Annotated in this window: 104 protein-coding genes, 1 tRNA gene, 7 pseudogenes and 1 riboswitch (2 of these 113 running past the window's edge); of the genes and pseudogenes, 59 read left to right on the top strand and 53 right to left on the bottom strand. The window is 70.4% G+C overall.

Annotated elements, in window-relative coordinates; genetic code table 11:
* The 5 genes from ACIRA5_RS11130 to ACIRA5_RS11110 all read left to right on the top strand — a co-directional run.
* Window positions 1-163 carry the 3' end of a TnsA-like heteromeric transposase endonuclease subunit gene (locus ACIRA5_RS11130; RefSeq protein ID WP_403689572.1) on the top strand. The gene continues 686 nt to the left of window position 1, outside the view, so only the last 163 of its 849 coding nucleotides appear in the window; the start codon falls outside the window, past its left edge; its stop codon occupies window positions 161-163.
* A gap of 224 nt (window positions 164-387) precedes the next feature.
* A complete protein-coding gene (locus tag ACIRA5_RS11125) occupies window positions 388-1,659 on the top strand; it encodes a hypothetical protein (RefSeq protein ID WP_403689571.1) in 1,272 nt (423 codons plus the stop codon).
* An 87-nt stretch (window positions 1,660-1,746) separates the two neighbouring features.
* Window positions 1,747-2,388 carry a hypothetical protein gene (locus ACIRA5_RS11120; RefSeq protein WP_403689569.1) on the top strand — a complete coding sequence of 214 codons (642 nt, stop codon included), beginning with the start codon at window positions 1,747-1,749 and terminating at the stop codon, window positions 2,386-2,388.
* Window positions 2,389-2,391: 3 nt separating this feature from the next.
* A complete protein-coding gene (locus ACIRA5_RS11115) occupies window positions 2,392-3,636 on the top strand; it encodes an AAA family ATPase (protein ID WP_403689567.1) in 1,245 nt (414 codons plus the stop codon).
* Between the two features lie 8 nt (window positions 3,637-3,644).
* A complete protein-coding gene (locus tag ACIRA5_RS11110; protein ID WP_403689566.1) occupies window positions 3,645-4,880 on the top strand; it encodes a TniQ family protein in 1,236 nt (411 codons plus the stop codon).
* Between the two features lie 29 nt (window positions 4,881-4,909).
* On the opposite strand, the gene ACIRA5_RS11105 is transcribed toward ACIRA5_RS11110, so the two are convergent.
* Window positions 4,910-5,491 (bottom strand): DUF6368 family protein, encoded by a 582-nt coding sequence (locus ACIRA5_RS11105; protein WP_403689564.1) that lies wholly within the window; start codon window positions 5,489-5,491, stop codon window positions 4,910-4,912.
* 556 nt (window positions 5,492-6,047) lie between these two features.
* Window positions 6,048-6,539 (bottom strand): hypothetical protein, encoded by a 492-nt coding sequence (locus tag ACIRA5_RS11100; protein WP_403689563.1) that lies wholly within the window; start codon window positions 6,537-6,539, stop codon window positions 6,048-6,050.
* Window positions 6,540-6,857: 318 nt separating this feature from the next.
* Between ACIRA5_RS11100 and ACIRA5_RS11095 the strand changes: the two genes are divergently transcribed.
* Window positions 6,858-7,691 (top strand): SDR family oxidoreductase, encoded by an 834-nt coding sequence (locus tag ACIRA5_RS11095; RefSeq protein ID WP_403689562.1) that lies wholly within the window; start codon window positions 6,858-6,860, stop codon window positions 7,689-7,691.
* A 23-nt stretch (window positions 7,692-7,714) separates the two neighbouring features.
* On the opposite strand, the gene ACIRA5_RS11090 is transcribed toward ACIRA5_RS11095, so the two are convergent.
* Genes ACIRA5_RS11090 through ACIRA5_RS11075 form a run of 4 tightly spaced genes read right to left on the bottom strand, consistent with a single transcriptional unit; the run spans window position 7,715 to window position 12,462 of the window.
* On the bottom strand, window positions 7,715-8,602 hold the full coding sequence (locus ACIRA5_RS11090) for a hypothetical protein (RefSeq protein ID WP_403689559.1): 888 nt from the start codon (window positions 8,600-8,602) through the stop codon (window positions 7,715-7,717).
* Window positions 8,599-9,645: a TniB family NTP-binding protein gene (locus tag ACIRA5_RS11085; RefSeq protein ID WP_403689557.1), complete on the bottom strand. Its 1,047-nt coding sequence runs from the start codon at window positions 9,643-9,645 to the stop codon at window positions 8,599-8,601. The genes ACIRA5_RS11090 and ACIRA5_RS11085 overlap by 4 nt, the downstream gene beginning before the upstream one ends.
* Window positions 9,636-11,720 (bottom strand): Mu transposase C-terminal domain-containing protein, encoded by a 2,085-nt coding sequence (locus tag ACIRA5_RS11080; RefSeq protein ID WP_403689555.1) that lies wholly within the window; start codon window positions 11,718-11,720, stop codon window positions 9,636-9,638. Before ACIRA5_RS11080 ends, ACIRA5_RS11085 begins: the two co-directional genes overlap by 10 nt.
* Window positions 11,686-12,462: a TnsA-like heteromeric transposase endonuclease subunit gene (locus ACIRA5_RS11075; protein ID WP_403689552.1), complete on the bottom strand. Its 777-nt coding sequence runs from the start codon at window positions 12,460-12,462 to the stop codon at window positions 11,686-11,688. The genes ACIRA5_RS11080 and ACIRA5_RS11075 overlap by 35 nt, the downstream gene beginning before the upstream one ends.
* 263 nt (window positions 12,463-12,725) lie before the next feature.
* On the opposite strand from ACIRA5_RS11075, the gene ACIRA5_RS11070 reads away from it, so the two are divergent.
* The 3 genes from ACIRA5_RS11070 to ACIRA5_RS11060 all read left to right on the top strand — a co-directional run bounded on the left by ACIRA5_RS11070 (window position 12,726) and on the right by ACIRA5_RS11060 (window position 14,434).
* Window positions 12,726-13,241, top strand: coding sequence for a helix-turn-helix domain-containing protein (locus tag ACIRA5_RS11070; RefSeq protein ID WP_403689550.1), 516 nt, complete (start codon window positions 12,726-12,728; stop codon window positions 13,239-13,241).
* A 99-nt stretch (window positions 13,242-13,340) separates the two neighbouring features.
* Window positions 13,341-13,934, top strand: coding sequence for a hypothetical protein (locus ACIRA5_RS11065; protein ID WP_403689548.1), 594 nt, complete (start codon window positions 13,341-13,343; stop codon window positions 13,932-13,934).
* 164 nt (window positions 13,935-14,098) lie between these two features.
* Entirely contained in the window at window positions 14,099-14,434 is a 336-nt protein-coding gene (locus ACIRA5_RS11060; protein WP_075026970.1) for a DUF2516 family protein, read from the top strand.
* A gap of 174 nt (window positions 14,435-14,608) precedes the next feature.
* On the opposite strand, the gene ACIRA5_RS11055 is transcribed toward ACIRA5_RS11060, so the two are convergent.
* The 3 genes from ACIRA5_RS11055 to ACIRA5_RS11045 form a co-directional block, all read right to left on the bottom strand.
* Window positions 14,609-15,943, bottom strand: a complete 1,335-nt coding sequence (locus ACIRA5_RS11055) for a PP2C family protein-serine/threonine phosphatase (RefSeq protein WP_403689546.1) — start codon at window positions 15,941-15,943, stop codon at window positions 14,609-14,611.
* Window positions 15,944-16,310: 367 nt separating this feature from the next.
* The gene (locus ACIRA5_RS11050; protein WP_403689545.1) at window positions 16,311-17,399 is read right to left on the bottom strand and encodes an NlpC/P60 family protein; all 1,089 of its coding nucleotides are present in this window, start codon (window positions 17,397-17,399) and stop codon (window positions 16,311-16,313) included.
* A 401-nt stretch (window positions 17,400-17,800) separates the two neighbouring features.
* Window positions 17,801-18,622: a class I SAM-dependent methyltransferase gene (locus ACIRA5_RS11045; protein ID WP_352044032.1), complete on the bottom strand. Its 822-nt coding sequence runs from the start codon at window positions 18,620-18,622 to the stop codon at window positions 17,801-17,803.
* 267 nt (window positions 18,623-18,889) lie between these two features.
* Between ACIRA5_RS11045 and mshA the strand changes: the two genes are divergently transcribed.
* The 3 genes from mshA (at window position 18,890) to ACIRA5_RS11030 (ending at window position 22,628) form a co-directional block, all read left to right on the top strand.
* Entirely contained in the window at window positions 18,890-20,227 is a 1,338-nt protein-coding gene (gene mshA, locus ACIRA5_RS11040; RefSeq protein ID WP_403689542.1) for a D-inositol-3-phosphate glycosyltransferase, read from the top strand.
* Between the two features lie 88 nt (window positions 20,228-20,315).
* The gene (locus ACIRA5_RS11035) at window positions 20,316-20,807 is read left to right on the top strand and encodes a YbjN domain-containing protein (RefSeq protein WP_352044034.1); all 492 of its coding nucleotides are present in this window, start codon (window positions 20,316-20,318) and stop codon (window positions 20,805-20,807) included.
* 138 nt (window positions 20,808-20,945) lie between these two features.
* Window positions 20,946-22,628, top strand: coding sequence for a glycosyl hydrolase family 28-related protein (locus ACIRA5_RS11030; RefSeq protein ID WP_403689540.1), 1,683 nt, complete (start codon window positions 20,946-20,948; stop codon window positions 22,626-22,628).
* 64 nt (window positions 22,629-22,692) lie between these two features.
* Here ACIRA5_RS11030 and ACIRA5_RS11025 read toward each other — a convergent pair whose 3' ends face one another.
* Window positions 22,693-23,493, bottom strand: coding sequence for an AraC family transcriptional regulator (locus tag ACIRA5_RS11025; RefSeq protein WP_403689539.1), 801 nt, complete (start codon window positions 23,491-23,493; stop codon window positions 22,693-22,695).
* On the opposite strand from ACIRA5_RS11025, the gene ACIRA5_RS11020 reads away from it, so the two are divergent.
* Window positions 23,492-23,968 (top strand): DUF2000 family protein, encoded by a 477-nt coding sequence (locus tag ACIRA5_RS11020; protein WP_403689537.1) that lies wholly within the window; start codon window positions 23,492-23,494, stop codon window positions 23,966-23,968. The two genes, ACIRA5_RS11025 and ACIRA5_RS11020, sit on opposite strands and share 2 nt — an antisense overlap.
* Before the next feature lie 299 nt (window positions 23,969-24,267).
* On the opposite strand, the gene ACIRA5_RS11015 is transcribed toward ACIRA5_RS11020, so the two are convergent.
* Window positions 24,268-25,521 (bottom strand): MDR family MFS transporter, encoded by a 1,254-nt coding sequence (locus tag ACIRA5_RS11015; RefSeq protein ID WP_403689535.1) that lies wholly within the window; start codon window positions 25,519-25,521, stop codon window positions 24,268-24,270.
* A gap of 152 nt (window positions 25,522-25,673) precedes the next feature.
* Between ACIRA5_RS11015 and ACIRA5_RS11010 the strand changes: the two genes are divergently transcribed.
* The gene (locus ACIRA5_RS11010; RefSeq protein WP_352044039.1) at window positions 25,674-26,435 is read left to right on the top strand and encodes a phosphoglyceromutase; all 762 of its coding nucleotides are present in this window, start codon (window positions 25,674-25,676) and stop codon (window positions 26,433-26,435) included.
* Between the two features lie 113 nt (window positions 26,436-26,548).
* On the opposite strand, the pseudogene ACIRA5_RS11005 reads toward ACIRA5_RS11010, so the two are convergent.
* The 3 genes and pseudogenes from ACIRA5_RS11005 to ACIRA5_RS10995 all read right to left on the bottom strand — a co-directional run.
* A pseudogene (locus ACIRA5_RS11005) lies at window positions 26,549-26,776 on the bottom strand (hypothetical protein); the annotation flags it as partial.
* Window positions 26,734-26,886: pseudogene (locus ACIRA5_RS11000) on the bottom strand (phosphotyrosine protein phosphatase); the annotation flags it as partial. The pseudogenes ACIRA5_RS11000 and ACIRA5_RS11005, both read right to left, overlap by 43 nt.
* Before the next feature lie 94 nt (window positions 26,887-26,980).
* The gene (locus ACIRA5_RS10995; protein WP_403689534.1) at window positions 26,981-27,361 is read right to left on the bottom strand and encodes an ArsR/SmtB family transcription factor; all 381 of its coding nucleotides are present in this window, start codon (window positions 27,359-27,361) and stop codon (window positions 26,981-26,983) included.
* Between the two features lie 79 nt (window positions 27,362-27,440).
* Between ACIRA5_RS10995 and ACIRA5_RS10990 the strand changes: the two genes are divergently transcribed.
* On the top strand, window positions 27,441-27,911 hold the full coding sequence (locus ACIRA5_RS10990; protein WP_403689532.1) for an ArsI/CadI family heavy metal resistance metalloenzyme: 471 nt from the start codon (window positions 27,441-27,443) through the stop codon (window positions 27,909-27,911).
* 120 nt (window positions 27,912-28,031) lie between these two features.
* On the opposite strand, the gene ACIRA5_RS10985 is transcribed toward ACIRA5_RS10990, so the two are convergent.
* The 3 genes from ACIRA5_RS10985 to ACIRA5_RS10975 form a co-directional block, all read right to left on the bottom strand.
* On the bottom strand, window positions 28,032-29,552 hold the full coding sequence (locus tag ACIRA5_RS10985; protein WP_403689529.1) for an FAD-binding oxidoreductase: 1,521 nt from the start codon (window positions 29,550-29,552) through the stop codon (window positions 28,032-28,034).
* A 400-nt stretch (window positions 29,553-29,952) separates the two neighbouring features.
* Window positions 29,953-30,222 (bottom strand): hypothetical protein, encoded by a 270-nt coding sequence (locus tag ACIRA5_RS10980; RefSeq protein ID WP_403689527.1) that lies wholly within the window; start codon window positions 30,220-30,222, stop codon window positions 29,953-29,955.
* A 224-nt stretch (window positions 30,223-30,446) separates the two neighbouring features.
* Entirely contained in the window at window positions 30,447-30,644 is a 198-nt protein-coding gene (locus ACIRA5_RS10975; protein WP_403689525.1) for a cupin domain-containing protein, read from the bottom strand.
* 303 nt (window positions 30,645-30,947) lie between these two features.
* Here ACIRA5_RS10975 and ACIRA5_RS10970 point away from each other — a divergent pair, with 303 nt between their 5' ends.
* Window positions 30,948-31,220 (top strand): hypothetical protein, encoded by a 273-nt coding sequence (locus ACIRA5_RS10970; RefSeq protein WP_403689524.1) that lies wholly within the window; start codon window positions 30,948-30,950, stop codon window positions 31,218-31,220.
* Between the two features lie 238 nt (window positions 31,221-31,458).
* Here the strand turns inward: ACIRA5_RS10970 and ACIRA5_RS10965 are convergent, their stop codons facing one another.
* The gene (locus ACIRA5_RS10965) at window positions 31,459-31,611 is read right to left on the bottom strand and encodes a hypothetical protein (RefSeq protein ID WP_167552125.1); all 153 of its coding nucleotides are present in this window, start codon (window positions 31,609-31,611) and stop codon (window positions 31,459-31,461) included.
* 186 nt (window positions 31,612-31,797) lie between these two features.
* Window positions 31,798-32,487, bottom strand: coding sequence for a phosphate signaling complex protein PhoU (phoU, locus tag ACIRA5_RS10960; protein ID WP_054232434.1), 690 nt, complete (start codon window positions 32,485-32,487; stop codon window positions 31,798-31,800).
* Window positions 32,488-32,725: 238 nt separating this feature from the next.
* Between phoU and ACIRA5_RS10955 the strand changes: the two genes are divergently transcribed.
* Both ACIRA5_RS10955 and ACIRA5_RS10950 read left to right on the top strand, forming a co-directional pair.
* A complete protein-coding gene (locus tag ACIRA5_RS10955; RefSeq protein ID WP_054232435.1) occupies window positions 32,726-34,003 on the top strand; it encodes a cell wall metabolism sensor histidine kinase WalK in 1,278 nt (425 codons plus the stop codon).
* Window positions 34,000-34,680, top strand: a complete 681-nt coding sequence (locus ACIRA5_RS10950) for a response regulator transcription factor (protein WP_009340348.1) — start codon at window positions 34,000-34,002, stop codon at window positions 34,678-34,680. Before ACIRA5_RS10955 ends, ACIRA5_RS10950 begins: the two co-directional genes overlap by 4 nt.
* A 112-nt stretch (window positions 34,681-34,792) precedes the next feature.
* On the opposite strand, the gene ACIRA5_RS10945 is transcribed toward ACIRA5_RS10950, so the two are convergent.
* Window positions 34,793-35,476, bottom strand: a complete 684-nt coding sequence (locus tag ACIRA5_RS10945) for a DUF461 domain-containing protein (RefSeq protein WP_403689523.1) — start codon at window positions 35,474-35,476, stop codon at window positions 34,793-34,795.
* Window positions 35,477-36,122: 646 nt separating this feature from the next.
* Here ACIRA5_RS10945 and ACIRA5_RS10940 point away from each other — a divergent pair.
* The 6 genes from ACIRA5_RS10940 (at window position 36,123) to ACIRA5_RS10915 (ending at window position 42,770) form a co-directional block, all read left to right on the top strand.
* Window positions 36,123-36,605 carry a CarD family transcriptional regulator gene (locus ACIRA5_RS10940; protein WP_003953493.1) on the top strand — a complete coding sequence of 161 codons (483 nt, stop codon included), beginning with the start codon at window positions 36,123-36,125 and terminating at the stop codon, window positions 36,603-36,605.
* Window positions 36,606-37,031: 426 nt separating this feature from the next.
* A complete protein-coding gene (gene ispD, locus ACIRA5_RS10935) occupies window positions 37,032-37,784 on the top strand; it encodes a 2-C-methyl-D-erythritol 4-phosphate cytidylyltransferase (protein WP_095853940.1) in 753 nt (250 codons plus the stop codon).
* The gene (gene ispF, locus ACIRA5_RS10930) at window positions 37,774-38,292 is read left to right on the top strand and encodes a 2-C-methyl-D-erythritol 2,4-cyclodiphosphate synthase (RefSeq protein ID WP_352044046.1); all 519 of its coding nucleotides are present in this window, start codon (window positions 37,774-37,776) and stop codon (window positions 38,290-38,292) included. The genes ispD and ispF overlap by 11 nt, the downstream gene beginning before the upstream one ends.
* A gap of 134 nt (window positions 38,293-38,426) precedes the next feature.
* Window positions 38,427-39,827: a cysteine--tRNA ligase gene (gene cysS / locus ACIRA5_RS10925; RefSeq protein ID WP_403689521.1), complete on the top strand. Its 1,401-nt coding sequence runs from the start codon at window positions 38,427-38,429 to the stop codon at window positions 39,825-39,827.
* 143 nt (window positions 39,828-39,970) lie between these two features.
* Window positions 39,971-40,915: a 23S rRNA (guanosine(2251)-2'-O)-methyltransferase RlmB gene (gene rlmB / locus ACIRA5_RS10920; RefSeq protein WP_181650868.1), complete on the top strand. Its 945-nt coding sequence runs from the start codon at window positions 39,971-39,973 to the stop codon at window positions 40,913-40,915.
* A 154-nt stretch (window positions 40,916-41,069) separates the two neighbouring features.
* On the top strand, window positions 41,070-42,770 hold the full coding sequence (locus ACIRA5_RS10915; protein ID WP_403689519.1) for a DoxX family protein: 1,701 nt from the start codon (window positions 41,070-41,072) through the stop codon (window positions 42,768-42,770).
* A gap of 104 nt (window positions 42,771-42,874) precedes the next feature.
* On the opposite strand, the gene ACIRA5_RS10910 is transcribed toward ACIRA5_RS10915, so the two are convergent.
* The 3 genes from ACIRA5_RS10910 to ACIRA5_RS10900 form a co-directional block, all read right to left on the bottom strand.
* The gene (locus ACIRA5_RS10910; RefSeq protein WP_392928385.1) at window positions 42,875-43,606 is read right to left on the bottom strand and encodes an NDP-sugar synthase; all 732 of its coding nucleotides are present in this window, start codon (window positions 43,604-43,606) and stop codon (window positions 42,875-42,877) included.
* A gap of 95 nt (window positions 43,607-43,701) precedes the next feature.
* Window positions 43,702-44,151, bottom strand: a complete 450-nt coding sequence (locus tag ACIRA5_RS10905) for a hypothetical protein (protein ID WP_352044050.1) — start codon at window positions 44,149-44,151, stop codon at window positions 43,702-43,704.
* A 246-nt stretch (window positions 44,152-44,397) separates the two neighbouring features.
* Entirely contained in the window at window positions 44,398-45,534 is a 1,137-nt protein-coding gene (locus ACIRA5_RS10900; RefSeq protein ID WP_352044051.1) for a sn-glycerol-3-phosphate ABC transporter ATP-binding protein UgpC, read from the bottom strand.
* Window positions 45,535-45,759: 225 nt separating this feature from the next.
* On the opposite strand from ACIRA5_RS10900, the gene ACIRA5_RS10895 reads away from it, so the two are divergent.
* Window positions 45,760-45,833 (top strand) — tRNA-Thr (locus ACIRA5_RS10895).
* A 368-nt stretch (window positions 45,834-46,201) separates the two neighbouring features.
* Here the strand turns inward: ACIRA5_RS10895 and ACIRA5_RS10890 are convergent.
* Window positions 46,202-47,102: pseudogene (locus ACIRA5_RS10890) on the bottom strand (tyrosine-type recombinase/integrase).
* 316 nt (window positions 47,103-47,418) lie between these two features.
* Here ACIRA5_RS10890 and ACIRA5_RS10885 point away from each other — a divergent pair.
* The 4 genes from ACIRA5_RS10885 to fxsT all read left to right on the top strand — a co-directional run bounded on the left by ACIRA5_RS10885 (window position 47,419) and on the right by fxsT (window position 54,518).
* Entirely contained in the window at window positions 47,419-47,925 is a 507-nt protein-coding gene (locus ACIRA5_RS10885) for a hypothetical protein (protein WP_403689514.1), read from the top strand.
* A 221-nt stretch (window positions 47,926-48,146) separates the two neighbouring features.
* Window positions 48,147-48,362 (top strand): hypothetical protein, encoded by a 216-nt coding sequence (locus ACIRA5_RS10880; RefSeq protein ID WP_403689511.1) that lies wholly within the window; start codon window positions 48,147-48,149, stop codon window positions 48,360-48,362.
* 431 nt (window positions 48,363-48,793) lie between these two features.
* Window positions 48,794-50,215, top strand: a complete 1,422-nt coding sequence (locus ACIRA5_RS10875) for a hypothetical protein (protein ID WP_403689510.1) — start codon at window positions 48,794-48,796, stop codon at window positions 50,213-50,215.
* A 376-nt stretch (window positions 50,216-50,591) separates the two neighbouring features.
* Complete coding sequence (gene fxsT / locus ACIRA5_RS10870) at window positions 50,592-54,518, top strand: FxSxx-COOH system tetratricopeptide repeat protein (RefSeq protein WP_403689508.1); 3,927 nt, start codon at window positions 50,592-50,594, stop codon at window positions 54,516-54,518.
* A 10-nt stretch (window positions 54,519-54,528) separates the two neighbouring features.
* Here the strand turns inward: fxsT and ACIRA5_RS10865 are convergent, their stop codons facing one another.
* The 4 genes from ACIRA5_RS10865 to ACIRA5_RS10850 all read right to left on the bottom strand — a co-directional run bounded on the left by ACIRA5_RS10865 (window position 54,529) and on the right by ACIRA5_RS10850 (window position 58,084).
* The gene (locus ACIRA5_RS10865) at window positions 54,529-56,343 is read right to left on the bottom strand and encodes an HEXXH motif domain-containing protein (protein ID WP_403689505.1); all 1,815 of its coding nucleotides are present in this window, start codon (window positions 56,341-56,343) and stop codon (window positions 54,529-54,531) included.
* 17 nt (window positions 56,344-56,360) lie between these two features.
* Window positions 56,361-56,531, bottom strand: a complete 171-nt coding sequence (locus ACIRA5_RS10860) for a hypothetical protein (RefSeq protein ID WP_403689503.1) — start codon at window positions 56,529-56,531, stop codon at window positions 56,361-56,363.
* Between the two features lie 131 nt (window positions 56,532-56,662).
* The gene (locus tag ACIRA5_RS10855) at window positions 56,663-57,778 is read right to left on the bottom strand and encodes a trypsin-like peptidase domain-containing protein (RefSeq protein ID WP_403689500.1); all 1,116 of its coding nucleotides are present in this window, start codon (window positions 57,776-57,778) and stop codon (window positions 56,663-56,665) included.
* Between the two features lie 3 nt (window positions 57,779-57,781).
* Window positions 57,782-58,084 (bottom strand): trypco2 family protein, encoded by a 303-nt coding sequence (locus ACIRA5_RS10850; RefSeq protein ID WP_095853951.1) that lies wholly within the window; start codon window positions 58,082-58,084, stop codon window positions 57,782-57,784.
* A gap of 195 nt (window positions 58,085-58,279) precedes the next feature.
* On the opposite strand from ACIRA5_RS10850, the gene ACIRA5_RS10845 reads away from it, so the two are divergent.
* Window positions 58,280-58,450 carry a hypothetical protein gene (locus ACIRA5_RS10845; RefSeq protein ID WP_159055261.1) on the top strand — a complete coding sequence of 57 codons (171 nt, stop codon included), beginning with the start codon at window positions 58,280-58,282 and terminating at the stop codon, window positions 58,448-58,450.
* Window positions 58,451-58,461: 11 nt separating this feature from the next.
* The gene (locus ACIRA5_RS10840; protein ID WP_403689497.1) at window positions 58,462-60,201 is read left to right on the top strand and encodes an HEXXH motif domain-containing protein; all 1,740 of its coding nucleotides are present in this window, start codon (window positions 58,462-58,464) and stop codon (window positions 60,199-60,201) included.
* 11 nt (window positions 60,202-60,212) lie between these two features.
* On the opposite strand, the gene ACIRA5_RS10835 is transcribed toward ACIRA5_RS10840, so the two are convergent.
* Window positions 60,213-61,214 (bottom strand): aminoglycoside phosphotransferase family protein, encoded by a 1,002-nt coding sequence (locus tag ACIRA5_RS10835; RefSeq protein ID WP_403689496.1) that lies wholly within the window; start codon window positions 61,212-61,214, stop codon window positions 60,213-60,215.
* Here ACIRA5_RS10835 and ACIRA5_RS10830 point away from each other — a divergent pair.
* The 3 genes from ACIRA5_RS10830 to ACIRA5_RS10820 all read left to right on the top strand — a co-directional run bounded on the left by ACIRA5_RS10830 (window position 61,213) and on the right by ACIRA5_RS10820 (window position 63,830).
* A complete protein-coding gene (locus ACIRA5_RS10830) occupies window positions 61,213-61,866 on the top strand; it encodes a rhomboid-like protein (RefSeq protein WP_403689494.1) in 654 nt (217 codons plus the stop codon). The genes ACIRA5_RS10835 and ACIRA5_RS10830 overlap by 2 nt on opposite strands.
* A gap of 10 nt (window positions 61,867-61,876) precedes the next feature.
* Window positions 61,877-63,286, top strand: coding sequence for an NAD(P)/FAD-dependent oxidoreductase (locus ACIRA5_RS10825; protein ID WP_403689492.1), 1,410 nt, complete (start codon window positions 61,877-61,879; stop codon window positions 63,284-63,286).
* A 61-nt stretch (window positions 63,287-63,347) separates the two neighbouring features.
* Entirely contained in the window at window positions 63,348-63,830 is a 483-nt protein-coding gene (locus tag ACIRA5_RS10820) for a GNAT family N-acetyltransferase (protein ID WP_403689491.1), read from the top strand.
* Here ACIRA5_RS10820 and ACIRA5_RS10815 read toward each other — a convergent pair.
* Both ACIRA5_RS10815 and ACIRA5_RS10810 read right to left on the bottom strand, forming a co-directional pair.
* Window positions 63,819-65,327 carry an MFS transporter gene (locus ACIRA5_RS10815; RefSeq protein WP_403689488.1) on the bottom strand — a complete coding sequence of 503 codons (1,509 nt, stop codon included), beginning with the start codon at window positions 65,325-65,327 and terminating at the stop codon, window positions 63,819-63,821. The genes ACIRA5_RS10820 and ACIRA5_RS10815 overlap by 12 nt on opposite strands.
* 57 nt (window positions 65,328-65,384) lie before the next feature.
* A complete protein-coding gene (locus tag ACIRA5_RS10810) occupies window positions 65,385-66,365 on the bottom strand; it encodes a zinc-binding dehydrogenase (protein ID WP_403689487.1) in 981 nt (326 codons plus the stop codon).
* A gap of 198 nt (window positions 66,366-66,563) precedes the next feature.
* Here ACIRA5_RS10810 and ACIRA5_RS10805 point away from each other — a divergent pair, with 198 nt between their 5' ends.
* Entirely contained in the window at window positions 66,564-67,265 is a 702-nt protein-coding gene (locus ACIRA5_RS10805; protein ID WP_217567456.1) for a pentapeptide repeat-containing protein, read from the top strand.
* 31 nt (window positions 67,266-67,296) lie between these two features.
* Here the strand turns inward: ACIRA5_RS10805 and ACIRA5_RS10800 are convergent, their stop codons facing one another.
* The gene (locus ACIRA5_RS10800) at window positions 67,297-67,797 is read right to left on the bottom strand and encodes a hypothetical protein (RefSeq protein WP_054232473.1); all 501 of its coding nucleotides are present in this window, start codon (window positions 67,795-67,797) and stop codon (window positions 67,297-67,299) included.
* Between the two features lie 58 nt (window positions 67,798-67,855).
* Between ACIRA5_RS10800 and ACIRA5_RS10795 the strand changes: the two genes are divergently transcribed.
* Complete coding sequence (locus tag ACIRA5_RS10795) at window positions 67,856-69,277, top strand: M1 family metallopeptidase (RefSeq protein ID WP_403689485.1); 1,422 nt, start codon at window positions 67,856-67,858, stop codon at window positions 69,275-69,277.
* A 225-nt stretch (window positions 69,278-69,502) separates the two neighbouring features.
* Here ACIRA5_RS10795 and ACIRA5_RS10790 read toward each other — a convergent pair whose 3' ends face one another.
* Entirely contained in the window at window positions 69,503-70,078 is a 576-nt protein-coding gene (locus tag ACIRA5_RS10790) for a TerD family protein (protein ID WP_403689483.1), read from the bottom strand.
* 204 nt (window positions 70,079-70,282) lie between these two features.
* On the opposite strand from ACIRA5_RS10790, the gene arfB reads away from it, so the two are divergent.
* From arfB to ACIRA5_RS10775, 3 genes are all read left to right on the top strand, one after another.
* On the top strand, window positions 70,283-70,711 hold the full coding sequence (arfB, locus tag ACIRA5_RS10785) for an alternative ribosome rescue aminoacyl-tRNA hydrolase ArfB (RefSeq protein WP_054235131.1): 429 nt from the start codon (window positions 70,283-70,285) through the stop codon (window positions 70,709-70,711).
* 123 nt (window positions 70,712-70,834) lie between these two features.
* A complete protein-coding gene (locus ACIRA5_RS10780; RefSeq protein ID WP_067371743.1) occupies window positions 70,835-71,122 on the top strand; it encodes a hypothetical protein in 288 nt (95 codons plus the stop codon).
* An 84-nt stretch (window positions 71,123-71,206) separates the two neighbouring features.
* Entirely contained in the window at window positions 71,207-72,181 is a 975-nt protein-coding gene (locus tag ACIRA5_RS10775) for a sigma-70 family RNA polymerase sigma factor (RefSeq protein WP_403689482.1), read from the top strand.
* 24 nt (window positions 72,182-72,205) lie between these two features.
* On the opposite strand, the gene ACIRA5_RS10770 is transcribed toward ACIRA5_RS10775, so the two are convergent.
* Entirely contained in the window at window positions 72,206-72,715 is a 510-nt protein-coding gene (locus ACIRA5_RS10770) for a flavin reductase family protein (RefSeq protein WP_403689480.1), read from the bottom strand.
* Between the two features lie 429 nt (window positions 72,716-73,144).
* On the opposite strand from ACIRA5_RS10770, the gene cdgB reads away from it, so the two are divergent.
* A complete protein-coding gene (gene cdgB / locus ACIRA5_RS10765; protein ID WP_403689479.1) occupies window positions 73,145-74,869 on the top strand; it encodes a diguanylate cyclase CdgB in 1,725 nt (574 codons plus the stop codon).
* 117 nt (window positions 74,870-74,986) lie between these two features.
* Entirely contained in the window at window positions 74,987-75,955 is a 969-nt protein-coding gene (locus tag ACIRA5_RS10760; RefSeq protein ID WP_403689478.1) for a carbohydrate-binding protein, read from the top strand.
* Between the two features lie 79 nt (window positions 75,956-76,034).
* On the opposite strand, the gene ACIRA5_RS10755 is transcribed toward ACIRA5_RS10760, so the two are convergent.
* The 7 genes and pseudogenes from ACIRA5_RS10755 to ACIRA5_RS10725 all read right to left on the bottom strand — a co-directional run bounded on the left by ACIRA5_RS10755 (window position 76,035) and on the right by ACIRA5_RS10725 (window position 81,133).
* Entirely contained in the window at window positions 76,035-76,178 is a 144-nt protein-coding gene (locus ACIRA5_RS10755; protein ID WP_403689477.1) for a hypothetical protein, read from the bottom strand.
* 365 nt (window positions 76,179-76,543) lie between these two features.
* Window positions 76,544-76,770: pseudogene (locus ACIRA5_RS10750) on the bottom strand (transposase); the annotation flags it as partial.
* A gap of 294 nt (window positions 76,771-77,064) precedes the next feature.
* Complete coding sequence (locus ACIRA5_RS10745) at window positions 77,065-77,415, bottom strand: peptidase inhibitor family I36 protein (protein ID WP_392875887.1); 351 nt, start codon at window positions 77,413-77,415, stop codon at window positions 77,065-77,067.
* A gap of 171 nt (window positions 77,416-77,586) precedes the next feature.
* Window positions 77,587-77,769, bottom strand: a pseudogene (locus tag ACIRA5_RS10740) (DUF4158 domain-containing protein); the annotation flags it as partial.
* Between the two features lie 172 nt (window positions 77,770-77,941).
* Window positions 77,942-78,880, bottom strand: coding sequence for a 1-phosphofructokinase family hexose kinase (locus ACIRA5_RS10735; protein WP_403689476.1), 939 nt, complete (start codon window positions 78,878-78,880; stop codon window positions 77,942-77,944).
* A 148-nt stretch (window positions 78,881-79,028) separates the two neighbouring features.
* Entirely contained in the window at window positions 79,029-80,174 is a 1,146-nt protein-coding gene (nagA, locus tag ACIRA5_RS10730) for an N-acetylglucosamine-6-phosphate deacetylase (protein ID WP_403689473.1), read from the bottom strand.
* On the bottom strand, window positions 80,174-81,133 hold the full coding sequence (locus ACIRA5_RS10725) for an ROK family protein (protein WP_403689472.1): 960 nt from the start codon (window positions 81,131-81,133) through the stop codon (window positions 80,174-80,176). The genes nagA and ACIRA5_RS10725 overlap by 1 nt, the downstream gene beginning before the upstream one ends.
* A 209-nt stretch (window positions 81,134-81,342) precedes the next feature.
* Here ACIRA5_RS10725 and ACIRA5_RS10720 point away from each other — a divergent pair, with 209 nt between their 5' ends.
* The 3 genes from ACIRA5_RS10720 (at window position 81,343) to otsB (ending at window position 83,752) form a co-directional block, all read left to right on the top strand.
* The gene (locus ACIRA5_RS10720) at window positions 81,343-82,560 is read left to right on the top strand and encodes an extracellular solute-binding protein (RefSeq protein WP_403689765.1); all 1,218 of its coding nucleotides are present in this window, start codon (window positions 81,343-81,345) and stop codon (window positions 82,558-82,560) included.
* A gap of 34 nt (window positions 82,561-82,594) precedes the next feature.
* The gene (locus ACIRA5_RS10715) at window positions 82,595-82,822 is read left to right on the top strand and encodes a DUF3263 domain-containing protein (RefSeq protein ID WP_067371767.1); all 228 of its coding nucleotides are present in this window, start codon (window positions 82,595-82,597) and stop codon (window positions 82,820-82,822) included.
* Window positions 82,823-82,885: 63 nt separating this feature from the next.
* Complete coding sequence (gene otsB, locus ACIRA5_RS10710; RefSeq protein WP_403689469.1) at window positions 82,886-83,752, top strand: trehalose-phosphatase; 867 nt, start codon at window positions 82,886-82,888, stop codon at window positions 83,750-83,752.
* A gap of 65 nt (window positions 83,753-83,817) precedes the next feature.
* Here the strand turns inward: otsB and ACIRA5_RS10705 are convergent, their stop codons facing one another.
* Together ACIRA5_RS10705 and ACIRA5_RS10700 are read right to left on the bottom strand one after the other, a co-directional pair.
* Complete coding sequence (locus ACIRA5_RS10705) at window positions 83,818-85,206, bottom strand: trehalose-6-phosphate synthase (protein ID WP_403689467.1); 1,389 nt, start codon at window positions 85,204-85,206, stop codon at window positions 83,818-83,820.
* Between the two features lie 111 nt (window positions 85,207-85,317).
* The gene (locus tag ACIRA5_RS10700; protein WP_403689465.1) at window positions 85,318-86,262 is read right to left on the bottom strand and encodes a glucosyl-3-phosphoglycerate synthase; all 945 of its coding nucleotides are present in this window, start codon (window positions 86,260-86,262) and stop codon (window positions 85,318-85,320) included.
* A gap of 187 nt (window positions 86,263-86,449) precedes the next feature.
* Window positions 86,450-86,596: riboswitch (SAM riboswitch) on the top strand.
* Between the two features lie 17 nt (window positions 86,597-86,613).
* On the opposite strand from ACIRA5_RS10700, the gene thrC reads away from it, so the two are divergent.
* The 7 genes from thrC (at window position 86,614) to ACIRA5_RS10665 (ending at window position 94,818) form a co-directional block, all read left to right on the top strand.
* Window positions 86,614-87,927 carry a threonine synthase gene (gene thrC, locus ACIRA5_RS10695; protein WP_403689462.1) on the top strand — a complete coding sequence of 438 codons (1,314 nt, stop codon included), beginning with the start codon at window positions 86,614-86,616 and terminating at the stop codon, window positions 87,925-87,927.
* 102 nt (window positions 87,928-88,029) lie between these two features.
* Window positions 88,030-88,305 (top strand): MoaD/ThiS family protein, encoded by a 276-nt coding sequence (locus ACIRA5_RS10690; RefSeq protein WP_030941262.1) that lies wholly within the window; start codon window positions 88,030-88,032, stop codon window positions 88,303-88,305.
* A gap of 460 nt (window positions 88,306-88,765) precedes the next feature.
* On the top strand, window positions 88,766-88,972 hold the full coding sequence (locus ACIRA5_RS10685; protein WP_019057200.1) for a cold-shock protein: 207 nt from the start codon (window positions 88,766-88,768) through the stop codon (window positions 88,970-88,972).
* A gap of 366 nt (window positions 88,973-89,338) precedes the next feature.
* Window positions 89,339-90,961, top strand: a complete 1,623-nt coding sequence (groL, locus tag ACIRA5_RS10680) for a chaperonin GroEL (RefSeq protein WP_403689460.1) — start codon at window positions 89,339-89,341, stop codon at window positions 90,959-90,961.
* 190 nt (window positions 90,962-91,151) lie between these two features.
* The gene (locus tag ACIRA5_RS10675; RefSeq protein ID WP_403689457.1) at window positions 91,152-92,276 is read left to right on the top strand and encodes an NADH:flavin oxidoreductase; all 1,125 of its coding nucleotides are present in this window, start codon (window positions 91,152-91,154) and stop codon (window positions 92,274-92,276) included.
* 68 nt (window positions 92,277-92,344) lie between these two features.
* Complete coding sequence (locus ACIRA5_RS10670) at window positions 92,345-93,226, top strand: metallophosphoesterase family protein (RefSeq protein ID WP_403689455.1); 882 nt, start codon at window positions 92,345-92,347, stop codon at window positions 93,224-93,226.
* A 41-nt stretch (window positions 93,227-93,267) separates the two neighbouring features.
* Window positions 93,268-94,818, top strand: coding sequence for a carboxylesterase/lipase family protein (locus ACIRA5_RS10665; protein WP_403689453.1), 1,551 nt, complete (start codon window positions 93,268-93,270; stop codon window positions 94,816-94,818).
* Between the two features lie 93 nt (window positions 94,819-94,911).
* Here ACIRA5_RS10665 and ACIRA5_RS10660 read toward each other — a convergent pair whose 3' ends face one another.
* Complete coding sequence (locus ACIRA5_RS10660; protein WP_403689450.1) at window positions 94,912-95,835, bottom strand: NAD(P)-dependent oxidoreductase; 924 nt, start codon at window positions 95,833-95,835, stop codon at window positions 94,912-94,914.
* Window positions 95,836-95,894: 59 nt separating this feature from the next.
* Between ACIRA5_RS10660 and ACIRA5_RS10655 the strand changes: the two genes are divergently transcribed.
* From ACIRA5_RS10655 to ACIRA5_RS10645, 3 genes and pseudogenes are all read left to right on the top strand, one after another.
* Window positions 95,895-96,245 (top strand): MerR family transcriptional regulator, encoded by a 351-nt coding sequence (locus tag ACIRA5_RS10655; RefSeq protein ID WP_403689448.1) that lies wholly within the window; start codon window positions 95,895-95,897, stop codon window positions 96,243-96,245.
* Window positions 96,246-96,313: 68 nt separating this feature from the next.
* Window positions 96,314-97,454 (top strand): annotated as a pseudogene (locus tag ACIRA5_RS10650) (CapA family protein).
* A 110-nt stretch (window positions 97,455-97,564) separates the two neighbouring features.
* Window positions 97,565-98,923 (top strand): phosphoribosyltransferase family protein, encoded by a 1,359-nt coding sequence (locus ACIRA5_RS10645; RefSeq protein ID WP_403689447.1) that lies wholly within the window; start codon window positions 97,565-97,567, stop codon window positions 98,921-98,923.
* Between the two features lie 10 nt (window positions 98,924-98,933).
* Here the strand turns inward: ACIRA5_RS10645 and ACIRA5_RS10640 are convergent, their stop codons facing one another.
* The 4 genes from ACIRA5_RS10640 to ACIRA5_RS10625 all read right to left on the bottom strand — a co-directional run bounded on the left by ACIRA5_RS10640 (window position 98,934) and on the right by ACIRA5_RS10625 (window position 103,031).
* Window positions 98,934-99,521, bottom strand: a complete 588-nt coding sequence (locus tag ACIRA5_RS10640; protein ID WP_352044081.1) for a hypothetical protein — start codon at window positions 99,519-99,521, stop codon at window positions 98,934-98,936.
* Window positions 99,518-100,990, bottom strand: coding sequence for a PTS transporter subunit EIIC (locus ACIRA5_RS10635; RefSeq protein ID WP_403689445.1), 1,473 nt, complete (start codon window positions 100,988-100,990; stop codon window positions 99,518-99,520). Before ACIRA5_RS10635 ends, ACIRA5_RS10640 begins: the two co-directional genes overlap by 4 nt.
* A gap of 16 nt (window positions 100,991-101,006) precedes the next feature.
* Window positions 101,007-101,954, bottom strand: coding sequence for an N-acetylmuramic acid 6-phosphate etherase (gene murQ, locus ACIRA5_RS10630; RefSeq protein ID WP_403689443.1), 948 nt, complete (start codon window positions 101,952-101,954; stop codon window positions 101,007-101,009).
* A gap of 153 nt (window positions 101,955-102,107) precedes the next feature.
* Window positions 102,108-103,031 (bottom strand): MurR/RpiR family transcriptional regulator, encoded by a 924-nt coding sequence (locus ACIRA5_RS10625; protein WP_403689441.1) that lies wholly within the window; start codon window positions 103,029-103,031, stop codon window positions 102,108-102,110.
* A gap of 55 nt (window positions 103,032-103,086) precedes the next feature.
* Here ACIRA5_RS10625 and ACIRA5_RS10620 point away from each other — a divergent pair, with 55 nt between their 5' ends.
* Together ACIRA5_RS10620 and ACIRA5_RS10615 are read left to right on the top strand one after the other, a co-directional pair.
* Complete coding sequence (locus ACIRA5_RS10620) at window positions 103,087-103,482, top strand: hypothetical protein (protein ID WP_403689438.1); 396 nt, start codon at window positions 103,087-103,089, stop codon at window positions 103,480-103,482.
* Entirely contained in the window at window positions 103,479-103,745 is a 267-nt protein-coding gene (locus ACIRA5_RS10615; RefSeq protein ID WP_403689436.1) for a DUF4031 domain-containing protein, read from the top strand. Before ACIRA5_RS10620 ends, ACIRA5_RS10615 begins: the two co-directional genes overlap by 4 nt.
* A 33-nt stretch (window positions 103,746-103,778) precedes the next feature.
* Here the strand turns inward: ACIRA5_RS10615 and ACIRA5_RS10610 are convergent, their stop codons facing one another.
* From ACIRA5_RS10610 to ACIRA5_RS10600, 3 genes and pseudogenes are all read right to left on the bottom strand, one after another.
* Window positions 103,779-104,882, bottom strand: coding sequence for a GNAT family N-acetyltransferase (locus ACIRA5_RS10610; protein WP_403689433.1), 1,104 nt, complete (start codon window positions 104,880-104,882; stop codon window positions 103,779-103,781).
* A gap of 91 nt (window positions 104,883-104,973) precedes the next feature.
* Window positions 104,974-105,096: pseudogene (locus tag ACIRA5_RS10605) on the bottom strand (Cmx/CmrA family chloramphenicol efflux MFS transporter); the annotation flags it as partial.
* 29 nt (window positions 105,097-105,125) lie between these two features.
* Window positions 105,126-105,809, bottom strand: a complete 684-nt coding sequence (locus tag ACIRA5_RS10600; RefSeq protein WP_403689431.1) for a hypothetical protein — start codon at window positions 105,807-105,809, stop codon at window positions 105,126-105,128.
* Between the two features lie 266 nt (window positions 105,810-106,075).
* Between ACIRA5_RS10600 and ACIRA5_RS10595 the strand changes: the two genes are divergently transcribed.
* Complete coding sequence (locus tag ACIRA5_RS10595; protein ID WP_403689428.1) at window positions 106,076-106,780, top strand: copper homeostasis protein CutC; 705 nt, start codon at window positions 106,076-106,078, stop codon at window positions 106,778-106,780.
* A gap of 109 nt (window positions 106,781-106,889) precedes the next feature.
* Here ACIRA5_RS10595 and ACIRA5_RS10590 read toward each other — a convergent pair whose 3' ends face one another.
* Complete coding sequence (locus ACIRA5_RS10590; protein WP_403689762.1) at window positions 106,890-108,854, bottom strand: HelD family protein; 1,965 nt, start codon at window positions 108,852-108,854, stop codon at window positions 106,890-106,892.
* Between the two features lie 430 nt (window positions 108,855-109,284).
* On the opposite strand from ACIRA5_RS10590, the gene ACIRA5_RS10585 reads away from it, so the two are divergent.
* Window positions 109,285-109,479, top strand: coding sequence for a hypothetical protein (locus tag ACIRA5_RS10585; protein ID WP_403689426.1), 195 nt, complete (start codon window positions 109,285-109,287; stop codon window positions 109,477-109,479).
* 177 nt (window positions 109,480-109,656) lie between these two features.
* The gene (locus ACIRA5_RS10580; RefSeq protein ID WP_403689759.1) at window positions 109,657-110,745 is read left to right on the top strand and encodes a glycosyltransferase 87 family protein; all 1,089 of its coding nucleotides are present in this window, start codon (window positions 109,657-109,659) and stop codon (window positions 110,743-110,745) included.
* Here ACIRA5_RS10580 and ACIRA5_RS10575 read toward each other — a convergent pair.
* Window positions 110,703-111,396: the end of a DNA repair helicase XPB gene (locus ACIRA5_RS10575; protein ID WP_351308044.1), read on the bottom strand. Its footprint extends 950 nt past the window's final position; only the last 694 of its 1,644 coding nucleotides appear in the window; its start codon lies beyond the right edge, outside the window; it ends in the stop codon at window positions 110,703-110,705. The genes ACIRA5_RS10580 and ACIRA5_RS10575 overlap by 43 nt on opposite strands.

Raw genomic sequence — 111,396 nt, 5'->3', positions numbered from 1 at the left:
TCGGGCCCGGGTGACGTTCGGGGAACTCGTGGCCGATTCCACGGTTCCGGTGCTGGCTCGGGCGGAGCTGCTGCACCAGCTCTGGCACCGTTCGCTCGGTATCGATCTTTCTGTCCCGCTGAGTGACCGCTCGTTGGTCGAGCCCGCAGGTGAGACCCTGTGAATCCTCCGCTGGCGCTTGATCTCGCTCCGGGGGCCGGGCTTGTCCTGGACGGGGTGGAGTGGACTGTCGAACGGCATGAGCCCCATCTGGGGCGGGTCGTGGTACGCGATCCGGCGGGAGCCCGGCAGCACCTGACCTTCCGGTTCCTCGTCAACCATCCGGCTTGCCGACCGTCCTCGCGCACAGCGGCCGACGGCCCGGACCGCGGGCGGCAGCCCGCGTCCGTGGCTGATCTTCCGCCGGGGAAGCTGGAGTTGGTCCGGCTCCGGATGGCCCACCTGCTGGAGGTGGGCACCGGGTTCCGTAGCGGGAATCCGGAGGATCCCAGGCCGGGGGAACCGAGGCCGTGTTACGACCCGGCCATCACCACGCTGACCGAGCGACGGTGGGCCAAGGTCGCCGAGCTGGCGGCGATGGACCGGCAGGAGGCCCGGCTGTTGGGACTGGATCGGGTCGGTTACCGCACGCTGATCCGCTGGGAGCGTGGCCGTGAGCGGTCCGGGCTGATCGGATGCGCTGATGACCGGTGGCTGCGGCCGGGTGGGCGCCGCCCGAGCATCGGCCCGGAGATCCGGGAAGCGATCTTCGCGGTCCACGCCGAACTGCAGGGCCGGTCCCGGGTCGGGATGGCCACCCGCACCCGCCTGATCCATCAGTACGTACGCGAGACCTACGGGCCCGACCTGCACGTCCCGTCCTACAACACGCTGCGGCAGGTCTGGCACGAGTGGTTTGGCCCCAGCGGGTCACGGCCTCGCAATCTGGGGGCGGCTGATCTGCCGGTACGGTCCGGGCATGTGCTGGTCGACCGTCCCGGGCAGGTGGTCGCACTGGACACCACGGTGCTGCCGGTGATGGTCCGCGAAGGTGTCTTCGGCGAGCCGGTCAGGGCCCACCTGACCCTCGCGCTGGATGTGTTCACCCACTCGCTCTGCGCTTTCCGGCTCACGCTGGTGTCGGACACCGCGGTGGACGCGGCGATGCTGCTGAGGGACGTGATGCTGCCACTTCCGATGCGGCCGGAGTGGGGGCCGGAGATGGAGTGGCCGTATCCGGGGCTGCCGTCCGCGCTGGTGGCCGAGTTCGCCGGCCATCCGGTGGCCGGGCTGCCGTTCTTCAGCCCGGAGACAGTCACCACCGACCACGGGTCTGTCTATCGCAACCACCACCTGGTGGAGGTCGAGCGGAGGCTGGGCTGCAACATCCTTCCGGCCCGGGCCCTGCGGCCTCCGGACAAGCACGCCGTCGAGCGGGCCTTCGGCGCGATCAGGACGCTGCTGTTCGAGCACCTGCCCGGCTACACGGGCGTCGATGCCGCCGACCGCGGGGCCGCCCCCGAGGACGAGGACGTGCTGACGCTGGAGGAGATGGAACACCTCGTCGCCACCTGGATCGTGGGCATCTGGCAGCGGAGGCAGCTGGGTGAGTACGCCCCGGCCTGGGACGTCGGCGGCAGCCACAGCCCCAACACCCTGTTCGCGGCATCCTTTGAGTAGACCGGCCTGGGGCTGCGGCTGCCGCAGCCGGACCTCTACTACGAGCTGCTGCCGTCCCATCCCATCTCCGTGCTGCGGGAGCGCGGAGTGAAGATCAAGGGCCTTTGGTATTACGGCGACGCGCTTGAGCCCTACCTGAACGAGCGCTCGACCCGGGGCGGGAGGTTCAAGGGCCGCTGGTGCGTCCACCGCGAACCGCGCGACCGCCGCACCGTGTTCTTCCAGGACCCCCTCACCCACGACTGGCACGAACTGCGCTGGACCGGACTGCCCCCGGTCGGCATGGTCCCCGCGTTCGGCGACCGACGGGTCTCTGAGCTACTGGCCGCCGCACGCGAGGCAGATATGCGGCCCCGCACGGATGCCGAACTGCTGCCCCTGCTGCTGGAGATCCTCGCCGCCCGGGTCCCGGTCAGCAGATGGAAGACGGCCACCACCCGCTCCGAACGCATCAACCACGCCCGGGACGAGACCCAGGCCCGGGCCGCCGCCGAGGACCGGGCCGCCGCCCCGGCCCCCGTCTCACCGGTGACCCCCATGCCGGAGCGCGTCGAGCAAGCCGTCTCCGGCCTGGATGCCGAGCGTCGGCACCGCCGCGAGGAGGCGGTGACAAGACGTCCCACCAAACCCGCGCGGCTGGGAGCGAGTTATCGGACCGGCAACCTGTTCCTGCTGCCCGAGGACGACACCGACCACCCCCAGCCAGACCCGCCGGACGAGGGAGCGTGAGCCATGGACGACCGCGCCACGAGCGGTGATGGCGAGGCGGGCATCGTCTCGTTCCTGCGGGCCGGACCGCCACCGGACCGGCTCAGCTTCGAGGGATGGCAGCGTTGGCGCACGACCCGCAGCGCCTTCATCCCAGCTCCCCGGCTGAGCCCGGACCAATACCGGGCCCTGCCCACTCGCCGCCGGGCCCTGCACGATCTGCACCGCAGCGCCTCGCACGTCAACCTCGGGCTGCAGGAGACCCCGATGAGCCGCCGGGTCACCACGCTGATGAGATCCCGCATCCAGAACAACGCTCTGAACTTCACCCCCGGCACCCGCGATGGCCTGATGATCAGCGGGGGCGGCTACCAGGGCAAGACCGAGACAGCATGCGAGGCCGCAGCGGCCTTCGAAGACTTCTGGCGCGACCTCCACCAGCAGCTCAACCCCAACGCGATCGAGGGGACCCGGGACCTGTTCGTCCCCGTCGCCTACTGCCAGACCCCGGTCAAGGCCACCCCGAAAGGGCTCTGCGAGGCGATCCTCGACTTCTACGGCGCTCCCTACGCCAAGACCCTCCGCGGCCTGATCCGCAGCGTCCGAGCCTCCCTGCACGACCACAACACCACCGTGCTGATCTTGGACGACATCACCCGGTTGAAGATGCACCGCGAGGACGACCAGGACACGCTCGACCTCATCCGCGACCTGATGTCCTTCAACGCCACCGTCATCCTCATCGGCGTCGACATCCCCGGCTCGGGCCTCCTGCGCGAAGGACGGCCCGACCCGCGCACTGGCCAGTGGACCCTGCCCAGTGCGCGGCGAGGCCGCAGCGACCAGGCCGCGACCCAGACCGAACGCCGCTTCGACCTGGTCGATCTCGACCCGTTCACCTACGACACTCCTCAGCAGATCAACGCCTGGATCGAGCACCTGGCCGGCACCGAGGAACAACTCCGACTCCTCGGTGCCCGGGACGGCATGCTCACTGATGGCGACATGCCCGAATACCTCTTCCGCCGCACCGGAGGCATCGTCGGTCTGCTGCGGCGACTCGTCCAGGACGGCTGCACCCGCGCCATGGAAACCGGCCAGGAGGCACTACATATCCCGCTTCTCGACGAGATCACCATCAACCTCGGCAACCTCCTCGACCGCGACCCGCAGGCCGGCGAAATCCCCGCCGTCCCTGCCAAACCCACTCCGAAGCGCCGCCAGAAACCCCGCAACACCGTCTTCGACAACAAGGCCGCGGGAAAGTGACGGTACGCATGCCTCAGCTCCGCCCGCTGCCCCGCAGCTTGGCCCCGCTCCCGGACGAAAGCCTCGTCGGCTTTCTTCTACGCCTGGCCCACCACAACAACGTCAGCCCCGGCACGATCGTCAGTCGCACCGGGATGAGCGCCCACCGGACGGCGCTGACCGAGCACATCCCCCTCAGTCAGCAGTACCTGCAAACACCAGAACAAGCAGCCGAGTTCGCCCGCACCACCCGACTGCACCCTGACGAAGTCCCCCACTTCTTTCTTGCCCCGTTCGGCTCCCGCTATGGCCCGCTCGACACAACTCTGATGCGCCGGTCGCCGAAACGGATTCTCCACAGCAACCGCGGCGTGTTCCGGCGCTGGTCACGGTTCTGCCCCCGTTGTCTGACCGGTGACTCCGATGTCGAACGCGCCCACGGAGGCAGCTGGAAACGCTTCTGGCGGCTCCCTCCGGTCTTCGCCTGCACCACCCACCGCTGCCTGCTCCGCCATAACTGCTTCGAATGTGGACACCCCGGCCTGGAGGCCCAGGGCGTCTCCCTCATCCCCCGAATCAAGGACGAAGACCTCCACCCCAACCAGTGCCGCACCGTCGTCGAAGGCCGGCCGGGTCGCCTCGATGCCCCGGTCTGCGGCGCCCGCCATCACCAAAGCCGCCCACCCACCTGCAGCGAAGCCTTCCTCGAAACAGCCCTCGCGCTCCAGAGGGAACTGCTTAACGCCCTGGGGCCCGACGGTCCACGAGAAGTGGGAAGCGTTGGTTGGATGATCGACACCAGTCAGTACTTCATCGACTTGCACACCGTCGTCGGCCTCATCACCCTGACCTGGCCAGCAGCCCGAGACCTCGCCCTCAGCGACGAGCACGTCCGAATCCTTGAGCGCGACGCTCAGCTGAGGGAAGACCTTAGGGGCCGCCTGCACGCGGTCAGAGGCAAGTTCCACTACCTTCACGTGCTGACCGGCCCCGCCCCCGACTCCCGGGCCTACGTGGCAGCGACCAGCATTGCCCACCAGATCTTGAAGGGAACTGATCTACGAGCTTTGGAAATGCTCGCTCCGATCCATGCACATCTGCAGAAGGTCCAAGGCCCTGTGAAAGCTGAGGGCGACAGGATGCGCAACTCTCCGAAGAACTCCCCGCCGCTGAGATTTCTCCTCACCCACAGGACTCCCATCACGATCGAGGGAATCCGCCACTACGCGACAGCACGCGACCGCGAGTGGCGACCTGCACCGTGAGCCGGGACACGACGATCGACGCTGAAGCGCTATTTGATCAAGTGGAAGTCGGGATGTTGCAGCCAGGCTTCCAGAGACTCCACGTCTCCGACATGTCGAAGCCACTGGTCCCCACCGCCGGTGTCATAGGAGACCTCCACAAGCCTTCCCGGCAGGTCCGAGGCCAGTGCTCTCGCCCGGGCCAGGACTGCCTTGTTGCTCGTGTCCTCTCCCGCGGTGCGGTGACCACCCAGGAGACCGTCGAAATCGACCAGCGCATCGAGACGGCGGGCGAGAGCGAGCGTCAGGTGGCCGAGCAGCACGTGGTTCACCGACCCCGAGCAGCCGGCGCCGACTATCAGCCCCTGCACCGGTGGCCGCGAGAAAGCCGAATAGTCCTCATCCTCGGCAGGCATCTCCTCGTCCTCCGACAGGAAGAACACGCCGACGTCGGCCGGGTCGAAGGCCTGCAGGCCCAGGGCCGAACCGTCTCGCACCCAGAAATCCACGTCACCGCTGGCCTTGGCCTCCACCGGCTCGCAGAAAGTCTCCAACCACGGGACCACATCGGCCAGGATGTCCGCGAACCCGCGTGGTTCGAAGAGCCACAGTCCAATTGCCGGTCCCGACATACCGCCCCCCAGAGCCTCGTGACCCAAGCGCCACCGGGACTCGGTTCTACCAGGTCCCGACGGCAGACGCCTGATCATTGTGAGCCACAGCCCAAGCTCAAGACCGATGCCAGCGCTGGAGCACTCCGGTTCAGTGCCCCCAGGGACAGCTACCGATCGACGTCGACGGGAACTCCACGCATCTGCAGCCGGGCCTTCAGGAACTCCATCTCCGACAACGTCCCCACCAGACCATCGTGGCTCAGTTCCCCGACCAGTTCACGAGCCCGCGACAACGAGGCTGCTGCGACCTCCCGAAAGACCTTCAAAGCTGGGACGAGACTGGGAACCGAACCGACCAGCCGCAGTCTGACGGACCCATGCGCCGCGAGGAGAGCCACCCGAACATCATCAGGTGCTGGTCCCGGACCAGCGTGTTCGCACAGGTACGTGCCACAGGACCCGCAAGAGAACTCCGAATCCCACCACAACTCATCGCGAAGGATGAACTGGTTCACCTGCCGCACCGCCATGCTGCCGCACTCGCAAGGCGATGCGATCTTCGCTGTCTGACCAGTCACCCGGGCTCACCGACGTTCCACTCCTGAGGCAGATCCTCGCCGCAGAAGACGCATACGAAGTCCTCCTCCCGCACGATGTTGAGCTCCCGACAGGAGTGGCATCGGCGAAAGACGACCTCGTGCGTGAATCCGGGCGGTCGATGGATCCCGATCCGATCCAGAGCCTCGGCCACGGCGGGCCATGAGCTGATGTCCGGGCAGTAGCCGGTCGACTGGTTGCTGACGTCCTCGACCACCCACCGCCCGGACTCCTCGCGGAAGCTCATCTCACCGGCGCTCAGGACCTCTCCGCCGCCAGCACACACCACGTGCTCACTGCGGCGCGGAGCCAGTCGCAGCACCCCGCCGCCATCGACGACGAACGTGAACGGCTCGGCCAACTCGTCCAGGGTCAGCGCCGAGACCCACTCGCCGAAATCCGCCGCCGAGCGGATGCTCCACCCCTCACCACCCGCCCGGACGAGCTCCTTCAGCTCAGCCGGACCCACATACCGATACCTCTGCCCCCGCGTCTCCACGCACCCCAACCTAGTGGCTCACACAGCCAGGGCCTGGGGGATTACCGCTCGGCGACTACGGGCGACTGGTGACAGAAATCCCTGCGAAGTGACAGTTATTGTCCTGTCTCAGTTGGCCTGAGCCACCGAGAGGCGGTGGCCTGCGGTGGCTCAGGTTGACTGAGACGCCGGTGCCGAGCTCGTCTCGATCAACCTGAGGCAGTGGGGTTGACGCCTTGACCCCAAGCGAGGTTGAGGTTTTAGCGTTCCGTGGACGTGATCACCGGCTGACGACAGGAAGAGATGGCGATGATCCTTGTGACCGGCGCGACCGGGAACATTGGAAGTGCTCTGCTGAGGGAGTTGCGCCTGGCGGGTGCCGCACCAGTGCGAGGTCTGACTCGTGATGCGGGACGGGCCTCGTTCGCTGAAGGGATCGAAGCCGTTGAGGGCGATCTCGCGCGGGCGGATTCCCTGAAGGCCGCGCTGGAGGGAGCGCGCTGCCTGTTCCTGTTGTCGGGTATGGGTGGGGAAGCGGAGGTCCTGGCAGCTGCCCGGCAGGCAGGCGTGGAGCATGTGGTGCTCGTGTCGTCGATCACGGTGCAGACTCATCCGCATCTGCCTGCGGCCGGCGAGAACCTGGCTGTTGAGCGGTTACTCAAGGACAGCGGCATGGCGTGGACCGTTCTGCGGCCGACGCAGTTCGCCTCGAACACCCTGTGGTGGGCGCAGTCGATTCGGGATCAGGGCGTGGTCCGAGCACCGTATGCGGACATCGGTCTCCCGACCATCCACCCTGCGGACATCGCGGCGGTGGCCCGTGCGGCGCTGACCGAGCCGGGCCATCGGGGGCAGACGTATGCACTGACCGGGCCGGAGTGCATCACGGTCCGACGGCAGGTCGCGGCCATCGCTGCAGCGTTGGGGCGGGAAGTGGACCTCATTGAGATCAGCCGGGAGGAAGCCCACCAGCAGATGGCTTCCTTCATGGGAGACGAGACCGCGGATGCCGTCCTCGACTTGATGGGCGGGGACGTCAATGACGAATTGCTGAAGGTGCGCGACACCGTTAGGCGAGTCACCGGGTCCGCAGCAAGATCGTTCCAGCACTGGGCGTCGGAAAATGGTGCAGCCTTCCGCTGAGACCGCATCCTCACTGCTGTTGTTCAGACCGGCGAGGGCGTTCTGTCAGCGGCGTCCTGAATGGTGTGCGCGATCATGCGGAGTTGGTGGATGAACCACGGCTTGGCGGTGGTGCGGAGGGAGCTTTCGTTGGGGAGTCGCCGGATGAATTCTGCGTGGAAGGCCCAGAAGTCCTCGTCAGCGCCGGAGAGTGCCAGGCCGCGCCAGTGCGGGGCTGCGTAGAACACCATGGCTTTGACGATCTCGGGATAGATCGCCGCGTAGCGCTTGGGGTCCCATGGCCGGACGGTGCGGGCAGGACGGGGCTGGAGCCGGACGAGCCGCCGCGTGAGGTCGCTGATCCGGTAGCCGTGTTGCATGAGGGTGGTCCAGAAGCGGGAGGTCTGTTCGTAGCAGACGTTGACCACGTCGGGGCCGTAGCGGCGAAGGAGCCGGTAGTGACGCTTCTGGGCGGCGACGATCTCCGGCAGGTCAGTGAGGTCGAGCTGGTTGGCGGGGGCTTCGACGGCCCGGCCGATCCAGAGACGATGCGGGATGCAGACCTGGTCGTGGAGTTTCGACATCCAGACCATGACGCCTTGGCCGGCGGCGCCGGTCCTGCGGGCGACACAGCGCCGGCACGCCCAGCGGGGAGTCACGGCGAAGGGACCTTGCGGGATGTTCCACGCCTGTCGCTCCCAGCGGGGGATCGCGTACTGGATCGAGGTCCGGGGCTGTCCGCTGAGGACACTGAGCCGGCCGACTGGATCCAGGCGGGATTCCAGCCAGTGGGAAGGCCGCTGAAGGCGTTGGACGGGCATCGCGTTGGCGGTGGCGAGGCGGTCCAGGAACGAGGCTTCGGTCTCCTGGGGGAAGGGCTTGAGCGGACGCGGCAGCGGACGGAAGACGACGGCCTCGAAGGGCCTGTTCACCCCGCTTCCCTGCCTGCGTCGGGCGGGGAGTCCGACTCGCTGTTGTGGTCGATACGGATATTTCGCAGGGAGGCTTTGGTGATGCGCTCGCTGCCGTCGAGGATGGCGGAGATCGCCGCGGCTCGGATCAGGTGGGAGAGGCTCCCGATCATGCCGCCGGTTCGCTGGTGCAGGTATTTCGACAGACCGGCCAGGGTGTCGGGCGTGTGACGGTGCAGGCGAAGGGTGCTCTCCAGCGAGGCGATCAGGGCCTTCCACTCGGTGTTGCGGGGGAAAGCACCGGTGCGGACGAGGATGCAACGGCCCCCGAGCTGCTTGCCGCGGATCCCGGTGAACAGCCCGGACTTCTCGACATTGATCCCGGCATAGACGAAGGTCGCCGGCAGGTGCTCGGTGAAGTACTTCAGGTGATCGGAGAGGTCCTCGCCTGCGGTGGTCGCGTGATTGAGCAGGTGTATTTCGTCGACCAGGACCAGGTCCGTGCGTGCCTCGATCATCACCTGACAGACGGCGCTGGTGACATCGATGGTGTTGTGCCGCGGGTTGATCACGGGCAGGCCCAGGAACCGGGCGAACTCCAGGGCGAGTTTGCGCGGGGAGCCTTTGGGCGGGGCGGTGATGTAGACGACTGGGATGCGGTCGCTGCCCGGATACCGCTGCTGGATGCGCAGTTCGTGGGTGCGGCCGAGCTGTTTCAGCGCCGTGGTCTTCCCGGTCGTCCACTGGCCGGAGACGATCATCCCGCGACGGGCGCCGTGTTCACGCTGGTTGAGCAGGGTCAGCAGCCGCCCCTGATGCGCGATCTCCTTGACCGTGGACGTGCGCACGACCTGCAGCTCGGAGTGATAGGCGATCCGGGCCTCGTCGTAGGTCTTCCGCGGTTGCGGGGTCAGTGCCTGCCACTGCGGATCGGGCAGCAGGTCGAAGACAGCCGGATCGGCTTCCACGAACCGCCGCCAGCCCTCCAGCCGGGTGGAGGGATCGGTCCGGTCATCCGGCAGACCGGTCTCATCCCCGCCCGGCTCCACGGCGTTCACCACCACTTCGCGGCCTCCTTGCGCGCATCGAAGATCTCCAGCGGGACGACGTCGGCGAGTTCGTCGGCCTCCTCGTCCTCCGCCGGTTCCGGCTCCGGCGCGGGCGCCGGCCGGGGCCAGGTGGGTTCGCTGGTGGCCCGGGTGCGGGCAGCGACCTTTCGGTCGCGTCGCCGGGCCGGCCGGTCCCTGCCCGCCGCCCGGCGGCCAGGCTCGTGACCGGGTCCGTCCGCGGCCCGGTCCAGCAGCTCTGCCGCCACCTGTGCGACGGCCTCCTCGTCCGGCTTGCGCTGACCGCGTTCGGTCAGGATCTGGTGGGCCCGGTCGAAGACCAGCTCGCCCATCGGGACAGGAGACGTGCGCAGGTGGCGCCAGGTGGCGGTGATCCAGCCCGTGCCGTGGTGGTTGCGTACCCAGACGCAGGAGATGTCGTAGGGGTCGTAGTGGACTTCCCAGAGCTTGCCGTCCGGGCCTGCCCCCGAGTGCTGACGCCGGAAAGGCGTGAGTCCTGGGGCGTCGTAAGTACGGTTGTTGATCCGCACCCCGCTGTGGCCGATGACCCGCCATTCACGGGGCATCAGCTGGATGTATTCGTCCGGGCTGAGCGCGACGGGGACGTATCCGGCCGCCGACACCAGCGCGGCGTACTTCTCGTTCGGGCTCAGCGGCTGGCCCGGCATCAGCGGATCGCGCAGCCCGTCGTGCGGCCTGGCCTGCCAGACGACGATCCACTCCTGAAGAAGTTCCTGGAGCTCGTGGATGGACCAGGCCGCCTGCGCGGACGGGTCCTTGCCCCGCATCTCGGCACTGCGTCCCGTGTAGCCGGCCACGTACTGGGCGAACATCGTCGACACCGAGCCCAAAGTCCGCTCGATATGCGGCCTGTCGGTCGGGGTGTCCGGGTGCGCGGGCTGGAACGAGACCCCCAGATGACGGCAGGCATTGCGGAAGTTGTCCGAGACGAACGCCTTGCCGTGGTCGCTGACCACCGTCTCCGGAACGATCACCGGGACCGCGGCGGCCTTGTCCAGCCGCTCGTCCAGCGAAAGCAAGGAGGCATAGGGCAGCACCGACCGGGACATGCGCAGAGCGTCGGACCAGCCGGGCCGCACCGGTTCCGGTGTCATGGCGCGGGCCAGCAGCAGCGCGGCATCGACCGCCTTCGTCGACGGCCGCAGCACCACCGCGGCCAGCGTCCGGGTGGCCAGATCGATCAGCCCGGTCAGTTCGCAGCGGTCCACCGTCCCGTCATCATGGATGACCATGACGTCCAGCGGCGTGGAGTCGATCTCCATCACCTCGCCGGGCCGGGCCGCCGTCAGCTGCCCGAACATCCGCTTCGGCTGCTTGCCCAGCGAACGGCGGGTGCGAGCCGAACCGAACAGATGCTGTCCGGTCGAGACCGCCTCCAGCAGACGGTAGAACGCCGCCCTGGACGGCATCCGGACCACTCCGGGACCGTGCTCGGTGACCAGGAGACGTTCGACGCGGCGTCGCAGCACCTGCGCGGAGACGGTCGGCTCGTCCGTCCGGCTGCCCGCGACCTTCGCGATCGCTTCCACCACCCGGGGATCGGCCCGGCCCGTGCCGGTGGCGGGCTTGCGCAGCCTGCCGTCCACCAGGCCCGCCACCCCTTCGTTCTCGAAACGGGACCGCATCCGGCGCAGCGTGCTCAGCCCCACCGCCTCACCGCAGCCCCGCAGTTCGGCCACCTTGGTCAGCTCCCGCTGCCGCAGAGAGTGCACCGTCGGGTCGTACTCGGCCCGCACCGGGACATCGGTATTGCCGTCCGGGCGGCCGGTAAGAAGCTCGGTCAGATGCCGCCGCCACCACTCAGCCCGCTGTGCCGCTTCCTCCGGCAGCCCCTCCAGCACCCCGGCCTCCGGCAGCGGCGGGCGGCTCAGCGAAGTGCTGAGTACGGCGAAACCCTCCGACGCCAGCAGATGCCCCAGCAGCACGACGCTGGCGGCCTGGGCATCATCGACCAGCCGCACCGACGTGCCGTGCAGGGCGGCAACCGTATGCTCCCGCCCGTCGTAGCGGACCCTGTCACCCAGCGACAGCAGCCGCGGACGCGCCGGCATCCCCACCCACCTCCTCCACGACCACAGACATCGGGCGAACCTGCGTAGCCGCCGACAGCAGACCGGCCCCCAGATCCACCGCCAGCTCCCGGCGCCAGATCAGATGGAAGAGCACCGGCAGCACGGCGATCGGGTCACCCACCGCACAGACCCCCGCCCACAGACCCCGGGGCCGGACGAAGGCCGCCCGCAGTTCCGCCGCCACCGGCTCCCGCCGCACCCGCGGATGCCGGTAGCCCGACAACCAGCGCAGATTCGCCGCCAGCACCGGATCGAGCACACCCACCCGCTCGAAACCCCAGCCCACCCGTGCGCAGGCCGCCGCCGTGACCTCGAACTTCACCGCGTCCCCGGGCTCGATCCGGTCGTCGGGACGCACGTCCAGCACCACACCGGTGCCGTCCCGGCGGCGCACGAAGTAGTCCGGGGTATGGCTGGTCCGCCGAGCCCGGCCACCGGACCGCCACGAGAGCCGGAACGGCTGCGACGCCATCGCCACCACACCCGGATCACAGTCCAGCCGCATCAGCTGACCGAGTTCCACCCACGACTCGTAACCCACCAACTCGGCACACGTGGCAGCCCAGTACCAGCCGGGAAAATTGCGCTGACCCCGGTACGACGGGAACGTCCGCACCTGCCCGGCCACCTCGAAACGCGTCGGCCACATCACCTCAAGCGGCCCCGCATGCAGATCACCGCGAGCGTCGACGTACTCCAGCCGGAAGTCCTCAGCCTCCACCAGACACCCCCACCCGGCGCTGACATGTACGACGACCGTAGACAGCCAGGCGTGGCAGCGGCTCAGAAAGAGCGAGACACAACAGCAGATGGCCAAGGTTGACCGAGACACACAGCCCGATGGCTCGGATAGACCGAGATTGGCCCGCCTTCAGCGAGACAGGTCAGTTATCGCTGCGAGTCACAGGCACCCTCTTCGTGGCGCAGCGCACTTTTGCAAGCGGGTGCTTGCAATTGTTAGCGGAGGTGCGGCAAGGTGGAGTCATGGCATCACTCAACGTCGGCAATCTCGGTGAGTACCTGCGCGAGCAGCGGCGCAACGCGCAGCTGTCGCTGCGACAGCTCGCCGACGCCGCCGGGGTGTCCAACCCGTATCTGAGCCAGATCGAGCGCGGGCTGCGCAAGCCGAGCGCGGAGGTGCTGCAGCAGGTCGCGAAGGCGCTGCGGATCTCCGCCGAGACGCTGTACGTGCGAGCAGGCATCCTCGACGCGGAGCGGGACCGGGACGAGGTGGAGACACGTGCCGTCATCCTCGCCGATCCCACGCTGAACGAGCGGCAGAAGCAGGTGCTGCTCCAGATCTATGAGTCCTTCCGCAAGGAGAACGGATTCGAGATCACGCCGGACCTGGCCCAGGGCATGGCCCAGAGCGTGACCCAGGACATGGCGCAGGGCATGGCAGAGCACATATCGGGCACCCAGCAAGCGCCGGACACCGCCGTCCGGGGCCCCCGCACGGCCGACGGCAGCGATGCCGATCCGCAGCAGACCGCCAGTTGACGACAACGACGTGCAGCGCCGCCGGCCCCCACGCGGGCCTGCCGGTCTTGCCGCGGAACACCAAAACCCTCAGCTGAAAGCGACCGGAGGACCATCACCATGGCCATCACCGACGACATCCGCAAGGCCGCCACGGACCCCACCCCGCTGTACTTCCTGGCCGGCACCGCCGACCTGGCCGTCCAGCAGGCGAAGAAGGTCCCCGGCCTCGTGGAGCAGATCCGCACCGAGGCCCCGGCGCGGATCGAGACCGTGAAGAACATCGACGCGAACACCGTCCAGGAGAAGGCCGCCACCCGCGCGAAGGAAGCGCAGGAGACCATCCAGGCCAAGGTGACGGAGTTCATCAGCACTCTCGACACCGACCTGAAGAAGCTCGGTGAGTCCGCCCAGGACCTCGCCCTGCGCGGTGTCGGCGTCGCCGCCGAGTACGCCGTGAAGGCCAAGGAGACGTACGAGAAGGTCGCCGAGCACGGCGAGCAGACCGTGAAGACCTGGCGTGGCGAGGCCGCCGAGGAGATCGAGGAACTGGCCATCGCCGTCGAGCCGAAGGCCGAGCCGGTCGAGGTCAGGTCCGAGGAGAAGCCGGCCGCGGCCGCCGCCGTGCCCTCTCCGGCCAAGAAGCCCGTGGCGAAGAAGGCCCCGGCTCGCAAGGTCACGACGACCAAGAAGACGACGCCGCCCGTGAAGTAGCAGACGACGGGACTCCTCGTCTCAGGCCGAAAGGTCCGGAGGGAAGATCCGGCCGAAAGGTCCGGACGAAGGGTTAGCACGACGGGCCGGGCACTCTCAGAGTTCCCGGCCCGTTCTGCGGGTACGGTGGCCGTAGAGATGAATCGACTCGGGCGGTGGGCATAGTGCTGTTGACGGCATTCGGCGGCTTCTTGTCGCTGATCTTCCTCGCCATGCTGGTGCTCGCCGTGGTGGCACTGGTGATGGCAGCGGTGGCCCGCGAAGACGCGTACCGCGCGGCCGACAAGCAGAACAAGATGTTCTGGCTGATCATCCTGGGCATCACGGTGGCCGTGAACCTGCTGGTCCCGATCATCTTCCTGCAGATCGCTGGGCTGGTCGCCACGATCGTCTTCTTCGTGGACGTACGCCCCGCGCTCCGTCAGGTCTCCGGCGGTGGCCGGGGCCGCGGCGGAAGCAGCAGCGACGGCCCGTACGGCCCCTACAACGGAGGCCGCTGACCCCCGGCGGTCACATTCAAGTCGACCACCGGCGGTCAGTCCTGCGGGCCTGAGGGTTACGCGGGCCGGGCCGTCGGGCAGGCCCGACCGTCACGCGGTTGTACGGCGGTTACGGCGTGACCGTCACGCGGCCGCACGGCGGTTACGGCATGACCGTAAATGACCGTACGGCGGTCACGGCGTCCGGTCCAGCAGGAGTACCGCCACGTCGTCCGTCAGCTCTCCGCCGTTGAGGTCCCTGACCTCGTTCACCGTCGCGCGCAGCAGTTCCTCGCCCGCCAGGCCCTCGGCGAGCCGGCGGCGTACCAGGTCCACCATGCCGTCCTGGCCCAGCCGCTCCTTGCCCTCGCCGATGTGACCCTCGATCAGGCCGTCGGTGTAGAGCATCAGACTCCACTCGCCGCCCAGCTCCACCTGCCGGCGCGGCCAGCGGGCACCGGGCAGCAGGCCGAGCGCCGGGCCGCCGTTCTCGTACGGCAGTAGCTCGGCGGGCCGGCCGGGGCGGGAGATCAGCGGGGACGGGTGGCCCGCCAGGCAGAGCCCGGCGCGGCGCCCGTCCGGCGCGATGTCCACCGTGCACAGCGTCGCGAAGATCTCGTCGTTCTCGCGCTCGTGCTCCAGGACCTGCTGGAGGGTGGACAGGAGTTCGTCGCCGCACAGGCCCGCGAACGTCAGTGCCCGCCAGGCGATGCGCAGCTCCACGCCGAGCGCGGCCTCGTCGGGCCCGTGCCCGCAGACATCGCCGATCATGGCGTGCACCGTGCCGTCGGGCGTACGGACCGTGTCGTAGAAGTCGCCGCCGAGCAGGGCGCGGGAGCGTCCTGGGCGGTAGCGCGCGGCGAAGCGGAGCGAGGAGCCCTCCAGGAGAGGGGTCGGCAGCAGGCCGCGCTCCAGGCGGGCGTTCTCCTGGGCGCGCAGCCTGGACTCGGTGAGTCGGCGCTCGGCCTTGTCGGAACGTTTCCGCTCCACCGCGTACCGGATCGCGCGGCTCAGCAGCCGTCCGTCCAGTTCGTCGCGGAACAGATAGTCCTGGGCGCCGACGCGCACCGCCTCCGCGCCGCGCTCGGCGTCACCGGAGGCGGTGAGCGCGAGGACGGCGTGCCGGGGCGCGAGCCGCAGCACGTGCTTGAGCGTGGTCAGCTCGTCGTCGCTCGCGGTGGCCGCCCGGCCGGGGGCGGGCAGCGCGAGGTCGAGCAGGATGCAGTGGACGTCGTCGGTGAGCAGCCGCTCGGCCTCGGTGAGGTTGCGGGCGGTGCGGATGCGGATCGGCTTGCCGGCCGCGTCGAGCATCTCGGGCACGCTGAGCGAACCCGCCGGGTCGTCCTCGATGACCAGCAGGGTCAGGTTGGTGGTGCTGTCGACCGGGGTCGTGGCGGCATGGGGCGCCGGTACTGCCCCGGCCTGGCCGCCGGTCGCTTCTCCGGATGGGCTGCCGGGTGAGAACGCGCCTTGAGCCTGACCGCTCTCCGCGGCCGGGATCGCTCTCTGCCGCGGTATGGGTACGGGCATCGTGTGGGTTCCTTCCCTCCCCCGAGGGCGTGGTGGGGCGAAGGTCCTCGACCCACCGACGGGGACCATAGCGGTAGCGGACGCCGCAACGGAATGGTGTGCGTCGCGGCGTCCGGCAGGCGGCCACCGTCATATGCCGCATCCTGTACCGCACTTGGACAGGATGCGGTGGTGCCTGGAATGACGAACGTCACGTCCGCGGGGTTGAGGGGTATGTACAACCGTGGGGTGGGTCACGTGCGGTGCATCACGAGAGGCGGCACGCTTTTTCGGGGTTGATGGCGGTTTGGTCACCCGGGCCGAAGCCGTACGACGATCGTCGGCCCGATCCGCCCCGGCTCCCTACGTCCCGCCCCGCCCCGTCCCGTCACGCGTCCGGCCGTACGATCCCCAGTATCGGCATGGACCCGGCCCCCGTGATCGTCACCGTCCGGCCCGGCCGCGGTGCGTGCACGATCGCGCCGTCGCCGATGTACATCGCGACATGGCTGGCGTCGTCGAAGTAGATGATCAAGTCACCGGGGCGCATGTCCTTGACGTCGACATGGGGAAGCTGCTTCCACTGCTCCTGCGAGGTGCGCGGAATGCCGTGACCGGCGGCGGCCCAGGCCTGTGAGGTCAGCCCCGAGCAGTCGTACGAGCCCGGGCCCTCGGCGCCCCACTCGTACGGCTTGCCGATCTGGCCGGTGGCGAACTTCACCGCCTTCTTGCCCTGCTCGGACGCCTTGCCGCTGATCTCGGCGAGGACGCCGGAACTCAGCCAGGCCGTCTGCGCCTTGTACGCGGCCTCCTCCTCGAGCTTCGCCAGCCGTTCCTTCTCCTTCTTCTCGAGCTGGGACTCCAGCTTCTCGGCGGCGGCGATCTGCTTCTTGATCTCCTTCTGCGCCGTGGCCTTGGCCTGGCGGTTGGTCTCCAGCTTCTGCCACTGCGCGGAGGCGTCCTTCGCGTACTGCTCCAAGTCCTGCTGTGTGCGGGTCATCTCGGCGAGCAGCCCCTTGGTCGCGTGCTCGCCCTGGAGCACCCGCCCCGCGCCGTCCAGGTACTGCTGGGGGTTGTCGCTCAGCCACAGCCGCATCTCCGGCGGCAGTCCGCCGCCCCGGTACTGCGCCCGGGCCGCGGCGCCGGCGCGGTCCTTCAACTCGTCCAGCTTGTCCTGGCCCTTGACGATCTCGCGGGCCAGGTCGATGATCTCGGCCGACTGCTGCTTGGCCCTCTCCTCGGCGGCGTTGTACGCGTCCGTGGCGACCGCCGCGTCGTGGTAGAGAGCGTCCAGCTTCTCGCGGATCGCCTCGAGGTCCTTGCCGGCCGGCGGGGTTGTCGGAGTCGGTGTCGGTGTCGGTGTGCGCGTGGGCGCTGGTGTCGGGCTCGCGTGCGCCACACCCGGTGCTGACAGCACCGCGCAGGCGCAGGCCAGAACCATGGCCGCCGTGGTCAGGCTCCGCTTGCCGGATCCCATTGCTCCGCCCCCAAACTGATTTACCGTCAGTAACTTACGGACGCCTGGGGATCGTGCCATGTCGGCGCGCAATGCGACAGAGGTGGGCAAGAACTCCCTTCCCCCCGGCCCGCCTCCGTGAAACGATCTCCCCGCCTGTGTGACGAGTCAGTCACGCAGTTCGTTCCGTGCAGCTCACGGGCGTGCGGTGGCCACCCCTCCACCGACGAAGCACGCCCGCGCGACCCCCGGCGTCAGCCGCCCGCGCGGCACTCCGGTCTCGCACACCCGTGCGTCCCGGTTCGTCGCACCCCAGCCTTCAACGCCCGTGCCTCGCCCGGGTGTCCGATGTCTGTGCGGCGCTTGACGCCCGTGCGTCATCCAGACGTCGCACGCCTGTCCGGCACCCCCGCGCCCCGCGCTTACGCGAAGGTCCCGCGGGGGGCCAACGCCTCCCAGCGCACCGTGACTTCGCCCTGGCGCCGACGGGATATCCCGTCCGTGACCGGCCAGTCCGCCGTCAGGTCGCCGACCGTGCGTATCCAGCGCTGCCGCGCGCCGTACGAGGCGTACGGCGCGGCTGCGGCCCAGGCGCGGTCGAAGTCGCGGAGGAACGCGTGCACGGGCTCGCCCGGGATGTTGCGGTGGATCAGCGCCTTGGGCAGGCGCTCGGCGAGGTCGGACGGGCGGTCCAGGGAGCCCAGGCGGGTGGCGAAGGTGACCGTGCGCGGGCCCTCGGGGCCCAGGGCGACCCAGACGTGCCGGCGGCCGATCTCGTCGCAGGTGCCCTCGACGAGCAGCCCGCCCCGGGAGCCGGGGCCCGCCGGTGCTAGGCGTGCGCACAGACGCTGCCAGACCTCGGCGACCTGCTCCTCGTCGTACTGGCGCAGTACGTTCGCCGCGCGGATGAGCGAGGGGCTGCCCTGCACCGGGACCTCGAAGCCGCCGTGCCGGAAGACGAGTCCCTCGCGCTCGTACGGCCGGGCCGCCGCGACCCTCGCCGGCTCGATCTCCACGCCCACCACGCGGGTGCGGGGGGCGGCCGTGCGCAGGCGGGTCAGCAGCTCGACCGCGGTCCAGGGAGCCGCCCCGTATCCGAGGTCGACCGCCACCGGGTCGGCGCTTCTGCGCAGCTCGGCGCCGTGCGTGGCCGCGATCCAGCGGTCCATGCGGCGCAGTCGGTTGGGGTTGGTGGTCCCGCGCGTCACCGTACCCACGGGGCGGGACGCGGCGCGGGTTGTCATGCGTACGAGAGTAGGCGGCCGGGAGGAAGCCCGTGTGGGCCTGTGGATAACCTCCGGCGACCCTCCGCCAACCTGTGGAAAAGAAGGGAAGAGAGCCGCGCACGCAACTCGCCCTCGAACGGTTGAGCGACTCTCGGTAATGATTCGGCAAAGGGGAGCGAGGGGGAACGCGGAAGGGAAATGGAGCGGACCGCTCCGGCGTTGCCGCTCTTCGGAGGGTGCAGTGCGCCCTCCGACCGGCATGCCCGCAGCGAGGAGGAACGCCACGTGAGCCAGTACGTCAGCAGGCTCGGGCGACGCTCCCCGGCGACGCCCTCACGGCTCAGGCTGCACCGCAGGCCCCGTCGCGTCGCGATGCTCTCCGTCCACACCTCGCCGCTGCACCAGCCCGGCACCGGCGACGCCGGCGGCATGAACGTGTACATCGTGGAGCTCGCCCAGCGCCTCGCCGCGATCAACATCGAGGTCGAGATCTTCACCCGGGCCACCACGGCCGCCCTCCCGCCGACCGTCGAACTGGCCCCCGGCGTCCTCGTCCGGCACGTCGACGCGGGCCCGTACGAGGGCCTCGCCAAGGAGGACCTGCCCGCCCAGCTGTGCGCCTTCACGCACGGCGTCATGCAGGCCTGGGCCGGGCACCGACCCGGCTACTACGACCTCGTGCACTCGCACTACTGGCTCTCCGGCCACGTCGGCTGGCTCGCCGCCGAACGCTGGGGCGCGCCCCTGGTGCACGCGATGCACACCATGGCCAAGGTCAAGAACGCCTCGCTCGCCGAGGGCGACACCCCCGAGCCCGCCGCCCGTGTCATCGGCGAGACCCAGATCGTGCGCGCCGCCGACCGTCTCATCGCCAACACCTCCGAAGAGGCCGACGAGCTCGCCCGCCACTACGAGGCCGAGCCCGGCAAGGTGGCCGTCGTCCACCCGGGCGTCAACCTCGACCGCTTCCGCCCGGCCGACGGCCGCGCCGCCGCCCGCGCCCGCCTCGGACTCCCGCAGGACGCGCTGATCCCGCTCTTCGCGGGCCGCATACAGCCCCTGAAGGCCCCCGACGTGCTGCTGCGCGCGGTCGCCGTCCTCCTGGACGAGCGCCCCGAGCTGCGCGGCACCATCGTCGTCCCCGTGGTGGGCGGCCCCAGCGGTACCGGTCTCGCCAAGCCCGAGGGGCTGCAGAAGCTCGCCGCCCGGCTCGGGATCGCCGATGTCGTGCGCTTCAGGCCGCCCGTCGACCAGGAGCAGCTCGCGGACTGGTTCCGGGCCGCTTCGGTGCTGGTCATGCCCTCCTACAGCGAGTCCTTCGGGCTGGTCGCCATCGAGGCACAGGCGGCCGGCACGCCGGTCCTGGCGGCCGAGGTCGGCGGGCTGCCCGTCGCCGTGCGCCATCAGGAGACCGGATTCCTGATCCCGGGGCACGATCCCGTCGCCTACGCGCGCGTGCTGCGCGATTTCGCCGACGACCAGGCGCTGTCGGCCCGGATGGGCGAGGCCGCCGCCCGGCACGCGCAGCGCTTCGGCTGGGACACCGCGGCCGCCGCGACGGCGGACGTGTACACGGAGGCCGTACACGCCCACCGCCGCAAGGTGCGCGCCCACCAGGGCTGACGCGTCCACCGTGCCCGACGTGCTCACCAAGGCTGACGCGCGACCGCCCGAGGGTCGGTCCGCCGGACGTCTGACGTACGCTCCCTCCATGGCTGACGCAGCGTCGATCATCGAGCAGGTCCTCACCGAGGCCGAGCTGGAGTGGGAGAGCCCCAAGGCGGGCTCGTACGTCGTGAAACTGCCCGGCACCCGCAAGCTCTCGACGACCGTCTCGCTGATCGTCGGCAAGCACTCCCTGTCGCTGAACGCCTTCGTGATCCGCCACCCCGACGAGAACCACGAAGGCGTCCACCGCTGGCTCCTGGAGCGCAATCTCAAGCTCTATGGCGTGAGTTACGCGGTCGACTCCCTGGGGGACGTGTATCTGGTCGGCAAACTGCCGCTCGTCGCGGTCACGCCGGACGGGGTCGACCGGCTGCTCGGCTCGGTCCTGGAGGCCGCCGACGGTGCTTTCAACACTCTCCTTGAGCTCGGTTTCGCCTCCGCGATCCGCAAGGAGTACGCCTGGCGGGTGTCCCGCGGCGAATCGACCCGCAATCTGGATGCGTTCACCCACCTGACTCAGCGTCCTGCTGGCTGAATTCCAGGTCCAGTCCAACTAAGGAGTGCATAACCCCTTCCGAGCCGGGGGTCTCAGTGGCATGCTCACCGCCGACGCAGATCTGAACGTCATTCACATCCATGAAAGTCAATGGAATGCGACGGAAGGCGGGCGGGTATGAGCAAGGAGTACGTGAGCATCACCAGACGGGGCCTGCTCGGCAGCGCCGTGGCGGTGGCGGCCGCCACGGTGACCGGCGGACCGGCGACGGCCGCGACCGCTGTCGCACGCCCCCATGACCCAGGTCGAGTCCCCACCATCTGGCGGGAGTTCACCCGCACCCCCTTCACCCACCCGCAGATCCCGTACGTCGGCAGGGCCGGCCACCGGGGCGGGGCGGCGCGCTTCCCCCGCCGCCCCGTAGTGGCCGATGTCCGTGCCTACGGCGCCGTCGCGGACGGCACCACGGACTGCGCACCCGCGATCAACCGTGCCATCGCCGCTGCCGGGAGGGCCGGCGGTGGCACGGTGCTCATCCCGCCCGGCACCTTCCGCATCGACGGCCTGATCCGCATCGGCCACTCGAACGTCGTGCTGCGCGGCGCCGGCAGCGACCGTACGAAGCTGTACGCGACCAGGAACCTCACCGAGCTGATCGGCGTCTACGGCTCCCGCTACGGCGGCGACAAGTCGTCCTGGTCCTGGGCGGGCGGCCTCATCTGGCTCGCGCCCACGGCCCGTTGGGACTCCCTCGTCGCCGCCATCAAGGACAAGGCCTGGCCCTTCGAGGGCTGGACCGGCAACAAGCGCGACGAGTGGGAGACCCTGACGGCCGTGGCCCCCGCCACCCGCGGCTCCTGGTCGGTGACGGTCGCCGACCCCCGCCCGCTGAAGCCGGGCCGGCTCGTCCTCCTGCGGCTCGCCGACGACGCCGACCACACCCTTCTGGAGCACATGGCGGGCGGCGGTCCGGGGCCTGAGGCGTACTACTGGGACGACAAGACCAAGCTCACGAGTTACGTCCCCTACGAGTGGCCCGTACGCGTCGCGCGGGTGCGGGGCACAAAGGTCACCCTGGAGCGCCCGCTGCCCCTCGACATACGCTCCGAATGGGACCCGCGTCTGACCACCCACGTCGAGCCGCTGACCGGCTCCGGTGTCGAAGGCCTCACCCTGGAGGCCGTCGAGACGCCCCAGTCCCCGCATCTCCTCGACAAGGGCTACAACGGGGTCGTCCTCCAGTGCGCGTACGACTGCTGGGTCGACGACGTGACGGTCCGCCACGTCGACAACGGCTTCGGATTCGTCGCCGCCTCCGCCTGCACCCTGCGTCGCACCCGTGTGGCGGGTCGCGGCTCGCACCACCCGTACTTCTGCCGCGAGGGCTCGCACGACAACCTCGTCGAGGACTTCACCATCGAACAGCGCACGGTCCCGGCCCCGCCGAACACCCAGCTCCACGGCATCAACGTGGAAGGCCTCTCCTCCTACAACGTCTGGTCGCGCGGCGACCTCCAGATGGGCACCTTCGATTCCCACCGGGGTCTGCCCTTCGCCAACGTCCGCACCGACATCACCGTCGACAACAACGGGCGGCACGGCGGCGACGCGAGCGCCGGTCCGCTCTTCGGCGCACGTTTCACCCACTGGAACATACGTGTCACGAACGGCCGCGCGGGGTTGATGAAGATCGACGGTCTGGCGCCCTACTCCGCCACCGTCGGCCTCAACGAGGTGACCGAGTTCGACCAGATCGACGTCCCCGACTTCACCGGCGACCTGCACTCCCGCCTGGAGCTGTACGGGACCACGGACGTCGTACGCCCGCGCAATCTGTACGAGGCCCAGCGGGACCTCTGACTCGGCCGAGTGTGCCGTACCCGGTGAAGGTGACCGTGAGGGGTGCGGAGCGTACCCACGGGGGTCACGCCGGCCTCGAGCGTGCGTAGCGCCCCGGGGTCACCCCGACCAACTTCTTGAAGTGCCGGGTGAGATGGGACTGGTCGTAGAAGCCGGTCGCCGACGCCACCTCGCCCGGCGGCCGGCCCTCGAGGAGGAGACGGCGGGCCCGTTCGACGCGACGGGACATCAGGTACTGGTGGGGTGCGATGCCGTAGGCGCCGCTGAACGCCCGTACCAGATGGGCGGGATGAGCGTGCATGAGCCGCCCGGCCTCATCGAGGCCGATGCCCTGGGTGAGGTGTCCGTCGAGGAGTTCGCGCAGGGTGCGGGCGAGGGTGGGGGAGTCGCGCGGGGTGGCGGCGGGAGTGCTGGGCCGCAGATGCGTGCGCAGCCGCTCGGCGATGAGCGTCAGTCTGCTCTCGGCCTCCAGTTCGTCACCGGGGTGACCGAGCGCGGTGTGCAACTGGCCGACGCGCAGTCGCAGCACGGGGTCTCGCAGGTCGGGCCCGTCCACCGCGGACCCGATGAGGTCCTCGCCCAGATGTGTGTCGTCGAGATAGACGACGCGCTTGCGGAAGCCGTGCGCGGTGACCGGGGAGCCGTTGTGCGGGACGTGCGGCGGCAGCAGGGACACCGTGTCGTGCGGGGTGCCGTGCTCGTGCCGGTCGAGGTCGTACCGTACGGCCCCGTCGTCGACGATGAGCAGCGTCCAGGCCTCGTGCACGTGCATCGGATAGGCGTACTCGGTGAAGTGGGCGTGGAAGACCTCCACGACACCCGGAACGCGCGAGCGCCAGGCGGAGACCTCCGGCTGAGCGACCATGCAAAGAACGTACAAGACGGCGTCGTACGGCGGTCGGCAGTCTCGATCCATGAACAGCGAACCGATCCGCTTCGATACGAAGATCGTCGTCCTGCTGCGGGACGACCTTGAGCCCTGGCAACGTCTGAACGTCACGTCCTTCCTGGTCAGCGGCCTGGGAACGCAGGTCCCCGAGGTGATCGGGGAGCCGTACGAGGACGCGGACGGGGTGCCGTATCTGCCGATGTTCCGGCAGCCCGTGCTGGTCTTCGAGGGGACGAAGGAGGTCCTTGTGGCGGCACACGGCAGGGCGCTCAGCCGTGCGCTGCCCCGAGCCGTCTTCACGTCGGATCTCTTCAGCACCGGCAACGACCGGGACAACCGGGCGGCGGTGCGGGCTGTCGCCACGGTCGGACTGGATGTGGTGGGGCTGGCTGTGTACGGGCCTCGGAACGCGGTGGACAAGGTGGTGAAGGGGGCGCGGATGCATCCGTGAGGTCAGCGGGGGCGTTTTTTCGGGGAGCTCCTGCGCTTGAGGGAGGCTCGCAGCTGCTGGGCGTCGTGGGTCTTTCCCCGGGCCGCCAGGGCGTCGGCGGGCAAACGGGTGATGTTGATGGACAGACGGCCGTCGACTGCGTAGACCTCCCGCGCCCGGCCTCCCGCGCCCGGCCTCCCGTGCCCGGCCCCTCGTGCCCGGCCTCCCGTGCCCGGCCTCTCGTGGTCCGCAGGAGCTTCTGCGCCTCGGAGTTCCCGCCGAGAGCGACAAGCGGGTGCCGGTGGAGCAGCGAGTCGGCGTCAGGCCGCGCTGACCTCGGGCTTCGCCACCGCCGGATCGGTCTCCACCGCCGGTTCCTCCGTGGGCAGCTGCCGCATCAGCAAGCCGTACCCGAGCCCGGCCACCGTGCCCACCAGCGCGCACAGCCCCCACAGCCACTCGGCCCCGAACCGGTCGATGACCACGCCGGACATCAGGGGAGCGATCAGCGCGGCGAGTGACCAGGAGAGGGTGTACATGCCCTGGTAGCGGCCGCGGCCGTGGGTCGGGGAGAGCTGCACGACCAGGCCCGTCTGGGTGGGCGCGTTGACGATCTCGGCCAGGGTCCACACGCACACGGTGAGCGCGAAGACGCCGACCGACCCGGCGAAGGCGGTGAGCCCGAAGCCGTACCCGGCGAGGACCGAGGAGATCACGAGCAGCCGGCGCGGATCCCGGTGCTGGATGAAACGGGTGACCGGGATCTGCAGCGCGACGATGAAGACGCCGTTGACGGCGATCGCCATGCCGTAGTCGGCCGGGGTGAAGCCCGCCTCGCCCATCGCGACGGGCAGTCCCACGGAGCCCTGCTGGAAGACCAGGGCGACGAGGAAGGACAGCCCGACGACGCTCATGAAGCGCCGATCGCGCAGCACGGTCCCGAGGCCGACGTCGTCCTTCGCCTCCTTGGCGTTCTGCGCCGGCCGGGACTCCGGCAGCTTCGCGAAGACGAGGAGCGCGCAGGCCAGGGTCATGCCGGCCTCGATGAGAAAGCCCGCGAGGTAGCTGAACTCGGCGATGAAACCGGCGGCCATGGAGGAGACGGCGAAGCCGAGGTTGATCGCCCAGTAGTTGAGGGAGAACGCCCGGACGCGGTCCTCGGGCCGCACGATGTCGGCCATCATCGCCTGGACGGCGGGCCGGGAGGCGTTGCTGGCCATTCCGACCAGGAAGGCGACCGCGGCGATGCTCACCGGGTCGTGCATGAAGCCGAGCAGCGCGACCGAGGCGGCCGTGGAGGTCTGGGCGACGAGGAGCGTGGGCCGGCGCCCGAGCCGGTCGGTCATCACGCCCGCGCCGAGCGAGGAGACGACACCGCCGAGGCCGTGCAGGGACGCCACGAGACCCGCGTACGAGGCGGAGTAGCCGCGGTCGAGTGTCAGGTACAGAGCCATGAAAGTGGCGACAAAAGCACCGAGTCGGTTGACCAGGGTGCTGGTCCACAGCCACCAGAACTCGCGGGGGAGCCCCGAGACGGTCTCTCGGGCGGCGCGTCGCATGACGGCGAGTGGCATCGGTCGTCCCCCAAGGATGTAAGCGGCTCATGTACTGATGGCAACTTACGAGCGGGAGGTCTCCGGGGGCCACTCAATTAACAGATGCCGTCAACTGTCCGCCTTCCGGGCAGGGGCGCGAGGGGACGAAGGCTTCCATTACGCTCGGACGTATGGCCGACGCACCGTACAAGCTGATCCTCCTCCGCCACGGCGAGAGCGAATGGAACGCGAAGAACCTGTTCACCGGATGGGTGGACGTCAATCTCAACGAGAAGGGCGAGAAGGAGGCAGTCCGCGGCGGTGAGCTGCTGAAGGACGCCGGCCTGCTGCCCGACGTCGTGCACACCTCGCTCCAGAAGCGCGCGATCCGCACCGCCCAGCTCGCGCTGGAGGCCGCCGACCGCCACTGGATCCCCGTCCACCGCTCCTGGCGTCTGAACGAGCGGCACTACGGCGCCCTCCAGGGCAAGGACAAGGCCCAGACCCTCGCCGAGTTCGGCGAGGAGCAGTTCATGCTGTGGCGCCGCTCGTACGACACCCCGCCGCCGCCCCTCTCCGACGACAGCGAGTTCTCGCAGGCGAACGACGCGCGCTACGCGTCGATCCCGCCGGAGCTGCGCCCCCGCACGGAGTGCCTGAAGGACGTCGTCTTCCGCATGCTGCCGTACTGGTACGACGGCATCGTCCCCGACCTCCTCACCGGCCGCACGGTCCTGGTCGCCGCCCACGGCAACTCGCTGCGCGCCCTCGTCAAGCACCTCGACGGCATCTCCGACGCCGACATCGCGGGCCTGAACATCCCGACCGGCATCCCGCTCGCCTACGAGCTCGACGCCGACTTCAAGCCGCTCAACCCCGGCGGCACGTACCTCGACCCGGAGGCGGCGGCGGCCGCGATCGAGGCGGTCAAGAACCAGGGCAAGAAGAAGTAAGTCCGACTGCTCAAGCCCCCCTACCCGCGGGTTCCCCGCGGGTAGGGGGGCTTGTTGTTGTGCTGGGGCCGTCCCTGGGCCGTCAGCCAGTTGATCGGGCCGTCCTCAGAACTTCAGGAAGTCCGGCTCCGGTTGTCCCCTCGCCTCCGCCTGTGCTCCCACAGCGCGTAAGGGAAGGCGGCGGCCACGGCCTTGCGGGTGCGCTCCTGGCTGGACGGCATGAGGTGCGTGTACACGCGGAGCGTCAGGCCGGGGTCAGAGTGGCCGAGGTACTCGGCGAGGGCCTTGGTGTTCTCTCCGGTGTCCAGGAGCACCGAGGCGTAGAAGTGGCGGAGCGCACCTGGACGCGGTCGCCCGCGAGGCGTGTGAGGAACGCGGCCGTCCTCTGGAAGCGCCCGGCGTTGTGGACGCAGACGAAGAGCACGGGCGGCTGTTCGGCAGGGGTGTTCATGGCGGGTGCGCCTGGATGCCGGAGCCGACGACCACCGCGACCAGGGCCGCCGTACCGACGGACTCGGCTGCGACCCGGCGGCCCAGCGGGACACTCACACGGTCGTCTCGGCGGCCTGCGACGTCGTAAGGAAGGCGGCGAGCCGGTCGAGGGTGGCGGGCAGCGCCCAGTAGTAGACCCAAGTCCCCCGCCGCTCGCAGTCGATCAGACCGGCCTGTCGCAACAGCTTGAGGTGGTGCGAGATCGTCGGCTGGGACAGGTCGAAGGCCGGGGTCAGGTCACAGACGCAGGCCTCGCCGCCCGCCTGCGAAGCGATCATCGACAGCAGCCGCAGGCGCACGGGATCACCCAACGCCTTGAACAGCCTGGCCAGCTCTGCCGCCTGGCCTTCGTCCAGCGGCGCGGTCGCCAGGCCGGGGCAGCAGGCGCCGTCCTCGTCGCTCTGACCGAGCACCACAAGTTCTTGCTTCGACATGTGTCTATATTGACACCCTTCGATCCAAGGCCCAAAGCTTGTATCGACAAACATCAATGCAAGCCGATGGGAGCCTGCCATGTCCCGTGCCCAGCTCGCCCTGCGTGTCAGCGACCTCGAAGCGTCGATCACCTTCTACTCGAAGCTGTTCGGCACCGAACCGGCCAAGCGGCGCGAGGGCTACGCCAACTTCGCCCTCACCGAACCCCCGCTCAAGCTCGTACTCATCGAAGGCGCCCCCGGCGAGGAGACCCGCATCGATCACCTCGGCGTCGAAGTCGAGTCCACCGACCAGGTCAGCGCCGCCACCACCCGGCTCAAGGGCGCCGGCCTGGCCACCTTCGAGGAGAACGACACCTCCTGCTGCTACGCCCTCCAGGACAAGGTGTGGGTCCATGGCCCCGGCAAGGAGCAATGGGAGGTGTACGTCGTCAAGGCCGACGCCAACACCCTCGGCAAGGGCGCCGACCCGACCGCCACCGGCGACGGCGGCTGCACCAGCCGGGCCATCGAACCGGCCTCCGCGCCCGCAGGTTGCAGCCGCGGATGAAGCGGCAGTTCACGGGCGCACCGGCACCCTGGGCTGCCCTGCCCGTCCGCCCAAAGGCGCAGGACGGGTAGGCACGACTGAGCCCCCTCACCGTCGGGAGGGGGCTCAGGCTCTGATCGGTCAGCGGGTCGCGGGCGGGATGCTCTGGTCGTACTGGAAGACGTTGCGCGGGTCGTACTTCGCCTTGATCTTGCGCAGCCGGTCGAAGTTGGGTCCCCAGTAGGCGGTCTCCCAGTCCTGGAGGCTGACGTTCGGCACGTTGACGTACGCGCCGTTGACGTAGGGGCGCAGCGCCTGGCTGAACTCGGCGATCCATGCCTGGGCCCGCGGGGTGAGGGGGTCGCAGATGCCCGGCTGGTCGCTGCGCTGGCCCCAGCCGACGCCAGGCTCGGCGTAGAAGAGCGCGTCGCGGTGGGGGAACGCCGTGCCGCCGCGGGGGCTCTTCCTGACGTTCCCGCCGAAAGCCTGGACGAAATAGTTGGTGTCGTCCGTGGGAGCCTTCTCGATGAACGTGGAGACGATGTCGATCGCCGCGGTCGGGAACGGCTTCCGGGCGAACTGCGAGTAGAACTTCCAGTTCGCGGGTTCCTTCTCGATCGGGACCTGGAATCCCGTGTACACGTCGCCCCAATTACCCACCTGCGTCATGACCTGGGGGCTGCCGATCGACAGGATGCGGCCCAGCAGCCTCTTTGCCTCCGCGGGAGTCCCCTCCGGGAGAACCGCGAACAACAGGGTCTGGTTCCGGTGGACTTCGAGCTGGGTGCCGAGGCGGTCGTCGGTGTACGGCGCGGTGCGCTGGTAAGCCTCGAAGATCTCGCGCAGGTCGCGGATCCCGTCCCACATGGCTTGCAGGTACGTGACGCTCTTCAGTGGGGCCACTTTGTAGGTGAGCGAGGTGACGATGCCGAAGTTGCCGTTGCCCGCTCCGCGCAGCGCCCAGAGCAGGTCCGCGTTGTGATTCAGGTCGACCTTGATGGCCTTGGCGCACTCGCCGCCCTCCGCGACGACGATCTCGGCGCCGATGAGGCTGTCACAGGCCATGCCGAGCCAGCGGGTGAGGAAGCCGAGACCGCCGCCGAGCGTCGCCCCGGACAGACCGACGCTGCCCTCGGTCCCGGTCGTCACCGCGAAGTTCTTCTTCGCGAGCGTTGTCACCGCTTCCAGCTGGTTGAGACCGGCGCCGACCGTCGCGATGCGGTTGGCACTGTCGAGGTGGACCGACTTCAGCTCGCTGATGTCGATCACGAGGCCGCTGTCGACGTTCGACCAGCCCTCAAGGGCGTGGCGGCCGCTACGAATCCGGACCGCGACGTCGTTCTGCCGCGCCCACGTCAGGGCGTTGACCACATCCTGGGTGTTCTGGGCGAAGACAATGACCAGCGGGTAGTGCGAGAAGAGCTGGTCCCAACCGAGGCGCGCGTCCGTATACCCGGAGTCCTCCGGACGGACAATGCGGCCGGTCAGCCTGGCCGGCGGGCATTTCGCCCCGTGAGCCTCGGAACCCTCGGTCACGGCACTCGCGGCGGAGGCCCCGGTCATGGCACTCGCGTCGGCGGCCGCGACGCCGGGCACGACGACCGCGCCGGCGCCGGCGACCGCCGTCGTCTTGAGCATTTTCCGACGTGAAAAGTCGTTCATGGTCCGAGTCCTCTCGACCGCCGGGGGTATGAATGTGCCCTTTTAGGGGATTTGTGCGAAGTGGACAGTAGCAAGGGCAGCCACGGTGGAGCGTCTCGACACGCGCGCCACCACGGCCAGGGCGCGCCCCCTGCCAAAGCTCTCCGCCCCGCATGTCGGCGAGGCCACTGACGAACGGTCACCGAAGGGACCGTTCGTCAGTGCGTGTCCAATTGCGTGTCAACGCCGACGCACTTCGGCGGACCAGCACGGACCTGTAGGGACCATCAACGCGGGTGAACACCACACCACCCCGAGGTCGCGCTCCCGCCCAAGTTGCTTCAGGACGAAGAGTTCCGCGCCCCGCCCCCCGCACCCCTTCCTCCGCGACGGTTGCCAGGCTTGTGTCCAGCCTGACCGTTCAGGGGCACGTGCAGGACGCGACGTAGGCGATGAGGAGAGCGGCCACGGCGAACGTGGCGGCCGCCACGCCGGCCAGTCGTCCGCGCCGCCCTGGCCTGGCGGGACGAAGCAGTTCCCAGCCGCCATAGCCGAGGAAGACCAGCACGGCACCACCTGCACCCCCGGTGACAGGCGGGCTGTGCTCCCATCCCCGGACGAACGCCAGAGCCAGACCCGCCACGGCAAAGCAGGCGACCAACGTCAGCACTACCTCTCCGACGAGTTCCACCAGGAATTCCTTCAAGAACGAGCCAATGCCGCGGATCACGCGTAGGACACGACTCCGAGCCACAGGAACAGCCACACGCCCCCCAGAGCCAGTCTCGAATGGATCGGACCCTACGAAATCGTGAGGTGCCAGGGAAGAGTGCTCAAGGCTACTCAAGGCCATCCGCAACGAGGCCGGACGGGGAGCGAACTCCCAAGGCGGTGCTCACCCGATGCTGATGGTCATCAGGGCTGCGTCACTCGCAGGGGCGGCTGTCCCTCCAGCTCGAAGAGGATCTCGCCCTGGGTCACGTAGCCGAAGAGCGGCCCGGGGTGCCGGTGCGGCGGCGCGTCCGGGTCACCGGGCAGCAGGGTGACCCGGACGGTTCTGGCCTCGGCGCCGGCCGGGATCAGGGCCGCCGCCTCCGGCAAGGTCGTGATCACCTCAACGCCTGGGTGCGGGTGCGTGTGCTCAGCGCTCATGTGGTCGTACCCGCGATCGCCGAGCGCAGCGCCCCGCACCGGTGGGACCGCCCGGACGAGCGGAATGAGCCGGTCAGGAGTGTCCCGCCGTCGGGCCGTAGTGCGCGCGGCGGCGGGTTGTTCTAGCGTCGAAGACAGGAGGGGCAGTCCTGCCGAGCGGACGGGTGCGGGGGCATGGGGGCACGGTCGTATACCGGGCGCGTCCGCTGCTCGGCTCCTTGAAGCCGTGAATCCCCGACCAGCCCCGGAGAGCAGGTGCCTCCCATGCACACGGCGGCCCGTATCACCGGTGTCCTCACCGGTTTGACCCTCACGCTCGGCGGCGTGGCCTTCGCCGCCCCCGCTGCCCACGCGGACATCCCGGCCTGCACGAACATGGTCCAACAAACGGGAGTCCAAGTCTCAGACGCCGTCAGAACGGCGTGCACCCAAGGGGTGCACCGTGACCTGCAGGGCTGTGTGAGCGCCCTGACCCAGGTCGGTACGCCGGGCGGCGCCGCGAACGGGGCCTGCCGAATGGCGGCCAACCCTCCGTGACGGCCCTCCGTGACGGCCCTCCGTGACGGCCCTCCGTGACGGCCGCCTCCGGCATACGCCACCGCGGGCGTCGCGGGCGAGGTGGATCGGGGCATCAGCATGTTCGCCTGCGACCAGTGCCATGGGTCCTGGCGGGGCCCCCGGTCTGGTCCCGGTCTGGTGACACGCATGCCGAGTGACACGCATGCAGAAGGGGCCCCGTCGTGGTGACGGGGCCCCTCTGGGTGGAGCTATGTGATCAGCCGCACTGGCACGGGTTGCCCGACTGGCAGCCGCACCCGCAGCCGGAGCCGCAGCCGCAGGCGCCGAACAGCGGGAGGCTTTTGATGTCGGCGGGCTGGTCGGTGTCGCGGTCCAGGGTCGGGTCGGGCGTGGCGGGAGAATCGGCCATGGTGTCCTCCTCAATGAGGCCTCAATGAGGCATCGAGGCCGGTGCCTACGCCGTACGCCTGGGCGCCCGGGCGTAGGCGCGGGTGCCTACCCCCATTGCATGCCCGCTCCCCTGGGCGCATCAACGGCGCACTGAGGCTCGCCCGCGCCCCCGGAGTGAGACTGCAGCCCCGGGTGCTCCCGGACCTCAGACGCCCTCGGCCCCCGTGACCGGCTGAATGTCGGGCTGGAGCTCGTCCGCGTGCTCACCCGTCACCAGGTACACCACGCGCTTGGCCACCGACACCGCGTGGTCGGCGAAGCGCTCGTAGTAACGGCCAAGGAGGGTGACGTCGACGGCGGTCTCGATGCCGTGCTTCCAGCGGTCGTCCAGCAGGTGCTGGAAGAGCGTGCGGTGCAGCAGGTCCATCTCGTCGTCGTCCTGCTCCAGCTGGAGCGCCAGGTCGACGTCCTTCGTGATGATCACCTCGGCCGCCTTCGCCATCAGGCGCTGCGCGAGCTGGCCCATCTCCAGGATCGTGGCGTGCAGGTCGTGCGGGATCGCACGCTCGGGGAAGCGCAGCCGGGCCAGCTTCGCCACGTGCTGGGCCAGGTCGCCGGAGCGCTCCAGGTCGGCGGACATGCGGAGCGAGGTGACGACGATGCGCAGGTCCGTCGCCACCGGCTGCTGGCGGGCCAGCAGGGCTATCGCGCGGGCTTCGAGCTCGTGCTGGAGATCGTCGACCTTCTGGTCGGCCGCGATCACGCTCTCGGCGAGCTTCAGATCGGCGTCGAGGATGGCCGTCGTGGCGCGCCCGATCGCCGATCCGACGAGCCGGGCCATGTCGACCAGGCCGTCGCCGATCGAGTCAAGTTCCTCGTGGTACGCGTCACGCATCTGGTTTGTCCCTCTCTTACGTCAGCTTGGGGCCCGGGGGCCGGGCTGCCCTGACCGCCGGACGGACCGTCGGACGGGCCCCGTGAACCCCACGCTCCCACGTTCCGGCCCGTACGCGTCCGTTTCCGTCACCCCAAATGAACCATCCCTGGCTCCTGGGTGAACTCTGGGCGACGAGTGTTCGAGGTCGCACTCCGATGGCTGTGGGTCGGCGTGACGACATGCCTAACCTGGGAGCATGGACGTGAACGCGGCGGTCGCCGCAGCGGCAGCGATCGCCGGAGTGCTCACCGGTGTCATCGCCATGCTGGCGTTCCGCTGGAGCGAGCGCGACCAGAAACGCCCCACCCGCACATCCCTGCACACGGACCCGGTGCTTCCGCCGGGCGTCGACACGGTGCTCTCCGTGCTCCGGTCCTCGGCCGTCGTCCTCGACGAGGCCGATGCCGTGGTCAAGGCCAGCTCAGCCGCGTACGCCCTCGGGCTGGTACGCGGCGGCAAGCTCGCCGTCGAGCCGATGATGCAGATGGCCCGCGACACCCGTCGCGACGGGGAAATACGCCAGGTCGAGCTGGATCTGCCGAGGCGGGGGACCGGACGGGGGGAGGCCCTGGCCGTCTCCGCGAGAGTCGCCCCGCTGGGCTCCCGGCTCGTGCTGCTCCTCGTCGAGGACCTCACCGAGGCCCGGCGGATCGAAGCGGTACGGCGCGACTTCGTCGCGAACGTCAGCCACGAGCTCAAGACGCCCGTCGGCGCGCTCTCCCTCCTCTCCGAGGCCGTCATGGACGCCTCGGACGATCCGGAGGCCGTCGAGCGCTTCGCCGGACGTATGCAGATAGAGGCCACCCGGCTCACCAATCTCGTCCAGGAGCTCATCGACCTGTCGAGGGTGCAGAACGACGATCCCCTCGAGGACGCCGAGCCGGTCCGCGTGGACGAGCTGGTCGCCGAGGCCATCGACCGGTGCCGCCACCAGGCAGGCACCAAGCAGATCACCATGGCCGCCGGCGGTACCGCCGACCTGAGCATCTGGGGGAACCGGGGCCAGCTGGCCGCCGCCCTCGGCAACCTCGTCGAGAACGCCGTCAACTACTCGCCCGCCCGCACCCGGGTGGGCATAGCCGCGCGCCGGGTGACCGCGCCCGGCGGAGACCTCATCGAGATCGCCGTGACCGACCAGGGCATTGGCATCTCGGAGAAGGACCGGGAGCGCGTCTTCGAGCGCTTCTACCGCGTCGACCCGGCCCGTTCCCGCCAGACCGGCGGTACGGGTCTCGGTCTCGCGATCGTCAAGCACGTGGCCGCCTCGCACGGCGGGGAGGTCACCGTGTGGAGCTCCGAGGGTCAGGGCTCCACGTTCACCCTGCGGCTGCCCGAGGCAGCCGCGGCCCGCGACCGCGGGATCGACCACGACATGCCCGGACTCGACGATGAGGACGAGAACGGGCAGCCCGACGGGACGACCACCGTCACATCCCCGTATGAACCGCTTCCCGCTCCGGAGGTCCTTCCGTGACCCGTGTGCTCGTCGTCGAGGACGAGGAGTCCTTCTCCGACGCCCTGTCGTACATGCTCCGCAAGGAGGGCTTCGAGGTCGCCATCGCGACCACCGGGCCCGACGGACTCGACGAGTTCGAGCGCAACGGCGCCGACCTCGTCCTCCTCGACCTGATGCTGCCGGGGCTGCCCGGCACGGAGGTCTGCCGCCAGCTGCGCGGCCGCTCCAACGTCCCGGTGATCATGGTCACCGCCAAGGACAGCGAGATCGACAAGGTCGTCGGGCTGGAAATAGGAGCCGACGACTACGTCACCAAGCCCTTCTCCTCCCGCGAACTGGTCGCCCGTATCCGGGCCGTCCTGCGTCGCCGCGGGGAGCCGGAGGAGGTCACCCCGGCCGCTCTCGAGGCGGGACCCGTCCGGATGGACGTCGACCGCCACGTGGTGACCGTCTCCGGCTCCAAGGTCGACCTGCCCCTGAAGGAGTTCGACCTCCTGGAGATGCTGCTCAGGAACGCGGGCCGCGTGCTGACCCGTATGCAGCTCATCGACCGGGTGTGGGGGGCCGACTACGTGGGCGACACCAAGACGCTGGACGTCCACGTGAAGCGTCTGCGCGCCAAGATCGAGCCGGACCCGGGCGCGCCGCGGTACCTGGTCACGGTGCGTGGCCTCGGCTACAAGTTCGAGCCGTAAACCGAACCCGTCTCACGGCGGTACGTACGACGCGACCCACCCGTAGGACGAAGGGCGGGACGTGCGACAAAGGGCGGCACCCTTCGGGGTACCGCCCTTCGTGCGTGCTGGATCAGTGGCCGGCCGACGAGGAGGCCGTCGCGGTGGCCGTGCCCGTGGCTGTCGCGCTCGCCGAGGCCGCGTCGCCGGGCGTGCCCGAGACGGACTCGGACGGCGAGGTCGAGGCCTTCGGCGACTTCGAGGAGGTCGCGGAGCCGGTGGCCGTGGCGCCGGGCGCCGCGGGGATGGTGGTGGGGCCCCACTTGGTGAAGTAGCTCTCGGCCGGGACGACGAACGCGCGCAGCTTCACGTCACCGGTCTTGCTGAAGGTGAAGGTGATCGGCTGGGCGTTGCCGTCCTTGACGGCCGCGCCGGGGTTGCTGAGGGCCGCGGAGGCGTTGCCCTCGCCGCCCAGGGTGACGTGGCCGCCGGCGGGGATGGTCAGCTTGCCGCCGCCCTTGGCGGGCGTGATCTGGGCGACGCCGTCGCCGCCGATCTTGACCGAGTCGAGGGTCTGCGGGGTGCGGCCGTTGTTGAAGACGGTCGCGGAGACCACCGCCGGGCCTTTGGAGGTCGTGTCGGGCTGGGTGATGACGAGGGCGTTCTGGATCTTGATGTCGCCGACGCTGGTCGCCGCGTTGTCCGGCTTGACCTCCAGCGTCTGTGCGTTGTTGCCGGCGCCGCATGCGGCGAGCGAGGCGATCGAGAACGCAATGGCGGCGGCGGCAAGAGCGCCGCGTCGAAGGCTGCTGCTCACGGCGGCGGCAACTCCTTGAACGTGGGCGAAGCAGAGCGGCTCCGGTGTAAAGCCGCCCTAAGGGTCTGTCAGCGGCCTTAGGTTACCGAGCCGTTCCCACGCCGCCGCACCCGACCCGCCCCTTGGCGCCCGCGAGCCCCGTTGCGCCGCTCGTGCGCCCCGGTCCTCGAGTGGTTCCGGTCCGCCTCATCAGCTACTTTGAGCTTCTGTTCGTCCGCCATTCACATAAGTGCCCGTACGAGTTGCCGCGAGAGTAGCGCCGAGATCCGCTTGGGGTTTTCCGGTAAGGAATCCACTGCGGTCCGGAAAATTGATCATCGGTAGATCGGCGCGGTCCGTGATCAATTCCGGATTCGTCTCGTACCCGACTCCGCTCACCGAACGGAGTAGCGGAAGTCATGCTCCTGGAGCGGGACAAACCGGGATGTTCAGACCCTGGTCAGGAACGTCCGGTGTGTGTAACGTACGCGTTTCTCTTGCCCTGAACAGCCGCTCCCACCTGCGAATACCCTCTTCCGCTCCCCCTTCGCAGCACGTTCCTGTCGCGGTTGTCAAGCCCCGAGATATGCCCTGACCTGCGAAAACGCCATTCAGAAGACGCCGTTTCCGTGTTACCCTGGATAGCCACGGAAGGGGTACCTGTCACATGACGTTCAAGGTTGGCGACACCGTGGTCTATCCCCATCACGGGGCCGCGCTGATCGAGGCCATCGAAACTCGCCAGATCAAAGGCGTGGACAAGACCTACTTGGTGCTGAAGGTCGCCCAGGGCGACCTGACGGTGCGTGTGCCAGCGGACAATGCGGAGTTCGTCGGCGTGCGTGATGTGGTCGGTCAGGATGGGCTGGACCGGGTCTTCGAGGTGCTGCGCGCGCCGTACGCCGAGGAGCCCACGAACTGGTCTCGTCGTTACAAGGCAAATCTGGAGAAGCTCGCCTCCGGCGATGTCATCAAGGTCGCGGAAGTCGTGCGTGACCTGTGGCGTCGTGAGCGCGAACGCGGACTCTCCGCCGGAGAGAAGCGCATGCTCGCCAAGGCCCGCCAGATCCTGGTGAGCGAGCTCGCCCTCGCGGAGAACACCAACGAGGACAAGGCCGAGGCCCTGCTCGACGAGGTTCTCGCGTCCTGACGCAGACAGCCGAGACGGTGGCCGCTCACCCGGCGGTCGTCCCGGCGTCCACACAAGGCCGCACAGCTGCGCAATGAAATGCCGCGGTGCCCGATGACGTAATTGCTGTCGCTCCACACGATGGCTGTCGCCGGGCGCTGCGGCATGTTCGTACCCGCGCGATTTCGGAAACGTGTGGCTCCGAATTCACCTGTGTCCCATGGAGTACATCTGTGTTCCATGGGTCTGCGTCCCCGGTGCCGCGTCGATACCCGCGTCCCCGATACTTGGCGTGCCGGGCCCGGACAGCTTGCTCGACCGGATGTCACGGAAGGGTCCGGTCAGGGCTCGCGCCCGGCACTGCCCCGAACTCTCGGCTTCGCTCGAGCAAGGGGCACGCCCAGGCCATACCCAAGCACGCCGAGTACACAAACCTGACAGGAACCGATGTCTGACGATTCGCGCTCCTCGCTGTCCGGAGGCCGCACGGCGGCCGTGATTCCGGCCGCCGGACGGGGCGTGCGCCTCGGTCCAGGCGCCCCCAAGGCGCTTCGCGCGCTCAACGGGACCCCCATGCTCATCCACGCGGTGCGCGCCATGGCCGCCTCCCGCGCGGTGTCGCTGGTCGTCGTCGTGGCCCCGCCCGACGGTGCCGCCGAGGTGAAGGCGCTGCTCGACACGCACGCGCTGCCCGAGCGGACCGACTTCCTCGTCGTCCCCGGCGGAGACAGCCGTCAGGAGTCCGTGAAGTACGGGCTCGACGCGCTGCCCCCCGGCGTCGACATCGTCCTCGTGCACGACGCGGCCCGCCCGCTCGTACCGGTGGACACGGTCGACGCCGTCATCGAGGCCGTACGCGACGGCGCGCCCGCCGTCGTACCCGCGCTGCCGCTCGCGGACACCGTCAAGCAGGTCGAGCCGGCGAGCGAGCCGGGGATGCCGGAGCCCGTCGTCGCCACGCCCGAGCGGGCGCGGCTGCGGGCCGTGCAGACGCCGCAGGGGTTCGACCGCGCCACCCTCGTCCGCGCCCACGAGACCGTCACCGACAACGTGACGGACGACGCGAGCATGGTCGAGCAGCTCGGGGAGCGGGTGGTGGTCGTGCCGGGTCACGAGGAGGCGTTCAAGGTGACGCGTCCCCTGGACCTCGTCCTCGCGGAGGCGGTCCTCGCGCGCAGGAGGGCCAACGATGGCTTCTGAGGCTTCCGAGTCACCCGCGCCGGTGCCCATGGTGCTGCCGCAGGTCGGCATCGGTACCGACATCCACGCCTTCGAAGAGGGGCGGGAGCTGTGGTGCGCCGGGCTGCTCTGGGAGGGCGAGGGGCCGGGGCTCGCGGGGCACTCCGACGCGGACGTCGTCGCGCACGCCGCCTGCAACGCGCTGTTCTCGGCGGCGGGGATCGGTGACCTCGGCGCCCACTTCGGGACCGGGCGCCCCGAGTGGTCCGGCGCGTCCGGGGTCACACTGCTGACGGAGGCCGCGCGGATCGTCCGAGCGGCGGGCTTCACCATCGGCAACGTCGCCGTCCAGGTCGTCGGGCCCCGCCCGAAGATCGGAAAACGACGGGACGAGGCGCAGAAGATCCTCTCCGAGGCGGTCGGGGCACCGGTGTCGGTCTCCGGCGCCACGACGGACGGCCTCGGCTTCCCGGGCCGCGACGAGGGCCTGATGGCGATCGCCACGGCCCTGGTGGCCCGCACGCCCTGACGCGCGTCGGCCCCGGCCCCGCCCTCGATGCTGGAGGTGTCGAGAGACCGGTGGCCGCCCGCAGATGTCACGAATAAGTCCTCCTTGCGAGGGAAGGTCGCGGGGCACTCCCCGTGGCCCACTACCCTGGAGTGGTGACCATTCGCCTGTACGACACCAGCGCCCGGCAGATCCGTGACTTCTCCCCGCTCAAGCCGGGTTGTGTCTCGATCTACCTGTGTGGCGCCACCGTGCAGGCCGCACCGCACATCGGGCACATCCGCTCGGGCCTCAACTTCGACATCATGCGCCGCTGGTTCGAGTACCGCGGGTACGACGTCACGTTCATCCGCAACGTGACCGACATCGACGACAAGATCATCGCCAAGTCGGCGGACCAGGGCCGCCCTTGGTGGTCGATCGGGTACGAGAACGAGCGCGCGTTCAACGACGGGTACGCCGTGCTCGGCTGCCTGCCGCCCACCTACGAGCCGCGGGCCACCGGGCACATCACCGAGATGGTGGAGATGATGCGCGGGCTCATCGAGCGCGGGCACGCGTACGAGTCGGACGGGAACGTCTACTTCGACGTGCGGTCCTTCCCCGGGTACCTCCAGCTGTCCAACCAGGAGCTGGACAACCTCCAGCAGCCGTCCGGTGTCGGCGAGACCGGCAAGCGGGACCCGCGCGACTTCGCCATGTGGAAGACCGCGAAGCCGGGCGAGCCGAGCTGGGAGACGCCGTGGGGACGGGGCCGGCCCGGCTGGCACCTGGAGTGCTCCGCCATGGCCCACAAGTACCTGGGCGTCGCGTTCGACATCCACGGCGGCGGGATCGACCTGATCTTCCCGCACCACGAGAACGAGATCGCGCAGGCCAAGGCCTTCGGCGACGAGTTCGCGAAGTACTGGGTCCACAACGCCTGGGTCACCATCGCCGGCGAGAAGATGGCGAAGTCCCTGGGCAACTCCGTACTTGTCTCCGAGATGGTCAAGACGTGGCGTCCGATCGTGCTGCGCTACTACCTCGGCACCCCGCACTACCGCTCGATGATCGAGTACAGCGAAGAGGCCCTGCGCGAGGCCGAATCGGCGTTCGCGCGCATCGAGGGCTTCGTGCAGCGGGTCGTCGAGAAGGCGGGGGGCGTCGTCGAGCCCGCCGCCGAGGTGCCGCCCGCCTTCGCCGAGGCCATGGACGACGACCTGGGCGTCCCGCAGGCGCTCGCCATCGTGCACACGACCGTGCGCCAGGGGAATTCGGCCCTGGCCGCCGACGACAAGGAAGCCGCCGTCGCCCGCCTCGCCGAGGTGCGGGCCATGCTCGGCGTCCTCGGGCTCGACCCGCTCGACGAGAAGTGGGCCGGCGAGGGCGACCGCGGTGAGGACCTGCACGGCGTCGTCGACACCCTGGTCCGGATGGTCCTCGACCAGCGCGAGGCCGCCCGCACCCGCAAGGACTGGGCCACCGCGGACGCCATCCGCGACCAGCTCAACCAGTCCGGTCTGGTCATCGAGGACGGCCCGCAGGGACCGCGCTGGACGCTCGGCCCTCGCTGAGCGGGCCCCCTCGGGGCTTTCTCAGGGCCTCCTCGGGGCCCCTGGGCCTTGATCGATTGTGCCGCCCGGGCCTCCGGGCGGCACACTGCATATACGACACCTCAAGAACGTACGCACGCTCGCCTCACACAGACAGGTAGGTCATGGCCGCTAACAACCGCCGCATGTCCGGCAAGAAGGGCGCGCAGGTCGGCAGTGGCGGCCAGCGACGCCGGGGCCTGGAAGGCAAGGGCCCCACCCCGCCCGCCGAGATGCGCAAGGGGCACAAGAAGAACCGCATCGCGGGCGCCAAGGCGAAGCAGATCGCGCGTCGTCCCGCCACCCCGCGCGGGCGCGGCGGCAAGGGCACCTCCGAGATGGTCGTCGGGCGCAACTCGGTCGTGGAGGCGCTGCGCGAGGGCGTGCCTGCTTCGATGCTGTACGTGCAGCAGTTCATCGACAACGACGAGCGGGTGCGCGAGGCGCTCCAGCTCGCCGGTGAGCGCGGCGGCATCCACCTCATGGAGGCCCCGCGCCCCGAGCTCGACCGCATGACCAACGGGCTCAACCACCAGGGTCTCGTCCTCCAGGTCCCGCCGTACGAGTACGCGCACCCCGAGGACCTCGCCGCCGCCGCGTACGACGAGGGCCAGGACCCGCTGATCGTCGCCCTCGACGGTGTGACCGACCCCCGGAACCTGGGTGCCGTCGTCCGTTCCGTCTCGGCCTTCGGCGGCCACGGCGTCGTCGTGCCCGAGCGGCGCGCGGCCGGCATGACCGCCGGTGCCTGGAAGACGTCGGCCGGTGCCGCCGCCCGTACGCCTGTCGCCCGAGCCGCCAACCTGACGCGGGCCCTTGAGTCGTACAAGAAGGCCGGTCTCGTCGTCGTCGGACTCGCCGCGGACGGCGAGGTCGAGGTCGGTGATCTGGAGGCCCTCGGCGGTCCCGTCGTCATCGTCGTCGGCAGCGAGGGCAAGGGTCTGTCCCGACTGGTCGGCGAGACCTGCGACTTCCGGGTGCGGATTCCGATGCCGGGCGGCACCGAGTCGCTGAACGCCGGTGTCGCGGCGGGAGTCGTGCTGTACGAGGCCTCGCGCCGACGCGTCTGAACAGACGTCCGAACGGATATCTGAACAGGCGTTTGGGCAGACGTCTGAGTGAGTCACCCCCGTGGGGCGATCGGGATGTTCGGGATGACCTTGACGCGGTCCGGACAGATCGGCGCAGTCAAAGCAGTGTCCTAAACACACATCACTCGGTTAGATGAGTGTGGACACCAGAACACCCCGCACACCCACGGGGGACCGCTCGTCGGGATTCGACGACGCTCCCGCGCTGAGCATGGTGAAGGTGCCGAGCGATCCGGCGCAGGTCATCGTCAATCATGCGAGCTTCCGCGTGCAGCTAGGCGGCGCGACGCGGACCCCATCCTGGCGCGTCGCACGGCACTTGAGCGCCGACGACACCGCGCGGATCCCCGTCGTCGGTACGGCGGGCAGAGCGGGCGGCCCGGCCGCCGGGGCCCGCCGTCGCGCTCCCGTCGTCTGGAGCGGGCGGTCCGACCCCGACGACACCGGCGCCCACCGCCTGCTGCAGGCCGTGCGCAGCACCAGCGTGCGCCACGGCGCCGCGGACCCGAGGGGCGACGGCGGCGCCACCCAGGTCATCCCCCGCCTCGACGAACACCAGGGCTACGCGGGCGACTTGACCGTCGACACGGTCGAGACGCCCCTCGTCGGCAGCCAGCGCGGCCACGACCACGACTCCGCGGGGACCCGGCTGCTGCCGAACATGCGCAGCGTGGACAGCGCGTACGACGAACCGCGCTACACGGGCGGGCAGTTCGCGGCGGAGGACCTCGACGACGACGGCGATGGCGGCGGCACACCGGCCAGGCGGCACGCCTCGGACCCGGTCCGGCACGCCTACTACCCCGGGCGCCGGATGAACCTCGGCGTGGTGCTGCTCCCGCTCCGCGTCTTTCTCGGCTTCATCTCCATCTACGCCGGCATGGGCAAGCTCTGCGACCCCGTCTACTTCGACGGCGGCAAGCGCGGCTCCATGGTCAAGTGGCTGAACACGCTGCACCCTTGGGACGTCGCCGAGCCGCTGCGTCAGTTCGCGCTCCAGCACCCCGTCGGCTCCGGGCTCGTCATCGCCTTCCTCCAGGTCATCGTGGGCGTCCTCACGGTGCTCGGGCTGTGGCAGCGGGTCGCCGCCGTGGTCGGCGCGATGCTGTCGGCCGCGCTCATCGTCACCGTCAGCTGGAAGACGGTTCCCGCGTACGACGCGCCGGACATCATCTACCTCGCCGCCTGGTCGCCGCTGATCATCGCGGGCGCGCCCGTCTACTCCGTCGACGGACGCCTCGCGAGCGAGGCCTGGCGCACGCTCGGGCCCCGCGCCGACATCTGGGACCTGCGGCACCGGGTGCTGCGCCGCGGCGCGCTCGTCTCGGCCATCGTCGTCGGCCTCACGCTCCTCATCGGCTCGCTCCTCGGCGGCGCCGTCCGTGACGCCGACCGGGTGGTCGTGCCGGGACCGGGCGAGGCCCCGCGCAACGAACTGCCCGGTTCCCCGCTTCCCGACGAGCCCGGCACGCCCCAGCACAAGGCCACCACTCCCTCGGCCTCGGCCAAGGCGCCCACCCACGGAAGCTCCTCCTCGCCGTCGGGCGCGGCCACCACGCCGGGCGCCACGGTCCGTGAGACGGGCGGCACGGTCACCAGCGGCCCCAGCCAGACCCAGGGCACCGGCCAGGCCCCGCCCCAGCAGTCCTCGCCGGTCCACCAGGCCCCGAGCACCAGCGCGGGCCCGACGTCCAGCGGCGGCAGCTCCAGCACCGGCGGCAGCGGCTCGGCCGGCGGCACCTCTTCCGGCGGTTCGAGCGGTGGCGGTGGCGGCGGTGGTGGCGGCGGCACCTCCGGCGGCTCGGACAAGCTGGTCGGCGGTCTCCTCGGGTAACGCGTAACGCCCCCTGGCAGTACGAGGACGGGCCCCGCACATCTGATGTGCGGGGCCCGTCCTCGTACTGCCGCAAAGGGGCTCTGAGCGTCCCAGGGCCGCTCTCAGCGTCCCAGGGCCGCGAGTTCCTTCGCCGCCTCCGTGAGGTCCTTCGCGGTGTCGATGGCGCGCCAGTAGGCGCCCTGCGGGAGCGGGAAGCCGGCCAGGCGGCGCTCGCGGGCCAGGTGCGGGAACGTGGTGCGCTCGTGGTCGCCGCGCTCGGGGAGCAGTTCGGCGAACTCGGCGGAGAAGACGTAGACGCCCGCATTGATCTCGTACGTGGTCGGCGGGGACTCGATGAAGTCCGTGACGCGTCCGAAGCCGTCGGTCTTGACGGCGCCCCACGGGATGCGCGGGCGGGCGAGGGCGAGCGTCGCGACGGCGTCGCGCTCGGTGTGGAAGTCCGCCATGTCGCGCAGCGAGAAACGGGTCCAGATGTCGCCGTTCGTCGCGTACCAGGGCTTGTCCGGGTGGGGGAGGTGCGCGGCGGCGTACTTCAGGCCGCCGCCCCGGCCGAGCGGTTCCGTCTCGACGACCGTCGTGATGTTGACCGGGAGGTCGGCCGAGTCCAGCCACTTCTGGAGGACCTCGGCGAGGTGGCCGCACGAGACGACGACGTCGGTGACGCCCTCCTCGGCGAGCCAGGTCAGCTGGTGACCGATGATCGGGGTCCCGGTGCCGGGGATCTCGACCATCGGCTTGGGCCGGTCGTCGGTGTAGGGACGCAGTCGGGAGCCCTGACCACCGGCCAGGACAACGGCTTGAACGGGGCGTGACGCGGCGTTCGGATGGGTCATGCCCGAACTGTACGTGGCGCCCCGCTCACGGCTTCTGTCGGCAACCGTTCCCTTAGGTAGCTGTTACCTGACAGAACAGGTGGGGCCGATGGGGCTCAGAGATGCGTGGCCGCGACCCCCGATGCGAAGGACGTGTCGCAGACAGGGCGCGCGAACGCCTGGGCGCGCGTCGGGCCGTACGCGCGGACCGCGGCGCGGCCGAGGGCGCGGGCGATGGAGACGCAGTGCTTGGCGAGCGACGGGCGGCCGTTCACGGCCTCCTGGAGGTGAGTGAGGGCGACGCCCGGGTTCTCCTCCTGGAGCTCCAGCAGGAGCCGGTCGCGCAGCACGTCCTGCGGGGCACGGGAGACGGCACGCGAGGAGACGTCCGAGGAGGAGGCGGTGAGCACCGAGTCCGAGGAGTTCCCCGACCAGTTGACTCGGGTGACCGCGAGGGTCCCGGAAAGCACCAGGACGACAGGCAGAACGAGGGCGAGGGTGCGACCGATCCGGCGCGCGGGGCCACGGCCACGCCGGGTCCGTTGGTTAGTGGTGGAGTGCTTCACGCGAGTGAGGGTAGCGCGGGGTGATGATTTGGCGACATTTAGTAATCAGTTCGGGGGATAGGGGAACGGCTTTCGCAGGGTGGCGAGTTGACGTACAGGGATCGAAATGACCGGCTTGCCGGGGTATTTGTCGACAACGAAGAGGGCCCCACAGCAGGCTGTGGGGCCCTCTTCGTCAACTTGGGTGAATTCGACCGCGGCGCGGGTTTCGTCCCCCCGGTTTGCTTTTCGCGGTGATCAGGGCGATCAGTCGGAGAGGCGCTCGCCCGTGGAGGTCGAGAACACGTGGGTCTCGCCCGGCCGCGGCACGACGTGCAGCGTGGCGCCCTTGTCCGGGACCGCGCGGCCGCTGACGCGGACGACCAGGTCCGTGAGCTTGTCGTCGACCTTGGCGCTGCCGTAGACGTAACCGTCGGCGCCGAGCTCCTCGACGACGTTCACCGAGACGGCGAGGCCGGCCGGGGCGTCCGCGGTGTCCTTGGTCAGCGACTTGGCGGCTTCGCCGTTGTGCTCGACGATGTCGAAGTGCTCCGGGCGGACGCCGACCGTGACGGTGCGGTCGCCCTTGTCCGCGGCGGCCTTCAGGGCCTCGCGGTTCACCGGCACGACGGAGTTGCCGAACTTCACGCCACCGTCCGTGATCGGGACCTCGACGAGGTTCATGGCGGGGGAGCCGATGAATCCGGCGACGAACAGGTTCGCGGGGCGGTCGTACATGTTGCGCGGCGAGTCGACCTGCTGGAGCAGACCGTCCTTGAGCACGGCCACACGGTCGCCCATGGTCATGGCCTCGACCTGGTCGTGGGTGACGTACACGGTGGTGATGCCGAGGCGGCGCTGCAGCGAGGCGATCTGCGTACGGGTCGAGACGCGGAGCTTGGCGTCGAGGTTCGACAGCGGCTCGTCCATGAGGAAGACCTGGGGCTCACGCACGATGGCGCGGCCCATCGCGACACGCTGGCGCTGACCGCCGGAGAGGGCCTTCGGCTTGCGGGCGAGGTAGTCCGTGAGGTCGAGGATCTTCGCCGCGTCCTCGACCTTCTGGCGGATCTCGGCCTTCGGGACACCGGCGATCTTGAGCGCGAAGCCCATGTTGTCGGCGACCGTCATGTGCGGGTAGAGCGCGTAGTTCTGGAACACCATGGCGATGTCCCGGTCCTTGGGCGGCAGGTGCGTGACGTCGCGGTCACCGATGCGGATGGCGCCGGCGTTCACGTCCTCGAGCCCCGCGAGCATGCGGAGCGAGGTGGACTTGCCGCAGCCGGAGGGACCGACGAGGACGAGGAACTCGCCGTCCTCGATGTCGATCTCCAGAGCATCGACGGCGGGCTTCTCGGAACCCGGGTAGATCCGGGTTGCCTTGTCGAACGAGACAGTGGCCATGGTGAGGGGCCCCCTTCACCGGCAGGAACGTGCCGGACGATCCGTTGTAAAGGTGGTGTCCACCGCGAAGCCTTCGCGGTGGTGTAGTCCACGAGAGTGAACTGTTTCAGGACGGTACCTGGCGTTCACCTGGTCTGTCAGTAGCCGGGGGCCTGTGAACTTCGCGGAAATTTTCGAGAGGGCGCGGCTGGGACCTGGGTACACTGCACGGGCACACGCGTGCAGGCCTCCTTAGCTCAGCTGGTCAGAGCGCCGCTCTTGTAAAGCGAAGGTCGTCGGTTCGAATCCGACAGGGGGCTCCGCGAACTACCTGGGACAACGCCCCCGCGATCGTGGATCACGGGGGCGTTGACGGCAGTCGCCTCCCCGCGCCGACTGGTCGAGTCACCGCATCGGTTTCGCGACGTGCCCCAGCGCGACGAGCCCGATGCCGACCACGAGTAGCGACGGGGAGTCGAGATTCCAGCTCACCAGCATGAGCAGGGCCCCCGCCCCCCAGAGCCTCGGTTGCCGCGCCAGCCGAGGGAGCCGCTGCCCCGGCATACGCCCAAGAAGCAAGGCATGCACTCCCAGGACCGCCCAGGCAATGACCACAGAGACCAGTGCCAGCCCACAGACTATGAACATCCCCGCCCCTTGAGTCGGCCCCACCTCGGCCGGCAGTCTGTCAGGCGGCAGGCAGGCGGCGTTTCAGCAGGCGGTCCATGTGGCCCATGGCCTCCCGACGGTTGTCGTCGCTCACGTGGGTGTAGACGTTCATCGTCACCGCGATCTGCGAGTGCCCCAGGATCTCCATGACGGTGCGAGGCGCCACGCCGGCCGCGAAGAGTAGCGACGCGCATCCGTGGCGGGTGTCGTACAAGCGGACCTGCGGATGACGCGGCCGGTTCTCGGTCGTGTCGAGGTACAGCTCTTTGCCGCCGCGTTTCAGCGTGGTCCGGACCGTGAGAGTGCGCCGATCGAGGTCGACGTCCCGCCATTGGAGCCCCAGGATCTCGCCGCACGGCAGGCCGAGCGCGATCGCCAGGACGAACGCCGGATAGAGCGGGTCGGTCCGCGCGGCTTCCAGGAACGTCAAGGTCTCTGTCCAGCGACCAAGGGTTCAGTTCGCGCGGCTCAACTCGCGAGGCGGGGACCCACTGCACCAGGTTGCGGCTGATCGACTCGTCACGGCACGCGGCCGTCAGGGCAGTGCGCAGTACGCGGTGAGCCTCCTTCGCCGTTGCCGCCGATGCTTGCACGGTGACCTTCGAAATCATCAGCCGCACGTTCGCTGTGGTGAGCGACTCCAGTCGGCGGCAGCCCAACAGCGGTGCCTGATGTACTCCTCCAGCCAGTACGGCAGCCACTCGGAGAGCTTCGCGGACCGGGAAGGCGTCGATCCCCTGGCGGTCGCGTCGAACGAGCTCCTGACGCTTCTCGTCGCACTCTTCCCAGGTGGAGCCGTATACCGTCTTGCGCTTGCGGGTGCCGTCAGGCTGCGGGACGTACACGCGCGCCTCGAAGCGCCCGTCCTTGCGCTGCCAGATGCTGCCGGCGCCGTTCGGGTTTCTCTTACGGGACGTCATCAGGCTGCGTTCTCCTCGATCTGTTCCTGGATGAAGGCGCGCAAGCTGTCGGGGGAGACGCGCCGTGCGCGCCCGACGGTGAAGCTCGCCAACTGACGGGATCGGATGAGGTCGCAGACCTTGCTGCGGCTTAGTGCTCCAGCTGTGGATCGCGGTCTTCGTAGTGCGCGGTCGGCCGGGCCGTCTCTCGTCCCGGATTGGTCCGACTGGTCGGATCTGACGGTGGGTCGCGCCGGGACGTTCCGGGCGGCGGCAGAGCCGAGGTTATGAATGCGGCACCTGACCATCCATGAACATCAACCTCAGGAGCCACACGATGCGCCCCATCAAGGGAGCCTGTCTCGGCACGGCCACTGCGCTGGTCACCCTTCTCGCCTGCGCCCCTGTCGCGGCCGCCGCGACGGACACCGATTTCGCCCAGGCCAAGGGCGGAGACCGAGTCATCACACTCATCGGCCATCTCGCGGAGCAGACGCGTTTCCCCGTCAACCCCGGCGGCAGCCCCGCCCAGGGCGATCGGACCGTCTTCCGCTCGGACCTCTTCGACGAGCACGGCAACCAGGTCGGCGACACCGGCGGCACCTGCACCACCACCCGGGTCGACAACGGCGGAGCGGAGGAGTGCGTCGTGAACTACAACCTCCCGGGCGGCCAACTCACCGTGCAGGGGATGGTCTTCGGCATTCTCAACCCGGGCCCTCCCCCTTCGTTCGACAACGCGATCACCGGCGGCACCGGGGCATTCGACCAGGCTCGTGGCTCGGTCCACGCCGACACGATCGGTACGGGCATGAGGCGCTTCACGATCGACCTCGACCGCTGACTGGCCCTGCCCCCGCCCGGTGAGAAGGCTGGGCCGTCCACGGCACGGCCCACCGGCTCGATTGGTCCCATCGGCGCCGCCACCAGGCTCGATCCCAGGTCATCCACCATCAGCGACAAGCCGCCCAGGCACGAAGATCGCGATCTACAGCTCGCGTACTGGGCACTTTTCAGGCTGCTCGTTATCGTGGAGCGTCACACACTCACTCGGGGGGACCGTCTGTGGTCGAGCTCGGCGTGCTCTTTGGCCTGTTGGTGGCAGCGGTACTGGTCCTGCTCTTCGTGCTCCTGCGCCGAAGAAGCGGCAACACGGAGAACGTCGACGGTCGCCTGATCGAGCAAGCACGGCGGGTGCAGGCGTACAACGACAGGGTCTCCTACAACGCCGGCGCAGTGCACGGCTCTTCGCCCACCATGACCGACCACTACCGTCCCTGACCCCATGGGGGACTACGGGAGGTTGAGCGGGAACCCGGAGAGCGCGCCGGTCGGCGTTCCGCCAGGCCAAACCGCAGCTCCGAGACCTCATGACGTGACGGCAGTCCTTGACGGCAACACCCGTGCACGTCGCCGTATCGAGAGAACCAGCCGCGCACCTCGCAGGCCAGGCCGAACGGCATCACCCCTGGTCGTCGGGGTGTTGGGCGGAACTTGTCGAGCGAAGGTCGTCGGTTCGCATCCGACAGGGGGCTCCAACAGCGCAAACGACACGGGCATCCCGCGGTGATGCCCGTGGTTTTCCCTGCCGTGCCCCGCTTTACGGCCTTACCCTGTTGGGCACCATCAGGGTGCCGCGCCAGCTGTGTGGAGGTAACGGGGTGAGAGGGCGCAGTCCGGATCGGGTCCGCAACGAGCTCATTGTCTCCATCGTGGACGCGTTGCAGGGGTCGGCCACGGTGAGCCAGGGGAGCAGCCGCGAGGTCTGGCGGGATCTGCTGGCCGGTGAACTGGCCGCGCCCGTGGAACCCTTCGGCGGGGACCGGCTGCGGCCGTGGCTGTTACAGGTGGTGAAGGAGTGCACCGCCGTCGGTGACGGCCTGGCCTGCCTGGTCCGGTCGCTGGAGTACGTGGAACAGCAGTCGGCGACGGTGGCCGAGCTGTGGCCGCTCGTGGACGAGTGGGAGGCCGTCGACTTCTTCAACAACGCCGATCTCGGGCACCTGCGGCCCGTCCTGCTGGCGATGGGCTCCACGGATCTGGCCGTCATGGCGCGCCGAGCGAGCCGCTCCCGGGTCCAGGAGCTGCCCGGGTGGTGCCAGACGGGGTGGCAGGTCTTCCTGAGGCTGGCGGGCGAGAACTCCCCGGCCGGTGAACTCCCGCCCAGCATGGCCTTCCTGGCGCTGTCGGCCGATCGGCTGATGGAGGACGGCCAGGGGGAGGCCGCCGAGGTACTGCGCCGCTTCAACCGCACCCAGACCCTCGCCCTGGGCATGGAGGGCCTGCTGGCGGACTGGCAGCACTCGGACTTTCCGCAGCCCGCACCCTCCCTCGTTCCCGCGTATCTGATGATCCAGTTCGAGCCGGACCGCATCGAGCCCGACCGGTACTACCTCTCGCACTGGCGCCAGTCCGACTCCGAGGGCTGGCACCCCGTGCGCGGCGAGACCGTCCACCTGGGCCGGGAGGAGCTCCCGGGCGCGGTGGAGCGGCTGATAGAGGAGGCCGAGGAGAAGTGGGCCGACCTGCGGCAGCCGGTGATCCTGGAGTTCATCCTGCCCTGGGAGCTGCTCAACGAGCCCGTGGAGTGGTGGTCGAAGGAGTCCGGCTCCGAGGCCCCGACCCCGCTGGTCATGGACTATCCGGTGGTGGTGCGCAGCATCGAGCGCCTGCAGCGGGCCGCCTGGCACCGGCCCTGGCACCACAAGTGGCGGCAGCTGCGGGAGCGCCCGGCGGACAGCCACCCGCACTGGAGCAGCCCGGCGCAGGACGAGGCGTACTTCTTCCATCTGGAGCGTGAGCTGAAGGAGGACCGGCACGCGGTGTGCCTGGTGCTCAGCCAGCCCCCGGGCGACGAGTCGGGCACCGGCCGCCGCGAGGTCCTCGCCGGGCTGCGGGCCGGGGTGCCCGCGATGATCTGGCACCGCAACGACTGCGGGGACCCGAAATTCAAGGACGCCATCGGCGAGATACTCCAGGACCGGGGGCTGGGCAGCCTGGCGGAACGGGTCGGGGAGTGGCGCAAGGACGCGCTGGCCCTCGGCCCCGGGGCGTGGGACCTGCACGTGGGTCGCCATCTGGCCATTCTGCTCGACGACCCCGAGCGCAAGCCGAGTCCGCCCGGACCGGTGTAGGTCATCATGCGCCCATGGCCCGGAAGGGGCCTCCGACCGGCGCGCGGAGGCGGATGCCGCACGGTCTTGCACACGTCAGCGCCGACTGTCAGGCTGTTGACGAGACAGCGCCATCGGCTGTCCCCAGGGGGCAAGTACCACCCGGCGATTGAGTTTCGGACCCTTCTACCGTCTCCTGTGGCCTGCCATGTTGCACCGCAAGCAGACCACTGCCAGGCTTGGCACGTGGATGTCACGCATGCCCGCGGACTGCGGGACTCCTCCTCGGTGCTCCCTTCGTCGTCGGGCATGACCGGACGCTCTGAGGGCGCTTATGCAGTGTGACGACGGTCCACGACCACCCTCCGCATCGGCATCGGTATCCGCATCGGCAACGGTGTCCGACGACGCGTCACTCGACGTGGTGTCGCACGCCCTGCGTGGCCTCGGGCGGGCTTCTTCCGCGGACCGCCCCGACGTACTGCCGGACGTACTGCTCGTGGTCGACGACTACGTGACCATGCGGGTCTGGGACGAGACGGTCGCCCGACTGGCCGACGAGCTCGCCCGCCAGGAGGCACTGGGCCCGATCACCCGCTTACGGCTGCTGAGTTCGGACGACACCGAGCCGGGCCGGATCCGGCTGGAACACCTGCCCCCGCCCGTGGGTGAACACCGGGTGGTGCTGGTGCTGACCGACGGGCTGGCCGCGGGCTGGCGTTCGGACGCGGTGCTGCCGCTGCTGCGCGAACTCGGCCGCTCCGAGCCCCTCGCGGTCATGCACCTGCTGCCCCAACGGCTCTGGTTCCGTACCGGCCTGGACGTCTACCGCATGCGCCTGCGCTCCGGGCACCCCTGGGCGCCCAACGACTCCCTGGGCTGGGAGCTGCGCACCTCACCCCTGGAACCGGTGGACGACGACACGGCGGCACGGGCCGGCGTGGTGCCCGTCCCGGTTCTGGAGCGGACCGGTCACTCCCTCACCGGCTGGGTCGACCTGGTGACGGGCCGGGCCCCGGACGGCGTGGAGATGTCAGGCGTGCGGGCCCGCGACTGGAAGCGGCGGCCGGACGCCGCGCGTGCCGTGCCCTGGGTCGACGACGTGCCCGACCCCGCCAGCGCCGTACCCCCGTGGGAGCGCGTCTCGGAGTTCCGGGCCGCCGCCTCGCCCACCGCGTTCGCCCTGGCCACCCGGCTTGCGGCGGCTCCTCTGGCGCTGCCCGTCATGAGCGCCCTGACGGCCTCGGTGCCGGGTGCCGGACCCGCCCACCTCACCGAGCTGCTGATGAGCGGTCTGGTGCGGCCCGCGGGCGCGGAGGCCGAACGCGCGGCCGACGTGATCTTCGCCTTCGGCCCGAACATCCGCCAGGAGTTATTGGCCCTGGCCCGCCGCCGGGACACCGTCCGGGTGCTGCACGACGTGCGGGTGCTGATGGCGGTCCCGGAGGGCTCCGACCCGGTCCTGCCCGCCGCGCACGAACTCCTCGAGACGACCGACGTGCCACCCGTGACCCCGCGGAACGTGGCGTTCCTGCGCATCGAACTGGCCGCGCTGCGCGCCCTGTCCGGGCGCTTCCTGCCCCAGGCCGAGCGTCTCGCGCGGGCACTGCGCGCGTACGACCTGCAGAACACGGTCAACCTGGGCAAGGACACACGTACCCATACGCGGCACCAGGACCCCACCACCCGGGCCCACCGGGATGCCGCACACGCCCCGAGGGGGCCCGAGACAACTTCAGAAGGAGCCACGAACATGGCGACCACGCAGCAGCCCGCGGTGGAGAGCGCGCGCTCGACGCAGCCGCGCATCTGGGGGAACATCCCCCCGCGCAATCCGAACTTCACCGGCCGCGTGGACCTTCTGGAACGACTGCGGGAGCGCCTTCGGGAAGGCACGACCACCGTGCTGCCCGAGGCCATCCACGGCATGGGTGGTGTCGGCAAGACCCAGATGGCGATCGAGTACGCCTACCGGCACCAGTCCGAGTACGACGTCGTCTGGTGGATCCCCGCCGAGCGCCCCGGGCAGATCGGCCAGGCGCTGGTGGAGCTCGCGCAGCGGCTCGGCCTGGGCACCAGCGCCGAGGCCAACATCGCCGGACCCGCGGTGCGCGAGGCGCTGCGCGAGGGGCGGCCGTACTCGCGCTGGCTGCTGATCTTCGACAACGCCGACAGTCCCGAACGCGTCCGCGACTACTTCCCCACCGGCGGCAGCGGCACCATCCTCGTCACCTCCCGCAACCGGCGCTGGAGCGTCGTGGGTCCCTCCCTGGAGGTCGATGTCTTCACCCGGGAGGAGAGCAAGGAGCTGCTGCGGCGTTCGGGCTCCCCCGGGGACCTCGACGACGCCGAGGCGGACCGCCTCGCCGATGCCCTCGGGGACCTGCCGCTCGCGCTGGAACAGGCCGCCGCCTGGCGTGCGGAGACGGGGATGCCGGTATCGGAGTACCTGCGCCTGTTCGAGGACAAGCGCAGTGAACTCCTTGAGGTGTCACCGCCGCCGGACTACCAGCTTCCGGTCGCGGCCGCGTGGAACGTCTCTCTGGACCACTTGGAGACGCGCAGCCTCGCCGCGCTGCGGCTGCTCCAGCTCTGCTCGTACTTCGCGCCGGACCCCATCTCCCGTTCGATTTTCTCCGGCCTCGGCGGTTCCAGCATCGACCCCGAACTCGACCGGGCCCTCAACGACCCGATGCGGCTCGCCCGCGCCATCCGGGAGATCAACCGCTACTCCCTCGCCCGCATCGACCACCGGACCAACTCGATCGAGATGCACCGCCTGGTGCAGGCCGTGCTGATCAACCGCATGACCCCCGAGGAACAGAACCGCATGCGCAATGGGGCCCACACCCTGCTGGCCGCCTCCGACCCCAAGGGGCCCAACCAGTCGGCCAACTGGCCGCGCTACGCCGAGCTCTACGGCCATGTCATCGCGTCGGGCGCCGTCGAGTCCGACCAGCCGTGGGTCCGCGAGCTCGTGATGAACGTCGCCAAGTACCTCTGGTACTGGGGGGATCACAAGGTCGCCCGTGAGTTCTCGGAGCAGGCCTGGGAGGTGTGGCAGCGGCTGTTCGGGGAGGAGGACCAGCAGACGCTTCTGATGGGTTGGTGGCTGGGCTTCCTGTATTTGATGGTGGGGCGCTACGACGACGCCTCCCGGCTCGTGGCCCAGCTCAGGAACGTCTACGACCGCACCGCGCCCGCGAACCAGGAGGACACGCGCGAGGACGCGCTGGTGGCGCTGAACCTCGAAGCCGCGGTACGCCGCCACCAGGGGGACTTCGGTGCGGGTGCCGAACTGGACGAGATGGCCTATGAGCGTGCTCGGCGCGCCTTCGGCGAGGACGACCCCACCACGCTGGTCACCGCTCACAACCTCGGGGTGAGCCTCCGGCTGGTCGGCGAGTTCCAGCGCGCGCTGGAACTGGACCGGCACACGCACGCGATGAAGACACGGCTGTTCGGCCGCGATCACCAACAGGCACTGGTGACCGAGGCGAGCGTCGCCGTCGACGTGCGTGAGACGGGTGACTACGTGGGCGCGCGGTCATTGCAGCAGGCGGTCGTCGACGGCTACCGGGCGGCCTTCGGAGCCGGTAACCCCACGACTCTGCGGACCGTGCGGCAGCTGAGCGAGGCCTGCCGCAAGGAGGGCGACCACGTCACCGCGCTGGAACTGGCACGCGACACGTTCGACCAGTTCACTCGCCGTTATGGCGACACGCACCCGGAGTCCCTGACCGCCGCGCTCGCCCTGTCGGTGGCCTTGCGGCAGAACGGTCAGCTGGAGGCCGCCAGGGACCGCGGCGAGAAGGCCGGCGAACGCTTCCGCACCATCTACCAGGGCGACCACCCCCATGTCCTGGCGGCCGATGTCGACCTGGCGGTGACGCTGCGGTTGCTGGGACGGGCGCAGGAGGCCAGGCAACTCGACGAGGCGGCGCTGGAGTCACTGACCGGGCGCCTCGGGGAGAACCATCCGATCGTGCTGGCCTGTGCCATCAACCTGGCGAGCGATCTGAGTGCGCTGGGGCGGGTGGAGGAAGCCCGCGAACTCGGCGAGAAGACCGTGGCGTTGTGCCGGGCGCGGCTGGGCGAGGACCACCCGACCACGTTGGTGGGCGCGGCGAACCTCTCCCTTGACCTCGTCACCCTCGGGGAGGAGGCGGCGGGCGAGGCGCTGCGCGCGGACACCCTGGCCCGTATGGAGAGGGTCCTGGACGGGCCCCGCCTCAGGTCTGCCGAGTCCGCTCCCCACCCGGCGACCGTGCAGGCACGGGCCAGGAAGCGAACCGACTGCGACATCGACCCGATGCCGATGTGATCCGTCCCGGTCAGACCGGGGACGAGCCGAGCCAGGTGGCGAGGCGGATCGGGTCCGGTGGGGTGTCTGTGACCTGCCGCAGGGAGCGGTGCACCGCTCGCGCCCGTTCGGGGTGGTGGCACAGCAGGTGGGCCGCCGTCGGTTCGGTGTCCGCCACGGCGAGGGCACGGCCGAGGCCGGCCCAGGCTCCGGCCCGGTCGGGCTCCACGGCCAGGTCCGCCAGGTAGGCGTGCCGGGCCCCCGTGACGTCGCCCGCGGCCAGGAGAGCGTCGCCGGTCACCGCGCCGGTGACGCGGGCCGCGGCCTTCTCGGGCCAGTCGGGCGAGGGCCGGTCGTCGTCCGTGTCGCCGAGGCGGTAGCGGACGAGCATCGCCAGGCTGTCCAGCCAGCGCGCCGAGGGATCGGGCACGACCTCGGGTTCGGCCGCCAGGGCATCGGGCGGGCCGCTCGCCCCGTCCAGCCAGGCGCGTACGGCCGCGTCGACCGCGGGCGCGGCGGGCCGCAGGTGGTGTGCCCGCCAGCGCGCGACGTGGTCGTCGGTGCACAAGCGGGCCAGGGCCCGTTGCTCCTCGGGAACCGGCTCCGCCAGCCACTGCGCGCAGTGGGTGCGCAGTGTGTCCAGCAGGGCAGTGCCGAGCGGGGTGAAGCGCGGATGCCGGTGGATCTGCTCCATCGCCGTCGCCACATGGGTCCGCCACAGCGCGAACTCGAACTGCGCCATGGCGGTCTGCGCGGCTGCGGCCGTGCGGTGCGCGCGCCAGAAGCGGGTGATCCCCACGAACGCGTACACACCTTGCAGCAGCCCCTCAAGAGGCCGGGGATCGTCCCGCCAAGGCGCGTACCACAGCTCCGTACCGTCGTCGGAGCTGTCCGTCAGCAGTGGCGTCAGATGGAGCAGTCCGCCCAGTTTGGTGTGCTGGAACTCGTGCACGAGGGTGACGGCCAGTTCGACGGCGTCGTCCGGCTCCGAGGCCTCGATGCCCCCGAAGGCCTCCCCAGCTGTCACACTGCGTGGCCGAAACCTTTCCCTGGCCGCTGTCGGTGTCAGTGAGAACACGCTCCGCCGCATGGCCTCCGCCGTGCGTGTCTGGTCTCCCAGCAACACCGCCCAGGCCCGCTCCAGCAGTTGCCGCCAGTGCGCGGCGGCCTCCTCGGACAGGGGACGCGGCTCGGTCGGCTGCGGATACGTCCGGTACGGATCCACGTCGTCCAGCGCGATCTCGAGCCGTCGGCCTGCCGGGCCGACCGTCAGCCGGCGCACCGGATGCCACCCCGCTCCCGCCGAACCGAACGGGAGCGGTATCACGACCCCGGCCCCGGACGCTTCCACCACGGCGCGCCCGGCCTCGGCCCGCACGGTGGCCGTCGTCCATGGTTCGGTCGTGGGCAGCACCGCACAGCCCAGGGACGGTAATGGCACCCGGCCGTGCCGCGCCGGCACCTGGATGCCGAAGTCCAGCTCCGCGCGTAGCGCTGCCGCCGCGGCGAGCGCCGAGAAGTGGCCGAGCACCACCCATAGCGGCGGCTCCGTCCCTGACGCCGTCCCCCGCAGCCGGTGCAGCGCGGTGGCCAGCCACATGCCCGTCTGCGGATACATGAGCAGGTCGTCGACAAGGGCGGGCGCGCGTTGCTGCGCCTGGCTGAGGAGGTCCCACGCGGGGCCGAGATCCGTGGCGTCGTCGAGCATCCTCAGCAACAGCAGACGACGGCTGCGTTCGGCCCCGAGCAAAGAGGTGAGGGTGGCCGGGCCGCCCTCACCACGGACGAGTTCGGCCAGGCTGTCCGGCGGCAGGCGATGATGCGGCAGGGACGGCTCAGCACTCACGAGCGACCCCGGAGGTGTCAGTCGAAACGTTCGGCACCGCCGTCGATTCCGCTGACGCTGGCCATCTGGTGGTCGATTCTTCGCTGCAGTTCCTCCATCGACGAGGCGAGGACCCGGCTGTCAATGGAGCGCAGCGTTTCAAGAGATACCCCCGCGAGATCGACCAGGCTGGACTCGACGGCGGCCACAGACGGCTCCATGACGGCCAAACCCCTTCCCCCCGGCTGCATTTGTGGATGCGGGCTGCTCACATCCCCCTGATAATGGCCCGCCGTGCCCAGGATGAAACCCCGCACCCGCGGGGCGGCGCGATATCAGGTCAGCGGCTCTCACCGGCTCGACGGTGGCGCCGGGACAACTCCACCGCCTCTTTGTCCATGCGGGCCACCCCGGCGGAGTCGCCCTCCATCAACCGTATCGCTTCGAGGAGTTGGTCCAAGGTCCCCGGGTAGCGCAGGCAGGTCCGCAGGATTCCGAACACGTCCGGTCTCAGCGCCGGTGTCCTCGGACTCATGGCCGCGATGGCCGGGTTGATGCTGTTCAGGACCAGGGCCAGGGTGGTGCGGTCGCTCACCGTGGGCAGTGCCGTCAACGCGCCCACCAGGCCGTCGAGTTCGCGCAGCGGCAGGTCGTCGCGCAGGTCGGTCAGGGTGACCGGGCCCGCGGCGGCGGTCGGTGCGGACGGGATGCGGGGCAGCTCGGGCGCCGACGCGGGCAGGCCGGCGCACTCGTGCAGCAGGGCCAGTTCGGACCTGGTCAACAGTTCGTACCAGCGGTCCACGCGGACGGCGGCGAGGCGGCCGAGACCGTCCGTGCGGTGGTGCGCGCTGACCAGGCCGACGATCGCATCGTCGTGCCAGACAGCCGCGCCCGACATGCCCTCCCAGGGCGACCGGTCCGGCTCGGCGTCCGACTCCGGCGGGGTGACGGCGAGTTCGAGCGTGCCCTCGCGGCGGTTGGACAGCACCGAGGTCATGCCCGTCGCGTGGCAGGAGTCGCGGTACTGGGACGCCGAGCCGTCGTCGAGCCGTCGCATCCGGTCCTCGCGCAGCTTGAACCGGGGGAAGCCCATCGCGCTGCACGGCAGGACGAGGTCCGCGTCGGGCACGGCCCCGTACGAGGGAGGTTCGGTCACGGCCGCGTGGACGCCGTGCGGAGCGGATCCGTCCAGTTCCAGGAGCGCCACGTCGGCCTTCTCCGAGGCCAGTACCACCCGGGCGGCCACGGTCCACTCGTCGGCGCGGTCCGCCTCGAACCGTACGCCGGTGGCTCCCGTTCTCGCGTCACGGACGACGTGTGCGGCGGTGAGCACCCACCAGGGACCCACCCGGTAGCCGGAACCGCGCCGTCCGGGGCCCCGTCCCGCGAGGGGTCGCACCATCACCTCCGCCACCCGGACCGGATCCAGTCCGCGGCGCGGATCCTGTGCCGCCACGGCTCAGCGCTCTCGTTCGGTCTCGGCGCCGCCCACCCACGGGGCCCGTCCGCCGCCGCTGTGGGTGCGCGGGTCGAGCGTCAGCTTCACCCGGTGCGTGACGCTGTCCGCCACCCGGCCGTCCGCGCCGGCCTCCACCACCCAGAAGCGGATCTTGCCGCCCGCCGTCGCCGACCGCTCCACGACCACGGCCGCCTCCAGCTCCACCGGACCCACCTCGAAGTACAGATCCTCCCCCTCCGCGGCCGTCCGGGCCGCGGTCAGTTCCCTGCGCAACTCCTCGATCAGTTCAGCGAGTTCAATCACACCCGCTCCCTACCCGCACCGCCCGTGCTCCCACCGCCCTTCCGTCACCCGATCCGGGCCGATTCCGCGCTGTGGCCCCGCGTGACGACGTTGATGCAATAGGGTCACCCAAGTAGCCTGAAATCCCTGGAAACGCCATATTCAGTGATATGTAAGGCATTGATCGCATCACTTCACTGTCACAGGGGCGCCGCCATGGAGAAGTCCGGAGTCGAGTCCGAGCTGATCGACCTCAGCGACGTTCCGCTCGACGCGTGGCCCCAGTTGGACCTGCCGTCCGCGCAGGGCTCCATGCGTCGGCTGCTCAGCCGTATCGACGACCCCGCGAGCAGCCTCGGCGGCTACAACCCGCAGCGCGACGCGTAGCGGCGCGAGAAGTGCACCAGACGGCGCGGTCCCATGCCCTGCCCCACGTCCTGTCGTCGCAGTCGTTCGACGAACTGCTGCGCGGTGGGGGCGGCCCCGCGACGGTGAACCGTCTGCGGGTGAGCGAGCGGAGCTGGCGGCTGCTCGTCGTCCGGGCCCTGCTGGACTCGGCCGCGACGGCACCGGCCGGCCCCCTGCCCCCCTTGGCGGACGGCTGGAAGGTGCTGTCGCGCGCCTGGGCCGTGTCCAAGGAGGCGGTGGAAGACCTGCTGGCGTATCCGGCCGTGGGTGTGTGGGCGGCGCACACGCTGCGCCGGCTGCGCGGGACGGCCCAGAACGCCGCACCCCTCTGGGCGGACACCGGGCACCTCCACGCGATCGCCGCCACCGCGGCCGTCCGCGTCGGCCTGGAGTTCCGTACCGACGTCCCGGTCCGCCACGGCTGGGTGGTCCTGCCCGCGCTCGGGGCGATGCGGGTGCCCGGCCGGGCGGACTGGGACGTGGCCGAGGTCAGCGCCTCCGCGGGATCCGTGCGGATCGCCGGACGCCCCCTCGGAGGGCCGGACTGGCATGCCCTGACCGAGCTGCGCGCCGACGGCTGCACCCTGCTCCTGGACGACACCGATCCCTACCGCGACCTGCGCGGACCGGCCGGGGTGGAACCGATCGGCTCCACCGCCGAGTGGCAGGAACTGTTCGGCCCCGCCTGGGACATCCTGCGGCGCACCGACACCGAGGCGGCCGAGGCGCTGGCCGGCGGACTGGTGTCGGTGGTGCCCCGTCCGCGCGCCGAGAGGTTCCGGCCGCACAGCGCGTCCTCGGGCGACGCCTTCGGCACCGCCCTGGCATCGGCCCCGGACGACGCCGAGCAGTTCGCCTCGACGCTGGTGCACGAGTTCCAGCACAACAAGCTCAGCGCGTTCATGCACCTGTTCACCCTGTACGACGACCAGGGCACCCGGCTGCACTACGCCCCCTGGCGCGACGACCCCCGTCCCCTGGGCGGGCTGCTCCAGGGCGTGTACGCCTTCTTCGGCGTCACCGCGTTCTGGCGGCGGCGCGGCCACGCCCTCGGACAGTTCGAGTTCGCGCTGTGGCGCAGCCAGACCGCGTACGCGCTGCGCGCCGTCGGTTCGGCGGACGGGCTCAACGATCTGGGGCGGCGGCTGGTGGCCGAGCTGACGCGGCGCATCGAGCCCTGGCTCGACGAACCGGTCGACGCCCGGGTCCGGGCCGCGGCTGCCCTGGCGGTCGCCGACCACCGTGCCACCTGGCGCGCCTGCCATCTACGGCCCGCGCCGGGGACCCTCCGCGCCCACGCGGCGGCCTGGGCCGACGGAAACCCGCTGCCCAGGGCGACGGACGAGCCCGAGCCCGTGCCCGTCCCGGGCAGTCCGGCGCGGGGCATCGACACCCGGGCGGTGCTGCTGCGATGGCTGCTGGCGGACCCCGCGGGCTTCGCGGCGCTCCGTGACGACCCCGGCGCGGTGGTCGCCGGCGCGCGCCTCGAGGACATCGCCCTGGTGGAAGGCCGTACCGCCGAGGCTCTGAGCGCGTTCCGTGCGCGCATCGGCCGCGGCGAGGGCGACCCCGAGACCTGGGTGGGGCTCGGCCTCGCCGCGCGGGCCGCCGGGGACCCGGCGGGAGACGGACTACTGGGCCGCCCGGAGCTGGCGATGGCCCTGCACGGCGAACTGGACGGACAGGCCGATCCGCTGGCACTGGGGCGCGCCCTCGCGAACGGGGCCTGAGGGACGACCTCCTAGGCTCCGCGCGGGGTGCCCCGCAGCCGACGCGCGATCTCCAGCTGGACCGCCTCCAGCGGGCGGCCGCCCTCGATCTCCCACAGAGTGTTCTGTAGGACACGACCGAGGGTCCAGGCACGGGCCCGCTCGCGATCCAGGCCCATGACGTCGGTCATCGCGTCGAAGCGCCAGCGGATCTCGGCGGGCTCGAAGCGGTTGCCGAGCGCCGGGCAGAGGTCGAAGCCGGGGTCGCCCGCGAGCGGCTTGGGGTCAATGGCGACCCAGGGCCCGCGGCCGACGGAGCGGGCGCCCCCGTCCTGGAGAGCGTCGGGGTCCTGGAGACCGTCGGGGTCCTGGAGGCCCCGGAGGTCCTGGAGGACGTTGTCGTAATGGAGGTCCCAGTGGAGGAGACGGTCACCCGGCTCGGTCGCCACCTCGCGCACCGCCGCCGCGCAGTCCTCGACGAGACGACGCTCGGCCGGGTCCGCGATCCGTTTCAGGGCCCCCGGCACCCGCTCCAGCATGGCCTCCGCGATGTCACCGAGCCGCCGCATCCCCTCCGGCGCCGGCACGGCCGTCAGCCGGGCCAGCAGCCGCGCGACGACCAGGGCGGCCTCGCGTGTGCCGGGGAGGTGCGTCAACATGCGGGTGTGGTCGAGCCGTTCGAGCAGCAGGGTGCAGGTGGCCTCGTCGTGCGCGAGGAGGCGTACGGCCGCGCCACCGTCCCAGACACGCAGGGCGGCCGGCTCACCCGCGCTCTCCTTGTCCAGGAGCTGGAGCTTGAGCACGGCGGGGGTGCCGTCGGCCCGCAGCACCGGCAGGACCAGTGCCGTGACACCGTGCATGGAGGGGCCGTCGAGGCGCAGCTCCCAGCGCTCCAGGAAGTGCGCGGCCCGCTCGGGCAGCCCGGCGACGAAGGCGCGCCCCGCTGCTCCGTTGTAGGTGGCCTGAGAGGCGGCCAGACCCGCCGGAACGTCGATCACGGAGCCGAGCCTACGTGCGCCGGTGAGGAGGCTCATGAGCATTGACGGGGCCCTGCACCGCGCCGGGAGCTACCTACGCAGTGCCCCCGGCACCTATGTGTGGCTGGCGATCCTCTTCGTCACCACAGTGGCTCTGCACCACATGACTCCGGATTTCGAAGAGGACTTCCTGCGCCAGCGGTCCACGAACATCCACGAGCTGTCGGACAACCCCGTACGGGTGCTGATCACCAGTGCGATGTGGATCGACGGCGGTCTCTGGCTGCCGTACGCCGCCCTGTTCACCGTTTTCCACGCCCAGGCGGAGCGCTGGCTGGGCACCCTGCGCTGGCTGGCGGTCGCGGTGGCCGCGCACGTCCTGGCGACGCTGATCAGCGAGGGAGCGCTGCTGGGCGCGATCCGGCGCGGGGCGGCGCCGCACTCGGCGGTCGACACCCTGGACATCGGGGTGAGCTACGCGCTGGCGGGCGTCATAGGGGTCCTCACGTACCGCGTCGCGGTGCCGTGGCGGTACCTCTATCTGGCGGTCATCCTCGCGGTCTACGGCCTGCCGCTGATCACCGGCCGCACCTTCACCGATTTCGGTCATTTCATATCGATCCTGATAGGTCTCTGCTGCTATCCGCTGGTCAGAGGCCGCGGAAAAGCATGGAATCCGAAGGAGACACTGGCCACCCTCAGGGGTTAACGTCCCGCCCATGAGCAGCAGCACAGGAAGCGGCACGACCAACGGCGGCATCTCCTTCTGGTACGCGGACGACGGTCTGCCCGAGCCCCGCGAGCCCCTGCCGGGCGACGCGACCGCCGACGTCGTGATCGTCGGCGGCGGCTACACGGGCCTGTGGACCGCGTACTACCTCAAGAAGGCGGCCCCCTTCCTGCGCGTCACCGTCCTGGAGCAGAAGTTCTGCGGCTACGGCGCCTCCGGGCGCAACGGCGGCTGGCTCTACAACGGCATCGCGGGCCGTGACCGGTACGCCAAGCTGCACGGCCACGAGGCGGCGGTCCGTCTCCAGAAGGCGATGAACGAGACGGTCGACGAGGTCGTCCGGGTCACCGCCGAAGAGGGCATCGAGGCGGACGTCCACCAGGGCGGCGTCCTGGAAGTGGCCTACACGCCCGCCCAGCTGGCCCGCCTGAAGGCCTTCCACGAGCACGAGCTCTCCTACGGTGAGAAGGACCGCGAGCTCTACGGCGCCCGGGAGACCGTCGAGCGCGTCCGGGTCGCGGACGCGGTCGGCTCGGCCTGGACCCCGCACGGGGCGCGTCTGCACCCGGTGAAGCTCATCAAGGGGCTGGCGGCGGCCGCCGAGGCACTCGGCGTCACGATCCACGAGAAGACGCCGGTCACGGAGATCCGCCCGAAGCACGCGGTCACGCCGTACGGCACGGTGCGCGCCCCCTACGTCCTGCGCTGCACGGAGGGCTTCACGGCCTCCCTGAAGGGCCAGAAGCGCACCTGGCTGCCCATGAACTCCTCCATGATCGCGACCGAGCGGCTGACCCCGGAGCAGTGGGCGACGATCGGCTGGGAGGGTCGCGAGACGCTCGGCGACATGGCGCACGCCTACATGTACGCCCAGCGCACCGCCGACGACCGCATCGCGCTCGGCGGCCGGGGCGTCCCCTACCGCTTCGGCTCGCGCACCGACAACGACGGCCGCACCCAGCAGGCGACCATCGACGCCCTCCACGAGATCCTGGTCCGCTTCTTCCCCTCCCTGGCCGGCGTACGGGTGGCGCACGCCTGGTCGGGCGTCCTGGGCGTCCCCCGCGACTGGTGCGCCACCGTCACCCTGGACCGCGCCACCGGCCTCGGCTGGGCGGGCGGCTACGTCGGATCCGGCGTCGCGACGACGAACCTCGCCGCGCGCACCCTGCGGGACCTGATCCAGCAGGACTCGGGACAGGCGGGCCCGACCGACCTGACCACCCTCCCGTGGGTCGACCACAAGGTCCGCAAATGGGAGCCGGAGCCGTTTCGCTGGCTGGGCGTGCAGGGCATGTACGCCACCTACCGCACGGCCGACCGCCGCGAACTCACCACACACAGTGCGCAGTCGTCGCGGCTCGCACGCATGGCGGACCGCGTCGCGGGCCGGCACTGACCGCCGAGCGGACCTCTGTCCCGCTACGGGGGGTGCTTCACGTGTGTGTGAAACTGCGCCCATGATTCGCACCGCGACCCCCGACGACATCCCCGTCATCCACGCGATGGTCCGTGAACTCGCCGCGTACGAGAAGGCGCCGGAAGAGGCGAAGGCCTCCCGGGAGCAGTTGCACGAGGCGCTGTTCGGGGAGCGGCCGGCCGCGTTCGCGCACATCGCGGAGGCGGCGGGGGAGCCGGTCGGCTTCGCGCTGTGGTTCCTGAACTTCTCGACCTGGCGCGGGGTGCACGGGATCTACCTGGAGGACCTGTACGTCCGGCCGGGGGCGCGGGGCGGCGGGCACGGGAAGGCGCTGCTCACCGAGCTGGCACGGATCTGCGTCGAGCGCGGGTACGAGCGTCTGGAGTGGTCGGTCCTGAACTGGAACCGGCCTTCCATCGCGTTCTACGAGGCGTTGGGCGCGCGTCCGCAGGACGAGTGGACGGTGTACCGGCTGACGGACGGGGCGCTGCTGGAGCTGGGGAAGACGGGTTCAGGGGACTGACTCGGGCACGGGGGCCGGTGCGGTCGTGTGTCTGGGGGTCCTCGCGGTGACCATGAGGCCCGCGACCAGGCCGGCCAGGAGCATGATTCCGGCGGCCCACCAGATGGCGACGGTGTAGCCGTGCACGACGCCCTCGCGGACGATCAGGGCCTTCCGGGCGGGGCTGGTGAGGTGCGCGGCGATGTACACCGCGCCGCTGGTGGTGGCGATGGTGTTCAGCAGGGCCGTACCGATCGAACCACCCACCTGCTGTGAGGTGTTGACGGTCGCGGAGGTCACGCCGGAGTCCTGTGGGGCGACCCCGGCGGTGGCGGTGGCGAAGACCGGCATGAAGATCAGGCCCATGCCGAGGCCCATCAGGATCAGACCGGGCAGCAGCCGGCCCGCGTAGTCGGCGTCGACCGTGAGGTGGGTGAAGAACAGCATCCCGGAGGCCGCGAGGAGCGCTCCGGGGACCATCAGCACGCGCGGTGCCACGCGGCGCAGCAGCCGCGCCGAGATCTGCGTCGTACAGATGACGATCGCGGCCGTCATGGGCAGGAAGGCCAGGCCCGCCCACACGGGCGAGTATCCGAGGACGACCTGCAGGTAGTAGGTCATGAACAGGAAAATGCCGAACATGCCGATGACGGCGAGGGCCATGGTCAGGAAGCAGCCCGCGCGCGTGCGGTCCTTGATGATGTGGAGCGGGAGCAGCGGGCTCGGGGCCTTCGTCTGCCAGTACACGAACACGGTCAGCAGCACGATTCCGCCCGCGAGGAAGGCCAGCACCAGCGGGTCCGTCCAGCCGCGCGCCTCCGCTTCGCTGACTCCGTAGACGATCGTGACCAGTCCGCCGCAGCCGAGCAGCACACCGGGGATGTCGAGCCGGGCGCGGGCGTTGCCCGGGGGGTCGGGCAGCAGCGCGAACGCGCCGAAGACGCCGACGACGGCTATGGGGATGTTGACGTACAGGCACCAGCGCCAGTTCAGGTACTCCGTCAGCAGCCCGCCCATGATGAGCCCGATCGCCGAGCCGCTGCCCGCGAGCGCGCTGTAGACACCGAAGGCCTTTCCGCGTTCCTTCGGCTGGGTGAAGGTGGTGGTCAGCAGGCTGAGCGCGGAGGGGGCCAGGACGGCGGCGAAGGCGCCCTGGAGAGCGCGGGCGCCGTAGAGCATGGCGGAGTTGCCCGCCGCGCCGCCGATCGCGGAGGCGGCCGCGAAGCCGATGAGGCCGACGACGAAGGTGCGTCTGCGGCCGACGAGGTCCGCGATCCGGCCGCCGAGCAGCAGAAGACCACCGAAGGCCAACGTGTACGCGGTGATGACCCACTGGCGGTTGCCGTCGGACATGCCCAGGGCGCGCTGTGCGGAGGGAAGCGCGATGTTCACTATGGTCGCGTCGAGGACGACCATCAGCTGCGCGAGGGCGATGATCACCAGGCCCCACCAGCGGCGGGAGTCGGCGCCTTCGGAGATTCCAGGGGTGCCGCGTTCACCTGATCGGGTGGCGCTCACTTGCCCAGAAGACCATGAATTGGTATGTATCGCATCTTTCCGGGCGGTTGATCCTGGTCACGGCTCCAGGACCACCTTGCCAAGGGTGGCGCGGGTCTCCAGGGCCCGGTGGGCCCCGGCCGCCGCGGCCAGCGGGAAACGGGTCACGGCCGGGGTGAGGCGGCCCGCGGCGGCTTCGGCGAGAGCCCTCAGCTCCAGCGTGCGGACGGGGTCGGGACCGCCCGCCGCGCGCAGCATCACGGGGCCGAGGACCTGCTCGGACACCCCCTCCACGAGCAGTGGCCCGCCGCTCTGGATGCCCTCGCCGGACCAGCCGAAGACGAGGTGTTTCCCGCCGGGGCCGAGGAGGTCGACGGCGGCGCGGGCGACATCACCTCCGACGCCGTCGAAGACGACGGTGACCGGCTTCCCGTCCAGATGGGCGCGGACCCGGTCCGGCCAGCCGCCGTCTTTGTAGTCGACGGCCAGGTCGGTGCCGTTCTCGTGGACGCGGGCCACCTTCTCCGGGCCGCCCGCGAGACCGATCACGGTGGCACCCGTGTGCCGGGCGTACTGCACGAGCAGGGTGCCGATGCCGCCCGCGGCGGCGGGGATCAGGGCCACGGAGCCGGGACCCAGCTCGGCGAACTGGAGGATCCCCATCGTCGTGCGGCCCGTGCCGATCATGGCGACGGCCTGAGCGAAGTCCAGGTTCTCCGGGATCGCGTGCAGGCGGTCGGCGTCGGTGACGGCCAGTTCGGCGTAGCCCCCGGGGGCGAACCCGAGGTGGGCGACGACGCGCCTGCCGAGCCAGTGGCCTTCGACGCCCGCGCCGAGGGACTCGACGGTGCCGGCGACCTCACGGCCGGGGATCGTGGGCAGCGGGGTGGGGGCGGGCGCCGGGCCCCGGGCACCCGCGCGCAGGGCGGCGTCCAGGAGGTGGACACCGGCCGCGGCCACGGTGATACGGACCTGTCCCGGGCCCGGTTCGGGATCCTCGGTCTTCTCGTAGGTGAGGTTCTCGGCCGGGCCGAAGGTGTGCAGGCGGATGGCGTGCATGACGGTCTCCCTCACTGACGTGCTGAGGCGTGCTGGAGCGCTCGGTACGTGCTGGAACGCTCGGTGCGGTGCGGTGCGGTGCGGTGCGGCTCAGCGTTCAGCCTCAAGCGCGCTTGAGGTCAAGGCGCGGGTGCGGGGTGTGCGTGGCCGCAGGCGCGGGTCGGGGGCGTTGTCAGTGGCGGAGTGCACGATGGGGGCATGGTGCGAAAAGCGGCGGGCAGGGCGAGTGGGCGGGGCCAGGGGGCGCGGCGGCCGGAGGTGCGGCTGCCGCCACTGGAACCCCACGACGGCTCCGAGCTGGAGCCGGACGGGGACTATGACGGGCTGGAGTTCCGGGAGGCGGACTTCGTCGGGCAGGACGGCGGAGGAGCGACCTTCATGGACTGCGCCCTGACGGGGTGCGCGCTGGACGAGACGCGACTGCACCACGCGCGGCTGCTGGACTCGGTCCTGACGGGCATACGGGGCGTGGGCACCGATCTCGCCGAGTCGACCTGGCGCGACGTCGAGTTGGTGGACGCCCGCCTGGGCGGGGTGCAGCTGCACGGGGCGGTGCTGGAGCGGGTCCTGATCCGCGGCGGCAAGATCGACTATCTGAACCTGCGCAAGGCCCGGCTCAAGGACGTCGTCTTCGAGGGATGCGTGCTGGTCGAGCCGGATTTCGGGGCCGCCAGGCTGGAGCGCGTGGAGTTCGTGGACTGCGTCCTGAAGGGGGCGGACCTCACCGCGGCCACCCTGACGGACGTGGACCTGCGCCACGCGGCGGAGCTGGACATCGCGCGGGGCGTGGACCGGCTGGCGGGGGCGGTGATCAGCCCGAGCCAGTTGCTCGACCTGGCGCCCGTGTTCGCCGCGGCGCTGGGGGTGCGGGTGGACGGGGGGCCGGGACCGGGAGCGTGATGAGCCGGGCCGAGTGGGGGGTACGGGGGTCTCAGCCCACTCGGGGGAAGCGGGCCTGGAGGGTCCAGATCGCCGGGTTCTCGGCGAGGTCGTCGTGCAGGTCCGTGAGGTCGGCGATCAGGTCGTGCAGGAAGTCGCGGGCCTCGCGGCGCAGTGCGGAGTGGGAGAAGGTCAGCGGCTCCTCGTCGCGTGGCATCCAGTCGGCCTCGATGTCCACCCAGCCGAAGCGCCGCTCGAAGAGCATGCGGTCCGTCGACTCGGTGAAGTCGAGTTCCGCGTGCTGGGGGCGCGAGGCCCGGCTGCCGCGCGGGTCCCGGTCGAGCTGCTCCACGATGTCGCACAGGGCCCACGCGAAGTCGAGCACCGGCACCCATCCCCAGGCCGTGGACAGCTCCCGGTCCGCCTTGGTGTCGGCGAGATAGACGTCACCGCAGAACAGGTCGTGCCGCAGCGCGTGGACGTCCGCGCGGCGGTAGTCGGTCTGCGGGGGGTCGGGGAAGCGGTTGGAGAGGGCGTAGCCGATGTCGAGCACGTAGGTGATGGTGTCATGGGCCCGGGTGGGGTTGCCGGGGCCTCGTAGGATCGCTGGTGTGCCCCGATCTTCCGTCGCCGTCCGCTTTGCTCCGGCCCTCGCCCTCGCTCTCGCGCTCACCCTCACGGCGTGCGGCGGCGGTGGTGTGCACGGCAAGCCCGGTGCCACCGGAGTCCGGGATCCGTACTTCCCGAAGCTGGGCAACGGTGGCTACGACGTCACGCACTACGCCCTGACCCTCTCCTACGACCCCAAGGCGCACCATCTCGACGGCATCGCTGAGATCACCGCCCGGGCCACCCAGAACCTCAGCGCCTTCGACCTGGACCTGAAGGGCCTGGACGTCGCCGCCGTCGCCGTCGAGGGTAAGGAGGCGCGCTGGAACCGGGCGGGCCAGGAGCTGACCGTGCGCCCGCACGACGACCTCGACAAGGGCGAGACGTTTCGCGCGACGGTCCGCTACTCGGGCACCCCCGAGACGCTCACCGACCAGGACGGCTCGCAGGAGGGCTGGCTGCCCACCGCCCACGGTGCTCTCGCCCTCGGTGAACCCACCGGCTCGATGGCCTGGTTCCCCGGCAACCACCACCCGTCCGACAAGGCGACGTACGACATCGCCGTCACCGTCCCGAAGGACCTGCAGGCGGTCTCCAACGGCGAGTTGACGAGCGAGACGACGGCGGCCGACGGCCGCAGAACCTTCACCTGGCACACCGCCGAACCGATGGCGAGCTATGTCGCCACGGTCGCGATCGGCCGGTACGTCATCACGCGCTCGACGACGAAGAACGGCCTGCCCGTGTACGTGGCGGTGGACCCGAAGCAGACCGCGGCCGCGAAGAAGGTGCTGTCCGAGATCCCCGAGATCATGGACTGGGAGGCGTACAACTTCGGCCCGTACCCCTTCTCCTCGACGGGCGCGATCGTGGACGGCGGCGACGACGCGGGCTACGCCCTGGAGACCCAGACCCGCCCCGTGTTCCCCGGTGCCCCGGACACCGGCACCCTCGTCCACGAACTGGCCCACCAGTGGTACGGCGACTCCGTCACGCCCAAGTCCTGGCAGGACATGTGGCTCAACGAGGGCTTTGCCACGTACGCGGAGTGGCTGTACCAGGAGGACCACGACGGCGAGAGCGCCGACGAGATCTTCCACTCCCTCTACCGGGGCGACTACTACGACACCCCCGAGAAGAACAAGGCGATCTGGGCCTTCCCGCCCGCCAAGCCCTCCAGCGCGGCCCACATCTCCGACTCGCCCGTCTACGACCGTGGCGCGATGGTCCTGCACAAGATCCGCCGGACCGTCGGCGACGACACGTTCTACGACATCATCCAGGGCTGGGCCGCCACCCACCGCCACGCCAACGCGTCCACGGCCGACTTCACGGCCTACGTCGAGAAGAAGGCCCCGGACAAGGACTTCAGCGGCATCTGGAAGGACTGGCTGTACGGGGAGGGCAAGCCGCCCCGGGCGTGACTCAGGTCCTCCCGTTCAGCGCTTTGCGCAGTACCGCGCAGGGGCGGCCCAGTCGGCGGTCCTCGCGGTGACCGATGGTGTGCTCGTCCGATAAGTCGGTCAGGGAGTGGGACATGAGATGGGGGGCTCCGTTTCCCGTGGGGAGCGGGGCGCGGGCGGTGGGAACGCGAGGAGCCCCTGGCCCGGTGTCCCGGGTCAGGGGCTCCTTCAACCGCCTTGTACGGATCAGACGTTGACGCCGAAGTCCTGGGCGATGCCCACGAGGCCCGAGGCGTAGCCCTGGCCGACCGCGCGGAACTTCCACTCCGCGCCGTTGCGGTAGAGCTCGCCGAAGACCATGGCGGTCTCCGTGGCCGCGTCCTCGGAGAGGTCGTAGCGGGCGATCTCCGTGCCGCCGGCCTGGTTCACGATGCGGATGAACGCGTTGCGGACCTGGCCGAAGTTCTGCGAGCGGTTCTCGGCGTCGTAGATCGAGACCGGGAAGACGATCTTGTCGATGTCGGCCGGGAGGCCGGCGAGGTTGACCTGGATCTGCTCGTCGTCGCCCTCGCCCTGGCCCGTGACGTTGTCACCGGTGTGGACGATGGTCTGGTCCGGCGTCGCCTTGTTGTTGAAGAAGACGAAGTGGGCGTCCGAGTAGACCTTGCCCTGGGTGTTGACCGCGATGGCCGAGGCGTCGAGGTCGAAGTCGGTGCCCGTGGTGGTGCGGACGTCCCAGCCGAGGCCCACGGTGACGGCGGTCAGGCCCGGAGCCTCCTTGGTGAGCGAGACGTTGCCACCCTTGGACAGGCTTACAGCCATTGTTGGGAGTCCCTTCCCTCGTTGCGTACGTGCGCTGTGCCCGTACGTATGGGCTTCGTACGGGCACGAAGCTACAGCTACCCCTAAGAACGCCAAGAGGGGTGTCGAAGGTTCCTGCCCTCTTTACTTTCTTTACCCTCTTGGCGGACACGCGGCGGCGAAAACGGGGTGACGTGGACCGGACATCCACGCGACCATGGACCCATGCCTGGTCCTTACGTCATCCGCGGCTCCGTCTCCCTCCCCGAGGCCGAGCTCCTGTGGCGTTTCTCGCGCTCCAGCGGGCCCGGCGGACAGCACGTCAACACCAGTGACTCGCAGGTCGAGCTGAGGTTCGACCTCGCGAAGACCGAGGCGCTGCCCCCGGTCTGGAAGGAGCGCGCCCTCGCCAAGCTCGCCGGGCGGCTCGTCGACGGCGTCATCGGCGTCCGCGCGTCCGAGCACCGGTCGCAGTGGCGCAACCGGGAGACCGCGGCCGTGCGGCTCGCCTCTCTGCTCGCCGAGGCCACCGCGCCACCGCCCAAGCCCCGCCGGGCCACCCGCATCCCCCGGGGGATCAACGAGCGGCGGCTGCGCGAGAAGAAACAGCGCTCCGACACCAAGCGGGGCCGCTCCGGACGCGACTGGGGTTAGCGGCACCCGCGGCACCCGCGGCACCCGCGAGTCTTCCGTGGGCGTGTCTTCCGTGGGCGTGTCGGCCACTGCGCGGGTCCGAGGTGACAGGCCTTTGTGCCGAGTTGTCGCTAATCTCATGGAATGGACGGATACGAGGACAGGGCGCACCTCGAGTGGTGGGCCAATCGATCGACCTGCCTGGCGCGGATCCCCGTCCGGTTGCGGCAGGCCGCCGTGCCCGACGCCCGTGCGTGGGACGCCGTCGTCTCCGCGCCGCTGGACAGTGGCGCGCGTGAGGACATGCAGTTCCTGATCGAGGCCAGTCCGTACTTCACCCTCCGCTTCGCGGACGATTCCGTGAACGAGGTCGAGGTGGAGCGCTCCGGGGACGGCAGCCGACTGCGACTGAGCGCCGTCCCGGAGACGTGACGTCACATCAGCAGGCCGCGGTACGTCAATGCGATGACGGGCACGTCCGTGCCGGACCGCGGCGGCGACCAGGAGATGTGACGTATGAGCGACAGCGAATTTCCCGGAGAGAACGGGAATGACGACAAGAATGCGAAGAACGCGAACGCGAAGAAGGCCGAGAACGCGAAGGACGGCGCGAACGCGAACGAATTTCTCGCCGCGCGATTCGAATCCCACCGCGGTCACCTCCGCGCTGTCGCCTATCGCATGCTCGGCTCCCTCTCGGAGGCCGACGACGCCGTCCAGGAGGCGTGGCTCAAGCTCAGCCGCGTCGACGCCGACCGGGTCGACAACCTCGGCGGCTGGCTGACGACCGTCGTCGGCCGGGTCTGTCTCGACATGCTGCGCTCCCGCCGAAGCCGCGGTGAGGAGCCGCTCGGCCCCCTGATGGAGGGGCCCGGTGTCCGGATGCCGGAGCCGGTGCTCAGCCCCGTCTCGGGCATCGACCCCGAACAGGAGGCGCTGCTCGCCGACTCGGTGGGCCTCGCCCTGTTGGTCGTACTGGAGACGCTGACGCCCGCCGAACGGCTCGCCTTCGTGCTGCACGACCTGTTCGCGGTGCCCTTCGAGGAGATAGCGCCCCTCGTGGGCCGTACGTCGGCGGCGTCCCGTCAGCTCGCCAGCCGGGCCCGGCGCAGGGTCCAGGGCGGGGCGCCCGTGCCCGATCCCGACCTGGCGCGGCAGCGGGCGGTCGTGGACGCGTTCCTCGCGGCGGCGCGGGAGGGCGACTTCGACGCGCTCGTCGCCGTGCTCGACCCGGACGTGGTGGCGCGGAGCGAGGGCGGAGTGACGGCCGGTGCCATCGCCGTGGCCTCGGGAGCGAGCGGGTACGCGCACCTGGCCAGGATCGCGCGGCCCGCGCTCGTCAACGGCGCCGCGGGTGTGGTCGTGGTCGTGGAGGGACGCCCCGTCGGTGTCCTCGCCTTCACGGTCGTGCACGGCAGGATCGCCGTCATCGACATCCTCAACGACCCGGAGCGGCTGGCCGGGCTGGACGTCACCGTCCTCGACCGGTAGCCCCCGGCCCTCGAAGAAAGGGCGTCAGCCCAACTGCCGGTAGCGCCCCTTGAAGTACAGCAGCGGTCCGCCGTCCCCGCTCGGTACCGACGCGGTCAGCACCCGCCCGATGACGAGGGTGTGGTCACCGGCGGCGACCCGCTGCTCGGTGCGGCACTCCAAGGTCGCCAGGGCGCCGCCGACCAGGAGTGCCCCGGACGCCTCGCCACGGACGTACGGGATGTCCTCGAAGAGCAGGCGGTCGCTGATGCGGCCCTTCATGGCGAAGCGGCCCGCGATGTGGCGCTGGCTCTCGGAGAGCACGGAGACGGCCCACAGGGGCTGTTCGTCGAGCAGGTCGTCCATACGGGAGCCCTCGCGCAGGCTGACCATGACCAGTGGCGGGTCCAGGGAGACGGACAGGAAGGCCGTAGCCGTCATGCCGACGTCCTCGCCGCCGGGGCCTTCCGGGTCCAGTGCGGGCTCGTGTGCGGCCACCAGGACCACACCCGCGGCGAGCCGGGACATGGCGGCACGGAACTCGTCGTTGCTCACCCCCTCAGCATGCACGGAGGGGGTGAGTGGAGCGGCAGAGGGAGTGTTCAGCACGCCGAAACGCTAGTCTCCGACCCCGGGGAGCCGCATCGGACCTCGGCCCGAGCCGGGTCCTAAGCCTGGTCCTAAGCCTGGTCTAGGTCTCGGGACGGACACAACTGCGCACAGTGTCTACACAGCGTCCAAATAAGCGTTCAGTAAACACACGGGGAAATGCAGAAACCCCACTCAATTGCTCATCTTCCGCTGTGACTTGAGTCACAGGAGCCATATTTTGTTGACCCTGTGTACCGAGTGGGCAGCGCGCTGTGATTCAGTGGCGTGGAAGCTATGCACGAAGCTACCAAGTAGTACGCGAGAGAACCGTAAGAGAACCAGGTACGCCGAAGACAACCCTGGAGTTGCTGCGAGGTCTCGAGGGGAGGGCGAATGGAGACCGAGTCGGAGCCCTATGTCCGTCTTGCGACCCTGCGGCAGCTCCATCAGGTGATGGCGGACATGAACACCGCGCGGAGCCTGGCGGACACGCTGCAGACCGTCGCCGACGGCGTGGTCACGGGCCTCGGCTACGAGCTGGCATGTGTCAATCTCGTACGCCCCGACAGCGACCTCGTGGTCGCCGCGCTCGCCGGCAACTCCGCCGCCGAAGCGCTGATCACCGGCCGGGTCGGCTCCCGCGCCTCCTGGGACCGCCGGCTGAACATGGGCGAGGCCTGGGGTGATCTGCGCTTCATTCCGCACACCGAGGGCTGGGTCCTCGACGACGACGACGTACCGCAGTGGTACACCGACGGGCCCGCGCCGCGCTTCGAGGACGAGTGGCACCCCTCCGACCGCCTCTTCGCGCCCATGTACACCCCGGGAATCTCCGGCGCCAGCTGCGGTGAGCTGATCGGCGTCCTGTCCGTGGACCGGCCGCGCAATGGGCGGCGCCCCGGCGCGTGGGGACGCGAGGCGCTTCAGATGTACGCCTTCCAGGCCGCCATCGCCATCAGCAACGCGCGTCTACGAGCCAATATGCAGCGCGCCCTGGTCCGCCTCGAGCGGGAGCAGCAGGCCCTGCGCGCCAGCGAGGAGAGCTTCCGGCAGGCCTTCGAGTACGCCCCCTCCGGCATGGCCATCGCCGAGATGGGCGGCGACCAGCACGGCCGCATCCTGCGCACCAACGACGCCCTGTGCCGCCTCCTGGGCCGGCCCGCCTCCGCGATGCGCCGCTACTCCTTCTCCGACCTCGTGCACCCTGAGGACATCGGCACCCTGCTCCGGACGTCCGCCGAGGGCGGGCGGGCCGAGCTCAGACTCGGCCGCCGCGACGGCACCTACGTCTGGGTCTCGCTGCGCAACTCCGTCGTCGCGGACGCCGCCGACGGCCCCCGCTTCCTGCTCACGCACGTCGAGGACATAGAGGAACGCAAGCGCCGCGAGCTCCAGCTCGCCCACCGCGCCTCGCACGACTCGCTCACCGGCCTGCCGAACTCGGCCGAGCTGCGCTCCCGCCTCGGCTCCCGCCTCTGCCGGCGCCCCGGGGCCCTTCAGCCGGGCACGGTCGAGTCGCTGGACGCGGCATATGGGCACGGTCCGTTCGCGGACCAGGCGGCCGAGCACAACTCCTACGACAACCACCTCGGCGGCGGCGCGGGCGCCGCGGGCAACGGGAGCGGGCACGGGTTCGACCTCGGGCAGGGCTTCGACGCGTACGAAGCCTTCGACCACCATGTGCACACCATCGCGCCCGAGGGTGAGACGGACGACGGCACCAAGGGGCTCGCGGTGCTCTTCTGCGATCTCGACGGCTTCAAGTCGATCAACGACCGCTTCGGGCACAACGCGGGCGACGCGGTGCTCATCGAGGTCGCCAGACGCCTGACCAACGGGGTCCGGGACGGCGATACGGTGGCCAGGCTCGGCGGCGACGAGTTCGTGGTGCTCGCCGACGGGCTCGGCCGGGCCGACGCCGCTGACCTCGCCGTACGGCTGCGGAACGCGATCATCCCGCCGATCCGTGTGGACGGCCGGGCCGTCCGGGTGGGCGCCAGCTTCGGCATCGGGTGGGCACACTGTGGCATGACGGCGGACGAGGTCTTGAAATCCGCTGACGAACGGATGTACGTCGAGAAACGGTCTCGTCCCAAACAGCATCGGCGTGCCGGATAAGTCACAGGTCAGTGGGTTGATGCGGTGAAGCCCACCCGTTTGGCCCCCTGGGAGCGGGTAGGCTCGCCATTCATCCATGTACCGCATCTGAACCGCACCTGTTGAGGAGACCAAGGGATGACGCCCGGCAACAACGGCGCGAGCACGCCCGAGGACGACGACCCGTTCGGCTATCTGTACGCCGACGGTCAGGCCAACGGCGCCACTCCGCCCAGCGGAGGCGGCGGCTACGGCTACCCCGGCTCGGTCAACCGGGTGCGGGCGGTCGGCGAACGCCAGTACGGACAGCAGCAGCCCGGTTACGGCCAGCAGGCTCCGACCGCGCAGTACGGCCAGCAGGCCGCTCCGACCGCACCGTACGGCCAGGTGCCGCAGCAGGGCGCCTACGGCCAGCCGAACGCGCACTACGCGGCGCCCGAGACGGTCCCCGGCGGGGCCCCGACCGGCCGGCAGTCGTCGGGAGGCGGCGGCGGTCGTGGCCGCGGTCCGAACACCAAGGGCCTGCTGATCGGTGCCATCGCCGTGGTCGCCGCCGTCGTCATCGGCATCGGCATCGCCATGATGAACGGCAACTCGAACGACAACAGCAAGGACACGGCGGGCGGCTCGACCCCGTCGGCCTCCGAGAGCGCCTCCCCGAGCGCGTCGGCCTCGCAGTCGGCCGCCGCCGGTGAGCTCCCGAAGATCGACGCGAAGGCGCTGCGCCTCGACGGTGGCACCTCCCTGGCTTCGGACATCAAAGGTGCGAAGGCTGACGGTGGGGTTTATGTGACCGGCTTCAACCACGTTGGAGCCAAGGTCACTTGGACGGTCAACGGCGTCCAGAACGCAGGGGACTTCCGGCTGTACGCGCGTTACAGCATCCCCGGTGCTGATGCCAACGCAACGCTGTCGGTGAACGGCAAAGCGAACAGCCAGCCACTCGGTTTGAAGAACTTCATCGGCTCCCCAAAGGGGGACTATGAAAAGGGCTGGCAGAGCACGTGGGGTCCGGTCACCCTGAACAAGGGGACCAACGTCATCGAGATAGCCTGTAATGAGGGCAATCAGTGCGACGCACTCTTCGACCAGCTATGGCTGGAATAAGGGCCTGGCGGCTAAACGGTCCGCCGGTAGACCGCCGGACCGTCATGAGGCTCAGGCTGGAGGGTGTCTGAAAAGCCTGTCAGCGGGCTGGTCTTGCGAGGCGGCGCGCGAGGAGCCTGCTGACCATGGAGAGGTAGATGGCGTTCTCCGAGCAGACGCGCAGGTACTCGTAGTTCTCCGACAGGGGGCGGCACCGTCCCCGCCAGGCAAACGTCCGTTCCATCGCCCAAGCACGCTGCGCTTATGGAGAGTCAAAGCAGTGAGCGGACGCCGATAATCGGCCATGAGGGCCTGCAGCGGTTGGTCGCTGTGGCCCGACGGTTGCGGGGCTGGCTGAGTGGCGAGGGGAACAGGTCGTCATGCGCGACGACAGTGACGTCGGCGCAAGAGGACGATTCCGGTGGTGCCGGACGGGCAGGTGTGGGCGGCGCTGCCGTAGGTGAGCCGGCCGGCGATGGTGGGGCAGTTGGTGCGGCTGGCGAGCCGCGCGTTGTCGGCCGCCGTGGACCTGCTGGGACTTGGGGACGGCCACGACGTAGTGGAGGCTTCAGGTCGTCTTCGAGGAAGCGGCGGAAGCGGCTGTCAGTGGTCGCGGTCGTCGGTCCAGGACCTGGGCAGACAGCGGTCACGGTCGACGAGGGCGTGTCCCCGGCTGGTGGCATGGGCGGCGAACACGCCGATTCGGCAATTTTCGGTGCGTCCGGCGGTGCCGGAGTATTGGCGCTGTACTCCGGCGGAGGTGGTCCCCTGCTTGATGAGCCGGCGTCGTCGACGTTCAACACGCCGTCCTCATGGCCTAGTTGGTCGGCCGCGTACGTAGTCCCGCATCCGCCTGCGGGGCCCGATCCGGGTGAAGCGGCTCCCGGTCCGCAGGGGGAGTTCTTCGAGTTCCCGGTCCCACACATTCACCGGCGCATCGTTGAGCATGTCGAGGGACTGTTCGCACCAGCTCACAGGCATGCGGCAGAGCACTCGTTCGTGGGGCGCGGGTGGAGAAGTCCGTCCCGCCCACCTGGCGCTGTGGGCGCTTAAGCGCGGTGTTCCGCCCGTCACGGGCGGAACACCGCCGGTGCATCTCAGGCTCGGCCTTCGACAGGAAGGCCGCGGCACTAGATTTTGTAAACCTCGATGCCGGTAACGGCGCCGGGGTTGTCTGCGTAGGTGCCCGGGTTCAGAGTGGCCAGCTTGGTGCCGCTGCCGCAGCCGCTGGTGACGTGCCAGAGCACTACGCGATAGGACGTCTGGTTCGAGACGGACCGGTTGACCCTTTCGAGGGGGTAGCAGCCGGGTGTCAGAGAGTTGACGTGCCTCTCACCAGTCCTGTTCGCTCCCGTCCATCCACACGCATATCCCTTCGGACAGGTGTTGGGATCAGCCGCCGCGGCCGGTGTGACGAACGTGCCGCCCAGCAACGCACCGGCCACAGCCGCCGTCGTCAGACTTTTCTTGAGCATGCTCATACGAAGCCCCGCTATCCTTGATCGACAGACTTTTGGATCTTAACTCAAAACACATAATCACATGAGTATGTGACGTGACGTCAAATACCGCATACTGTCGAACACTTAGAGGAAGGTCAGCGCCGGCTCTGAAGGCCAGGAGCTGACGCTCAGCGGTCACCAGCTCGGTGCCCGCAGCTCCGCCTCCGCCTCGGCGAACTCCCGCTCCAGGAGTCTCCGCCGCTCGCGTACATGGTCCAGCCGGGTGTTCTCCCGCTCGCCGTACGTCTTCAGCACCGAGGAGTCGGCGATGGCCAGCTGGTCCGCGAGGTAGTCCACGACCTCTACCGGCACGTCATCCGGGTCGTCCAGGAACCGCACGGTGGTCGGGGAAGTGCAAGCGGCACGGCATGAGCCTCCAGGTCCCGACCGACCCCTTCGGGCGCCGCCTCAAAGTATGGAGACGACGTCACAACGGCGTCCACGCAGATCCGGTGCCTCGGCGAGCAGGCCATGGCCGCCCTCTTGCAAGAGCCGTCCTCGTCCTTCACCACGCCTCAACTTGAGGTTGGAGAAGGTCTACGGTTACGTGGTTCACCAGTTCCTTGTACGTCGAGTGGTCGAACTCGCCCGCCACCGGGGACAGTACGGTCGCCGCGGACAGGGCGACGGCCCGGGCGAGGCGCTCCGGCCATGGCAGGTGCTCCACCAGTCCCGACAGCAGGCCCGCGACCGCCGAGTCGCCCGCGCCGGTCGGATTGCCGTGGACACGGCGCGGTGGGGTGGCGCGCCAGAGGCCGTCCGGGGTGTGGGCGAACAGGCCCTGGGCCCCCAGTGAGGCCACGACGGCATGCGCGCCGCGCCTGCGGGCGTCCCGGGTCGCCTGCAACGGCTCGTGGGAGCCGGTGAGTTCGGCCAGCTCGTCGGCGTTCGGCTTGACGATGTCGGGACGGGCGGCGACGCCCCGGCGCAGGGGTTCGCCGCTGGTGTCCAGGAGGACCGGGACGGCCGCCGCGCGGGCCGCGCGGATCAGCCCCGCGTACGCGCCCACCGGCACCCCCGGCGGCAGGCTGCCGCACAGGGCCACCGCCGACGCGGAGCGCAGCAGCACCTCGTAGGCCTCCTGGAAGGCCGCCCACTCGGCAGGGGTGATCTCCGGTCCTGGTTCGTTGAGCTGAGTCGAGTCACCCGTCGTCGTGTCGACCACGGCTATCGTGCGGCGCGTCGTCCCCACGACCGGGATCAGCGCGTCCACCACTCCGGGTGTGTCCGCGAGTTGGTCCCGCAGGACGCGGCCCGTCACGCCGCCCGCGAAGCCCGTGACCGTCACCTCGTGGCCGAGGGTGGCGAGCACCCGGGCCACGTTCAGGCCCTTGCCGCCGGGGCGTTCGGTCACCTCGGTCACCCGGTGCGCGGTGTGCGGGCGCAGGGACCGTACGCGATAGGTGATGTCGAGAGCGGTGTTCGGTGTGACCGTGAGGATCACCTGGACCGACCTCCCCCGATGAATGCGCTGACCGACCGTTACGAGCTCCGGAGAATCCGGAGGCTCGATCATGCCAAAGACAACGGCGGTCGGCCCAGTCCCGGGACGACCGCCGTACGTCACATCGCGCGCCAACAAGGGGGGCGAATCAGCCCAGTTGTGGGTCAACCACCCATTCGCCCCGGCGCATCACGCCCTTGAGGGCGAACTCCGCGTCCAGGACCACCAGGTCGGCGTCCTTGCCCGGTTCCAGCGAGCCCACCTTGTCGTACAGGCCGAGCAGGCGGGCCGGGTTGGCGGACAGGGCTGCGACGATGTCCTCGACCGGCAGCCGGTCGACGGTCATCGCCCGCTGGAAGGCGCGGTCGAGGGTGAGCGTGGAGCCTGCGATCGAGCCGCCCTCCACCAGCCGGGCGACCCCCTCGCTGACCTCGACCTCCAGCGGGCCGAGCCGGTAGCGGCCGTCGCCGAAGCCCGCCGCGTCCATGGCGTCCGTGATGAACGCCACCCGGTCCGCACCCGCGTGATGGAACGCCAGCTGGAGCGCGGCGGGGTGGAGGTGGGTGCCGTCGTTGATCAGCTCGACGGTGATCCGCTCGTCCTCCAGGAGGGCGGCGATCGGGCCGGGCGTGCGGTGTCCGAGCGTGGGCATGGCGTTGAACAGGTGCGTGGCGACGGTCGCGCCCGCGTCGATGGCCTCCACCGTCTGCTCGTACGTCGCGTCCGTGTGCCCGATCGCCGCGATCACCCCGTGCTCGGCCAGCAGGCGTACGGAGTCGATGCCGCCCGGCAGTTCGGTGGCGAGGGTGACCATGCTGGCCCGGCCGCGCGCCGCGTCGATCAGCTTGCGGACCTCGGCCGGGTCCGGGTCGCGCAGCAGTTCCTCGGAGTGCGCGCCTTTGCGGCACGGCGAGATGAACGGGCCCTCGAAGTGGATGCCCGCGATGTCGCCCTGCTCGGCCAGCTCGGAGAGCAGCCCGGCGCGCTGGGCGAGGCCGTCCATGTCTCCGGTCACGGTCGAGGCGACGAGGGTGGTGGTGCCGTGCAGCCGGTGGGTGCGGACGCCCTGGAGGACCTCCTCGACGGTCCCGGAGGTGAAGGAAGCACCGCCGCCGCCGTGGTTGTGGAGGTCCACGAAGCCGGGGACGAGCCAGTGGCCCGACAGGTCCAGTGTCCGCGCCGACGAGGGCGCGCTGCCGGCGATGCGTGTGCCGTCGACGATCACACGACCGTCGTCGACGACTCCGGTGGGCAGTACCACCCTGGCACCGGCGAGAACCGTTCTAGGGGCCATCAGGTGGTTACCTCCGAAGTCGGTCGGGAAGCGGTGCTCGGCTGATTCAGCAGGTCCCAGGCCAGCAGGCCCGCGCCCAGGCAGCCGGCGGTGTCCCCGAGGGCCGCGGGGACGAGGGAGGGCAGTTTCTGGAAGGTGACGCGCCGCTCGACGGCGGCCCGTAGCGGTGTGAACAAGGTTTCCCCGGCCTCGGCGAGACCGCCACCGATGATCAGCGTGCGCGGATCCAGCAGGGTGAGCGCGGTGACGAGCCCGTCGGCGAGTGCGTCGATGGCGTCCTGCCAGACCTCCCGCGCCCGCGCGTCCCCGGACTCGACGGCCTTCGCGCAGTCGGCGGCGTCGGCCGCCGGGTCCCCGCAGGCCTCGGCCCAGGCCTGGCTGACGGCGGCGGCGGACGCGTACCGCTCCAGACAGCCGTGCTGCCCGCACGGACACGCGGTCCCGCCGGGGCGTACGACGACATGGCCGATCTCGCCCGCGAAACCGTGCGCGCCCGCCTCGACGCCGCCGTCGATGCCGATCGCGCCCGCGATGCCGGTGCCGAGGGGGACGAACAGGAAACGGTCGGCCCCCTGTCCCGCGCCGATCCGGCCCTCCGCGAGCCCGCCGGTGCGCACGTCGTGTCCGAGCGCCACGGGCACCCCGCCCAGCCGGTCGCCGAGCAGCCGGCGCATCGGGACGTCGCGCCAGCCCAGGTTGGCCGAGTACACCGCCACGCCCCGGCCGGCGTCGACGATGCCGGGGACGGCGACTCCGGCGGCCGCCGCGGACTCGCCGAGGTGGTGCTCGCCGTACGCGCGCAGCTCGGCCGCGAAGTCGAGGATCGCGTCGACCACGGCGTCCGGACCGCGCTGGCGGCCGGTGGCGCGACGGGCCTGGTGGAGGAGCTCGCCCTCCGACCCGACCAGGGCGGCCTTCATCCCGGTGCCGCCCACATCGAGGGCGATGACATGTCTCACGGGGACAGTGTCGCCCCTTACCCCAGGAGAGGTCTAGTCCACTCGCGTGGTGTAGACCTTGTATCCGCATTCCGAGACGGATGCAACGGACGCAGAAGCAAAGACGGGCAGCCTCGGGACAGAGGCGGCCGGGGGTTGGGAGAAGTGCGGTGCAGGCGCGTAGGACAGGACGTAGGACGGTACTGATCGCGGCGGCGTCCGCGCTGGGCATGACGGCGACCCTCGCGGGCTGCGGCGGCTCGGCCGGTTCCGGGGACGTGACCCTCAGACTCGTGGCCGCCGACTACGGGGACTCCAAGGCCAACAGCTCCCAGAAGTACTGGGACGAGCTCGTGAAGGCGTACGAGGCCGACCACCCCGGGACCAAGGTCGAGGTCACCGTCTACCCGTGGACGGACGTCGACCGCAAGGTCAAGGAGATGGTGGCGCGGGGCGACGCCCCTGACATGGCGCAGATCGGCGCGTACGCCGACTACGCCGACAAGGGCGACCTGTACAGGGCCGAAGAGGTGCTCTCCATACCCGTCCAGGCCGACTTCGTCGCCCAGCTCACCGATGCGGGGAAGATGAACCGCGTGCAGTACGGCATGCCGTTCGCCGCCTCCACCCGGCTGCTCTTCTACAACAAGAAGCTGTTCTCCGCCGCGGGTCTCAGCGCGCCGACGACCTGGAGCGAGCTCGCCGCCGACGCGCGGGCGCTGAAGGCCCGGGGAGTGAAGATCCCGTACGCGCTGCCCCTCGGTCCCGAGGAGGCGCAGGCCGAGACCATGCAGTGGCTGCTGAGCGGCGGCGACGGCTACACCGACGACGTCGGCACCTACAGCCTCGACTCCGCCCAGAACGTCGCCACCCTCACCTGGCTCAAGGACGACCTGGTCGGCAAGGGGCTGACCGGACCGGTCGCGCCCGCGAAGCTCAATCGCGCGGACGCCTTCGCGGCGTTCGCGCGCGGCGAGGTCGGGATGCTCAACGGGCACCCCACGCTGATGAAGATGGCCGCCGACAAGGGCGTGAAGTTCGGGATGGTGCCGATGCCCGGGGTCAGCGGGAAGACCCGGGCCGCGATGGGTGTCGCCGACTGGATGATGGCCTTCAAGAAGAACGGCCACCGGGATCAGATCGGTACGTTCCTCGACTACGTCTACAGCGAGAAGAACGTGCTCGCCTTCTCGCACAAGTACGACCTGCTGCCGGTCACGACGTCCGCGTCCGAGGCGATGGCGGCGGATAGCGACGACGCGGACCTCGCCCCGTTCCTGGACGAGCTCCCCTCCTCCCAGCTCTATCCGGTCGGCAAGACGTCCTGGGCCGCCGTCAGCGCCGACATCAAGAAGCAGATCGGCAAGGCGGTCTCCCCGGACGGCAGCCCGGCCGGGATCCTCGGCTCGCTCCAGCAGACGGCGACCACGACGGACTCCGCGGGGTAGCTGCGCTGTCGGTGGTGGGCGCTACGGTGCGGTCATGGACGAACTGAGCGGGAGGGAGCGAGGGATCCTCGCCATGGAGCGCCGTTCCTTCGCGGGGCCCGGCGCGAAGGAGCGAGCGATACGCGAGCAACTCGGCCTCGCCCCCGTCCGCTACTACCAGCTCCTCAACGCCCTCCTCGACGACCCCCGCGCCCTCGCCCACGACCCGATCACGGTCAACCGCCTCCGCCGCATCCGGGACACCCGCCGCGCGGAACGCTGACACCGCCCGGTGTGACTCGGTGAGCCGTGGGTGCGCCCGGGGGCGCACGGATAGGGTCGGAGCATGGGCAGCCACTCGGAAGACCCGGAATCCCCGGACGTCACGGAACCCTTGCCGACACCCGTGACCCCCGCCGGACGCGACGGCCTCGACGCCATCCTCACCCGGCCCGACCGGGCCGTCATCGCGCTCGACTTCGACGGAACACTCGCCCCCATCGTCGCCGACCCGGAGCAGGCCCGCGCCCACCCCGACGCGGTTCCCGCCCTCGCGGCCCTCGCCCCGAAGGTCGCCTCCGTCGCCGTCGTCACCGGCCGCCCGGCCGGCGTGGCGGTCCGCCACGGCGGCTTCGCCGGCGTCCCGGGCCTCGACCACCTCGTCGTCCTCGGCCACTACGGCGCCGAACGCTGGGACGCCCGCACCGGCACCGTCAACGCCCCCGCCCCGCACCCCGGCGTCGCCGCCGTCCGCGCCGAGCTGCCCGGGGTCCTCGACGGGATCGGCGCCTGGCACGGCACCTGGATCGAGGAGAAGGGCCGCGCGGTCGCGGTCCACACCCGCCGCGCCGAGGACCCCCAGGCCGCGTTCGAGGCACTGCGCGAACCCCTCACCGACCTCGCCACCCGCCATGGCCTGATCGTCGAACCCGGTCGGATGGTCCTCGAACTCCGCCCCCCGGGCATGGACAAGGGCGTCGCCCTCCTGGAGTACGTCCGCGAGGTCCACGCCGAAGCCGTCATGTACGCCGGCGACGACCTGGGCGACCTCCCCGCCTTCGCCGCCGTCGACAAGCTCCGCTCGGACGGCGTCCCGGGCCTGCTGGTGTGCAGCGGCAGCGCGGAAGTCACCGAACTGGCCGAACGAGCGGATCTCGTCGTCGACGGCCCCGCGGGAGTCGTACGCCTGCTGAGAGCATTGGCGGCGCACTAGCGCCCCGTAGGAGCGCGAGGAACTGCGCACCGGCCCCGACAACCCGCAGCCGGCACACTCCCGACTCAGCCCTCCAACTCCCGCAACTGCTCAAGAAACCACTGCGCCGGAGGCAACGCCGTCCCGGCGGCAGCCAACCGCTTCGTACGTTCCGCCCGTTCCCCCACCGGCATGGTCAGCGCCGCGTCCAGCGCCCGCGCGGTGCCGACCACGTCGTACGGGTTCACCACCACCGCGTCCTCGCCCAGCTCCTCGTACGCCCCCGCCTCCCGGGAGAGCACCAGCACGCACCCCTCGTCGGAGACGACCGGCACCTCCTTGGCGACGAGGTTCATGCCGTCGCGGATGGGGTTGACGAGGGCGACGTCGGCGAGCCGGTAGGCGGCCAGGGAGCGGGCGAAGTCGTCCTTGACGTGAAGGACGACCGGGGTCCAACCCGGGGTCCCGTACTGGGAGTTGATCTCGGTCGCCACCCGCTGGACCTCGGCCGTGTAGTCGCGGTAGACGGCCAGGTCCTGACGGGAGGGGTAGGCGAAGGCCACGTGGACGACGCGCTCGCGCCACTCCGGGTGGTCCTCCAGCAGCTGCCGGTACGCCAGCAGGCCCCGCACGATGTTCTTCGACAGCTCGGTCCGGTCGACCCGCACGATCGTCCTGCGGCCCTCGCCGATCTGCTCGCGCAGCGCGGCCATACGGTCCGCGACGTCCGCCTCGTGCGAGCGCCTGCGCAGGAAGTCCGCGTCCGCGCCGAGCCCGTGCACGCCGATCCGGGTGTCGCCGAGCCCGCCGACGAGCGCGTCGCAGCAGGCGGTGAACGCATCCGCCCAGCGCTGGGTGAGAAAGCCGAGCCGGTCCGCGCCGAGCATGCCGCGCAGCACCTGTTCGGCGATGTCGTCGGGCAGCATCCGGAAGTAGTCGACCGGCGCCCAGGGGGTGTGCGAGAAGTGGCCGATCCGCAGGTCGGGGCGGAGCTCGCGGAGCATCCCGGGGACGAGGGTCAGGTGGTAGTCCTGGACGATCACCACCGCGCCCCGCGCGGCCTCCGCGGCCAGCGCTTCGGCGAACGCGCGGTTGTACGCCTCGTACGACGCCCACTGGCGCCGGAACTCCGCGTCGAAGACCGGCTCCAGCGGGGTCTGGTACAGCATGTGGTGGACGAACCACAGCACGGAGTTGGCGATGCCGTTGTACGCGTCCGCGTGCACGTCGGCGTCGATGTCCAGCATCCGTACGCCGTCCTCGGCGACCCCGCGCCGGACCGCCTCGCGGTCGCCGTCGCCGAGCGCCGAGCACACCCACAGGGCCCCCGCGTCCGGCCCGATCGCGGAGAGGCCCGAGACCAGCCCGCCGCCACCGCGCCGGGCGCGCAGCGAGCCGTCCTCCTGGACCTCGTAGGTGACCGGGCCGCGGTTGGAGGCGACGAGGATGTTGTGGGCGCCTTGCGTTGAAGCCATGCCTCGAAACTTAGCCCCGGGTGGAAACGCTCAAACGTTCCCTTCAGCCGTATGCCGTCCGCGGGCCGGTGGGGGCTTGTCGCGCGGCCCCGCGCCCCTGACGGGGCGCTTCTACGCCGCCCTTCGTTTCTGGTATTCGGAGATTTCGACCATCGGCGGACGTTCCTCCGTGTCCACCGAGTACGTGCGCGGCTCGAAACCGTCCCCGCCCCGTTCGAACTGGGTGAGGGCCGGGCGGATCAGGTGGCCGCGGGCCAGCCGGAGCTGGGCCGTGCGGTAGATCGCGGCGGACATCCGGCCCAGCGCCTGCCCGTCCTGGTGGCGGTGCTTGCGCACGCCCACGTCGACCTGGGCGAGCGCGTCCAGGCCCACCAGGTGCAGGGCGTCGACCAGCATGCCCAGCTCGATCCCGTACCCGACGGGGAAGGGGAGCTGTTCGAGCAGCGAGCGGCGGGCCGCGTACTCCCCGCCGAGCGGCTGCACGAAGCCGGCCAGCTGCGGCCAGTGCATGTTGAGGAGGGGGCGGGCCATGAGTTCGGTGACCCGGCCGCCCTGCCCCGCCGCACCGCCGAGCGGACGGTCGTACATCGCCTTGACGAGGTCCACACCGGGCTCGGTGAGCAGCGGCCCCACGATCCCGGAGACGAAGTCCGAGGAGAACTCCTTCAGGTCCGCGTCGATGAAACAGATGATGTCCCCGCTCGTCACGAGGAGGGAACGCCACAGCACCTCGCCCTTGCCGGGCACGGCCGGGATGCGCGGCAGGATCTCGTCCCGGTGCACCACGCGCGCGCCCGCCGCGGCGGCCACCTGCGAGGTGCGGTCGGTCGAGCCCGAGTCGACGACGACGATCTCGTCGACGAGGGGCACCTGCTGCATCAGGTCGTGGCGGATGACGGCGACGATCTCGCCGACCGTCTCCTCCTCGTTCAGCGCGGGCAGGACGACGCTCACCGAGGAGCCCGTGGCCCGTTTGGCGGACATGAGTCTGTGGAGCGGGCGATCGGTCACGGACCAGGAGCGATTGCTCAGCCAGCGCTCAGTTTCCTTCAGCACAGTCTGCGGCTCCTCACTGTCTGATCACCCGGTGTCTCACGGTGTGATCCATCTCGCGGTTCGGACGACTATCTCAACTGTCCAGGCCTTCGGTTACAGTCTTGAACAACGCGGATGACCATCGCATGTCGTAGATCATCTGCGGACCATCGCTCCACACGCGCCACCGCACGACACAACCGAATACCGCTCATCCAGAGGGGCAGAGGGATACGGCCCGATGAAGCCCCGGCAACCCTCCAGCTGGTCCGGTCACATTGATGTGGCGAGGCTCCCGGCTTGGGAAGGTGCCAAATCCGTCTCACGGCGAAGTGCGTCGTGAGGAAGATGAGGAGAAAGGGCCTCGCCTCCATGGCTGCGCAGACTGTTGCAAGCACCACGAACCCTGTCGCGGGCGACACCACCACCGTAGTCGGTGTGGATCTCGGACCCGCCGCCGCGCTTTCCTGCCGCGAGTGCGGGCACCGCGTGCCGCTCGGCCCGGTGTTCGCCTGCGAGGAGTGTTTCGGCCCGCTGGAGATCGCGTACGACTTCTCGGCCTACGAAACCGAAGAACTCCGGGCGCGCATCGAAGCGGGCCCCGCGAACATCTGGCGCTATGCGCCGCTGCTGCCCGTCCCGGCCGACGTCGCCGACAAGCCGAACATCAACCCCGGCTGGACCAAGCTCGTCAAGGCCGACAACCTCGCCCGCGAGCTGGGCGTCGAGGCCGGCAAGCTCTTCGTCAAGGACGACTCCGGCAACCCGACGCACTCCTTCAAGGACCGCGTCGTCGCCCAGGCCATCGAGGCCGCCCGCGCGTTCGGCTTCACCACTCTCTCCTGCTCCTCCACGGGCAACCTCGCCGGCGCCGTCGGTGCCGCCGCCGCCCGCGCCGGCTTCCGCTCCTGCGTGTTCATCCCGCACGACCTGGAGCAGGGCAAGGTCGTCATGGCCGCGATCTACGGCGGCGAGCTCGTCGGTATCGAGGGCAACTACGACGACGTGAACCGCTTCTGCTCCGAGCTGATCGGCGACCCGGCCGGCGAGGGCTGGGGCTTCGTCAACGTCAACCTGCGGCCGTACTACGCGGAGGGCTCCAAGACCCTGGCGTACGAGATCTGCGAGCAGCTGGGGTGGAAGCTCCCCGACCAGCTGGTGATCCCCATCGCCTCCGGCTCCCAGCTCACGAAGATCGACAAGGGTCTTCAGGAGCTGATCAAGCTCGGACTGGTCGAGGACAAGCCGTACAAGATCTTCGGTGCCCAGGCCGAGGGGTGCTCGCCGGTGTCCGTCGCCTACAAGGCGGGCCACGACGTCGTACGGCCCCAGAAGCCGAACACCATCGCCAAGTCGCTCGCCATCGGCAACCCGGCCGACGGGCCGTACGTGCTGGACATCGCGCGGCGCACGGGCGGGGCCGTGGAGGACGTGAACGACGAGCAGGTCGTCGACGCGATCAAGCTGCTCGCGCGGACGGAGGGGATCTTCGCCGAGACCGCCGGTGGCGTGACCGTCGGTGTCACGCGCAAGCTGATCGAGAACGGGCTGCTCGACCCGACGCTCACCACCGTCGTGCTCAACACCGGTGACGGCCTCAAGACGCTGGACGCGGTGGCCGGGACGGGGCTGACCGCGACCATTCGTCCCAACCTGGACTCTTTCCGAGAGGCCGGGCTCGCTTAGGGCTTGGCTCGGAGGGTTGTTTGTTTGCCGCGGGCCGGTGGGGGCCGGTCGCGCGGTTCCCCGCGCCCCTCTGGGGCGCTACCCGACCGGAGGTCACAAGGAATGAGCGTCAACGTCCGCATCCCCACCATCCTGCGCACCTACACCGGTGGTCAGGCCGAGGTGACGGCCGAGGGTGGGACCCTCGGTGAGGTCATCGCGGATCTGGAGAAGAACCACACGGGTATCGCCGCGCGCGTCCTGGACGACCAGGGCAAGCTGCGCCGGTTCGTCAACGTCTATGTGAACGACGACGACGTCCGCTTCGAGCAGGGTCTGGAGACGGCGACACCGGACGGCGCGGGCGTCTCGATCATTCCCGCCGTCGCCGGCGGCTGACCGCCTCGCGAGTCGTTACCCAGGGTGAGATAGTTACCTTGGGTAATGTCAATTACCGAGAGTTCATCGAATTGCCCCCTCCGTGAGAGAAGCGGAGGGGGCAATTCTGTATGGTTGAGCGCGGTACAGTTGGGGAACCCGCTCCACTTTGCATGCCGGGCGCATATGAGTTCGTGCCCGAAGTCCGGCAAGAAGTAGCCAAAGTGTCCCGCGCTTTTGAGCCTTATACGGCTTTTATGGGGCCCGACTTGCCCTGAATCTTCGCAAATTCTTCCCATATTCCCGATCGGTCGTGCCCGGAATTCTCGTCCGATTGACCTGTTGCAGACGGCAGTTGGACAGATACATTCAGCCGCGGTCGACGCGTTCCGGCGCACACCCCCAACCGTTGGGGGGTGAGGTCTGACCCGGGCCCGCGAAGTGCGGTCCTGTGCAAGGGCCAGTAATAGGGGAGTTAGGCATGGCTCAGGGCACCGTCAAGTGGTTCAACGCGGAGAAGGGGTACGGCTTCATCGCGGTCGACGGTGGTGCGGATGTATTCGTCCACTACAGCGCGATTCAGATGGACGGCTACCGCACCCTGGAAGAGGGTCAGCGGGTCGATTTCGAGATCTCGCAGGGCCAGAAAGGGCCGCAGGCGGACATGGTCCGACTCGCGACCAGCTGAAGCACGCGCCGACTGACTGTTCGACGTGACGAAGGGCTCGTATCCCCTGGGGGTACGAGCCCTTCGGCCTGTCCGCACGCGGCCGTGGGCCCGCTCGACACTGTCGTGGGCCCGCTCGCGCACCGGCGCGACGCGCGGGTTGCGCGCCCCTTCTCACCTGCGGATCAAGGGAAGGCGCTTGCACTCGGCAGGGGCGAGTGCTAATCATTGGCGTTAGCACTCTGAAGGTGAGAGTGATAACGAAGGACCGGGTCGGTGAGGCCCGCAGGCCAGGTGGTGCAAGGAACCACGGGGCAGGCAGGCCGTCCGTCGCGGGCGCCAGCGCGGTCCGGAGCAATCCACCCCAGTCCGGGAGGACCACTTCACATGGCCAAGATCATCGCGTTCGACGAGGAGGCACGGCGCGGTCTCGAGCGCGGGATGAACCAGCTCGCCGACGCCGTCAAGGTCACCCTTGGCCCCAAGGGCCGCAACGTCGTCCTCGAGAAGAAGTGGGGCGCCCCCACGATCACCAACGATGGTGTTTCCATCGCCAAGGAGATCGAGCTCGAGGACCCGTACGAGAAGATCGGCGCCGAGCTGGTCAAGGAAGTCGCCAAGAAGACGGACGACGTCGCCGGTGACGGTACGACCACGGCGACCGTTCTCGCCCAGGCGCTCGTCCGCGAGGGCCTGCGCAACGTAGCCGCCGGCGCCAACCCGATGGCTCTCAAGCGCGGTATCGAGAAGGCCGTCGAGGCCGTCTCCGGTGCCCTCCTTGAGCAGGCCAAGGATGTCGAGACCAAGGAGCAGATCGCTTCCACGGCCTCCATCTCCGCCGCCGACACCCAGATCGGCGAGCTCATCGCCGAGGCGATGGACAAGGTCGGCAAGGAAGGCGTCATCACCGTCGAGGAGTCCCAGACCTTCGGTCTGGAGCTGGAGCTCACCGAGGGTATGCGCTTCGACAAGGGCTACATCTCGGCGTACTTCGCCACCGACATGGAGCGTATGGAGGCCGTCCTCGACGACCCGTACATCCTGATCGCGAACTCCAAGATCGCGAACGTCAAGGACCTGCTCCCGCTCCTCGAGAAGGTCATGCAGGGCGGCAAGCCGCTGCTGATCATCGCCGAGGACGTCGAGGGCGAGGCCCTGTCGACCCTGGTCGTCAACAAGATCCGTGGCACCTTCAAGTCCGTCGCCGTCAAGGCTCCGGGCTTCGGTGACCGCCGCAAGGCCATGCTCGGCGACATCGCCATCCTCACGGGCGGCGAGGTCATCTCCGAGGAGGTCGGCCTCAAGCTGGAGAACGCGGGTCTGGACCTGCTGGGCCGTGCCCGCAAGGTCGTCATCACCAAGGACGAGACCACGATCGTGGACGGCTCCGGCTCCGCCGACCAGGTCCAGGGCCGGGTCAACCAGATCCGTGCCGAGATCGAGAACTCCGACTCGGACTACGACCGCGAGAAGCTCCAGGAGCGCCTGGCGAAGCTGGCCGGCGGCGTGGCCGTCATCAAGGCCGGTGCCGCCACCGAGGTCGAGCTCAAGGAGCGCAAGCACCGCATCGAGGACGCCGTTCGCAACGCGAAGGCGGCCGTCGAGGAGGGCATCGTCGCCGGTGGTGGCGTGGCCCTCATCCAGGCCTCCTCGGTCTTCGAGAAGCTCGAGCTCTCGGGTGACGAGGCGACCGGCGCCAACGCCGTGCGGCTCGCCCTGGAGGCCCCGCTCAAGCAGATCGCGGTCAACGGTGGTCTCGAGGGTGGCGTCATCGTCGAGAAGGTGCGCAACCTGCCCGTCGGCCACGGCCTGAACGCCGCGACCGGTGAGTACGTCGACATGATCGCCGAAGGCATCATCGACCCGGCGAAGGTGACGCGCTCTGCCCTGCAGAACGCCGCCTCCATCGCCGCGCTGTTCCTGACCACCGAGGCCGTCATCGCCGACAAGCCGGAGAAGGCCGCCGCGGCCGCTCCGGGCGGCATGCCGGGCGGTGACATGGACTTCTGATCCTTCCGAGGATCGGTTTTCCTGCCGAGGGCGGTACTCCCTGGAAACAGGGGGTACCGCCCTCGGGCGTGTGCGGGGTCACAGGACGAGGTGCCGGGCGGCCGGAATGACATGACCGACCGGGGAGTTGTCGTGGAGGCATGGTCAATGCATGCGCACATACCGACTGGTACCCGAGGAGCCCCCACACGTGTCCACGAATGCCCCCGCCTCCCGCGCGGCCGAGATCCTGTCCCGCCCTGTCTCGCTGAACGGCCTGACGGTCCCGAACCGGATCGCGATGGCACCGATGACCCGGCAGTTCTCCCCGGGCGGCGTCCCCGGTGAGGACGTGGCCGGGTACTACGCCCGCCGCGCCGCCGCGGGCGTGGGCCTCATCGTCACCGAGGGGACGTACGTGGGCCACGACTCGGCCGGGCAGAGCGACCGCGTGCCGCGTTTCCACGGCGAGGAACAGCTCGCGGGCTGGGCGAAGGTCGCCGACGCCGTGCACGCGGCGGGCGGCACGATCGTCCCGCAGCTGTGGCACATCGGCATGGTGCGCGAGGCGGGACAGCCGCCGTTCGCGGCCGCGCCGGCCGTCGGCCCGTCCGGCATCGGCTCCGCGGACGCCGAGGTCACCGGCAAGGCCATGACCCAGCAGGACCTGGACGACGTCGTCGAGGCGTTCGCCAAGGCCGCGGCCGAGGCCGAGCGCATCGGCTTCGACGGAGTCGAGCTGCACGGCGCGCACGGCTACCTCATCGACCAGTTCCTGTGGTCGGGCACCAACCGCCGCACCGACACGTACGGCGGCGACCCCGTGGCCCGTACGAAGTTCGCGGCGGAGATCGCGGCCGCGGTCCGCGCCGCCGTGTCGCCCTCCTTCCCCGTCCTCTTCCGCTACTCCCAGTGGAAGCAGCAGGCGTACGACGCCCGGCTCGCCGAGACCCCGGAGGAGCTGGAGGCGATCCTGACCCCGCTGGCCGAGGCCGGTGTGGACGCCTTCCACGCCTCCACGCGCCGCTACTGGCTCCCCGAGTTCGACGGCTCCGACCTCAACCTCGCCGGCTGGACGAAGAAGCTGACGGGCAAGCCGGTCATCACCGTCGGCTCGGTCGGCCTCGACGGCGACTTCCTCAAGGGCTTCCAGGGCGAGGGTGCCCCGGTCAAGGGCATCGACGAACTCCTGGACCGCCTGGAGCGCGACGAGTTCGACATGGTCGCCATCGGCCGCGCGCTGCTCCAGGACCCGGAGTGGGCGGCGAAGGTGCTGGACGGGCGGTTCGAGGAGCTGAAGGCGTACGACGCGGCGGCGCTGCGCACGCTCAGCTGACCCTCTGGGACTCCCCGGCCAGGGCGGTGCCCTGGCCGGGGAGTCCCACTCCCGCTAGCGTTCGGCGCATGCGGATTCTGCATCTGTCGGACACCCACATCGACCGCACCGACGCCCCGAACCGCCACGGCGTCAACGCCACCGAGTCCCTGCGTCTGATGCTCGGTGAACTCCGCCACCAGCGGGACGTGGACGCCGTCGTCGTCAGCGGCGACCTCGCCGACGACGGGTCGTCCGAGGCGTACGCCGGTGTGCGCGGCCTGCTGGACGGGTTCGCCGTGCGGATGGACGCGCCGGTCTTCTACAGCACCGGCAACCACGACGAGCGCCAGGCCTTCGCCAAGGTGCTGGGCAGCGGGCACGTGGCGCCGGACGGCACCGACCGGGCCGAGGCCGTCGTCCCGTCCGACGAGAGGGAGCGGGCGGCCGTGAGTCTGGTCGACGGCTACCGGTTCGTCACGCTCGACTCGCTGGTGCCGGGCAGGGTTCACGGACACCTCGGTGCCGGGCAGCTGGACTGGCTCCGTGAAGTCCTGCGGACGCCGGCGCCGCACGGCACGGTCCTCGTCTTCCACCACCCTCCGATCACCCTCGACGTCGAGGTCCAGCGGGTGTTGGGGCTGCGCAATCCGGCGGACCTGGCCGACGCGATCCGCGGGACCGACGTCCGGGTCATCCTCTGCGGCCACTTCCACCTCCAGATCCTCGGCTTCCTGGAGTCGACGCCGGTGTGGGTCACCCCGGGCGTCGTCAACCGCATCGACCTCACCACCGCCGCCGGCACCGAGCGTGCCGTACGCGGGGCGTCGGCGTCCCTCGTGGAACTGGACACCCCGGGCGGTCCGCTCTTCCACACCTTCCACGCACGCGATCCGCGGGCGCACGAGACCGTCTACGAACTGGACGGGGACCAGACGCGTTCCTTCCTCGAGAGATACGGCACCGGCTGACGACCGGCCTGCCGTACGCAGCCTTCAGCAAGGAGTCATCCATGACGACAGCCGCATCCCGACAGCCCGCCGCCGGGCCCGCCGAGCCCGTGGTGCGTACCGCCGCCGGTGCGGTGCGCGGGCGGCGGGAGGACGGCCTGGCGGTCTTCCGGGGTGTCCCGTTCGCCGAACCTCCGGTGGGGGAGGCGCGGTTCGCCGCGCCGCGCCCCGCGCGGGCCTGGGACGGGACACGGGAGGCGTACTCCTTCGGGCCGCCGCCCCCGCAGGAGGCGGGAATCCAGGGCCGCACCGGCGTGCTGGACGCTCCGACGGGCGACGACTGGCTGACGGTGAACGTCTGGACGCCGGACCCGGACCCGGCCGCCCGTCGCCCGGTGATGGTGTGGATCTACGGCGGTGCCTACAAACTCGGTCACTCCGGCAGCCCCGGCTACGACGCCCGGTTCATCGCCCGCGGGGGTGACCTCGTCGTCGTCACCTTCAACTACCGCGTCGGCATCGAGGGTTTCGCCCGGATCGAGGGGGCGCCCGCCAACCGGGGCCTGCTCGACCAGGTCGCCGCCCTGGAATGGGTGCGCGAGAACATCGCGGCCTTCGGCGGCGACCCCGACCAGGTCACCGTCTTCGGAGAGTCGGCCGGTGCCGGTTCGATCGCCTCACTGCTGGCCATGCCGCGCGCGGCCGGGCTGTTCCGGCGGGCGATCGCGCAGTCCGTGCCGGGCACGTTCTTCTCGGACGAGCTGGCCCGGGACATCGCGGCCGCCATCGCCGCCGAGGCGGGCCTGCGTCCGACGGTTGCCGACCTGACCACCGTCGACCCGCGTCAACTGACCGAGGCGGGGGCGACGCTGGGCGCCAGAATGCGGACGTACGAGGAGAGGTGGGGGCCGGTGGTCCATACGCTGACGCCCTTCTCGCCGGTCGTCGACGGTGACGTACTGCCGACCACTCCCTGGCGGGCGCTGGCGTCCGGCACGGCCCGGGACGTGGAACTGATCGCCGGTCACAACCGGGAGGAGTACCGGCTGTTCGTCGGGCTCGGCGGGCAGCTCGGAAAGATCACGGAGGAGGCGGCGGCAGCCGCGCTGCGCAGGTTCGGGCCGGGCCCCGACGGCGAACGGGCTTACCGTGCCGCCTTCCCCGAGGCCTCGCCGGGAGAGCTGTACGAACGCGTCCAGACCGACTGGCTGTTCAGCATGCCCTCGCTCCACCTCGCCGAGGCGCAGGTCGCCGGGGGCGGACGTGCGCACGTCTACGAGCTGACCTGGCCGGCCCCGGGCAACGGCGGCGTCCTGGGTGCCTGCCACGGCCTGGACATCCCGCTGCTGTTCGGCACGTTCGGCGCGGACCTCGGCATGCTGCTGTTCGACGGCGCCGAGCCCTCGCCGGAGGCCGAGGCGCTGTCGTCCCGCTTCCGGACGTCCTGGACCGCGTTCGCGGCGACGGGCGATCCGGGCTGGCCGGCCTTCGACGGTGAACGTCGGCTGACGCAGGTGCTCGACACCGATCCGCTGGTCACCGGGTACCCCGAGGAGACGTCGAGGCGGCTGTGGGAGGGGCACGAGTTTCCGGCCCTCCCGTTGGTCCGGTGACAGAGCCGGGGGTTCTTCCGGGTCGGCTCAGTCCGCGTGGTCCTTGAGCTTCCCGGTGGCTCGGGGCTGGGGACTTGAGCGTCGGGAGGCTGGTCAGAGCCGGGTGCGCAGGACCGTGGCCAGGCGGGGGAGTCCGTCCGGTCCGTGGCCGGCGGCGACGGCCCGGTCGGCGGCGCCCTTCGCCGCGGTCAGCGCGCCCACCTCCAGGCCGTGGGCGGTGGCCGCGTCGATCAGGTGGGCGATCGTCGTCGCCGCGGAGGCGATCGTGGAGCGCTCACCGGGGTAGTCGCCGGTGCGGAGCTGGCCGGCGAATCGCGGGATCATCTCGGACAGCAGACCGCTGATCCCGAGGGCGAACGGGGCGAGGTCGTCGGGTGCGATGCCCTCGGCCGAGGCGAGGGCGAAGGAGTGCGCGACGCCGTACACCGACGTGGTGAACAGGTCGAGGAGCGCCACCTCGTATGCCGCCGCCCGGCCGGGATCGGCACCGAGATACGTACCGGTGCCGCCCACGGCGGCCATCGTGCCCCGTACCGCCTCGTGCACCTCGTGCGCCCCGCTGTAGAGGACGGCGGTGGCCGCCGTGCCGACGACCTGGGGCGGGGTGAGGATCGCGCCGTCCAGGTAGCGGATGCCGCGCGCCGCTGCCCAGTCCGCCATCGAGCGGGCTCGGGCCGGCTCCCCGCTGGTGAGGTTGGTGAGCATGCGCCCCTCCCAGCGCGCCGGCGCGACCGGCTCCAGCACCGCTCGTAGGGCGTCGTAGTCCCGCAGGCAGGCGACGACCACCCGCCCGGCACCCACCGCGTCCGCCACCGACCCGGCGACGGCGGCACCCCGGTCGGGCAGGTCGCCGGCCCGGCCGGGCGTGCGGTTCCACACCGTCACCGGGTGACCTGCCGCCAGGAAGGCGGAGGCCAGGGCGCGGCCCATCGGGCCGAGGCCGAGAACGGTGACAGGGGTGGGCGGGGCGGACGGGTCGGGGTACGGCCGGGTGGTGTCCTGTGTGGATGAGGTCATGCTTCGACGCTAGACATTCACGTTGACGTGAGAGTCAAGTCCCTGTTGGACTCGGCCTCATGAGGATCGGTGAGCTCTCACGGCGTACGGGTGCGAGCCCGCGGGCCCTGCGCTACTACGAGGAGCAGGGGCTGCTGTCGCCGACCAGACTGCCGAGCGGATACCGGGAGTACGGCGAGCGGGACGTGACGACCGTGCGGCGCATCCGGGTCCTGCTCTCCGCCGGACTCGGCACGTCCGTCATCGCGGAGATCGTGCCCTGCGTGCAGGACGACACCGTCGTCCTGGCGGGCACGTGCCCGGAGCTCCTCGAAGGACTCGCGCAGGAGCGCGGGCGGATCACGGCGGTGATCGACGACCTGACCGCCGCGCGTGACATCCTCGACTCCGTCGTCGGCCGCCCCCTCTAGCCACCCCTCTTCGCCCGGATCGAAATGTCCTGGGGGCTCGTTGTTCGAACAGGTCCTAGCCTGGAGGCATGGGCGGTGGCCTCGTCACGCTGTTCCTGGCCGGTGATGTGATGCTCGGCCGGGGAGTCGACCAGATCCTTCCGCACCCCGGCGATCCGAAGCTGCGGGAGTCGTACGTCAGGGATGCCCGCGCCTATGTGGAGCTGGCCGAGGCGGCGCACGGCGTGATTCCCCGCCCGGCCGGCTTCACCTGGCCCTGGGGCGACGCGCTGGACGTGCTCGCCGCGGTGGCCCCCGACGCCCGGATCCTCAACCTGGAGACCTCCGTCACGCGCAACGACGAGGCCGCGCCCGGCAAAGAGATCCACTACCGGATGCACCCGGCCAACCTGCCCGCCCTCGCCGCCGCCCGTCCGCACGCCTGTGCCCTGGCCAACAACCATGTGCTGGACTACGGCCGCCGCGGGCTGGAGGAGACCCTCGACGCCCTGGCGGACGCGGGTCTTCGCGCGCCGGGAGCGGGGCGGGACGCCGACGAGGCCCGGCGTCCCGCGATCGTCCCCGTCACAGGCGGCCGGCGTGTCCTGGTCTTCTCCGTGGGGCTGGCTTCCAGCGGCATACCCCGCGGCTGGGCCGCCACGGCACAGCGCAGCGGGGTCGACTTCGTCGCCGAGCCGTCGGACGCCGCCGCGGCCGGGATCGCGACCCGGCTGCGTCCGGCCAAGCGGCCGGGCGACATCGTGGTCGTCTCGGTCCACTGGGGCTCCAACTGGGGCTACCTCGTCCCGCGTGACCAGGTCCGCTTTCGGCCATGCGCTCGTCGACGGCGGCGCGGACGTCGTGCACGGGCACTCCTCGCACCATCCGCGGCCGCTGGAGACGTACCGGGGAAAGCTCATCACCCACGGCTGCGGCGACCTGATCAACGACTACGAGGGCATCGGCGGCTACGAGGAGTACCGGGACGATCTCCGGTTGCTGTACTTCGTCACCGTGGACCCGGACGGCGGCAGGTACCACGACGTGCGCGTCGTCCCGATGCGGTCCCGGCGGATGCGGCTGGAGCGGGCGACGGCCGAGGACTCGCGGTGGGTGCGGGACATGCTGAGCCGGATCAGCCGGACCTACGGCTCACGGGTCGCACTCGACCCGGACGGCACCCTCACCGTCCGGCCGGCCCTGGGAGCAGCGAGTGGCAGCGCCCCATAATGGACTTGTCCGCAATGGACTTGTCCGCCCGGAACGGACATGTCCGCCCGGCAGTGCGGACCGGACTTCACTCGGGACCCGAGGAGCTCACCTCACCCCGGGAGGCGACCATGTACTTCGCTGATCGAACCGACGCGGGCCGGCAGCTCGCCGCCCGGCTGCACCACCTCAAGGGCCAGGACCTCGTGGTCGTGGGACTTCCCCGCGGCGGTGTCCCGGTCGCCGCGCAGGTCGCCGAGGCCCTCGGCGCCCCGCTCGACGTCTGCCTCGTGCGCAAGCTGGGGGTGCCCTTCCAGCCGGAGCTGGCCATGGGCGCCATCGGCGAGGAAGGCGTCCGCGTCATCAACGAAGAGGTACTGCGGGGGACGGGTGTGACGGACCGTGCCCTGGCGGCGGTGGAGGAACACGAGCGCGGCGTCCTGCAGCAGCGGGCCCGCCGCTACCGGGGCGAGCGGCAGCCGGCCCGGTACGAGGGACGGACGGTCCTGGTGGTGGACGACGGGCTGGCGACCGGCTCCACGGCACTCGCGGCCTGCCGGATCGCGCGCGCCCGCGGCGCGTCGCGGATCGTGCTGGCGGTTCCCGTGGCGCCGCACGACTGGTCCGACCGCCTCGGAGGCGCGGCGGACGAAGGCGTCTGTCTGCACACCCCCCGGCTGTTCTACGCGATCGGCCAGTTCTACACGGACTTCGGGCAGACGAGCGACGAGGAGGTCATCGCCTGCCTGGAGCACAACCGCGCGGCGCACGCCACGTCCGACGCACCGCCGGCCGCGGGCAGCGCCTCCCCCGAGCACGCTTCCCCGCCCTCTGACGAGGAGGTCCGGATACCGGCCACGGGCGCCGCGCTCGACGGGCGGCTGACGGTACCCCGCGGCGCCCCCGGGATCGTCCTCTTCGCCCACGGCAGCGGCAGCAGCAGGAAGAGCCCGCGCAACCGCTTCGTCGCCACCGGGCTGAACCGCGCCGGTCTCGGCACCCTTCTGTTCGATCTGCTCACCGAGGCCGAGGCGGTGAACCGGGACAACGTGTTCGACACGGAGCTGCTCGCCCGCCGCCTGATCCAGGCGACCGCATGGCTGCGTGAGCAGCCCGGCGTCCAGGGCATGGAGTTCGGTTACTTCGGTGCCAGCACAGGCGCCGCCGCCGCGCTGTGGGCCGCGGCGGAGCCCGCGGCGGACGTCGCGGCAGTCGTCTCCCGCGGGGGCAGGCCGGATCTGGCCGGCGCCAGGCTGCCGGAGGTGAAGGCTCCGACGCTGCTCGTCGTCGGGGGCCGCGACCACGTCGTACTGGACCTCAACCGGCAGGCGGCGGCGCGTCTGAGCTGTGAGCATGAGCTGGCCGTCGTCCCCGGTGCCACCCATCTCTTCGAGGAACCCGGCACCCTGGAATCGGTCACCGAGCTGGCCACGGACTGGTTCAGCAGGCATCTCGCCTCCGCCGTCCCGAGCGCGGGAGCACACAGGTGACGCGGGTCGACTACAGGTTGCCCATCGGCTCGATGTCCACCTTCACCGGTGTGCCCCAGATGCGCAGCACCTCGTAGTCCGTGAACTCGTGGACCAGGCGGTAGGCCATGCCGGGGCGCGGGGTGCGGCGCTCCGCGGCGAGGTACCGCTCCGCCTCTACGCGGTCGCGGCGCGGGGTGCCGCACAGCTGCCACGCCTGCCCTGTCCATACCTCCGGCAGCCAGCGCTGCTGGGGCTGGGGGCGGTCGGCCCGCACGCCGTACCGGGACATCGTGCGCTCGGGTGCGTCGTCGGCGCCGCCGGGGCGGCCCTGCGGGAAGGCGTCGTTGACCTCGGTGCGGCGGGCGGTGCGCCGCCGTGTCTCGCAGAGCAGACAGAGGTCGACGGCGCCCTCGTCCACCGGGCCACTGGGGTGCTCGGCGCAGCGCGTCGTGGGCACCGCCGTCGTCACCGTCTCCTCCAGCAGGTCCAGCGCCCGCTTCAGGTCGGCCTTCACCTCGTGCAGCTTCGCGTCGGGCGTGTCGGCGTTCAGCGCGTCGCCGTGCTCGCCGAGCACGCGCAGGGCGCGGCCGAGGGCGGTCAGCTGTGCGTGGTTCACGGTGGTGGATTCCCTCCCGGGTCGGTGTCCTGCCCCTCCTTCGAAGAATCGCACACGCCACTGACAGAGCCCCCGAGTCCGAAGAAGTACGTCGCCGCGAACCCCACCACGTACCCGGTGAGCAGCCCGCCCGCGTAGATCGCGGCCGTCAGGGCCAGTCCGCCCGTGCCCTTGAGCAGGGGGAACAGCGCCCAGCCCGAGGGGCCGATCGCCGTGGAGCCGATCTTGTCGCCGAGCATCGAGAAGAAGCCGACGAACGCGCCGCCCGCCGCCCCGCCCGCGCAGGCGGTGACGAAGGGGCGGCCGAGGGGGAGCGAGACGCCGTAGATCAGGGGTTCGCCGACGCCCAGGAGGCCCGCGGGCAGCGCCGACCTGATCGTCGTACGGAGTGACTGGTCGTGGTGGAGGCGGACGTAGACCGCGAGTGCCGCGCCGACCTGCCCGGCGCCCGCCATCGCCAGGACGGGCAGCAGGACCGTGTAGCCCTGCTGCTGGATGAGGGTGGTGTGCAGCGGGATCAGTGCCTGGTGCAGGCCCAGCATCACCAGGGGGAGGAACAGGCCGCCCAGGACCAGGCCCGCGAAGACGCCCGTGTGGTCGAGGAGCCAGTTCGCGCCCGTCCCGATGGCCGCCGACAGCTCGCCGGCCGTGTACATCAGGGCGTAGAGCGTCACCAGACCGGTGAGCAGGACCGTGAGGGTGGGGGTGACGAGGACGTCGAGGGCTTCGGGGACCCAGCGGCGGCACCACTTCTCCACGTACGTTCCCAGGAGCGCGGCGGCCAGTGCGCCGAGTACCCCGCCCTGGCCCGGCGCCAGGGTCATGCCGAAGGCCGTCACCTTCGCGACCCCCGCGTACACGACGATCGCGGCCACCGCCCCGCCCAGGACCGGGGTGCCGCCGAACTCCTTCGCCGTGTTGTGGCCGACGAACACCGCGATCAGGGCCATGAAGCCGGAGGCGATCGCGGCGAGGGCGGGGGTGAGGGAGGGGAGCCACCCCAGGTTGACCAGCAGGCCGCCCAGGCCCGCGATGACTCCGCAGCCGATCAGGGCGGGGATCAGGGGGACGAAGATGTTCGCGATCCGGCGGAGGAGCAGTTTGAGGGGGGTCGCGTTGCGCTGTTGCCGGGCCGCCTTCCACTCGGCGCCGCGTGCGGCCAGCGCGTCGGCCGTGCCGGTGACCGGCGCACCGGCCGTGCCGGTGACGAGCGCCTCGAACTCGGGGGTCACCCGCGCGACCGTGCCCGGCCCCAGGACGATCTGGTAGCTGTCGTCGTCCGCGACCACGCCCAGTACGGCGGGCAGGGACCTGAGAGCGTCCTCGCGTACGAGCGTCCGGTCCCGCAGGCCCAGGCGCAGGCGGGTCATGCAGTGGGCGACGGAGGTGACGTTCGCGGCGCCGCCGACCAGGGGGAGGATCGCGGCGGCCGTGTCGGCATGGGGGGTGAGGTCGTTCGTTGTGCGCACTCCACGAGGGTGCTGGTCAGCCCGTCGATGCGGCGAGCGCCGCGCGCAGATGGCCGTCGCTCTCCTCCAGAAGGCGGGCCGCCGTGGGCCCGTCCACGCCGCCGAGGATGGTGAGGATGGCGTTCTTCACCTCGCCGTCGGTGGCCGCGAGGGCCCGTTCGATCTCCTCGTCCGAGGCGCCGGTCGCGAGGGCGACGATACGGCGGGAGCGGGCCCGCAGCTTCTCGTTCGAGGCGCGGACGTCGACCATCAGGTTCCCGTACGTCTTGCCGAGACGGATCATCGTGATCGTCGAGAGCATGTTCAGGACGAGTTTCTGCGCCGTGCCCGCCTTGAGGCGGGTCGAGCCGGTCAGCAGCTCGGGCCCGACGACGATCTCGATGCCGTGCTCGGCCGCGGCGGCCAGCGCGCTGTGTGCGTTGCAGGACAGGCCGATCGTCAACGCGCCGCGCGCGCGGGCGTGTTCGACCGCGCCGACGGCGTACGGGGTGCGGCCGGAGGCGGAGACGCCGACCACCGTGTCGTCGGGGGTCAGGGAGAGCTCCTTCAGGTCGGCCTCGGCCAGCTCCTTGGAGTCCTCGGCGCCCTCGACCGAGGTGACCATGGCGCTCGGGCCGCCCGCGATCAGGCCCACGACCTCGGACGGGTCGGTGTTGAAGGTGGGCGGACACTCGGAGGCGTCCAGCACACCGAGGCGGCCGGCGGTGCCCGCGCCCGCGTAGATCAGCCGGCCGCCGCGGGACATGCGCTCGGCCACGGCGTCGATCGCGGCGGCGATACGGGGCAGCTGGGTCGCGACGGCCGTCGGCACGGTCGCGTCCTCGGCGTTCATGATCTTCGCGATCTCCAGCGTCGGCAGCCGGTCGATCTGGGACAGCTCAGGGCGGAACGCCTCAGTGGTCAACGTCTCCAACTCGGCCCGCAGGGAGTGGTAGTTGGAGGAGGCGTCGGCGGTGGAGGTCATGACGAACGGCTCTTTTCAACGCGGGGCGGTGAAGCGCCCCTTCAGGGGCGCGAGGCTGCGGACATATGCGGCTTCGCCGCGTGGGCGCGACCAGCCACATGCGGCCCGCAGCGTGACGACGGCATCCAGTTCTTCCAGGCTCCCGGCGGAGCGCTAGCGCATACGGCCGCGCGGGCTATGTCGGTGCGCCAGCGCCTCGTACGACGCGGACAGCGCGGGCGCCGCCGTCTCGTACGTCCGCTGGGCGACCCCCACGAACAGGCAGTCCACCACCAGCAACTGGCTGGTGCGCGACGACATCGCCGCGGGACGCAACTCGCTCTCGCGGGCCGTGGACGTGGTGAGTATGTGATCGGCGTACTGCGTGACGGGCCCGTCCGGGCGGCCGGTGATCGCGACCGTCGTCGCCCCGCGTTCGAAGGCGACCCGCAGCGGCTCGATGACGTCGCCCGTCGAGCCGGAGTGGGTGATCGCGATCGCCACGTCCTTGGCCCGCAGCTGCACCGCGTTGGTGACGGCGAGGTGCGGATCGCTGTGCGGGTGGGCTATGAGTCCGATGCGCAGCAGCTTCTGGGCCAGGTCCTGGGCGACGAGGCCGGACGCGCCGACGCCGTAGATGTCGATCCGGCGGGCGGTGGCGAGCGCCGTGACGGCCGCGCCCAGCTGGACCGTGTCGAGCCCCGCCGCGGTGTCGGCGAGGGTCTGCTGCTCGTCGTACGCGAGTTTCGCGACGACGTCCGCGATGGGGTCGTCGACCGCGATGTCCGCGGTGACGGCGGGGGAGCGGCCCGACTGCTGCTGGGCGGCGAGGCCGGCGAGCGCGAGGCGCAGGTCGCGGTAGCCGGGGTAGCCCAGCAGGCGGGCGGTGCGCACCACCGTGGCCTCGCTGGTGCCGGTGAGCTCGGCGAGGCCGGTGACCGTGAGGGCCGCGCAGCCGGCCGGGTCGCCGGCGACGGCCTCGGCGACCCGTTGCATGGAGCGGGTCATCGACGGGGCAAGCGTTCGCACCTTGGCCGCGAGGGCGGCGGGAGCGGGCGGAGCCTCACCGGCGAAAATTTCCTTCACGTCTGGGGTCACTTGTGAAAGATATTTTCTGCTGGGGTATGCGGTCAAGGGTGCGCACAATGGGTGCATGGACCCCACCAGCCAACCCGTCAGCCCCTTGGAGCAGGCGTTGCACGCGGCCCGCGCCCTCGTTCTCGCCGATCTCGTCGCGGGTGAGGTCGCCGAGGCGGATGTCGTCTCGCTCGTCGAGGACTCGGTGGTGCAGCGCCGATGGTGGGTCGAACAATGGCCGGAGGGCGTCGGTTATGTGGCCGGGCTCGTCGCCCAGGACGTGCAGGACGCGTTGCTGGAGCGGTACGGGCGATGGCCGCTGTGTCCGGTCTGCGGCTCGGGCGACCCGCACGCCCTCGACGTCGAGCCGGAGCTCGGGCCCGATCCGCACTGGGTCTGCCACAAGGCGGGCGTGAAGGTCGCGTCCGTGGGATGCCTGGGGTCGGCGGCCGGCGAGACGCCGTCCTCGTGAGCATCTACATCGACCCACCCGCCTGGCCGGGGCACGGGCGGCTCTGGTCCCACCTGGTCAGCGACGTCTCGTACGACGAACTGCACCTGTTCGCCGCGGACTTGGGCGTACCTCCGCGCGCCTTCGAGCGCGACCACTACGACCTCCCCTCCCACCGGTACGCGGACGCCGTGCGCGCCGGGGCGGTGGAGGTCAGCAGCCGCGAGGTGGTGCGGCTGCTGTACGGCGCGGGGCTGCGCCGGCGCAAGTACGTCGGTCGGTAGGCGGACCGGTCGGCCCGTCCCGGTGGGCCGAGGTCAGTCCGTACGGGCGTACACCCGCAGCGATGGATCCAGCGCGCGCAGCTCGTACGCGTACTCCTCCTCGTCCTCGCTCACCCGGGTGAAGCCGGCGCGCGCGATGACCCGCTGGGAGGGCGCGTTGGTCCGCTCTATGGCCGCGAAGAGGATGTCGAGCTCGTCGTGGGCGAGGGCCCAGGCGGCCAGGGCGCGCAGGGCCTCGGTCGCGTAGCCGTGGCCGCGGGCGTTCTCGGCGAGGTCGTAGCCGACTTCCGCGCGACCGTCCTCGTCGGGGGCGCCGTGGAAACCCATCGCGCCGACCGCCCGGCCGTCCTCGCTCCGTACGAGCACGAACATGCCCCACTCCGGGCGGTGCACCCCGCTCTCGTACGCCTTCAGGACCATTCCGGCGGCGTCCCGCGTGCCGTCGAAGGGGCCGCCCTCGATCCACTCGAAGCCGCCGGTGCCACCCGCGCGCAGATCGGCGGCGGCCGCCGGGGTGACTCCTTGGAGCGTGAGCCGTCCGGCCTCGATCACCAGGTTGTTGCTCCAGCGCCACTCGGTGAGCGGGGCGCGGCCGGGCAGCTCGCCGCGGCCGGTCGCCCACAGGAGCGTGGGCCACGGCTCGGACCCCGGCCTGACGTGCGGAAAGATCCGGGAGAGTACGTCCGTGCAGAGCTCGGCCGGCGGCTCGTAGGCGACCCCGAGACCCTGCGCGATGTCATGCGTGTGCAGCAGCACCTCGGTGACACCCATCGCGGCGAAGCCCTCGCGGTTCGCGCTGCGGAACGGATACGGGTGGAAGGCACGCACCTCGCGCGGCGTGGTGCGCACGGCGGCGGCGAGCAGGGCGCCGGTCGTCTCGATCACGTCGACGACGCCCGCGTTGTCGGTGCCGTCGTCCAGGGTGATCTCGAAGGGCACGTACGCCGTGGTGGCCCGCCCCGCCAACTGGCCCGCGTACGCGAGGAGATCGTCCGCGATGTGCTCGGCGGTCCTGCGGCAGCTCCACTCGAGACCGCCTGCCCCGACGCCGTCCCAGTCCCGCCCGGCCACCGCCCGCAACACCGCGACGGCGCCCGCGACGGCTTCCTCCACCTGGTCCCCACCCATGGATCGCATGCGGCTGAGGATAGGCGCGGTCAGACGTCGTAACGTACTGGATTGTTGGACCTGTCGGCCTTTTCGGCCTTCTTGTTCATGGACACCACCAACCCGCCTGCGGAAACGTGACACCCCTGTCGTCGGCGATGGGCGGCAGGAGCCCCGAGAGCAGGAACTCGCTGCTCCCGAGGGGGAAGACGGAGAGGGCGAGGATGTAGACGGCGAGGGGCATACGGGGGCCGGGCGGCGGACCGGGGCGGCTCACTCGGCGGCCCTCCGGGGTGGGTTCGGTGAGTCCGGGGCGGTTTCGGTGAGGTGAGCGAGCTCGCGCCGGATGTTCTCCCGGGCCCGCTCCTCCCACTCCCGTGTTCCGTACGGCGTCCTGAACAACCGTGGCAGGTCCAGGAGTTGGCGCAGCACGGCCGCCCGGCCCGCCCGGAACGCCTCGTCCGGGACGAAGGCGTACTCCTCGCGGACGGCGGCGGTGTAGGCGGCGTAGGCGTCCGGGGCCGAGGCGAGGATCGCGAGGTCGGCGTCGCAGAGGACCTGGCCGTTGCGGTCGTCGTCGGCCGGGGCGTGGGTGACGGTGAGCCGGACCAGACGCCCGACCTCGACCGACTTCTCCTCTCCTGCCCCGGCCTCGGCGAGGGCGCGTTCGGCGAGGCGGGCGGAGCGTTCCTCGTTCTCGGAGCGGTCGGGGAGGTAGACGGCGTCGTGGAACCAGGCGGCGAGGCGGACGAGGGCGGGGTCGTCCGCGTACTCCTCCAGTACGTCGACGTGGTCGAGGACCGCGGAGAGGTGCGCGACGGTGTGATAGCGGCGCTGTGGCTCCTGCCAACGGGCGAGGAGGTTGTCCGCGTACGGGGCAGGGTCGGGGCCGCCGGGGGGACGGGCGCCGTCGAGGGCATGGGACCAGCGGGTGCGCAGCGCGTCGAGGTCGGGCATACGCCGATTCTCCCGCCTGGGCGGCTCGGCCCCTGAGCGGGCCGGGCGAAGTCCGCTGCGGTTCGGCAGCGCCCTGAAGGGGCGCGGGGAACTGCGCGATCAGCCCCCGCCGCCCCGCAGACGAACGCATGCGGGTGGACGGGGATTCGGGGCGGAGCCCCGATGGTGTGTCCCGGTGAACGGCGAGGCCTTCTCGCGGTGGTCGCTGGGCGCGGCGTACTCTGAGATTGGACTAGACCTGTAGCCGCCCCAGAGGAAGAGGCCCCATGAGCGAGCGCAAGCGTGCAGTTCTGGAGGTGATCGCCCTCGGCGTGGAGGACGCGGTCGCCGCCCAGGCCGGAGGCGCCGACCGGCTGGAGCTGGTCACCGACATGGCCGCCGACGGGCTCACCCCGGCGGTGGAGACCTTCGCCGGGATCCGCGCCGCCGTCGATATCTCGCTGCGCGTGATGCTGAGGCGTGCGGACGGCTTCGCGGCGGGCGCTGCCAAGGATATCGACGCGCTCGTACGGGTCGCGGGGGAGATGCGGGCCGCCGGAGCGGACGAGTTCGTGCTCGGCTTCCTCGACGAGCACGGCGGCCCCGACCTGTCCGCCGTGGAGCGGATCGTCGCCGAACTGGACGGCTGCCCCTGGACGTTCCACCGCGCGATCGACCGCGCCGCCGACCGGGACTCCCTGCGCAAGCAGCTCGCGGACCTGCCGGGCCTGGACGCGTACCTCACGGCGGGTTCCCCGGACGGCGTGGACGACGGTTTCCCGACCCTCCTCGCCGAGGCCGCCCGCCGCACCGAACCCGGTTACGAGCCGCGGATCATGGTGGGCGGCGGGCTGCGTCTCGACCATGTTCCTCGGCTGAGGGCCGCGGGGATCGACGCCTTCCACATCGGTGGGGCGGCCCGGCCCGGCGGATGGAACGAGCCGGTGACGGTGGCGGCCGTACGGGAGTGGCGGCAGGCCCTGGACGCGTAGCGGCCGGCATCGACCTGAAGAGCCGTGCGGAGTCATTGAAGAGTCGTGAAGAGCACGGCCGTACGCGTGCCGCGCCGTTGTCGAAGGGCCCGCCGGGCCCGGACGGGCTCTAGCCCAGTTGCTGCGGCAGCGGGGCCGCGTGGGTGACGGTCAGGCCCGAGACCGCTCGGGTCAGGGCCACGTACAGGCGGCGCAGCCCGGTCCGCTCGTCCGGCTCGCCGTCGACCACGGCCTGCGGCTCGTCCAGGACCACATAGTCGTACTCCAGGCCCTTGGCGAGGGAGGCGGGGACGAGGGTGAGGCGGGTCTGAGCCGTCGTCTCCTCGCCGGGGCCCAGGTACGTCAGGCCCGCCGCCGTCAGCGCCTCGGTGAGCGCCGGGATCCGGGCGTCGGCGGCGATGAGACCGACCGAACCCTCGTTGCGCAGCAACTCCTCGCAGGCGTCCACGACCTGCTCGTCGGCGGTCGTCGGCCGCACCTCGAAGAAGCCCGGGTTCTCACGGACCGACGCCACCGGGGTCAGGCCCGGCGCGATGTGCGGCAGCAGTCGGGAGGCGTAGGTGATGACGTCGGTGGGGACGCGGAAACCGGCGGTCAGCTCCTCGATCACCGCTTCCCCCTTGCCGAGGTGCGCGAGCGCCTCGTCCCAACTCCGTGTCGCCCAGGGGGTCGTGCCCTGTGCGAGGTCGCCGAGCACGGTCGCCGAACCCGTCGTGCAGCGCCGCCCCACCGCCCGGTACTGCATCGGCGACAGATCCTGCGCCTCGTCGAGCACGACATGGCCGAGGGAGTGGGTGCGCTGGACGAGATCGGTGGCCTCGTCGATCAGCACGGCGTCGGCGGGCGACCACCTGGCCGACTTCACCGACCGCACCGGTTTCGACCAGAGGATCTCCTTCTGTTCGTCCTCGTCGAGGATTCCGTCCGCGTGGACGGCCAGGAAGTCGGCGTCGGTGAGCAGGCGAAGGACCAGCTTGGCGGGGTCGACCGGCGGCCAGACCGCCTTGACGGCCGCCTTCACCGCGGTGTTGCGGGCCACGGCGTCCTGCACCCGGTCGTCCGGTGCCTCGCCCGAGCGCTCCATCTGGACCAGCACGGCGTGCGCGATCCGCTGCGGAAGGGCCTCGCGGGCGGCGCCGTACCGGATGTCGCGGTCCAGCAACTCCCCGACGATCGTCTCGAGTTCGTACGCCGGGACACGCCAGCGCCGCGACCCGCGCACGACCACGACGCCCTCGGTCGGGAGCGTCACGTGCGAGCGGACGGCCCGGCGCAGCACCTCAGCCATCCGGGCGTCGCCCTTGACGACGGCGGCGGTCGCGTCGTCCGTCCCGCGTACCTCCACATGCGCGACGAGGTCGTCGACCGTCGCCTGCTTGACCTCGAGCTCGCCCAGCGCGGGCAGCACCTGCTCGATGTAGTGCAGGAAGGACTTGTTCGGCCCGATGACCAGGGTGCCGGTGCGGGCCAGCCGCTCCCGGTGGGCGTAGAGGAGGTAGGCGACGCGGTGCAGGCCGACGGCCGTCTTCCCGGTGCCGGGGCCGCCCTGCACGCAGACGGAGCCCGCGAGACCCGACCGTACGATCTCGTCCTGTTCCGGCTGGATGGTCGCCACGATGTCCCGCATCGGGCCGACGCGCGGGCGCTCGATCTCCTGCTGGAGCAGCTTGCTGGTCGCCGCGGCCTCGGAGGGGTCGGACAGGTGCTCGTCCTCGTACGCCGTGAGGTCGCCGCCGGTGTACCCGAAGCGGCGGCGCAGTCCGACGTCCATCGGGTCCTTCTTCGAGGCCCGGTAGAACGGCTGCGACACCGGCGCGCGCCAGTCGATGACCATCGGGTCGCCCTCGGCGTCGTGCACATGCCGGCGCCCGATGTAGAAACGCTCACCCTCCGCGCCCTCGGCCTTGTCGGCGCCGGGTGCGTGCAGATAGTCCAGCCGGCCGAAGAACAGCGGGGTGTGGCTGAGGTCGGCGAGGGCCTTGATCCGCTCGTCGATCTGGTGCTGGAGGACCGCGGCGTTCACCCAGTTCGCGGTGACGTCCGTGATGTCGAGGTTCTCCACGTCCTCGCGCATCGCGCGCAGTGCCGCGCGGGACGAACCGAGGTGGGCGCGCTCGCGGGAGAGGGGGTCCTGGGCGGGTGGGGTGGACAACGTGGTGCCTCCGGAAGACCTGCTGCGTGTGAGTGGGTACGGCGGTCGAGCCGTTGGATGCTGTCCGGTTTCCGGCCGGGCGGCGGCACTCCGTCGAGGGAGGCGGGCAAGAGCGGAGATTCTAGGTCAGGGGAGGAGGTCCGGGCCAACTCTTTTTCGCGGATCGCTCGCGGCATCGTTCGCGGAAGCGTTCGCGGCGTCCTGCGCGGCATCAGGGATGCGACCCCCATATCCCTAGGGGGCGCCGTCCATCGTGAGGCGTACACGCGGAGGCCTGGAGGCGTACGAGGGGCCGCCGAGGTTCGGTCCATAGGCCGACGCCATATGGGGTCGCGCATTTCATCATGGATACATGAGCGCAGCAACCTTCACCCCAGGCCCTTCCCAGCGCGGACCCGCCGCTCATGGCGCGACCGCCTTCTCCGCCGCCCACCACCGCCACCGTGTCGGCGACGCCCTGCACGCCGTCAAGGTCTTCGTGGGCGCGGCGTTCGGCGTGGTGCTCCTCGGTGAGTACGAGGAGGAGGCGGGCGTACGACGCCGGTGAGCCGTCCGCCGGGGTGAACCGTCCCGGCACTAGGGTCACTCCGTGCTTCAGCGGAACGTGACCGATCGCTCACTCGACGAAGTTCTCCCGTTCTCCGACCCTCGTCTCTCCGTCCCTCGTCTCTCCGTCTCCCGTTTCTCCGTCTCCCGCTTCCCCGCGTCTCTTCTTCCCTTCCTCCTGCTTGCCACTTCCCTCGCCGCGTTCGCCGCGCTGTGTCTTCTCCGGCGCACCCCGATGGCCGATGCGCTCGTCTACCGGGCCGAGGGTGCGGCCGTCGTCCACGGCACGGATCTCTACGGGTTCACCGTCACCGAGTGGCAGCTGCCCGCCACGTACCCGCCCTTCGCGGCGGTCCTCTTCGTCCCGCTGACCTGGCTGCCGCTGCCCGTCCTCAAGGCCGCCTTCGTCGCCGGGAACGTGGCCCTGCTGGCCGTGCTGGTCCGGCTCTCCTGCCGTCTCGCGGGCCTGCCGACGCGGCTGCCCGCGCTCTGCGCCGCCACCGCGCTCGCCCTGTGGCTCGAACCCGTCTTCCAGAGCGTGCTCTTCGGCCAGATCAACCTCGCCATCGCCTGTCTGATCCTCTGGGACCTGACACGGCCGCCCGGCGCCCCCGGCAAGGGCATCGCACTCGGCATCGCGGCCGGGGTGAAACTGACCCCCGCCGTCTTCGTGGCGTATCTGCTGCTCAGGGGCCGGCGACGGGAAGCGGCCACCGCTCTGGCGGCCTTCGCCGGGACCGTACTCCTGGGAGCGCTCGCCCTTCCCGGCGCGAGCGTCGACTTCTGGACCCGGCGGCTCTATGAGACCGGCCGCGTCGGCAAGGTGTGGATCGTCGACAACCAGTCGCTCCAGGGGCTGATCGCGCGGGCGCTGGGGGACCCGGCGCCGGGTCTGCTGTGGGCCGTACCCGCGCTGGCCGTCGCGTCGGCGGGACTGTGGCTGGCCCGCCGCGCGCGCACCGACCGCGAGGGCGTCCTCGTCACCGCCCTCACGGCCCTGCTGATCTCACCCATCAGCTGGTCGCACCACTGGGTGTGGTGCGTCCCGCTGATCGCCGTGCTCTACGCCGAACACGGCCCGCGCCCGGCCGCCGCCACCGCCGCGGTCTTCGCGGCCCGCACCCTCTGGCTGGTCCCCCACCAGGGCGATCTGGACCTTCGTCTGCCCTGGTGGCAGCAGCCGTTCGCCTCGCCGTACGCCCTGCTGGGGTTGGTACTGCTGGTTCAGTTGTCGGCCAGGAGCTCGTCGGCGTCGACGATCCGGTAGGCGTACCCCTGCTCCGCCAGGAACCGCTGCCGATGGGCGGCGAAGTCCTGGTCGATGGTGTCGCGGGCGACGACGGAGTAGAAGTGCGCCTGGTGGCCGTCGGCCTTCGGGCGCAGCACGCGGCCGAGGCGCTGGGCCTCCTCCTGGCGCGAGCCGAAGGTGCCCGACACCTGGATGGCGACGGTCGCCTCCGGCAGGTCGATGGAGAAGTTGGCGACCTTCGACACGACGAGCACGCTGATCTCGCCCTCCCGGAAGGCGTCGAACAGCTTCTCCCGCTGCGCGTTGCTGGTCTCGCCCTTGATGACGGGCGCGTTCAAGTGCTCGCCCAGCTCGTCGAGTTGGTCGATGTACTGGCCGATCACGAGGATCTGCTGCCCCGCGAACTTCCGTACCAGCGCCTCGGTCACCTTCCGCTTGGTCGCGGTCGTCGCGCAGAACCGGTACTTCTCCTCGGTCTCGGCGGTGGCGTACGCGAGCCGCTCGGAGTCGGTGAGATTGACGCGGACCTCGACACAGTCGGCGGGCGCGATGTACCCCTGCGCCTCGATCTCCTTCCAGGGCGCGTCGAACCGCTTGGGCCCGATGAGCGAGAAGACGTCCGACTCGCGCCCGTCCTCGCGGACCAGGGTCGCGGTCAGGCCCAGCCGC

Source organism: Streptomyces sp. NPDC096311 (assembly GCF_044763085.1).
Classification (GTDB): Bacteria; Actinomycetota; Actinomycetes; order Streptomycetales; family Streptomycetaceae; genus Streptomyces.
Note: the sequence above shows the minus strand (reverse complement) of the source record. Positions and strands in the feature narration are given on the sequence as shown.

What these genes read in the sequence shown, in the direction of transcription:
- ACIRA5_RS11115 (WP_403689567.1), top strand. Translation starts at nt 2,392, where the DNA reads ATGGACGACCGCGCCACGAGCGGTGATGGCGAGGCGGGCATCGTCTCG.
- ACIRA5_RS11110 (WP_403689566.1), top strand. Translation starts at nt 3,645, where the DNA reads ATGCCTCAGCTCCGCCCGCTGCCCCGCAGCTTGGCCCCGCTCCCGGAC.
- ACIRA5_RS11105 (WP_403689564.1), bottom strand. Translation starts at nt 5,491, where the DNA reads ATGTCGGGACCGGCAATTGGACTGTGGCTCTTCGAACCACGCGGGTTC.
- ACIRA5_RS11095 (WP_403689562.1), top strand. Translation starts at nt 6,858, where the DNA reads ATGATCCTTGTGACCGGCGCGACCGGGAACATTGGAAGTGCTCTGCTG.
- ACIRA5_RS11080 (WP_403689555.1), bottom strand. Translation starts at nt 11,720, where the DNA reads ATGCCGGCGCGTCCGCGGCTGCTGTCGCTGGGTGACAGGGTCCGCTAC.
- ACIRA5_RS11070 (WP_403689550.1), top strand. Translation starts at nt 12,726, where the DNA reads ATGGCATCACTCAACGTCGGCAATCTCGGTGAGTACCTGCGCGAGCAG.
- ACIRA5_RS11065 (WP_403689548.1), top strand. Translation starts at nt 13,341, where the DNA reads ATGGCCATCACCGACGACATCCGCAAGGCCGCCACGGACCCCACCCCG.
- ACIRA5_RS11055 (WP_403689546.1), bottom strand. Translation starts at nt 15,943, where the DNA reads ATGCCCGTACCCATACCGCGGCAGAGAGCGATCCCGGCCGCGGAGAGC.
- ACIRA5_RS11050 (WP_403689545.1), bottom strand. Translation starts at nt 17,399, where the DNA reads ATGGGATCCGGCAAGCGGAGCCTGACCACGGCGGCCATGGTTCTGGCC.
- ACIRA5_RS11045 (WP_352044032.1), bottom strand. Translation starts at nt 18,622, where the DNA reads ATGACAACCCGCGCCGCGTCCCGCCCCGTGGGTACGGTGACGCGCGGG.
- ACIRA5_RS11035 (WP_352044034.1), top strand. Translation starts at nt 20,316, where the DNA reads ATGGCTGACGCAGCGTCGATCATCGAGCAGGTCCTCACCGAGGCCGAG.
- ACIRA5_RS11030 (WP_403689540.1), top strand. Translation starts at nt 20,946, where the DNA reads ATGAGCAAGGAGTACGTGAGCATCACCAGACGGGGCCTGCTCGGCAGC.
- ACIRA5_RS11020 (WP_403689537.1), top strand. Translation starts at nt 23,492, where the DNA reads ATGCAAAGAACGTACAAGACGGCGTCGTACGGCGGTCGGCAGTCTCGA.
- ACIRA5_RS11025 (WP_403689539.1), bottom strand. Translation starts at nt 23,493, where the DNA reads ATGGTCGCTCAGCCGGAGGTCTCCGCCTGGCGCTCGCGCGTTCCGGGT.
- ACIRA5_RS11015 (WP_403689535.1), bottom strand. Translation starts at nt 25,521, where the DNA reads ATGCCACTCGCCGTCATGCGACGCGCCGCCCGAGAGACCGTCTCGGGG.
- ACIRA5_RS11010 (WP_352044039.1), top strand. Translation starts at nt 25,674, where the DNA reads ATGGCCGACGCACCGTACAAGCTGATCCTCCTCCGCCACGGCGAGAGC.
- ACIRA5_RS10995 (WP_403689534.1), bottom strand. Translation starts at nt 27,361, where the DNA reads ATGTCGAAGCAAGAACTTGTGGTGCTCGGTCAGAGCGACGAGGACGGC.
- ACIRA5_RS10990 (WP_403689532.1), top strand. Translation starts at nt 27,441, where the DNA reads ATGTCCCGTGCCCAGCTCGCCCTGCGTGTCAGCGACCTCGAAGCGTCG.
- ACIRA5_RS10985 (WP_403689529.1), bottom strand. Translation starts at nt 29,552, where the DNA reads ATGAACGACTTTTCACGTCGGAAAATGCTCAAGACGACGGCGGTCGCC.
- ACIRA5_RS10970 (WP_403689524.1), top strand. Translation starts at nt 30,948, where the DNA reads ATGCACACGGCGGCCCGTATCACCGGTGTCCTCACCGGTTTGACCCTC.
- ACIRA5_RS10965 (WP_167552125.1), bottom strand. Translation starts at nt 31,611, where the DNA reads ATGGCCGATTCTCCCGCCACGCCCGACCCGACCCTGGACCGCGACACC.
- phoU (WP_054232434.1), bottom strand. Translation starts at nt 32,487, where the DNA reads ATGCGTGACGCGTACCACGAGGAACTTGACTCGATCGGCGACGGCCTG.
- ACIRA5_RS10955 (WP_054232435.1), top strand. Translation starts at nt 32,726, where the DNA reads ATGGACGTGAACGCGGCGGTCGCCGCAGCGGCAGCGATCGCCGGAGTG.
- ACIRA5_RS10940 (WP_003953493.1), top strand. Translation starts at nt 36,123, where the DNA reads ATGACGTTCAAGGTTGGCGACACCGTGGTCTATCCCCATCACGGGGCC.
- ispD (WP_095853940.1), top strand. Translation starts at nt 37,032, where the DNA reads ATGTCTGACGATTCGCGCTCCTCGCTGTCCGGAGGCCGCACGGCGGCC.
- ispF (WP_352044046.1), top strand. Translation starts at nt 37,774, where the DNA reads ATGGCTTCTGAGGCTTCCGAGTCACCCGCGCCGGTGCCCATGGTGCTG.
- rlmB (WP_181650868.1), top strand. Translation starts at nt 39,971, where the DNA reads ATGGCCGCTAACAACCGCCGCATGTCCGGCAAGAAGGGCGCGCAGGTC.
- ACIRA5_RS10915 (WP_403689519.1), top strand. Translation starts at nt 41,070, where the DNA reads ATGAGTGTGGACACCAGAACACCCCGCACACCCACGGGGGACCGCTCG.
- ACIRA5_RS10910 (WP_392928385.1), bottom strand. Translation starts at nt 43,606, where the DNA reads ATGACCCATCCGAACGCCGCGTCACGCCCCGTTCAAGCCGTTGTCCTG.
- ACIRA5_RS10900 (WP_352044051.1), bottom strand. Translation starts at nt 45,534, where the DNA reads ATGGCCACTGTCTCGTTCGACAAGGCAACCCGGATCTACCCGGGTTCC.
- ACIRA5_RS10885 (WP_403689514.1), top strand. Translation starts at nt 47,419, where the DNA reads ATGCGCCCCATCAAGGGAGCCTGTCTCGGCACGGCCACTGCGCTGGTC.
- ACIRA5_RS10845 (WP_159055261.1), top strand. Translation starts at nt 58,280, where the DNA reads ATGGAGAAGTCCGGAGTCGAGTCCGAGCTGATCGACCTCAGCGACGTT.
- ACIRA5_RS10830 (WP_403689494.1), top strand. Translation starts at nt 61,213, where the DNA reads ATGAGCATTGACGGGGCCCTGCACCGCGCCGGGAGCTACCTACGCAGT.
- ACIRA5_RS10835 (WP_403689496.1), bottom strand. Translation starts at nt 61,214, where the DNA reads ATGAGCCTCCTCACCGGCGCACGTAGGCTCGGCTCCGTGATCGACGTT.
- ACIRA5_RS10825 (WP_403689492.1), top strand. Translation starts at nt 61,877, where the DNA reads ATGAGCAGCAGCACAGGAAGCGGCACGACCAACGGCGGCATCTCCTTC.
- ACIRA5_RS10820 (WP_403689491.1), top strand. Translation starts at nt 63,348, where the DNA reads ATGATTCGCACCGCGACCCCCGACGACATCCCCGTCATCCACGCGATG.
- ACIRA5_RS10810 (WP_403689487.1), bottom strand. Translation starts at nt 66,365, where the DNA reads ATGCACGCCATCCGCCTGCACACCTTCGGCCCGGCCGAGAACCTCACC.
- ACIRA5_RS10805 (WP_217567456.1), top strand. Translation starts at nt 66,564, where the DNA reads ATGGTGCGAAAAGCGGCGGGCAGGGCGAGTGGGCGGGGCCAGGGGGCG.
- ACIRA5_RS10790 (WP_403689483.1), bottom strand. Translation starts at nt 70,078, where the DNA reads ATGGCTGTAAGCCTGTCCAAGGGTGGCAACGTCTCGCTCACCAAGGAG.
- arfB (WP_054235131.1), top strand. Translation starts at nt 70,283, where the DNA reads ATGCCTGGTCCTTACGTCATCCGCGGCTCCGTCTCCCTCCCCGAGGCC.
- ACIRA5_RS10780 (WP_067371743.1), top strand. Translation starts at nt 70,835, where the DNA reads ATGGACGGATACGAGGACAGGGCGCACCTCGAGTGGTGGGCCAATCGA.
- ACIRA5_RS10775 (WP_403689482.1), top strand. Translation starts at nt 71,207, where the DNA reads ATGAGCGACAGCGAATTTCCCGGAGAGAACGGGAATGACGACAAGAAT.
- cdgB (WP_403689479.1), top strand. Translation starts at nt 73,145, where the DNA reads ATGGAGACCGAGTCGGAGCCCTATGTCCGTCTTGCGACCCTGCGGCAG.
- ACIRA5_RS10760 (WP_403689478.1), top strand. Translation starts at nt 74,987, where the DNA reads ATGACGCCCGGCAACAACGGCGCGAGCACGCCCGAGGACGACGACCCG.
- ACIRA5_RS10755 (WP_403689477.1), bottom strand. Translation starts at nt 76,178, where the DNA reads ATGGAACGGACGTTTGCCTGGCGGGGACGGTGCCGCCCCCTGTCGGAG.
- ACIRA5_RS10745 (WP_392875887.1), bottom strand. Translation starts at nt 77,415, where the DNA reads ATGAGCATGCTCAAGAAAAGTCTGACGACGGCGGCTGTGGCCGGTGCG.
- nagA (WP_403689473.1), bottom strand. Translation starts at nt 80,174, where the DNA reads ATGGCCCCTAGAACGGTTCTCGCCGGTGCCAGGGTGGTACTGCCCACC.
- ACIRA5_RS10720 (WP_403689765.1), top strand. Translation starts at nt 81,343, where the DNA reads ATGACGGCGACCCTCGCGGGCTGCGGCGGCTCGGCCGGTTCCGGGGAC.
- ACIRA5_RS10715 (WP_067371767.1), top strand. Translation starts at nt 82,595, where the DNA reads ATGGACGAACTGAGCGGGAGGGAGCGAGGGATCCTCGCCATGGAGCGC.
- otsB (WP_403689469.1), top strand. Translation starts at nt 82,886, where the DNA reads ATGGGCAGCCACTCGGAAGACCCGGAATCCCCGGACGTCACGGAACCC.
- ACIRA5_RS10705 (WP_403689467.1), bottom strand. Translation starts at nt 85,206, where the DNA reads ATGGCTTCAACGCAAGGCGCCCACAACATCCTCGTCGCCTCCAACCGC.
- thrC (WP_403689462.1), top strand. Translation starts at nt 86,614, where the DNA reads ATGGCTGCGCAGACTGTTGCAAGCACCACGAACCCTGTCGCGGGCGAC.
- ACIRA5_RS10690 (WP_030941262.1), top strand. Translation starts at nt 88,030, where the DNA reads ATGAGCGTCAACGTCCGCATCCCCACCATCCTGCGCACCTACACCGGT.
- ACIRA5_RS10685 (WP_019057200.1), top strand. Translation starts at nt 88,766, where the DNA reads ATGGCTCAGGGCACCGTCAAGTGGTTCAACGCGGAGAAGGGGTACGGC.
- groL (WP_403689460.1), top strand. Translation starts at nt 89,339, where the DNA reads ATGGCCAAGATCATCGCGTTCGACGAGGAGGCACGGCGCGGTCTCGAG.
- ACIRA5_RS10670 (WP_403689455.1), top strand. Translation starts at nt 92,345, where the DNA reads ATGCGGATTCTGCATCTGTCGGACACCCACATCGACCGCACCGACGCC.
- ACIRA5_RS10665 (WP_403689453.1), top strand. Translation starts at nt 93,268, where the DNA reads ATGACGACAGCCGCATCCCGACAGCCCGCCGCCGGGCCCGCCGAGCCC.
- ACIRA5_RS10660 (WP_403689450.1), bottom strand. Translation starts at nt 95,835, where the DNA reads ATGACCTCATCCACACAGGACACCACCCGGCCGTACCCCGACCCGTCC.
- ACIRA5_RS10655 (WP_403689448.1), top strand. Translation starts at nt 95,895, where the DNA reads ATGAGGATCGGTGAGCTCTCACGGCGTACGGGTGCGAGCCCGCGGGCC.
- ACIRA5_RS10645 (WP_403689447.1), top strand. Translation starts at nt 97,565, where the DNA reads ATGTACTTCGCTGATCGAACCGACGCGGGCCGGCAGCTCGCCGCCCGG.
- murQ (WP_403689443.1), bottom strand. Translation starts at nt 101,954, where the DNA reads ATGACCTCCACCGCCGACGCCTCCTCCAACTACCACTCCCTGCGGGCC.
- ACIRA5_RS10620 (WP_403689438.1), top strand. Translation starts at nt 103,087, where the DNA reads ATGGACCCCACCAGCCAACCCGTCAGCCCCTTGGAGCAGGCGTTGCAC.
- ACIRA5_RS10610 (WP_403689433.1), bottom strand. Translation starts at nt 104,882, where the DNA reads ATGCGATCCATGGGTGGGGACCAGGTGGAGGAAGCCGTCGCGGGCGCC.
- ACIRA5_RS10600 (WP_403689431.1), bottom strand. Translation starts at nt 105,809, where the DNA reads ATGCCCGACCTCGACGCGCTGCGCACCCGCTGGTCCCATGCCCTCGAC.
- ACIRA5_RS10595 (WP_403689428.1), top strand. Translation starts at nt 106,076, where the DNA reads ATGAGCGAGCGCAAGCGTGCAGTTCTGGAGGTGATCGCCCTCGGCGTG.
- ACIRA5_RS10590 (WP_403689762.1), bottom strand. Translation starts at nt 108,854, where the DNA reads ATGCGCGAGGACGTGGAGAACCTCGACATCACGGACGTCACCGCGAAC.
- ACIRA5_RS10585 (WP_403689426.1), top strand. Translation starts at nt 109,285, where the DNA reads ATGAGCGCAGCAACCTTCACCCCAGGCCCTTCCCAGCGCGGACCCGCC.